Source organism: Marinomonas maritima, from assembly GCF_024435075.2.
GTDB lineage: Bacteria > Pseudomonadota > Gammaproteobacteria > Pseudomonadales > Marinomonadaceae > Marinomonas > Marinomonas maritima.
In genome coordinates this window covers 171,724-287,066 of sequence record NZ_JAMZEG020000001.1, presented here as the reverse complement: position 1 = coordinate 287,066, position 115,343 = coordinate 171,724, and the positions used below count along the sequence as shown (strand labels likewise).

Genomic DNA, 115,343 nt, shown 5'->3' with positions numbered 1-115,343 from the left:
TACTTGCTTCAGGCTTTCTTCGCTCATCGATTTGGCTAATATCGCATAGGCTTCACTGAATGGATTAATCCGATCAATCAAATCGATATCCAGCTCCGTTACGTTCATGGCAAATTTACGAACACCTTCCACAAATGCTGTGTTAGCAGATGACTCTTTATCATCAGGTAACCCGATGACTGGGTTCGCTTCGTCTTTTCCCTGCTGAGTCAAGTTAAGCGCAGCAATCGCATGCTGGCGCACAGCTTCCTGGTCTTCATCATCCAGCCCAGGGTAACGATCCTTCACAATTTTACCCATTCGAACTTGGGTTAATTCCTCAGGAACAAGTTCCTCATCGAACATACCGCGTTCTAGGGCGCTTTTGTCTTGAACAAACGAAGTGATGACTTCGTTCAGATCTTCCTTACATATACGCTTTGCACTGTCACTCTTAGGCTCGGCTAGGCCCTTTATTTCTATCTGAAACTGCCCTGTAGACTCATTGAAGCCAACATTCGTTTTATTGGGGTCATACCCTTCATCACCATAGTCGAAACCCTCGATTGGCCCGCTGTCTTTATTCTTGGGTTTAAACTCAAAGCGAGGCGCCAAAACCTGCTCCATCAAAAGGCTCGCTGCAATCGCCTTCAGCGTATCGTTTACGGCCTCAGCAACCGTTTCCTCTGTCGCATCGGGTTCTGCGATTAAATTAGTAAACTTCGCGTGTGTTTTGCCTTTGGCATCTCGTGTTGCACGTCCGATGATTTGAATGATTTCCGTTAAACTGGATCGGTAGCCCACGGTTAAAGCATGTTCACACCAAATCCAGTCAAAGCCTTCCTTAGCCATACCTAGCGCAATGATAATATCGACGAGGTCTCTATCATTCTTGGCTTCAGGACGCCTTAGTGCTGCTGTTACTTTATCCCGTTTATTAGAATCGTCATCGACTAAATCTGCGATTTTCAATATTCGACCGTTGGCCGCTTTAATGAGTTGAAAACCGGTATCAGGGTCGCTCCCTTGCCACTCCCCGAGTGACTCAATGATGTGCTCAACTTCGCGGATCTTATCTTTCGTGCTTTCCCGTGAATTAACGTTCGGGATATGGATGATTGTCTTTTCATCAGCATCGAGCACATTCAGAATTTCATCTGAATAACTACCTGAATAGAAGTAATACCCAATGTCTAATGTCTTAAGGTATTCATAGCCATTTAACTGTTCGTAGTAAGTATAGGTAACTGTCTCAAAATTGGCTTCGTCATCAGGTGCCAGTACAGCTTCTGCATCACCACGAAAATAGGAACCAGTCATCGCGACTATGTGGACTTTATCTCTCGCGATGAGTTCACCAAGATGAGCCCCGAGCTTATTGTCTGGGTTTGCACTTACGTGATGAAACTCATCTACGGCGATTAAACAGTCATCAAACGCATCAATCCCGAAGCGATCGACTGCAAAGCGGAATGTGGCATGTGTACAGACTAATGTTTGGTCTTCACCGTCTAAAAAGGCCTTAACGGAGTTAACCTTACCGCCATCCCCTCCTGGTGCGTTACATAGGTTCCACTTTGGTTCTACTTTCCAGTCCCAATAAAAACCAAAATCACTGAGTGGTTCATTGTTAAAGCTAGAGCCAATAGATTTCTCTGGCACTACGATAATGGCTTTCTTTAGCCCTTGGTTATTCAATTTATCCAGGGCAACGAACATCAAAGCACGACTCTTACCAGACGCAGGGGGAGATTTGATAAGTAAGTATTGTTCCCCTCGCTTTTCGTACGCACGCTCTTGCATTACGCGCATCCCCAGTTCATTAGACTTCTTAGAGCTGCCGTTACGAGCATAATTAACCGAGACGGATGGAATTACATTTGTCATATTAAGCACACTTCCTTTGCTTGAATCGCCGTAAGAAAAGGCGAGCGGTAATTAGTGAAATTTGAAGCCTAAAGGTTGCATCCTCTTCTTCGGACAAACCAGGATGACTACCCTCAGGGTGCATTCGGCTCATCAAGCCTTGAACGTACTGAGGTTTTTGTATATTCGCATTCCATTCATTATAATCTGACAGAAAAAAAGGAGGATCTAGCTCGCCAAGGAAATCTCGTTTCAGCTTACTATCGTCTTTGCCGGTATAGCCTAACTCGTCGGATATTTCATTTGTATATGACTCAAAGAATGAGCGCAGCTGCGCATTTGATGAAGCCCAATTGCCTAGTTGGAATGCTGTAGTAGCTTGCTTTAGATGGCCCTTAGCAACTGATAAATTCATTTGGTCTAATAGCAACTCAACTTCGCTAGCTGCCTCCCTAAAATCAGTCTCCGGAACATATTCTGGAAGCATCCTGCGTAGTTCAGAACCTTTCTCCATTTTCGGATTGCCACCCCAGCCAGTCTCGCCAGTAGGTTTCTCAACTTGTACAACTTCAAAACCATCAAAATGCAGACCGGCTAATAGTTTTTTCCACTCAGGAGTCTTTTGATAATGTGCAGGGGCCTTAATTGCAAGCTCAATGATTGCTCTTACTAGCGAGGTTTGTCCAAGTACAGTCATAACCGATAGATTTCTTTCGATTGCAAGTTTACTCCAGCTTACAGCCCTTGCGTCTTTGCTATTAGTTGATACCAAGTGATCGATGCCCCACTGGACTTCGTGAAGCTCCATCTCATTGTGGGATTGATAGGCTGCAACGACTTGTGAAGCAGCGACTAATGTCATTCGATTAAATTCAGTCATGAAGCAGCCTTACTTTTAGTCATTTTCGAATACATTTCGAAGAGCTTTTCTAGACGCTCTGTATCATTTTTAAATCGACGACCGATATAGATTCTTTCAAGTACTTCATCATTACGTTCATGAGCTAAACGAAGGTTTTCAGGCATTTTTTCGGGGTCATAAAGTTCTGCAATTGTCGCTGGGAAATGAGCTTCACGAGCTAGTAAAATATCTTCTGCACAACTCTCAAGATCCTTCTTATTCTTTTCAGTAAGGATTGGAACCGGGAATGTATTCCAGCCCAAGGTATTTGAGTACCTCAAGCGCGTTTCTAATTGACCACAGACAGTTGAAATCCATACTTTATGAGTTCGTGAAGATATAAGTGCCAGCACAATCATCTGGCTTCCATCAATTTGAAAGTGAGGAGCTAAAATAAGTGAATTTTCAGTTAAAAGTCCGCAGGTAACATATTCTCTTTTTTCTGAAAAAAGTTGAGGTACAAATATTTTTCTACCTTTAAAATGGCGATCCTCTGGAAAGACACTGGGGCGATCTGCAAACTTTTTAGTTGCTGCTTTTGTACTAGCTTGTCGGAATTTCTTTACTCTATTTAAAATAGGTTGAACAATAGAATGAAGTTTTGGGTCATTCAATGAAATTTCATCTAGCTTTAGAATCCAACGAATTACTCCATTAATAAACTCAGAACTTCCCATCGCGAGGTGAAAATACCGCTTCAGCTCAGGATATAAGGATAATTGAGCTTCATATTCATCTTGACTAAAAGTAAACTCCCCGTCGTCTGTTGGTGCGCTCCCTCTGTCTAGTTCCCCTAGATTCGAAATTTGTTCTTTCTGCGCAGCTACAAATATATTCTCCGAAGCCAGTAAATAAGGATTGATGTTATCGACGACTCTTGCATTTTCGAATTCACTATTTGCACCTGAATGTAAGGTCCTGCGTTTCCTAGCACCTGCCGAAATCCCTATGACTACTACCGTTACTCCTGCGTTGCTTTTTGCAAGATTAGTCCATTTAAAGCCTATAGTTGCAAATTCAATCTCATTCTGAGACTCAAATATTAAAGGCCATAAAACAGGAACTTGCTGGCCTTGGCATATTGAATTTGTCGAAACAAAAGCTGCTTTTGATTTAGCGACTACTCCAAAATCCGCGGCTTTCATGAACCAACCAGAGACATAATCTAATTGCTTCCAGTTTTTTGTTTTCATTTTAAAAATAGCTTCAAGGTCACTTTTTTGAACTTTGGATTGAGCTCTACTGCCAAGGTACGGTGGATTACCGCAAATATATGTTTCGCCGCCTTCATTATCAAAATCAATTTCAGCTTGATCTAAGGGTGATTCGAATAAGTCATTAGCTTGTATTCGAACATCTGCTCCAGTGGGAGGGCAGACACTCAACCAATCAAGTTGCAATGCGTTGCCTTGAACAATCCAATTCATGGCATCCAAAGGTAAGAATTCTGCTAGTGCATCCTTTTGACCTCGGTACATTACGTCACACTGGTACTCAGCAATGATGAGTGCAAGTCGAGCAATTTCAGCAGGGAAATCCCTAAGTTCTATCCCTCGAAAGTTCGTCAGAGGAATCTCTGTTTTATGCCCACTTTCACTTCTACGCTGATTAATTTCGGCTTCAATTGCACGCATTTCCTTGTAAGCAATAACGAGGAAGTTTCCTGAGCCACAAGCAGGGTCAAACACTCGAATTTTCGACATGCGCTTACGAAGGTTCAGCAATTTGATCGGGCTATCACCGGCTTCTTCCAGTTTTTCGCGTAAGTCATCAAGGAAGAGAGGATTAAGAACTTTTAAAATATTCGGAACAGATGTGTAGTGTAGGCCTAGCGAGCTTCGCTCTTTTTCATCGGTCACGGCTTGAATCATGGAACCAAAGATATCTGGGTTGATCTTCGTCCAATCCAAACTGCCAATATGAATTAAGTAAGAACGCGCGATTTTGCTGAATTTTGGAGTTTCAGTAGAGCCTGAGAAAAGCCCACCGTTTACATACGGGAACTGATCTGCCCAGCGAGGGAGTTTGGCGGCATCACGTTCCGATATTTTGGTATCCATCGCACGGAAAACTTCACTCATGACCTCATGCGTATTGGATGAGTCTCTGTCACTCATCTGGTCAATGGTTGCGGTGAATAAGCCCTCGCCATTAAAAATATCGGTATCTTCTGCAAAAAAGCAAAATATGAGTCGAGACATGAAATGGTTCATGTCGTGGCGGCGTTCAGCTTTTCCCCATTCAGGGTTGTCTTTGAGTAACTGGATATACAAGCGGTTTAATCGACCGGTTGCTTTGATATCAATTGAGCTTTCCCGAATCTGCTTAACCGTCGATATTCCCGCAAGTGGAAGGAAAAAACCAAAGTGATCGGGGAATTTCTTATACTCGCAGACAATTGGCGCATCGTCGCTGGTGAGGTCTTCCGCTTCAAACTGCTTACCATCGGTTGCAACAATGAACTTTGCTTTCGCTTTTTTGGTTGCCGGGCTTTGCTTCAATGCAGCCAACGTATCGGTAACATTGCCTTCCTCTGCAACAGCAATGTGAACATTATTGCGCTGCAGTACACCAGCTTCGATATCCGATGCATTGGTTGACCCAGATCGGAGGCGCTTAATTGTTGTCGCCTTGTTACCAAAGGCCTCTAGGAACGCATAAGGGAATTCGGCAGCATCAAATGGCTGCTCTGCTAATTTTGAAATGGCTTCTTCTATTTCAACCGCGTTCATTCTTTAATTCTCCGCTGCCTGGCCGGACCACACCCAAGCATCTACTTCGTCTTTTTTAAACTTCCATAACCTGCCTATTTTATGAGCAGGCAGGCCTTTCTTCTCGATCCATTTATAGATGGTGTCGCTGGTAACCCCCAGATACTGGGATATTTCGTTGATGTACAACCACCGATCGGTCATTTCTTCCATATGCTTGATCTTCACTTGGCTCTAACACTGAATAGCGACCAAATACATTTAATACGACTTTTTCGAGTACATGCATCAGATCGTTATCAGCAGTATCCAACATCACAGATTTCTGCATTTTTATGATTTCAGGTGGTTTTTCAGCATTAAGCTGCGCATCATTGCGTTCGGCAAAAATAGCCTTTAGCACAGCTAGACGGTGCTCGGCAGTTTGAGTGTTCCAATCCCTCAGTTGGGTTGTTGCACCAAAAGCCTGTGTAGTATGCAATACCAAAACTCCATATTGGGTATGATCAAACTCGGGAGCTAACCAGTTCTTAAGCGTTTTCCAGAGGTTTTCATGGTGGTCGGTAGTGGTGCCGAAAAGTCTTTCACTTCCGTTTGAGATGAAGTTAAGACATCAGGCGACAATAAGCTAACATCACCGTCTTTTTCAAACCACACAGATTGACCTTCTTCCAATGCAAAGCACTTATCCAAGCCAATCAGCACTTGGTAGTGAAAGGCCAAGGCAGTTGTTAACGCGGCATTTTTAATCTGACCACCACTTATAATAATCTCCTAGTTTAGCTCTCTTAGGAAGAAGCTATCAATAAGAGTAAGGTCGAAGGTAGCTAATAAGCCCAGTTTCATTTCAAAATCCTTTTCGTATTTATTACTTATAAATAGTCAGCCAAACGCAGTATAACCCCTTCAGATTTCATAGTCTTGTAAGTACCACCTTTACTGTTAACCATTAACCGCAGGTCGTTTTCAACATACCTAGGCTTTAGCTTAACGACTTTTGGCTTCTCTTTGACTTGGGGCACTGGTTCTTTATTCTGCAAGTTATTGATATGCGCAAGCAGCTGAAATAAGTTGGCGTCAGGAAGCTCTGACACGGCTTGCTCTGCCACAGTGGGTGCAATGTCTTCACCGATACCCGCTTGCTCAAGCATATTGATCAGCTTAGATAGCTTGGTCTGCTCAGGGGAATCATGCTCATCCTCTCTATTAAGCTCCGCATTTTCATTTACTGGAGCAGAAACCACTGCGTTCTGAACTATGCTTGCTCTTGGTATTTCTAGATCATCATATTTTTGTATTTCTGAATCACGGCCACTTTGAAGCGCTTTGATCATGGGTTTGATCATATGAAGCTCTTCATTGAATACGGTTTCCACTAAGTCTCTGGAGATCACTTCTCTACCCACTGTCACAGCTCTTGTCTGACATAAGTAAAAAAGTGTTACCGCAACATGGGCAATGCCCTGAGAGTAGTCCCAGAAAAGCGTTTTAATTTCTTTCGTTAGGGGCTGAGGTGACTTGAACCACTGTAACGCCCACAACTGAGAGAAAAACCTATCCCAATCAGAGCCTTTACCGGATCTGTCTGTGGTATTGAACCGATTCCAATTGATACTACCAAACTGTGAAGCACGTCTAGCCGAACGCATACTAGGAGAAAATAGCTCATAGGCTTTTGGCGTCCCGACAAACAGTATTGGTAGCTTAATCGTGTTCGTTAGCTGCACAAAGAACCGAAGAATTCGATCAGACACATTCGTAGAGCTCGAACGCTCTAAATGCTGAATTTCATCAATAACTAGAAGGCCTATTGAGTGCAAAGCGGCAATTCTCGCAAAATCCCCCAGCAACATTTCAGCATTTTCTCGTGGTTTTACGTATTGCTTTTCATATAGTCCGTTGTTGTCTAGTGCCTCGTCTAGAGCACGAAAGAAGTTGATACATAGACTTTTTACAGAGGCATCATGAGGGCACTCTACTTTAAGCCAGACAATCTGAACATGTTGGTAAGAGGAATGCATAATGACTTGAGGATAGCCAGACAAGACGGCTTCAACGGCTGTTGATTTACCAGCACCCGAACAGCCAATTACAGAGCTCACTAGGGCTTCATTGCCAGCATTACGGCTGTCATCTGCTAGCTTCTCTGTTCGATTCAATGTTTCTTGATAGCTTTTATTGGCTATGTTTCGACTCAAGTAGCCTTGACGAATCATAGTAGAGATCGTTTGCTCTAACTGTAAATGCGCTTTTGTTGGGTATAAAAAACCATCCATAATTCGCAACATGGCATGTCGACGGATATGAGCAGGAAGAGCCACCTCTTCAGGACTTACAACCGGAATACGTCGTATCAATTCCGCTGTGTCTTTTGGCGAATTAATACGCGGTAAAGCATTGATTAATGGATGATGTTCGTATTCTTTAATCTCTGCATCTATGTATTTCGCTGTTTCAAATACGGCCATGTGATTATCCCTTAAAAATCATCCAAATCTGGATAGTCGAACCCCTGTTCAACTTGTTTACCGGAATGGATAGAAGTAACTGTCGCTGCATCCTTCTTCTTAGGCGGCTTAGCGGACTCTCTATTTTTCTGGCGTTCTGACTCTTTTTCTTGCTGTCGATTGTTACGAATTCCACTTAGTCGCTGCGAGTTGTTAGATAGATCCGAAGACTTTTGTCTCTTTTCTGCAACTTGGGCAATCATCTCAAGCTCATTTTGAAGATCTGGTGCTTGATAATCGGCTTCTTGTTGAGCTTCAGAATATGTTGATCTCGCCTCAGATTGAATTGACATTGCTTCAACTAAGCTCATATCTTGATATCTTCGGCTTCGACTCTGTAATGTGCATTCCCATACACTATCGAACTTATTGTCTGGTCTCACATATAGAACATTGGTGTTCAGAGGATCGTAAGCTACCTCTATGCTTTTTGGACGAGGCACTGATCTATTTTTATGAAACCAGCCCAGTTCAACTGCTTCTGCACAGGTATAATACATGCCCTTAAAACATATGCCTGAAGGAGATATCGTAGCTTTGCTATGGGGCAACATGTTCACATAGGTGAATTTTGGATCTACTTCTCTCAAAACACCCGTTCTATTTTTCACGCCCCAATGCCATAGCCTTACAGGTATTGCAGCCAAATCTGCGGGCATATCAGATTCAAAGTCGTAGCCCTCTAATGGGGTGGATGTATTGCGGTTGATTTCAGAGATGATCACCATTTTCGTGAAATCATAAAGCGTTAGGTTCGCTGATAGCTCTGTTCGTTTCCCCGCTTTTTTCTTTCCATTTACAGGTTCGACCTTCCCTTTCACATAAGGAAGAATATCTACATGCATCATATGAAATGATTTTTCGACTATGCCTTTATCATCACCGCGATATGCTCGGGTATTCGATAAAGTGATACCAAATCGGTTAACTAAGATATCTCCGTGTTTACCAAGCAACTCTCCTCGATCAGCTGTAATCGTTGCAGGGGTCCCAATACTTGGCCAATCACTTTCGGTAATCTCAACACCGAATTTACGACAGTACTCAACTTTGTCACAGAACGCGTGCGCGAGGGCGATCGATGCGGTTGCCCAAGAAGGATTTTCTAACCCAACATACAAGCCAACAGTCATACGACTAAACACATCTTTGACTTTATATACGATTGGGCGGCCTACGATTCGGTCTGGGTCATGGCCTGAAACAAGGTGCAAGTCAGCTATGGTCGCATCGATCTCATAACGAGCCCCTGGTCCAAAGTTATTTGTGGTGGAAGTGCTGTGGCTAGGTGTAACATCTTTTGCATATTCAATAGATGGTGTACGAGCTTGAACAACAAGAGGCTTTGCATAGTGTTTGTTGTAGTAGTATCGGAACTGCCTATAAGTGGGTAAATCTTCTTTTTTTATTTTAGGGTACTTTGACTTAATAAAGCCATTCGCCTTTGTCCTAGCCCCTTTTAGGTCTACATCATTATTAACTAAATAGAAGCCTTCAATAGCCAACTTGAAAAGACTTGCTATCTCATCAGTAATAGCAAGTCCCTCTCCATGGGATACTGTGCGTTTACTCCCTGTTTTTTGAATTGCTAGTCGGTTTTGTCCAGGAGCACCGCATTTTGTGTAGTCTGGAGCAAGGGCGTCAGGAGAAAGCCCTCTCTGCCAATATCGACGCAATTGTCGAGTCACATACAGCCTAGACTCATCCATTGCTTCTAAAACTGACTTAATCTTCTGATTCCTCAGCTTTTTATCAAATAAGGCAAAATAGTCCGTTAACAATAAAGCTACGGATCGATAAGCCCGATCTCTTATCTCTTCAGCTTTAGAGCCTGCTTCGGGGGTGGCCAACAAAATTGGATCTGGCACGGCTTCTAGTGACAAACTTTCGAACTCATCTAGATTTACGCGATATGGCCACGCTTTTTCATCGTGTATATCAATAAGCATTAAGAAATCGACATGTTCATAAACAATTCGGACATGGGTTGGATGGTCCAAGTGAGGGTCAAGAAATACTTTATTAAGATACATCAGACAATCCAGTTTTAAATGAATCTAGGTCTAGAACGATAGACACATCCGTTGCACGCCAATTCCTAAATACAATATCTAAAGGAACATCAATCAAATTTGCAGCAGCAGCATTACGAATCACACCAATATGAAAGCCGGCACTGCATTCGTATAGGTCATCCATAGCAGCACAAACTGTAGCAAGCTTCTTCTCTGAGCCTGATAACCGATTAATGACTGTCGAAATATCTTCTAAAGACAACTCACCGTATAGGTCATGTGAATTCTGGCTGGCTGCATGAAGCCATTCAAGATTCTCTTTTACGATCGCTGGAATCTCTTGATCAGTGAAAAGTTTCCATTCATAACCAAGTTCTTCCCAATACAGCTTTTCGATTTGGAGTTTGTCTATCGTACGCGCATTGTCTAAATCGCTGGCGTATTTAACGGCAATAGCAATAGATGGTTTGCCTTTCAGCTCCACAACTAAGTCTGTGGTAACGACTTTTAATTTGTTGCGCATTTGGGGGTGCTTAATTCCCAAACGAGAACAAATACTCAAGGTATCAGCTACAGGTAGAGGAAATTGCTCTTTGATGTCGTAGGTAAGATGGAAGCGATCAAAGACAAGGAAAGCAGAAAATTCAAGACGAGATAAAAGATGATGAGCTCTAGATGTGTTTCGACCTCGGATGCGATAGCTCTCACCAGTACTACTTATTTCGTGGACTTTTATAAAGGGCTCGTAGTCTTCCCCTGAACCAATCCCTCTGGTTTTTAACTTCTTCTCATCTTGAGGATCAACTAATTTCTCAGAATCTAACATTTTAGGCCTCCTGCTTACTCTTTGAGCATAGCAGAAGGCCTAAAAAAATATCAAACATTATTGTAAAATATCAAACTATAATGTCTTTTATCAAACTATAATGTCACTGTACAGTTCTAATCAGATGCCTGACTAAATTATTCGACAGTAACACTTTTTGCCAAATTGCGTGGCTGGTCTACGTCTGTACCTTTCACCACAGCAACATAGTAAGACAAAAGCTGCAACGGAATAGTATGAACAATAGGTTCTAGAATACTTTCTACTTTTGGCACTTCGGTAAAAATGATATTTTCTTCGTCATGCAAGTCGGTATCTCTGTCGGCAAAAACATACAGCTCGCCACCACGAGCCGCCACTTCCTGCAAGTTAGATTTTAGCTTATCGAGCATGTCATTGTGTGGCACTAGTGCGATGATAGGCATATCTTCATCTACCAAGGCTAGCGGTCCATGCTTCAACTCACCCGCTGGGTACGCTTCTGCGTGGATATACGAAATCTCTTTCAGTTTCAAAGAGCCCTCTAGGGCGATAGGAAACATAGTGCCACGACCTAAAAATAGAGCATTAGTCTTATTAGCAAAGCGGTCAGCCACTTTCTTAATATGCGCATCTTGTAACAACGCATCATTCACATGAGCCGGTAAAGAACGCATGGCTTGAACTAACTCTTTTTCCTTCTCTACTGACAAGCCATTTTCCACCGCAATGGCAACGCTGGTGATTAGCAAAGCTGTTAGCTGTGTCGTAAACGCTTTGGTTGATGCGACACCAATTTCAGGCCCCGCATTGGTTAATAACGTCAATTCTGACTCACGCACAAGTGTGCTTGATGGCACGTTACAGATGGCCAAAGTTGTTAGATAACCCAACTCTTTTGCCATACGTAACGCGGCTAGCGTATCGGCCGTTTCACCTGATTGTGACAAGGTTAAAAACAAGGTTTTCTTCGGTACGGCTACTTTTCGGTAACGGTATTCGCTGGCTACTTCTACGCTACACGGTAAGCCCGCTAAATCTTCAATCCAATATTTCGCCACCATTCCAGCATGGTAGCTGGTACCACAAGCAACGATATGGACGTTTTCTACTTCTTTTAAGAAGCCTGAATCCGCACCAAAACAACTGGTTAATACTTTCGTTTCGCTAATGCGACCTTCCAAACAAGCACTAATAACTTTAGGCTGCTCATAGATTTCTTTCATCATGTAGTGACGGAATTCACCTTTATCCGTGACATCGATATTGTGATTAAACACACTGATTGGGCGATCTTGCGGCTCGCCTTTTGCGTCATAGATCGTCACTTGGTCTCGGGTTAACTCAACTACATCGCCTTCTTCTAAGAAGATAAATTGGTCAGTCACATGCAAGAGGGCAAGCTGATCTGAGGCCACGAAGTTCTCTTCAATCCCCACACCCACAACAAGCGGGCTACCTTTACGAGCCGCAATAAAGCGATCATTATCGTCTTTTTGTACGACACCGATGGCAAACGCACCATGCAATTTCAATAACGTCGCCTGCACCGCTTTAAGCAAATCGGGCTGCGTTCTTAACGCATCGTGAATAAGGTGAACAATCACTTCGGTATCAGTTTCTGATTTGAACTCATACCCTTTGGCTTTCAATTCACGTCGCAACGGTTCGTGATTTTCAATGATGCCGTTATGTACCAAGGCAAGGTCATCGCCCGAAAAATGCGGGTGGGCATTGGCTTCGGTTGGTTTACCGTGCGTAGCCCAACGCGTGTGCGCAATCCCCATTTTGCCGTCCAACGGCTGAGCGTCAAACTTGTCTTTCAGCGCCTGAACTTTACCTACCGAACGGTGCGAGAACACGCCGTCTTCGTTATTGATCGCGATACCAGAAGAGTCATAGCCACGGTATTCAAGGCGACTAAGTCCTTCAATTAAAATTTTTGATACATTACGACGTGCAATGGCGCCAACTATTCCGCACATGGGAGAATCCTTCTTGCGTTGGCACTAAATCGTCGTTCAGTACCATTATAAATATGATGAAGTTAAAGACGGCTTCAGCTCTCATCTTTAACCCTGTTTGAAACATACGCTCATACGTTAGAGAGAAAAACTATTTTTTTACAGGTACCGGTCTAGGCCAGTTATCTTTGTTGGTTTGTCGCGCTCGGGCAAACGCTAGCTGCTTCTCGCCTACGTGCTTAGTAATGGTTGAACCCGCCGCAATTGTCGCCCCTTCCGCCACTTGCACTGGTGCAACCAGTGATGTGTTAGAACCGATAAAAACATTATCGGCGACTTGAGTAAGATATTTATTTACACCATCGTAATTACAGGTAATGGTACCTGCACCGACGTTCACATTAGCGCCCATTTCAGTGTCGCCAATGTAGCTTAAATGATTCACTTTACTGCCTTCGCCGATGATGGCTTTTTTGGTTTCAACAAAGTTACCAATCTTCGCTTTATTAGCCAGTTGCGTTCCTGGACGTAAACGTGCAAATGGTCCAATATCGCAGGCTTCGCCAATCTGGCTACCTTCAATTAATGTATTGCTTTTAATGATGGTATTGTTGCCAACACGGCAATTTTTAAGGTGGCAGTTTGGTCCAATTTCAACACCGTCGCCTAAAACGACATTGCCTTCAAACACACAATTCACATCAATAATGACGTCGTTGCCCGTAATCAATTCACCACGAATGTCGATGCGCGATGGATCCAATAAAGTCACACCGTTTTGCATCAAGGCAATGGCTTGTTGATGCTGTAACTCTCGTTCTAGTGCCGCAAGCTGAACACGGTCATTCACACCCGCTACTTCGGCTTCATTTTCTGGATTGACGGTAACGATATTAACGCCATCGTGAGCAGCCATGGCAATCACATCGGTCAAATAGTATTCGCCCTGTACGTTATTGTTCGTTAGGGCTGCAAGCCAAACTTGAAGATGATTATTTGGCGCCAGTAAAATTCCAGTGTTCACTTCTTTAATAGACAGTTGGCTTTCTGACGCGTCTTTCTGCTCAACGATAGCTGTCACGTGGCCTTGATCATTACGTACAATACGGCCATAACCCTTTGGATTATCGAGAGAAATGGTTAACAAGACCAAAGTATTAGAAGTCGACAGCGCGATCATTTTTTCTAATGTGCTAGCGCGAATAAGCGGTACATCGCCATACAGTGTGAGTGTTGCGCCATCATCTTGCAGAAAGGGCGCCACTCTGCGCAATGCATCGCCGGTTCCTTGCGGGTCATTTTGCCACACAACATTGGCAGAAAAATTCTGACAACTGGCTTCAACTTGTTCACCTTGATGACCTACAACTAGATGCAATTTGGATTCAGGTAAAGCGCTTGCGGTTGCAAGAACACGTTTTACCATGGCGATCCCGCCAATATTGTGCAGCACCTTAGAGAAGGCGGATTTCATTCGGCTACCCTTGCCAGCAGCAAGAATTACGATGTCCTGAGTCATGAAGCGTCCTTGTATGGTGTTTTGAAATTATGAATAAATATAGAATGGCGCTTATTAGACCTTTTTGCCAAAATCGCCACAACCCAAATTGTCAAAAATAAAATGACAATTTTCACAAAGAACAATAAAACTCTGATTTGTAACACTTCAAAGAGGCTGAGTAATAAAGATTGTCAGAAAAAATCAACGCGATGATGATACGCTGCACAGAAATACGGGCAGTATAAGATACACTTTATAATATTGGAGCCACCTTTAGGAGAACCTGCTCTCCATATTACTGCTGCTAATAGGTATTAAGTGGTGTATCCGAGCGCCTTGGGCAAACATTGCATTCCGCTTGGAGGAGCTCAACAAGAAGCCGCGTCGCAGGCCCCGTCCGCTCCCCTTTACCAAAGATAGCGTACATATGAAAATTGCGTTCACTACCAGAGATTAACTTCAGTTTTTTGAGTTTTTCACTTTGCAGCGCATATTCCAAATCGGCTTTGGGTAACCAAGCGAAACCAATACCACTGGTCACGATTTCTAAAGCAGATTGCACGCTGGACACAGTCCAACGACGATCAGTACCCAGCCACCCAGCATCAACTGAACTCTCAGATGCCGAATCTCGTATGACAATTTGTAACTCTCGACTCAAGCGTTCGTTGTTAATCGGATCGGCTTCTTTATGCAATAGATGACTGGTGGCCGCCACGGCGATCATCTCGACCTCGACAATTGGATCAGCAAGATAACCTTTAGGTACGATTGAACTCAGCACCAAATCTGGACTTCCTTTTCGGAGTGCCTCTTCACCGCCACTGAGCACAGCTTCTTTTAACTGCACCTGCGTCCCTTGACTTTGTGGCTCAAAGGCTTTTAAAGCACGTAATAGAGCGGGAGTTGGAAACGCCTGATCAACCACTAACTCCAACTCTGGCTCCCAACCCTGCCCCAACGTATGAGCAAGTGCTTCTAAATCTACCGCTTCCTTTATTAAATGGCGTGAACGGCGCAATAACACTTCACCGCGCTCTGTCAGCTTCGCTTTTCGCCCTTCAATGATTAATAAAGGATAACCTAGCTGCTCTTGCAGTTTTGCCACGGTATAACTGACCGAAGATTGACTTTTGTGGAGCGCTTCCGCCGCTTGAGCGAACCCCCCTTTATCAACAACAAATTGCAATACGCGCCATTGCTCTAGGGTGACTCGTGGGGCTTTCATAGCAACTCTCTTTGATTGGGAACATGGGAAGAATAAAGTATCGTATTTTTCGATCAATATCCTCAGAAAAAGTCACTTTTTTATCTAAAAAATTGAATATATGATAATTCCACTATCAAGTAACCAAGCCAAATAGGCTTAATGCATTATTATTGGGAATTTATTAAGATGACAACTTTATTACGTATTGACTCTAGCGCTTCTGGCGAAAACTCAAAATCACGCCAACTAGCGAACGAATTCATTGAAAAATGGTTAGCAAAAAATCCTGACGGGAACGTGGTTGTTCGTGATGTTGATGCAAATCCACTCCCGCATTTCACTAGCGAAACATTGGGCGCTTTGTTTACACCGGAAGAAAATCGTTCCGCAGAACAAAAAGCCATTGTTGCTATTGGGGATGAGCTGATTAACGAAATCGAAGCCGCAGATGTTGTAACCGTTTCTGCGCCTATGTACAACTTTGGCATCCCTTCTACACTGAAGTCTTATTTTGACTACATTGCTCGCGCTGGACGTACCTTTAAGTATACAGAAACCGGCCCTGTTGGTTTGTTGAATAAAGACGCCTATGTGTTTGTAGCAAGCGGTAGCTTCTTGGCCGAAACGCCAATGGACCACCAAATCCCTTACCTAAACACATTCTTAGGCTTCGTTGGCATAAACGTAAAAGACACCTTCATCGCGGGCGGACAAGCCATGGGGGAGCCTGGTGAAGCATCATTCAATCAAGCAAAAGCACAAATCGCCGTAGCTGTTTAATTCCGACCTGATTCCCTTTACAGGTTGACCGAAACCGATTAGGTATCTAATCGGTTTTTTTTGCATAGATTTACATCATGACGCCAACACCCGTAGATACTTATAAGTCCTTGTTGGATCACGGTCGTACCTCCCTCATCCAACCTACAAGAACATCATAAATTCGACACTCCGTAGGTCAGATGAGACGAGGCACGAGGCGTGATCTGACGGTTAACGATGACCTGCGAGAACGGCACATCACGCTCCGCTAATGATGCCCTACGAACCCTTCAATTCAAACCAACACCACCCGTAGGTCTTGTAGGTCTTGTAGGTCAGATTAGCCGAGGCACGAGGCGTGATCTGACGGTTAACGATGACCTGCGAGAACGGCACATCACGCTCCGCTAATGATGCCCTACGAACCCTTCAATTCAAACCAACACCACCCGTAGGTCTTGTAGGTCAGATTAGCCGAGGCGCGAGGCGTGATCTGACCATTAACGATGACCTGCGAGAACGGCACATCACGCTCCGCTAATGATGCCCTACGAAACCAACTCACCACGAAATCACCAACAACATTACCCAACCCAACCCGTAGACTTTATAAGGCGAAGAACGAGCAAAAGTATATCTATTAAAGCCCGTTGGCTTTCAGGGCAATACGTTTACGCTGTACATCCACCTCTAAAACCGTCACGTTAACCACTTGACCAACACGCACAAAGTCTCGCGGATCTTTCACAAATCGGTCTGCCAACTGTGAAATATGAATCAATCCATCTTGATGCACGCCCAAGTCAACAAAAGCGCCAAATGCCGCGACATTCGTCACAACCCCCTCTAAGGTCATGCCTTCTTGCACGTCTTCAAGTTTTTGAACACTGTGATCAAAAGACGCATAGCGAAACTCAGGACGAGGATCTCGGCCTGGTTTAGCAAGCTCAGTCAAGATGTCGGAGTAGGTAAAATCACCGGCTTGGGTAAACGCTGGAGCCGATTGTCTTAACGTTTGTAAAGCTTCGCCATTGTTAAGCAGATCATTCGCTTTTAGCGCCAAATGCGTGGCCATATTTTTAACAAGCTCATAAGACTCAGGGTGCACACCAGACTGATCCAAGGGTTCTTTACCGTTCAGTATTCTTAAAAAACCAGCGCATTGCTCAAAACATTTATCGCCAATGCCTTTTATTTTTAACAGCTCAGTGCGTGACTCTATACGCCCTTTTTGCTGTCGATAATCCACTATATTTTGTGCTAAACGATTGGTTAAACCAGACACATAGGACAATAAAGACACCGACGCGAGATTAATGTCTACACCCACCCAATTTACGCAATCCTCTACGACATTGGCTAAGGATTTGGACAACTGAGAGACTTTGACATCGTGCTGATATTGCCCCACGCCAATAGCCTGAGGATCAATTTTCACCAACTCTGCAAGCGGATCTTGAAAACGTCGAGCAATAGAAACAGCACCGCGAATGGTGACGTCTAAATTCGGAAACTCCTGAATCGCAATAGGAGACGCCGAATACACAGAAGCGCCAGCTTCGCTGACCACCACCGCACCACAATCTAGGTTTGACTCAGTAATGAGCGTTCTGATCAGCGCTTCAGTCTCTCGTGAGGCAGTACCGTTACCAATCGCGACCCAGCCAATATTGTGTTTATGAATCAACTGGGAAAGTATCCCATTCGCTTCTTGAACACGGTTTTGAGGCCCATGAGGATATATAACACCATGATCTAGCAAACCACCCTGCTCATCAATCACCGCTAGTTTAACACCATTTCGAAAACCAGGGTCGACACCTAATACACGATAGGCGCCTGCAGGCGCCGCCATCAATAAGTCTTGAAGATTATCAGCAAACACTTGAATAGCGCTGTCTTCCGCTCGCTCTTTAAGTTGAGAAAGGACATCCGTTTCTAATTTAGGAAGCAGCTTATTCTCCCAAGCAATGTTTAAATATCGACGCTGCAAAGACGTTATTCGCGAAGAGGCTGGCTCCGCCGTATCAAACAGTTGATTAAGATGAGGGAATACTAATGCGTTAGGATAATTTTTTTCACCTTTCAAGGAGATGCTTAATTTCAATATTGATTCTTTTTTACCCCTGAATAGAGCAAGTAAACGATGAGGAGGCACCTTACTTATACCCTCTTGATAATCAAAATAATCTCTAAACTTTTCACCTAATTCTTTTTTACCCCGTAAAACACGGCTGGTTAATACGCCATTTTTGAGCAATTCAATACGCCCTTGCTTTAAAACATCGCTGTCATTCGAAATGACTTCATTTAGTATTTCAGTTGCCCCGGCTAACGCTAACTCAGCAGAAATCATGACCTTATTCTGCCTACACCATGACTCAATAGCAGACACGCTATCAGACCGCTGCCCTGCCCATATCTGCGCCGCCAAGGGCTGAAGCCCTTGCTCTTTTGCTTCATCCGCTTTCGTCTTACGTACTTTTTTAAAGGGCGAATACAAATCTTCTAACTCATTTTTCGAAATGGCTTTTTGTATTTTTTTTCTTATTACATCAGAAACACTAGAATCATCAGCTAATAGCGACAGTATGCTTTCTTTACGTTTTTTCAATTCGACTAAATACTGCCATTTATCATAAAAAGAGCGTAAATCAATATCGCTCATTCCCCCTGTGTTTTCTTTTCTGTATCGAGCGATGAAGGGGACCGTCGCCCCTTCTTCAAATAGTTGAATAACATTGTCGCTGTACTTTTTTAATATAGAAAACTCTAGACTTAAGTTATCAGATATAGAATTCATTCATTACCCTATTGTTTACACTTTTCTAACCGTTTAGACACATTATTTGATTAGCATGTTAGGTTGTTTTTTATTAGAATTCCCACGAAACTTGAAATAGTATAAAATCACGCCACAATGTACTGATAGTAATTCAATGTTTTTAAAGATATGAATTAATACTCAATTTGTAATACACGATAAACATCACTTTTTTCTGGTTTAGATTCACAGGCCGTTATGAAAGCGTTTTATTTTTCCATTTCTGGAAATTCGAATGTATTAATTTTAACACACCACTGAGTGTAAAGGATGGATCTCTTTTTCAGTGCAGGACCAACCAGCTTTTAACAGACAACCAGTTCTTAACAGATAAAGGGGACACCAATGAGTTTATTACTAGAATTAGCAGGAAATAAAGCAAAAGCACGCGCAGCCGCTAAAGAGTTGAGCGTAGCACAGCTTGAAAACCTAATTGCAGGCTTCAACAACGCGCTTGAAAAAGCCAAAGAAGAAGCGGCAGCGTACGACGCAGAACTTGCGCTTAAATCTGCCCGTGCAGAAGAGATTGCAAACCTAATAGCTAAAAGCGGCCTAACAATGGAGGAAGTAGCCTTGCTAACCACTCCTAAAGCGGGCGCAGCAAAAGGCAAAACGGTTGAGCCAAAATATCGCCTGACCGTTGAAGGCGAAACACACGAGTGGACTGGCCGTGGCCGTACACCAAAAGTATTCCAAGCGTATTTTGATGCGGGCAATAGCCGTGATAGCGTAGAAATCAAATAGTCCTATTTGATACTTGCACCAAAAAATAAAAAAGTGACTCATTGAGTAATGCTATTCACTTTAGGGTTGAATTTAATTAAATAGCCTCAGAAAATCCGATTAAGCTTTCTTAATCGGATTTTTTTGTGTCTATTCTGCAGTTACTGCTTAGTATCGATGAGCTCCCCTTATTCTCAGATCATTCAACTGTAATGGTCTAATGATTCTAGAAAGTCCTATAGCCTATAATTCACTAAAATATAGGAAGTAGACCATGACCATTACAACCCGAAAAACACGACTAAATTACACGCCCAAACAAAAATGTGAATATGCTAGATTGATGGTAGAAGAGCACTATTCTAACCAGCAGATTATGGACATATCGGGAGCGGGAGCAACAGCCGTTGCTCGTTGGAAAAAACAGTATTTAGATGAGCAACGCGGCGAATTCACTCAAAATAAGATCCCTTTAGACGCAGATAAACGGCTAATAGAAGAACTCAAAAAAGAGTTGGCAGAATCAAGAGAGGATGTACGTCTGTTAAAAAAAGCAACCGCCTTGTTCATACGCGACAATCCAAACTTAAAGTGATTCGACAATTGATCAAGGCAGAGCCCTTGATAGCCATTCAGAGAGCATGTCGATTATTTGACCTCCCTGTGTCGAGCTATTACTACGTATCTTTGGTTCGCCCTGAAGATGAGGACATCAAGCAGAGAATGGTGAAGATATTTGAAGAGTCTCTTCATTCTTATGGAAAGCGACGCTTGGTCATCGACTTGAGAAAAGCATTGTTTAAAATTGGTGTGTTTAAAACGGCTAGATTAATGAAAACACTGGGGTTGGTCGCGAAAAGACCGAAGAAACCACATTATTATAAAATGGGTGAAGAGCAACCCACGACACCACACTTATTACAAAGAGCGTTCAATCCGACGGATATCAATACCCGTTGGGTAGGTGACATTTATATACGGTCGCACCAAGGTTGGAGCTATTTAGCGACAGTGATGGCAGCCGCCAAGCCAGAATCGAAGACAGGAATGCGCCTTAAGGAGCTAAGGTCTGGGGTGTGTAATTTGTTTTTAGAACGAAAAAAAGCGAGGCCTCGCTTGGTCAAGCAATCAAAGACGAGATATTCGGTATCTCGTAATGCTGTTCCGCTTAAGTGAACAGCATTAGGCCACGCGCCTCCTTTTTTATTGCATAATAACCAAAGATCGCCTTTTAATATCATCAGTACCAATGGAAGCTGTGATGAAAAAGAAAAAAAAACCTTGCCCTAATTGCCTTAAAGCTCGCTGGTTAATACTTTACCTAGGCTGCTTTGCTCTGCTTGCCATATTGGTCGCCAATCAGTTTTTAGAAAAAGGAATGTAATGTGAGGTGGTTATTTCTTTGCTTAAGTATCAGTTTTCTAGCTGGCTGTGCTACGTACAAGCAGGACATTGACGCTGGACTAAGCTTAGCAAAAGAAGGTGAATGGAAAAAAGCCGAAGGTAAATTAGAAGGTGTTTTAGACAATTCACAAGATAAACTACTCTATTACATGGAAATTGGCGCTCTTGCCCAAAACCAAGGGGATTATGAGCGCAGTAACACCCTACTCGAACAAGCCGAAAGATTAAGTGATACCTTCTTCCAAGAAAATTTTTCTAATCGCTCCTGGGCCTTATTGAGCAACCCAAGGCAAAGCGACTATCGTGGTAGCGGCATGGAGCGCATTTACATCAGTTACCTCAAGTCCATGAACTATCTCGCGCTGGCGGAGCAAGAACAAAACACCGCTAAGAAACGTCAATTGAACGACGCCGCGGTGGTTGAAGTACGTCGCATTGACATCAAACTCAATGAAATCCGCGCACAAAACCCCAGCTATCAAGATCTCAATGCCAAAGAAAACCAAGCCTTTTACATGAAAGCATTGAGCTGGTTGGGTAACTTCTACACGGGTGGACGAGACACAGACAAGTTCCTCTATCGTGATGACGCGTGGGCGCGTTACATGGAGGGGCTACAATACGAAATTAATAGCGAATACGATGACGCTCGTATCAGCTATCAAAAGGCCGCGAATTTGTATGAAGACGGTTACGCAAAGCAATACGACTTACCCAGTACGACCGCTGAGCGAGCCTGGCTAGACACCATTCGTATGATGCAAAAAGGGGGGTTTAGCCAAAGTGAAATACAGCAAAAAATAAAAGATAAACTATCTCCCGACATGCAAGAAACGCTCAAGCAATACCACACTGGTGATGCGGAATTAGTCGTCTTAGAACACCAAGGCTTTGTTCCTGACAAAAGCGAAATGACCTTATTACTGTTCTCCGATCCTCGGGCATACTCTTTAGTGTTAGAGCCGCTTCACGGCGGCGGAACAACTCAGACAAATGATTCATTTCGTTGGTTCACCATGGTGTATGCCGACATCAATCCGCTGAACTTGATCGCCAATTACAAAGCAGGCGGTGCATGGGGCACTTTTTCTGGCATTTTCACCAAACGCGTTATTCTTGGTCGCCCTGTTTGGCAGCAACTTAGCGCCGCGAATGTTGATAAATTACTGGCGCAACAACCCATACGCGTTACCGTGCCATACTATCGACGTTTTACCTTGGACCAACATCAACCAAAGTTAAAAACGAACGGGCAAGCAATGACAGAAGCAAGTCACAGTTTAAGAATGACGTCTCTTGCCGACATCGCCTTCCAAGAACAACTAGCACAAGCGCAGAGAGATATTTACGAAGGCCTAACAAGAGAGTTATTACGCAGCTGGTTAACCTATCAAGTCACAGCAAATGTTAAAGATGAAAGTGCCAGCTTGATTTTGAATCTCATTGGACAAGTTGCTGTGTTTGCATCGTCTGCGGCAGACACACGAAATTGGCTCACACTACCAGCACAAGTAAGACTGACGAGAAAGCCATTGCCACCGGGCGAATACACGCCAGACTATAACGTCAATCAACAACAATTCTCTCTGGGTAAGGTCAACTTAGAAGCAAATAAAATTAAACTTTGGAATCTACGCAACCCTTATTAAATTGATTACACTAACAGCTTGGTATCAGGCTAAAACGGACGTAAGGAAAACATTATGCATATTGATAAACTGAATCAGTCTAAATGGATCACTCTGTCATGGAAGGGGCTTATCACTGTCTTTATGACTGTACTATTAGCGGCGTGTTCTGGCAGCGTAAAGCGCCTCGACACTAACGAAGATGTCATGCTGTCTGATCGTTGGAATGACACAGACTCTCGCTTAGTAGCAGAAGAAATGATGGGCGACATGCTGACGTTCCCATGGTTTCGTGATTACAATTTCAGCAACAAAGGCAATCCAACCGTTATTGTGCAGACGATACGTAACAAAACCTCTGAGCACATTCCTGTTGATACCTTCATTAATGACATAAAGCGCAGCTTATTACGTGCCGGAAAAGTCGACTTTGTTGTTTCAGGCGCAGAACGAGATGAAGTTCGTAGCGAACGAGAAGAACAAGCGCTAAACGCCGCACCCGATACCGTTGCTAAATTTGGCCTTGAACAAGGCGCTGGTTTTGCCTTATCTGGCACCATCAACTCCATTGTTGATTCAAATGGCGACCAACGCGTGAGCTTCTACCAAGTTGATTTGAAATTGATTGATATGACGACCAATCGTGAAGTATGGAATGGTCAGAAGAAACTCAAAAAATTGGCAGATAAAGGCTTTTTCTAACCATGATATTCTCCGCCCTACCTACGTCTTTACATTGGGTGATGGTCACGAGCCTATTACTCAGTCTAACTGGGTGTTTAGGCTTTAACACCAAATCCAACCAAGTGGAGGAGACGATGCCGAACTGGGTGTCGTCTCCTCCACAGGACAGTACACATTTGTATGGTGTTGGCAGTGCGTCGCGCATTGAAAACATTGCTCTGGCTTTTACCCAAGCCGAGCAAAATGGCAATGTTCAAATTGCGCAACAGCTGCGTACTCAGGTGAGTCAAGTCAATACGCAAGACACCCAAGTGAGATCAGGACAAGGCGGAGAACAGGTTTCCAAGGTACAAACCGCTTACACTCAGATAACAACATCACCGATTGAGCTAGAACAAGCGATCAATGAAAAACGCTACGCTGGAAAAAACTACGTCTATGCACTGCAATCGATTGATCGCACGCGCATTGTCGCCAAGTTAAAAATCGCCATTAGTGATACCGACGACGTAATTCGTCAGCAAGCCTCTTTGCTGAGCACCAAGGCGTCTCAACTTCCTGCCGCACAAGATTGGCAAATCTACATGCAGCTTATTCCGCACTTTGCCCAGCGCAAGGCCTACGAAGAAGAATTGAGTCTTTATTCAACTGAGCGAACCTTAGCGGGAAGAGCCGACGACGATATTCAAAATATAGAACAGCAATTGAGTCGTGCTTTAGTCAGCTTTGGCTTTGATGCATCCAAAACAAAACAAGCGGATGCATTAGCCAGTGCGTTGTCTAAATTTGGATTAACACCAAAAGCGAATTCTCTCTTCACGTTAAATAGTCGCACATTGCAACACAATGAAACTCAGGATGGCCGGTTTTATGTGTTCGAAGACGGCACGCTGGAACTCATTGATCCAACAGGCTCACGCCTTGCGTCTTGGACAGTCAGTGCCAGAGGTATTGCTAAGAATCTGAGCAGTGCTCGAGAGCAAGCCACCGTCAACTGGTCAAATCAAGCGATTGAAGCCATGTTTACTTGGTTAACTCGATTAGATTAATCCCGTTAGTCCCAATAATATAAACAAAAAACGGCGCCAATTGGCGCCGTTTTTACATACTAAAATCGCCTGTTAGACCAAACCAATAGCCAGTATTGGAAAGGCCACAATAAGCGCTAAACGCAGTAAATCAGCAATCACAAATGGCATTACCCCTTTATACATATCACCAATGGATATATGGGGAGCCACCGACTTAATGACAAATACATTCATGCCAACGGGCGGGGTAATCAAACCCAATTCCACCGTAATAACCGCCACAATACCAAACCAAATAGGGTCAAAGCCTGCCGCCTCTATCAATGGATAAACCACTGGCACCGTCAGTAACAACATCGCAATACTGTCCATGACACAACCCAGCACCATAAACAGAATCAAGACACAGAACAGTATCATGTAAGGCCCTAAGTGCAGACTGTCTACATATTCAACCAAGGAAAATGAAATGCGTGACACAGAGAGAAAATAACCAAAAATTTCAGCACCAATGATCATAAAAAAGATCATTGCAGACATTACTAACGTTTCACCTACCGCCTCTTTAAACTGTTCAAAGCGCATGCCTCGCATAATGGCGATTAACAAGGTTGCCGCCGCACCAACGGCAGAGGCTTCCGTTGGCGTAAACCAACCGCTATAAATGCCACCAATAATAAAAATGAAAACGCCAGTAAACGGCACTAATCCCTTAAGACCAAGAAACTTTTCTTTTAACGTGGTTGCCTTACCAGGTTGAGCAATATTGGGAAACACAATAACCAAAACAGCGACAGTAAGACCGTACATCACCAACCCAAGCAAGCCAGGTATTACGCCAGCCATAAACATTGCGCCTACCGATTGCTCGGTAATCAAGGCGTACAATAACAGCGCAATAGAAGGTGGAATCATGATGCCTAACGTACCACCTGCGGCTAACACACCCGTCGCCAACGTTGGCGCATAACCATTCTTTTCCATTTCTGGCAACGCAACACGAGACATACTGGCTGCCGTCGCCATGGATGAACCAGAAATAGCCGAGAAAATACCACATGACGTAACAGCGGCCAGTGCCATACCACCACGCCAACTACCGAACATCGCCCTTGCGCCTTGAAACAGCTCTTTCGACATACCAGATTTTGACGCAAATACCCCCATCAGAATAAACATAGGAATAGGGCTAAAGCTGTAATTAGACAGTGTTTCAAAAGGGCCACTAGCGAGAATCGAAATAGCAGGATCAAACGCAACAATCCAACCAAAACCAACAAAACCTGCCAACGCCATCGTCAATGCGATAGGAGCACGCAGCGCGATTAGCAACAACATGACGGTAATACAGACAACACCGATCATTGAAGTACTCATGACTCTGCCTTTTTAGAAAATAATAGCTGCAACGCGTGCGTCACGGCCGAAACAGCAAGCATAAAGGTTGCGAAACAAGCTGCTGCATAAAAATACGTTAATGGAATCAATAAATCCTGAGTCGTTTCATAACTCATTGCCGCCTCATCAACCAAATGATAAAAACTGTAACTCATACCGATTCCCATTAAACCGAAACAGAGTATATAAACCGCTTCAAATACTTTTTTTGTTCGCGCTTGAAGCCGTTCCGTAAACAGGTCAACAATGACCTGTGAACGGCTAACAGAGTGCGGAAGAATAAAGAGCACAGTAAATAGTAAACTGTATTTCACCAACTCGATGCCACCAAGGATAGTCCAATCTACGGCACCATCTGTCACCGAAAATAAACCTCGGGTAAAGACATCAAACAAGGTAACCACCATCATAGTGATTAAGAACACCCCGCCCAATAAGTGCATTACATGCGTGATACGCTCTATTACTTGAGCTATTACCCTCATTAATACTCTCCAACTACCACAACGCTTGGTCATGTCTATTAACGGTCGTTATTTACAAGCTGATTGAGACAACTCAACAGCACGAGCATAGACTTTATAAGCAGGTAACCCTTTCTGTTGTAATTCACTCAAGTAATCTTCTGTTGCTTGATAAAGAACTGGTTTCCACAAAGGATTCTCTGCGCCATCTTCAATGACGGTAATTTTATGCCCCAACTCAATAGCTTGAGCACGACCTTTATCATCCAAATCATCAAATACAACGGCTGCTTTCTTAGCCCACTCCATGCCTGAGTTATGATCAATTACTTTTTTAAGATCCGCTGGTAAGCGATTATAGAACGATTTGTTAATCGTCATAATAAAGGCCAGCGTATAAAGACCACCTACGTCTGTGTGATACTGAGTTAATTCGTTTAGACGGAATGTATATTGACCTTCCCATGGCAACGCAACACCATCAATCACACCACGTTGAGTAGACTGATAAGAGTCAGGAGCTGGCATGCCAACAGGTTGTGCACCAAGGCCTTCAAGCAGTTTTGCCACCACGGCCGTAGGACGGCGGATACGTAAACCTTCTAAGTCTTTAGGTACTTTGATTTCTTTCTTCGTGGTATGAATGCCACCTGGCCCATGTGTAAACAAGAACAGAGGTTTAGTTTGGCGGTATTCGTTAGAAATAAGACCTTCATCATACAGCGACTGAACAATACAAGAACCTTGCGCCGCACCTTGAGAAACACCTGGTAGTTCCACAATTTGCGTTAGTGGAAAACGGTTTGCTGTATAGCCTTGAACGGAAACAGACACGTCTGCAATGCTATTCTTCACGGCATCGTACTGAGCTGGAGCCTTCGCTAGCGTGCTAGAAGGGTACATCTGAACGTCAATACGCCCATTCGATTCTGCTTCTACCGCCTCTGCCCATTTTAGAAACAAACCCTTACTTGGACCCGATACTTCAGGAAAGAAGTGACTAAAACGTAATGTATATTCTGCGGATGCGTTTGCGTGAGCACTGACAATAACAGAAGCAGCAATAGCCGTTATTGTCGCGTGTTTTATTATTTTTATCATGTTCGACTCCCAAATAGCGTTGTTTTTTTATAGGCAGTTTTTAGAACCACTTTGCATTTAGGAGACTAACAACCTAATTGTCAAAAAGGTAATTGATTATAAATGTGAGGTATTGAAAAATTGGATAGCGTTATAAATTTAGCCATCCAATGTATTGGTCCAATTAAGACAATTCTTCGTAAGGCAACCCAACGTATTGCATAGCAATCACACGGCGACCCGCTTCATTGTCTGTATAGAAGCTCAGTTCTGAGCTCATAAAACGCGCATACGTCTGCGCATCCGTGCTGTTTGCGCCATCATCACCAAAGTCATGCAGCATACTCGTCATCCACCAAGAAAAACGCTCGCCATGCCAAACCCGACGCAAACAAATTTCAGAGTATTGGTTAATACATTCCTTATCGCCGTCTTTATAAACACGCGTTAATATCTTATAAAGTGTCGCCACATCCGATGCCGCGAGATTTAAACCTTTCGCACCCGTTGGCGGTACAATATGGGCAGCATCACCGAGCAAGAAAAGATTGCCATATTGCATGGGCTCACAAACAAAAGAACGCAATGGTGCAATGCTCTTTTCAATCGTCGGACCCGTCACCAACTTTTCAGCGACATCATCAGGAAGACGACGTTTCAGCTCTGTCCAAAAATCGTCATCACTCCAATTTTCAACTTTATCGGTAAGAGGCACTTGAAGATAATAGCGAGAACGTGTTGCAGAACGCATGCTTGTCATAGCAAAACCACGATCCGTTTTGCAGTAAATAAGCTCATCATTCACTGGCGGAGTATCGGATAAAACACCTAGCCAGCCGAATGGATAAACACGCTCAAATTCTTTACGAGAAGACTCAGGAATGGTGGGACGAGAAACGCCATGAAAACCATCACAACCTGCAATATAGTCACAGTCTAGGCGGTATTTTTCACCACCTTGCTCGAACGTCACATAAGGCGAATCGGTTTTTACATCGTGAAGTACCACGTTACTAGACTCATAGTAGGTGGTTAAATCGGCGGCTGAGCGTGCCTCCATTAAGTCGCGAGTTACTTCTGTTTGGCCGTAAACCATCACGGTACTGCCTCCCGTCAGTTTTTCTAACTCAATTTTAACGCGCTTGTTGTTAAATGCTAACTCTACGCCAGTATGAATTTGACCTTCACGATCCATGCGTTCACCAACACCCGCTTCGCGAAGTAAATCCGTCATACCTTGTTCAAGTACCCCCGCACGGATACGGCCAAGAATATAATCACCCGCAGCACGTTCGATAATAACGTTATCAATGCCTTGCTTTGATAATAACTGACCAAGCAATAGACCGGATGGACCAGCACCTATGATTGCAACTTGAGTTTTCATTTTCTCACACCTTCATTTATTGTTTTTCTTCGATACTGACGAACGCATCAACCTATTAAGTGGTGCAATAGTGGAAGATTAACGAATGAGGCGTTAGGTGCTTTCTGTTCAAAAAATTGTACTTTTTGATCAACTTGTATTTTTACACATCGATTTAATCAGACAACAAAATGACTTTAATGCACTTTTTCTTTATAAAAGGCGATGTGTTAGCGTGTGTTTTAACGTTTTATCGTCATTGAAAAACGATAAAAAAGAACCTTTTAGCAAATAGGAAGAAGCGGATGAAGCAATCTAGCATTCCCCATTTTGGGCTTTATGGCGAGTCTAGCTGGGTCAATGACCCGGAGTTTTTCCATATCGAAGACATTGAATCGCGCAGCAGTAATCTAGATTGGAAGATAAATCCTCATCGGCATGCTCAGCTTTTCCAAATTCTTATTCTTAGATCCGGAGAGGCGCAAGTACAACTGGACGAACAACAACGCAAACTGCAAGGCGCGTGGGCGATTATCGTGCCCGCAGGAATAGTACATGGCTTTCGGTTCTCCCCAAATACAGATGGCCGAGTTATTAGCATTGCCGAACCTCTGCTTGAAGATGCCTACCAAGAAAAGGCCGCAGTATTTATCAAACCCCTTTTGAGTCAAGCGTGCTATATCAATTTTAATGGTCATCGCAATGTATTTTCTGAGCTTTGGCCATTAATCCAGCAGCTTGAAAGTGAATCTGCTTTCATACGTGAAGGAAGAGCATTAATGAGTGAATATCTGATTAAAGCCATTTTATTATTGTTGCATCGCCAACACAGCAGTGGCGTAGCCAGTGTGAGCAACAAAACCGAAGGCCGCCATGCGCAGCAACTCAAAGAGCTAATCGGAAGTCATTACCGACAGCACTGGACAAGCAACCAATATGCGCAGGCATTAGGCACATCCACCAGCCGTTTAAACCGTGTTAGTAAACGAGCATTCAACAAAAGCATACTCGATCTCGTCCACGATCGACTCTTGATTGAAGCCAAACGAAGTCTCATTTATACCGTACGATCCGTTGAAGAAATAAGCTATGACTTGGGGTTTAAAGATCCGGGCTACTTTTCTCGATTTTTTAAAAGAACCGCAGGTGTAACGCCTGGTAAATTTCGCGCTCTGAGCAATCAACCTTCTATTTAACACGCTTATCCGTGCTTCTAATGGTGAATTTTTCTAACCTATAAGCTGAAAATTGATCGTTTGCTGATTGATTGGTCGAATCCTATTATAAGCAGTGTCAAATATGACTTATTTTTTAGGAGAATCATGATGAAAACCGATTACAAATATGACAGCTTTGGTAACCTTGATACTGATTTTTATGTAGAAAAAGCGTACGAATTACGCCGAGCATACTACGCTGCCGCTTTTAAAAAAATGAAAGCAAATGTAAAAGCATTCTTTGCAAACCTTACGGTTAGCCGCCCGTTAAAATCAGCGTAACAACACTAAGCACTAAACGAACACGTTAACGTCTACTGTATTTGTATTTACTGCCGCTGTTAGCTTTTATTACGAACCACAAAATAGCCGCTGTGACACAAATAAAATAACGACTATAAAGAACCCAATGTTCCCGATGATCGAAAGCAATAATAAGAAATCGATCCGGTAACGGGGTCTTCCAATCCTTTATAAAGCATATCCTCAGTCAGCCTTCTCATCTCAAACTCAGTCATCAAAATGTCATAAATATGACATAAAATGCCCATCTAGCCACTTTTTTAATCTAGATATATTTGAGAAAAAAATGAGCCCATTAGACAACAGTACGCTGCTTGAAAAGATTCTTGTAAATGGATTAGTTACGCCTTATTTCCAGCCTATTTATGACCTAAAAAATGGGAAAATTTATGGGCACGAAGCACTCTCACGCGGCCCCAAGAATTCCGCTCTATTTTCTCCAGACCCACTATTTGCATTGGCTCAACAAGAAGGAAAACTCCACAAGCTGGAATTACTTTGTCGTGAAAAAGCCCTATCGAAATTCGCCAAATTGTCCTTAGAAGGACGTTTATTCCTAAACGTCAGCGCCTCTTTATTGGCGTCGCCAGATCATCAATCTGGCATGACGCTCGCCATTCTTAACGAGCTTGGATTAGATCAAAAAGACATCGTTATCGAGCTGTCCGAACAACACCCTTACGACCACAATGGCTTGCCTCGTAGCAGTGTCGACCATTATCGAGAAATGGGCTTCCAAGTGGCCATTGATGATTTAGGCGTTGGCTATTCAGGATTGCAGCTTTGGTCAGAGTTACAACCAGATATTGTAAAGATTGATAAACACTTTATTAAAAACGTAGATAAAGACGAAATCAAACGCGAATTTGTCCGTTCTATTTTAACCATTGCTCAACGCCTAAACTGCCTGCTTATTGCTGAGGGGATAGAAACACAGCAAGAACTCGACCAACTGATTGAAATTGGCGTTACCTTTGGCCAAGGTTATTTTCTTGGACGACCAACAGAGACACCGGCGTTTTCAACCCATCCTTACTTAGTAAAGCACGCACAGCGTCGTTCACAGTTTCAAGAAGATCACGCCGAGACAGTGCAAACCTTATGTCGTCCTACCGCAAGTTTACAAGAAGACAGCCTGTTAGAAGATGCGTCTCAATACTTCAAAAAACAACCAGATTTAATGGCTATTCCTATCGTAAATAGCCACCACGAACCGGTTGGTGTGGTACGACGAAATCAACTGCATGAGCTTTTTTCTACGCCGTATGGCCGTGCACTCTATGAACATAAACCCGTCACTAACTTACTCAGTTACGATGTATTAATAGTGGAAAGCCATGTCAGCCTTTCCAGTGTTTCAACCTTAATGACCAATCAAGAAGCCGATACACTAAACAATGAAATTATTGTTGTTCGCGATGGGAAATTCATTGGTATTGGACATTTAAGAGATCTATTAAAGCGCATCACCGAATTAAAAATTCAAAATGCCACCTACTCAAACCCGCTGACTTTATTGCCTGGCAACGTACCAATACATCGAGAAGTCAGCCGCCGATTATTAGCCAAGGAAGACTTTCATGTTGCGTATTTTGACCTGAATGATTTCAAACCCTTTAACGACTTTTTTGGTTATTCAAAAGGGGACGCTGTGATTCAGCTAGTCGGCTATTTAATCAAAGAGTTCGTTTCAACTAACGACAATTTTATTGGTCACATTGGAGGTGACGACTTTGTGGTTATCTTCGGAGATGTAAACTGGCAACAGCAGTGTGAAAAAATCTTAGTAGAATTTGCTCGACAAGTACGCGAATTTTATTCGGATGAAACGCTTCAAGAAGGCGGCGTTTGGACAAAAAATCGTCAAGGTCAAACCCTTTTCCACCCCATCTTAAGCTTAGCGATAGGCGTGATTCAACCAGACCCGCAACAATGCAACAACCATCACCAAGTAGCAGAACTGGCCGCACAAGCCAAAAAATCCGCCAAACAACAAGGGGGTAACTATCTATATATACAACCTCACATTATCGATGACGCACCGGAATCGACGATTTTATCCATTGTTATCTAACGGTCACAAAGAACACATAAGTCTGTCATAAACACCGTCTACTCTAATAATAACGAGCTAGAGGTGCTTATGCAGACAAGATTTAGATCCGTGTTTATTTCTGACGTTCATTTAGGGACAAAAGCGTGTCAGGCATTGCATTTATTAGATTTTTTGCAAAACATTAAGACAGACACGCTTTACTTAGTTGGCGACATTATCGACCTACAAGAAATGCGTCATCGTGCGTATTTCATTGAATCTCACCATCACGTAGTCGAGCAAATTTTAACCATGGCAAAATCCGGCACCAAGGTGATCTATATCCCAGGTAACCATGATGCTTTTTTCCGCCAGTTTGTTGGGCAAACCTTGTCTGGCATCGACATTCGCCTCAACGCACGTCATAAAACAGCCAATGGCCGTACATTTCATGTAAGCCACGGTGATGAGTTCGATCAGATGGTTAAAATCAGCCCTCTGATGCTCGCCATTGGCGATAAAGCACACGGGCTTATGCTTTCGTTAAACCAATGGATAAATGGCATCAGACGTTTTTTTGGCTTGCCTTATTGGTCTTTCGCTGGGTATTTAAAAAGTCATATTAACAAAGCTAAAGAATTCATCGAACGCTTCGAAACCGCCGCGCTAAAATCCGCTAAAAACCAAAAAGTAGATGGTTATATTTGCGGGCATATTCACTTTGCTTCTTTTCGAGTTAAAGACGACATTCTTTATTGCAACGATGGGGATTGGGTCGAGCATTGCACGGCGCTAACAGAATCCGCCGCAGGGGAAATGAGCCTTTTACATTGGTCAGAAAACCCAAGAGTCTTGGCCACCGAACCAAAAGAAGAGGATTGGGGATTGTCGCCGCTGGCTTCTAGAAGTTAGCAGCTAAAGGGATCAGATCCCTTTGGCTCTCAACGAAACGGCTTAGTTAAACACCAAGCTTAGCGAAAAATTGTCCCAGTACCTATGCTTGTTAACTTTCTTGCTCAACAGGCATACCCCGTAGAATCATTTCAAACTTATACTCTGTTTCACAATGGCCACATTTGAATTTATAGCCATCTTCAATTTTGGAAAAGAAAACTGTTGCCTCTTTGTGACAAACGCCGCATTCAAAAACGTATTTTGATCCAAATGAAACGCTACTCTCAGATTGTCTTATTGCATGCTCAATACGACATGAATCATTTTGGCATGCAATCGATTCGTTTGACTTGACATAATGCTGTGTATACAAAATATTTTCCCCGCAGGCTTCACATGGGAAGAATTCGTAGTTGGCCTTAACCACCATTAAGTTGCCTGCGGTAAGTTTGTCTAACTGACCAAATATCTTAACAATTTTATTTTTCTCGATTTTATAATCAGCTAAATTTTTTGGCATTGGAAGATGCAAATAACTGCCCAGCGAGTTATACAGTTTATTGAGGTCTCTTATTGGGATGTTGTTATACGTTATTGTGTCTTTAAGTTCGCCGTCTTCGCTAAATATGTTCAAATGTAAGTCTTTATCGGCTAGATCATCGAAATTCGAAAGTAGTTTTATGGCTTTGTTTGGTTGCCACGTTTCAATTATTGTTCTGGGTATTTCTTCAGCCCCTGCAAGTAATTGCTGATACACATGAGCTTCGATGAAGTACCTTAATTCTAAGCAAGCGTATCTAAAAGACTGGATATCATCACACTCCAATAACGATTTTGCTTTTTCATAATGAACATCCTTTTCATATCTATTTACATCGACCATCTATAATCCAATTATAAAAGTTAACGCTAAAAACAATTGCCTTATGCTGGCACGACATTTAGGATTCCTAAAACTCGTGATAGTATGAGGTCAATTGCTTTGCCTTGTTATGCGTTTATTTCCCCAAAACCCAATTAATTATTTCTGTCTGATACTGGCCCTGTTCATAACGAGGAAGTGGATCATGATTTATAATCGACAATATTTTTGATATTAAGAGGTCACCATCAGCTATCTTAGATATCAGGTCAGACAAGTAAGACTTAAATCCTTCTTCATCTACCTTATCATCTAAGCATCCAGTCATACCTTTACATAGGCTATGTGCAACCTCATTTCTAGCTTTACGTGCAATGTGAAGGATTGATTTACATGAATCATCAATAGGAAAAGCCTTAATATTGCTATTTAGTGGAGTAAATTTTCTAAATAACTTATCAACGTATTCTTCAAACTGCTCCTTAGGCAAAAGAGCTGATAAAGATGACTTAAACTCCAAAAACTTTAATGTATCATCGCATAAGCTATCGAATCTTGTAGCTATAACCAAACAGCGACCGAGAATAGCGTGTAATTCTTCTGTATTTTCTGTTATTTCAAAATCATCTATAAATATATCTGGTTGCATATATCTCCTTGAAACACATAATGTTTTATTAATGCGCATATATGTTTAGAAAATTTAAACATTTCCTAAATAATTTTATAAACACCTGAAAAATAAGGTCTTTAATACGCCATTTTCACCTTGTTATATATCTCTTTTACGGCTAATTCAGGCAATTCGCAAGTCTGGCTATCAGCCCTTTCATCTGGTTCTGCTATTTATTGCTAACAACACCATAGGCTCATCATTATTTTTTCGAAAAAATAGGGTTTTTATCGGGCTAAAGCCACGATCTACCTAACAATCTCTAGTCCTCATATTCAGGATTAATGATTAACGACAAGTAAGTCGAGCACGCCCGCCCCCCATTTGATTTAAATCGTATAACCGGCAGTCTTTGCCTTGGTAGGCAATTTGCGCTAATAACAATTCTGCGGTAGCTAGGGCGTCTGTCAATGCATCATGGCCTTGGTAGTCTGGCAAACCATAACGTTCTCGGCAGGCATCAAGACGAAAGCCTCCATCTTGAATCGGTTGCTGAGCTCTATTGGCTTTCGACCTTTCGATTGCCAAGGTATCCAACCAACTGAGCGAAAACGTCGGCAGGGATTCTGTTTGCCAAGCGTGTTTTAAAAAGCCCAGTTCCATTGGCGCATGATGCACGACTAACACCCGATTTTTTAATAAATGTCGTAAATAACGCAACACACTTTCTTGTCTTTTGCCGTACTGCTGCACATCCGAGTCGGTAATCATGTGAATGCCAACATTGTCACCAATCTGGGCATTGTCGAGCACAATGTGCCGAGCCGTATCCAATTCAATCACGCCGTTGTGAATACACACCCAGCCAACGCTGACGATGTGGTCTTGCTTCGCATCCAATCCGGAGGTTTCAATGTCTAACACCAAATAGTCCCACTCAGCCCAACGGCGTTTTGCCGACTGCTGAGCCAAGCGCCATGCTGTCAGCCGTTGCATCAACGCTATCCACATGATCAGCTGTATCCTCTTAAGAAACGCTGCTGAGCGACGTCTTGAACATCACTGATAATACTGAACGTTGTTTTGAGGTGTTTGCGCTCTAAAGGGCTCAAGTCTTTCGGATCTAGATACGCACTCGCTTTGCCTGTTGCCTGAAAATGGCCACGTTGCGCTTCTAAACGTAAACCGTTTAATTTGTCCCACGCGTCCATCAAGTTACGCGCCGTATCCACGCTGATCAACTTTTCGCGAATCGCTTGCTCAATGCGATCCAAGGTTCCAACACGGTAGGTTTGACAAGATAAACCGTAAAGACGCGCTAAATCATTAATCAATGCCAGACCTTGATGCTTTAAATCCAGCTGATGTTTGTGTTCACCAGACGATTCCAATAAGAAATGCCGAAAGAAACCCAACGGTGGTTTCGTCACCAATGCGCTGCGCGTCAAGGTGGCTAAGAACACACTGTTTTTACTCACCTCCAACTGCATCGATTTGATTAAGTCTTTTACCGCTGCGCCCTCTTCTTTGCCATTGTCATAAACGCAACGGATATCAAAAAAGATGCTGGCGTGAAGCAACGCACTGGGCGCACTGCTTTTTATCCAACGTGAGAATGCTTGCTGCCAACCCGCGGTTGTCTTTCGCCATTCGGGATTGCTGGCCATGATGTTACCGGGGCAAAGTCGAATGCCACACAAGCCTAACCCCTGACAAACAAATTCGGAGAACTCAGCAAAATAGCGGCTCTCTTCTTCGGTTGGCTCACGCTCAAGCATCAAACCGTTGTCTTGATCACTGCCAAGCGATTGATCGCGACGTGCCTGAGAACCAAACACTAAAAACTGAAAGGCCATCGGTGCGGGGCCGAATTTTTCGAGCGCCAGATCGATCAAACGTCGTGTTAAGTTGTCACTCACGGTCGCCAGCACTTTGCCCACGTCCGCGGCTTTCATATCGGTAACAATCAAATTTATAATTAAGGTTGGCCACTGTTTACAAACATGAACAAGGCTTTCTACGGATTGCTGACGATGAATTTGATTGATCAACAAAAGCGGACTGAGTTCTTGGTGTCGCAATAGATCGGCGGCGGTCAACATGCCAACAGCTCGGTGTTCTTCGTCGACAATCGGTAAGTGATGGATGTTACTTTCGCTCATCAAGGTTTGCGCTTGCATGACCAATGAATCTGGCGATAAGGTCACAGGGGACGCCGTCATAATGTCTGCCACTAGAGCGTTCGAAGAACTGCCGACCGCTAATATACGTGAGCGTAAATCTCGATCAGTAACAATGCCCTGTAAGCGACCTTCTTCTACTACCAAAATGGAGCTAACTCGCGCTTCCGTCATGCGCATAGCAATAGTTTGTACGGTTTCTTCCGGCGTAGCTTGTATTAACTGACGCGTCATAATATGGGCAATGGGCGTCGATAGTTGCAACGCGGGAGACGACAGTTCGCGGTTCTGGCTACGGGTGAGTTTTCGTAAGCGATTATGTTGAGTGTGTTCAAAGAAAAGTCCAAACGCTTCACTTTCTTCAATCATTTCCATAAAACGGGCTTTATCAAAGCGATAAACAAGGCTGTCTTCCATAGCGACAACTTGCAATCCGTCAGGATTTTGCGCCATCACACTGGACACGCCAAAACATTCACCATCGGCAATTTGATCCACCAAGCCGCCTTTGGGTGTGCGGATTTCACAAGCGCCTCGGCGAATCAGGTGCACCGTCGCCGCGTCCTCTTTTAACACCAGTGTTTGCCCCTGACGCACATACAACATAGACACCCCAGTCAATACCTGCTTTCGCTCTAATAGGCTTAAGCCCGAAAAAGGTGGGATGGCTTCGATGAATTTATGGACTTCAGGAATATCGATAGCGGCCATATTATTATTCTCATTTGGGTAAGTTCATTTTTATCGACGTAAAGGAGTGTGTTCTTTTATCCTAGTCAATAAAACATTTCTTAGACCAATGTCTAGGAGACAAAGTCTCTGTCAAAAAGAGTAACCAGACAAAATAAAAAAGGGGCATCTCATTAAGAGGCCCCTTTTTTATATTCGCAGAATAAAAACAACGGCTTTACATCATCCCACCGCTAGGCTATTTCGCCCTTTGGATTTAACGGAGTATAAGGCGCTGTCTGCCCTCGAAAGCAATGAGTCCACCGTATCCTTGTCTTGATACTCTGTAATACCAATACTAACACTGGTTAAAACGGTTTTATCGTCGATTTGATGAGTATAAGCGCTCACTTTAGAACGAAGCGATTCAAGCAGGGCAACCGCATCTTCAAATTTTGGGTTGGTCAATATCACTAAAAATTCTTCACCGCCCCAGCGCCCGATAACGCCATGATCACCAACCACACTTTCCATTAATCTGCCCAAAGCAATTAGTACTTCGTCGCCCACTTGATGACCAAACTCATCATTTACTTTTTTAAAGTAATCAATGTCGATCATCGCAACGCTTAAGCCTTCTTCTTGCTGACCGTCAAACACTTGAGATAAGCGCTTCATTATCATTCGTCGATTGGGCAGTTCCGTCAGCGGATCGACTAATGAGGTCTTCTCCAGTTCGATATTCAGCTGCCGTAAACTGCGCTGGTAGCGATCTGAAATCCGTGTCATTTTTTCTAATTGTCGTACGTGTTTGTCAAATCGTTCACTAAGGCTTTTTCCCTGTTGAATCATGACATCTTGGTATGAATCAGACAATCGAGTTAAGCGATCCATGCGACTCCACTGTTCTTGATTGACTTCCCAAAGCTGGCTTAATGCTTTGCTTGCAGGGTGATCCTGATACTCAGGTGCCGCCAGAATATCCTGAATGTTTTTTTCAAGTTCAGCGAAATCTGTCTTCATTTATTTGCCTATGATCTTAAAAGGAAACGTACAATCTTCTTTGAATTCTTCAGCCAACTCAGCCACGCGTTCATTTTCTTCATCGAAGTACCAGTTTACAGCCACTTGGCGACCTTCTTGAAAACGCTCTTCCATTTCATCAAACATGTCCATCATTACCTTGATGCTACTTGTATTAAGGTACAACAATGTCAGTTCAAGCGTCAGTGGTTCAGAACGCTCTTTAAGATAACGCTCTACCCAAGCAACCATAGGACCATAAAGCTCATAAGAATTTTCTGGGTAGGAATCTCCTTCCATATACAATGTTCCACTTTTCCACTCTCCTCTTACAGTAGGAGACGAAGCGGTTCCCTCTATTAATAAATCATTCATATTCATTTTCTCAGATTTGTATACTTAGACTAAAATAGGCTGTGTCGTTCCCGATCTCTTTAAGCGTTGCTTCCATCGGTTTCGAAGATTTTCGTGCCATGTCGATTAACCCTAGTCCTGCTCCGGTTACTGCGTCTTCATCACGAGGTTTGCGAAGTTGGGTTTTGTAGGCGGCTTTCAGCTCTACTTTGTCCATTGTTGCAAATGACTCAATACGCTCTACCAGTTTTCTACCATCGCTTGCTCTAACAATATTGCCTGCAGCAACACTATAACATCCATCGGAATGACTCACGATCACGGTTGCCGTATCCGCGCCAGCTAATTGAGATGACGTTGCGTAATGTCTAATATTTTGTGTTAGTTCAATGTACGCAGCAAACACATCCAAAGCCGATGCCGGTGACAACTGTTCAGATTTCAAATAATTCTTTAACGCATTACCAATTTCCTCAATCAAACTACGGGAAATAGGGCCATTAAAACACAATAAAATATTGTCTTTCTCAAAGCGCTCTCTTAATCCATATAAATCTGGCGAACTCATCTCACCTATCCTTATAATTAGTGGTTATTAATATCAAACCGGAATGACAGCAGTGTAATGTCGTCTCTTTGCGGTTGATCTCCCATGTACTGATCTAACGCTGATTCAAAAAACTCGGATTGCTCTTTTAAAGGTAAAGCCGCATTCTCTTTTATTAATGCTTCAAAACGTTGATTACCAAAACCAAAGTTTTTGTCGCCGCCAGATTGATCTAGAAAACCATCTGTCGTCATATAATAGGTCCATTCCGTCATTGGCAAATCGGCATTCTCATAGTCACCTCTACGACGGTCGCCTAATGCTCGACGGCCAGAATCATATTTAATGAACTCTTCGCCATTACTGGCATAAAGCGCAATTTTTGCGCCAGAAAAACGCACAACACTGCCGTCTTTAGGTATATACACCAAGCCGACATCGGCATTGGTTGCGACTTTTTTGGCACTGACTTCTTCGTCCAACATTGAACGTAACGTGTCATCAATCAAACTCAGCAAAGCGGCAGGGTCTTCAATCCCTATTCGAGCAATAGAATAATCAATGGCTGCACGCATTAACATGGTCATCAAGGCCCCTGGAACACCGTGTCCCGCGCAATCAACAATCCCTAACAAACACCCTTCATCCGTGGTGTGGAACACATAAAAATCGCCACCAACTACATCACGGGGACGCCAAATGACGCTGTACTCCTCCCCTAATAACTGACGCATTTGACGATCAGGAAGAATCGACCTTTGAATCAAACTGGCATAATCGATAGACGCGCCAATTTTCCCATGTGCCTCTACTACCTTTTCATGAACCTTCTCTAACTCCGCCGTCCGAGCCTGTACTTTTTCTTCCAGTTCTTGAGTATGGTTTCTTACTTGTTGCGCCATTTTATTAAAGGTTTTGCTTAAGTCTCCTATTTCATCATTACCATTCGCTGCCAATGATACATTATAGGAACCGCTGGCAATGGTTTTCGCTGACTGTTGTAACTGACGAATCGGCGCTATCAATAAACGTTCCACCACAAAGCCAAAAACCACGAGCAATAGTACCAACAGCAACACAAAAGCACTGGCCGCAGGCAACACTAAACTAGCATCAAAAATACTGACACTGGCCAAATCTATATTGGTTACGACAAACCAATCTAATAACGGAAAATACACAAAAGACATCAACTGTTTATGCCCATCTTGCTGCACGTTCACAGTAGTGACTTTTCCCTCTTCGCTTTGCGCTTGAGTTAATGCTTCTTTTACTCTTTTTTTAGACTCGTCATCGTCTAACAATGAATAAATAGATCGCACATTACTGCCACTTTGTTTCGCATTGTAGGCAATTAGTGCTTTATTTCGGTGTATTTCGATAGCGCCGTCAGCATTGATAATAAAAGGCGTCACACCCTGAACTTGGTTCTCAAGAAATTGCGCTGTAAAGCGATCCAATGAAAAGCCTGTTCCCGCTAAACCAATAAACTGGCCTTGATTACGAACCGGAAAATTAATCCAAACCTTCATAGCCTTAAGCACTTCGTCGTAGTTCACATTGATACTAAAAGGCTCGGTTTTAGTTCGCGTAGAGAAATACCAACTGTCGGTATTGTTCGTTTTACTTAGGGTGTATTTTGGCGTCGTTGACAGAGTATTTTCGTGGTCTGCAAAGTAATATTGTCGCGTCGAATCATTCACAATAAACATGGCGTGATTTTGAAAGGTATCAAGATAACCTTGAGTTTCTTCAAGCCAACGCCTTTCTAATTCTAGGTCTTCACTGTTACTCAACCACGCTTTTATAACCGTTGAATTAGCAAAGCGTTCTGCCAACGCCACTTCTCTTGAGACTGGTGTTAATATGCGTTGATAATTTAACTGAGTAAAACTGTTCGCGTAATTCTCTGCTGAATATTCTTGCCCTTTTTGAATAAAAGACCAACCAATCACTGCGATGATTAGCAGCGCAAAAAGACAAGTACTTGCCAAAGCAAATAACGATTTACCACGCAATCCCCAACGGGCCATTTCTTAGTATCCTTTTTGGCAAAAAAGTAAGCAGTACAACCCTCAAAACTAGGCTGATAAAGATCCACATTATGGATGTTAAATTAAGCAAAGCAAATCACGCATTTTATTAATGAGTAATTTGTGCGCACCCTGTTAGCCACACTTTTCGTTACGCCATTTCGCATCGGTGACACTTTCATACAATACCAAGTGCAATGCCTTATAATCACAAACCCAACTCTCGTTCACCAATGCCTCATTACAAAAGATATAAAAAAGTTCTCTATGAATATCAATCATCTATGATTTTACTAAAAAATCTGGAGATAAAGACTTGACTAACCCGAAATGTTATCGGTAACATCCCATCTTAGTTACCGGTAACATATACCGACAACCTAGGCACATCTTCTAAAAATGTTCTTTCAAAAAAACAACAATAGGAAGCGATACCATGAGTAAATTCAGCACCACATTATTGACCGCCACGATGGCCGGCATCCTCTCTACCTCTGCGATTGCAGCGGATTATAACTTTAAGTTTCAGTCCTCTGATCCAGCGGGTGACAAAAACTTTCAAGTTCAAAAAGAATGGGTTGAACGCGTTGAAACCATGACAGGCGGCCGTGTTCACATCGACTTGCTTCCTGTTGGCAGTATTTTCAAACATACCGAAACCCTAGACGGCATTAAAATGGGCATCTTAGATGGCCACATTACGGCAACTGAGTTTTTCTCTGGTAAAGATCCAGCATTTGGTTTGATCGGTAACACAGTCGGTGCTTGGTCAAACACTCAGCAACTTCTGCAATACATTAACTACGGTGGTGGTTACGAGCTAATGAACGAACTTTACGCTCCTTACGGCGTGAAATTCATTGGCGGTTCGACAACGGGCGTCGAGTCTTTTGTTTCTCGTGTTCCGCTAGACAGCGTTGCGGATTTGAAAGGCCTTAAACTTCGCGCTCCTGAAGGTTTGGTTCAGCGTGTCTTCGCGGCCGCTGGCGCTGCGCCGGTAAACTTACCAGGTTCAGAAGTCTTCACAGGCCTAAGCAAGGGCGTTATTGATGCCGCTGACTACACGGTATTCTCTACTAACCAGAAAGCCGGTATGAACGACATTGCGACACACCCAATTCAGCCAGGTTTCCACTCTTTGCCATTGATCGATATTTCAATGAACAAGAAAAAATGGGACAAATTACCTGCTGACATTCAGACTATCCTAACGGTATCAGTACGTGACTTTGCAGAAGACATTACCACGCAACTGCGTATTGCTGACCAAGCTGCGGTTAAAGTCGCAAAAGCAGATCCAAACATCACGATTCACGATTGGTCTGCAGAAGAACGTAAGAAGTTCCGTGCTATTGCTCGCACACAGTGGGAAGAGTTTGCTAAAGGCTCTGATAACGCACAAAAAGTGTACGACTCTGTTACGACTTACCTAGAAGAAAATGGTCTTCTATAAGCGTAAAAAAACACTTACTGACGTCCTTTAAGCTAGCACAACAGGCGTTTATTATGTAAACGCCTGTTTTCCATTGGATCATGATCATGAAAGACGAAACTCATCCTCAGACGCCTGACAGCTCAGAACAGCCAAAAAACGGCTTAGACCGTGTTATTTTCAAGTTTGGCAATATGTTAAGTCTGCTGTTCATTTTTACTGTTGCCATTTCTTTTTACGAAGTCTTAATGCGCTATGTCTTTAACGCACCCACTATATGGGTTCATGAGACGGCTTCCTTTTTGGGCGGCAGCTTGTTTGTTTACGGCGGTATTTATGCGCTATCGACGAACAAACATGTTCGTGTGGTACTTATCTATGACATCGTCTCTGACAAAACCCGTCGCTGGCTGAATGTTTTTCACCACATCATGGGGCTTTTGTTTTCTGGTTTACTGAGTTGGGCGGCTTATCAAATGGTCCAAGACTCGTGGTTTACACCGTTTGGTGATCTTCGCTTAGAGACATCTGGGTCTGCTTGGAACCCCGCTTTCCCCGCCTTAGTAAAAGGCATGATATTCATGACTCTTTGTATCATGTTTGTGCAGTTCTCCTTGCACCTAATACAAGAATTAAATGGCTTAAGGAAACGCGACGATGTTTGATTTATCCGCTATGGGCATAGGCTACGGCAGCCTACTGATGCTCGGTTCCATGATTTTATTACTGCTAACAGGAATGCAATTAGCATTCGTTACTGCGTTAGTGGCATTGGTGTTTGCTGTTGGTTGGTTTGGTGTGGGTGCCTTGCCATTGATCACCAGCCGCTTATACAGTTTTGTTGGCAGCTATGTATTCCTTGCTGTGCCAATGTTTGTATTGATGGCCGCACTATTAGATAGGTCAGGCATCGCCAAAGATCTGTTCGATGCAATGAAAGTATTTGGTCGCAGGCTGCGCGGTGGCGTTGCCGTACAAACACTGTTGGTTGCTATCGTATTAGCCTCTATGTCCGGTGTCATCGGCGGCGAAACCGTCTTGTTAGGAATTTTAGCCTTGCCGCAAATGCTGCGTCTTGGCTACAACCGCAAACTGGCCATTGGTGTAACCTGTGCCGGTGGCGCATTAGGCACCATGCTGCCACCCAGTATCGTATTGATTATTTATGGCCTAACCGCCAGCGTATCAATTGGCGATCTTTTTAAGGCCGCGTTCCTGCCTGCCTTTATTCTGGCGTTCACTTACATGGCCTACGTGCTGATCTTGTGTCGCATTCACCCAGAATACGCACCATTACCCACAGAAGAAGAACTCGCAGCAGACGAAGACGTTAACTATTTCAAAGCGCTGCTTTTCCCGCTGCTCACCGTAATGATGGTATTGGGCAGTATTTATACTGGCGTTGCGTCTGTGACTGAAGCCTCGGCATTGGGCGTTGTCGGCATCATCATCAGTGCGGCAATTCGTGGCGAACTGAACTTTTCAATGCTTAAAGACAGTGCCACCGCGACCATGAGTACTTGCGGCATGATCATCTGGATCGGCATTGGTGCAACAGCGCTGGTTGGTGTTTACAACCTAATGGGCGGTATCGATTTTGTTGAAGAAATCATTCTTGCCCTAAGTGGCGGCAGTGTGATGGGCACCATCATGATCATGATGCTGATTTTGCTTATCTTGGGTATGTTCTTGGATTGGGTTGGTGTTGCGCTATTAACCATGCCGATTTTTGTGCCGATCATTACGGGACTGGGCTTAGACCCAATCTGGTTTGGTGTGGTGTTCTGTTTGAACATGCAGGTATCTTTCTTGTCTCCGCCCTTTGGGCCTGCCGCATTTTATCTTAAATCCGTGGCACCCAAAGACATTAGCCTTGGTGAAATATTCAGCTCTTTGCTTCCTTTTATTGCGATGCAAGTTGCCGTACTCGTCTTGGTCATATTCTTCCCTCAGCTGGCCCTTTGGTGGAAATAACCCATTGAGACCATGCCGTTCAACACGGCTTTTTTGAACGACACAGCCTTGCTGATAACAGCAAGGCGACAAGGACTTAAGAAGATGACAAAAAAGATTGTAGTATTAGGTGTTTCAGGATCAGGTAAATCGCTGATAGGTAAAAACATCGCGGAGAAGCTGGGCTATCGTTTTTTTGATGGTGACAACTTTCACTGTAAAACAAACGTCGACAAAATGAGCAAGGGTATTCCGCTAACAGACGAAGACCGTAAAGACTGGCTCGCCACGCTCAACACGCTATTAACCGACAACCCGACCGCTGTGATTGCCTGTTCTGGATTAAAACCAGAATACCGCGCTATGCTTCGCCAAGGTCTAGACGATGTCACCATGATCTACCTGAAAGGCAGTATTGATACCATTTGGCAACGTCATCAAAAACGTGATGGTCACTATTTTAATGGCCGTGAAATGTTAGAAAGCCAATTTGCCACCCTGATTGAGCCAACAGAAGAAGAAGAAGCGCTCGTCATTGATATTTCCCAAGATGCGGACGCCGTCTTGAACGAAGCACTTTCTCTATTATCAAACCAATAGAACAAAAGAGGCACAGCAAGCAAGTTGTGCCTTTCAACCACATAATAGTAAATACTCACTTTCAATATCCTCTTTGTTTTAAAAACACCTTCACCATAATTGTCTGTTTTTTTTGTTTCTTGCTATGAGTTGCTTATGATAATGTTACAGGTAACAATTCATGGATACGTCTCTTGATATGAAAAGCTCAGGTATGAAAAATAAACGCCCCACATTGCAAGACGTTGCGAACTTAGTTGGCGTCACGAAAATGACGGTAAGTCGCTATCTTAGAAAGCCCGATCAGGTTTCCCCTCCATTGCAAATTAAGATCGGCGAAGCGCTAGAACACTTGGGTTACATACCGAACAGAGCACCCGATATTTTATCCAAATCCAAAAGTCATGCCATTGGCGTATTGGTGCCGTCGTTAACCAACCAAGTGTTCGCGGAAGTCATTCGTGGCATAGAGTCTGTGTTAGAACCCGCTGGTTACCAAACCATGCTGGCACACTATGGTTATAGCAAAGAGGCTGAAGAAACGCGTATTGCGGCTCTGCTTTCTTACAACGTGGATGGCCTTATTATTTCCGAAAGCTATCACACCGAGCGGGTTCGTAAGATGCTCAGTGTGGCAGGTATTCCGGTAATTGAAATTATGGACTCGGTGTCTCCTGCAATCGAACAAGCTATTGGTATCGACAACCAAGCCGCTGCGTACGCCATGACCGAATGCATGATCAAAAAAGGCCATCGTAAAATTGTCTATTTTGCCGCCCGAATGGACCAAAGAACGCTGTTAAGAATACGCGGCTATCAGGCCGCAATGCAGGACAATGGCTTAACCGAAATGTGCCTAAGTACAGACAGCGCGTCATCGTTTACGCAGGGCGAGCAATTCATGAAAGAAGCCTTAGAAAAACAGCCGGATACCGACGGCGTCTTTTGCACCAATGATGACTTAGCCATTGGTGCGCTCTACGCTTGCCAAAAAATGGGCATAAAAATACCCGAAGAAATGGGTATTGCGGGATTTCATGGCCATAATATCGCGCGAGTCATGGTGCCATTATTAGCCACAGTCATCACCCCTCGAGAAGAAATGGGTCGCTTAGCGGCAGAGCATTTGCTGTCTCGTTTACAAGGCAATTCCGTCTCGCAAAAGATTATCGACTTACCCTTTCAGATAGAAATGGGGGAAAGTATTTAATGGCATAGAAGCTTATAATCTGAAGCTTCAACACAACCTATTATGGCTTAATCACGTAGCGACGTATGACCTTTAGGTAACAAAGCAAACGCGTCATCTTGTGTAATAACCGTGGCATATTCACCGTGTAAATTGGCTAATGACATAGCATGCACGTCATCGGCACTGCGTGATTGTCCAAAAAAGTCTTCTTTGTCAAAAGCAAAACAGGCGCTGCCAACCACATACGTCGTGAAACCTAAATTCCCAGCACTTCTTACCGTCGACTCAACCGAGTTATTGGTGCTTACACCGACCACCACAAGCGCTTGAGTATTCAGTTTTCGTAACCACTTTTCTAAGTCCGAATAGATGAACGCATCAGGGACGGACTTCTCTACGACTTTTTCCCCTTCCAGCGGTTGGAATGCATCTTGAAACAAAACGCCGTCTTGCTCTGGCCAAAATAAGGATTCAGGCTCCGTCGAAATGTGCTGAACATGCACAATAGGCGCATAATTTGCTCGCCAATGGGCAATTAATTCAGCAATTTCCTGTTCTGCGTTGGGGTTATTCCGCTCGCCAGCTTGTGGCCAAGACATGCCTTGCTGCATATCGATAATCATCAAGACGGCTGTGTTATTCATTGGCATTTCTTTTACTCTTCTCAAGCGCTAATAGTCGCTTATTTTGTTTGCGTAGTTGAAAAAAGAAAACAGCGAGCGCCATACACAATAAAAAAGTGAGATTACCAAGAAAATTTACACGATATTCTAGCGATTTTACCTGCGCTATTTTTTTATCAAGCGATTGATAATCGCCTAAAGACGCGGTGGATAATTGTAAAATAGCCAAACTTCGCTCTAATTCAAAAACCGTTTGAGCGAGTGTTTTTGTCTCCTTGCTTTCTGCTTTCGCTGCCATGGAAGTGGTTACAAAAAAAACAAGAAATACGCTTAATGCCAATCGATATAACATAAGATTCCCCTAAATTTTATCAAGTGATGTCATCTGCATCATAACGGGAACGCAGCCCCAATAGATAGAGTAGAACTGCGTCAGATACGATTCAGTATGAGTGTGGTTTATTATTTTGTTTTAACCAATCATAAACCACACTGGCATCACACTTTAAAAACAGAGATGCTTCTATTTAAAGACTCGGCTTGACCCGCAATCTCCTGACTTGCTTTGGAGTTCAAAGCAACAGAAGCAGATGTGTCTTCGGTAATTTCTCGTATTGTGTCAACATTTTTGCTGATTTCATTAGCCGCAATGGTTTGCTGTTCAATTGCGGATGATACCGATCCTGCCATGGCTGAGATTTCTTCTACATCAAGAAGTATTTTGTCTAAAACCGTTCCTGTAATAGTGGCTTCATCTCGACTTAAAGCGCCATCCTGACGACACTCTTCCATCAATGAAACAATCCCTTTCGTACGACCTTGCAAAGTCACTATAATCTCAGATATTTCTTCTGTCGCCGAGTGAGTTCGGCTTGCCAATGCACGGACTTCATCGGCCACTACAGCGAATCCACGACCCTGTTCACCGGCTCTCGCCGCTTCAATAGCCGCATTTAAGGCAAGTAAATTTGTCTGTTCAGCAATGCCTTGGATCACACTCAAAACGCCACCAATACTCTCACTTTCTTTTGCAAGTGCACTGACTGTCTCAACAGAGCCTTCAAGCCTATCTGAGAGTTGGCGAATGCGATCAATGGCCGAAGTTACTTTTGACTGACCTTCTCGTGCATTTTCTTGCGTTGACAAAGCCTTAGACGCAGCCATTTCCATACTGCGAGAAATATCTTCAACCGTGCCCACCATCTCCGTTACAGACACCGCAACCATGTCGGTTTCGGCCCGCTGTTTCTGAGCATCGTCTGATGTTCTTGCGGCGTTTTGTGACAATTGTATAGTCGTCGTATTCATCTCTTTTACGGTTTGATTCGCGTCGGCTATCACACGGCTAAAATCTGCCAACATATCGTTGATACTGGATGCAACAAAACCAATTTCATCTTTCGCCGGCAAATCAATACGCAAACCAATATTATGCGTCGTCTGGATTTCTCGCATCGTGGTTTGAATCGTACTCAGTGCCGAATTAATCGTACGATTAATGATCCAAGCAAATAACACCCCAACAACAATAATAATGCCGCACAGAATTTCCGTCAGTATCATCGAAAATGAGGTTTTCGCATGAATGGCTTGAGTTAACTGAACTTCCAAGGCATCAAGTGCCGTTTCGGTTTTATGAATAGACGCTCGCATAGCCAGTAATTTTCCTTGCTTACTGGTTAAACCTAAGTCTTTTTTACCATCCGAATATTGATTAAAACTTTTGCGATATTGCTCCGTGAGAGAGGACAGCAATTGAGTCTTATCAGTAGGTAATGACGCTCTACTCAATGCACTTTCTAATTGATCTAATGTTTTATTAAACGAGGCAATGTATTTAGGATTATTACGCAACATAAAATCTTTTTCATGACGGCGTAATTGCAACATACTGACGAGCATGGCATCTTGATTTAATGCCGACAATTCACTTTCGATATTATGAACAGCACTACGAAGCGCACCTTGTAGTCCCGTCTCTGGCGTTAGACCCAGCTTTTTAGAAGCGGTGACAACCGACAAAAAATCAGCCTGATATTCTTTAAAATCCTGAGTAAGTTCAAGCAATATATCAGTATCAATTGAATAGGTATCCATTACACTTTCAAGACGAGTCTGATCCTTAAACAAAGAATCCATAATTTCATTAAATTCTGTTTCGTAAGAAAGGTCGAGACGCGCCAAAAAATCTTTTTCGTTACGGCGCAAAGTAAGCATATTTACTTGTTGGTGAACCACAAGGTTCTTTGCGGAATTGAGTTTTTCAAGGTTGGTCTGTGTATTGTAAAAAAGCCCTAACATAGCGACTAGAGCCACAACGAGCAAAACCGTGTTTAAAATTAATTTATGTTTAATGAGCACATTGAGCTCCTATCATTTAAGAGTACATAATCCATTACTAGCGTTTCACTAAATTCCTTCTATTGCGTACATGATAGCTAAAAAAATAAATAAGATCCTAAAATCGCACAATTTTACTCGTAAACATCACAGTAAATAACAAAGTTCACACGGCTAGTGTTAGGGCAACAAAAATCATAAACGAGGAAACGAGGCTTTTAAAAAATCCAGCAGTAAACGCAGCTTTTTTGACCCTGCGGTTCCCGGAGGAAAAACCGCATAAACATCGATTCCGGTGCATTGATAATCAGGCAGAATACGCTCTAAGCGGCCTTGATTAATACGCGGCAACGCATCGTACATAGGGATTCGACCAATGCCATTGCCGCCTTCTAAAAATATCGTTCTCGCCGCCGCATTATTAGTACTCACCGCGCCATGGACAGACAAGCTATAAGAGCGAGTTCCCTGAGTTAGATGCACGGTATTCGCCGCAGGCGTGTACACAACCCAATCGTGTTCATACAATTCTTCAGGTTGAGTGGGTCGACCACGACGGCGAAAATACTCAGGCGAACCACAAAGGCAGGTTTCAAAGGTGGTTAATTTACTCGCTTGTAAGCCTGAATCTAATAGTGGCGCACCACGAATGGCAAGGTCGACCCCCTCTTTCATAATATTGACCACATCATCACTCAATGACACATTCAGCTCTATCAAAGGGTAAAGCCGACGAAACTCATTAAGCGCTGGCACAATCACTTGCAGGCCTAAATTCACCGGACAGGTGATTTTCAGTTTACCGACAGGTTCTTGTTTGGCTTTTTCAATTTGTAAATTTGCTTCATGAGCCTGATAAGCAATGGTTCGACAGCGCTGGTAATACGCCTCTCCTGTTTCAGTCAAAGACAAAGACCGCGTCGTACGATTGAGCAGTTTCACACCCAATTGCTCTTCTAATTTTTTTAAGTGATAACTCACCACGCCACGAGAAATACCCATGGCTTTAGCGGCCGCCGTTAAACTGCCTTGATCGACTACTTGGGAAAACACCACCATGCTTTTTAACTGCTCAAACGAGACTTCCATGACGCCTCCTCACTCTATTTAGTCAAAGGGATGAATATCACCCATTGTATCAATTATTAAACCAATGAAGTCAAAAACCACCCCATTACCTTCATTCGATTAGTTAGATAGACTAATCACAAGTTAATACATTCATTCGATTAGTTAGATAGACTAATCACAAGTTAATACATTCATTAAATCATTATTTTTAGAGGTTCCTCATGAGCACGAAGAAAATTCTAGTCGTTCTAACATCACATTCAGATTTAGGCGATACAGGTCATAAAACAGGCTTTTGGGTAGAAGAGTTTGCTGCGCCTTATTACGCGTTCATCGACGCTGGTGCAGAAGTGGCAGTAGCAACACCTAAAGGCGGACAAGCACCCATCGACCCAAATAGCGAAGCGCCAGACGCACAAACCGGTGCCACCACACGCTTTTATGAAGACCAAGCGGCACAAGACATAATTGCCAACACGCATTTACTTAGCGATATGAAGCAAGATGATTACGATGCCATTTTCTATCCTGGCGGCCACGGCCCACTTTGGGATCTGACTGACAATACAGACTCTATTGCCTTGATCGAAAGCTTTTTACAAGCCAACAAGCCAATTTCCTCTGTTTGTCACGCACCTAGCGCCTTCCTAAACATTAAAGACGCTAACGGCGAATATTTCATCAAAGGCAAAACAGTCACGGGCTTCACCAACAGTGAAGAAGCCGCAGTGCAACTCACCGACGTTGTGCCTTTCTTGCTTGAAGATGAAATGAAAAAACGCGGAGCGGATTACAAAAACACCGCTGATTGGACGGCTTTCGCGGTTCAAGATGGTCTTATGATCACCGGACAAAACCCAGCAAGCTCAGAACTAGTCGCTGAAAAATTACTTGCTAAGCTTAATAAGTAAGTTTTAAAAAGCGTAAACAATAAAAACCCCACTTCAGCAATGACTAAGGTGGGGGTTTTATTGTCTTTCATTTACCGCTATTACGCAGAGTTATAGGACGTAATCAAAGACGATAATGTCTTCTAAAATGGGCCCTAACTGTGCTTTTAGCACCTCATGTTCTGGGTGGGGAAGGTAGTAATCTCGAGCTGCTTCATCGGTAAACGTCATAAATACGCAATGAGTGTAGTTTTTGTTGCGCCCTTCAGGGCTATTATTCAACCCCCATTCAACCGATTCAATACCTTTGATTTTACTTTTAATAGCCTCGAAGTTAGCCAAAGACGTAGCGATCTCGGCTTCTGTCGCTTGATCTTTATATTGAATAAACAACACATGGCGAATCATAAAAACTCCCGTTTAGAATGAATAATGGCCTCACGAAATTCAGCTAGCCGTTTTTGTAAATAGTAGGTCGAACTCTGTATCAAACACCATATCACGAACGCTCCGTTCGCTTCCTCCACAAATGAAACAATCCTTAAAAGGTTAATTTTGTTCAATACTCGACTCTCTATAAAGACGACAGTAAGCGCCTAACTTTGTCTATTTTAAGGACTATCTTATGACTTTTTCTCTCATTATCTCCATGTCTCTGTTTGCTCTAGCAGCGTCGTTATCTCCCGGCCCAGTGAATCTGGTTTCATTGAGTGGCAGTGCACGTTATGGCGTGAGAATTGGTCTCATTTTTGTCACCGGAGCAACACTCGGCTTTATCATTTTATTTTTATTGATTGGCTTTGGACTGCATTACTTAATCGAGCAATTGAGTTGGATCACTCAAGTACTGCAATGGTTAGGCATCGCCTTCTTACTGTACTTGAGTTATCAATTATTTATCGACGATGGCGAGCTAAGTTCGGATGAACACAAGAGCGCACCCACTTTTATGACTGGCGCCATTATGCAATGGCTGAATCCCAAAGCGTGGCTGGCATCCGTTTCAGGTATTTCAGCTTACATCCCTCAAGCGAATACGGAGGAAGTACTGGTATTTGCGAGTTTGTATTTACCGATTTGCTGGTTGTCACTTGGCGTGTGGGTTTGGATAGGGAAGCTACTTGGGCAATATTTTCAAAGCCCTGAAAAGATGCGTTTTATGAATAAAACCTTGGCGCTTTTACTGGCTGGAAGCTGCTTTTTGATCCTTATTTGACCATTAAACTGATCCCGTAGAACGACGATATTGATCCGGTGTTGCCGCTACGCGTTGTTTAAATATCCGATGAAAATGAGCCTGATCACTAAAGCCTATTGTCTGTGCGACATCCGCTATAGGCTGACCTTGCTTCAGCGCTTGTTGACCCAGTTGAATGCGACGATTCAAACGATAAGCATGAGGCGTCATATTAAAATGACGCTTAAAAGCACGAACCAGATAACCCGTACTAAAACCAAACTCAGCCCCGATTAGCTCGATAGAGGTATCTTCCAAGCAAAATTGATTCAGATAATTGGCCACTGGATATAAATTATTGGATGGCAACATCGTCGTCGTAGTTTCAGTTTTTTCATTCAGATGTTTAAACAGACATATAAGATAGCGTTCGAGTGTCTGACTTTTGTCAGAAGAAGACAATTCAGCAGTCATTAAGCGTTCACACACCACCACAAACAACGCATAAAGATCCGTAGTGGCTAACGTATCTAAGGTTAAGGTATCTAAAGGAGTATTTTGCCAAGAACGGCACTCTCTTATACCTGCATCAAACAACAACATCGCCAGCCAATCTTTATCAAGATGCATCATATAATACGCCCAAGGCGAATTTTGGCGTGGGTTGCAGGCATGAACCACATCAGGGTTCATCATCACCAAGGTGCCACGTTCAACCGCATGCAATCGATCGGCACAGAGAAATTCACTCTCCCCTTCCAAGATCGCACCAATCGACCACGTCTCATGAGAGTGCGGCGCATAACTTACTTTTCGACCATCTAGTACCTGACGAAGTTCAACATAAGGCAATGCTGAGTCACGCCAAAAAAGAGGATGCGTAGAAGGTGTCATATTATCGTCCAGCCCGTCAGGTTTTTAATGAAATATACGAATTTATGGTAGACAGCTCACTCGAAACTTATCATCCAATGTTACAGGCAATACCAAAGTACTGAACTTTAACGCTAGAGATTGCTTGCACATCAAGTCTCTCTGGGATTTATCGTCTACGTAAACCTCACGGTATTCTGCATTCAAAACAGGTTTACCCTTGCTGATAAAGACCTCAAAAGATCGACACTCAGAGTATTCAAAACATTGTTCATTTATTGCAAAGTCGAAGTCATCGACCAACGCTCGAACCTGATCAGGATCATTTTTCAAACCAATCGCCAAACCTCTTTTATGTGCTTGCGCGGCTAAAAAACGATTGAATGCTAACTGATCATTTTTGTGGAAATAAAACCCTGTATTGGTTCGATAACTGTCTACATTATCGGGCTCAACACCATCACAACCTTTTGTCACCGCTAAATCGAGGCGACGAGACAATACTTCACGAACATGCTTTGAGCGAATGTCTAACCAGCGCTCATTGTCCCAGCCTTTAAGGGTTTTACCTAAATCTTTAGGCATAAACTCCGCGGCATCGGGTCGCCAGTCTTCATAAGAACCTGCCGAGAAATAACAAATAACTTTTTTACCTGACGCCTGCAAACGCTGAATCAACTCTGGAGAGGAATCAAACAAATCAATATCGTATAAATCCACGTCGTAGTCTTCATTAACAACACCATCCAGTTGCCACTGCCAGGTGACAGAAACAGGTGGACGATACCAATCATCAGCGGCGTAAAGGAAAGAAGAAAAAGACGAAAGAAGCAAACACAACGCCGTAAGAGGAAAGAGTAGAATGCGCATGGTGTACTCCATATTTTCAAAAAGGCAAAAAAGCCCACGACAGGGTCTGCCGTAGGCTTCACTCTACGCTGTTATGTCGGGAAAGGCTTACAAATGAGGGAATTAGCGTAAATTAATCGTGATTGTGCGGCGAAAGGAGCATCAGAGAAAAACATTCATCAGCAGCCTAACTAAACAAAACGGCTTGATGTTAAGTGTACTAGCTCAGACCTGATCTAACAGTTACCTCATTTTGAACCGATGTCTGTCAGTCAATTAATTGATGCTCTAATGCGTATTTGATCAAACCAGCAGAAGTCGGAATATTTAACTTATTCTTTAAGTTTTGGCGATGCGTTTCCACCGTTCGTACACTGATACTCAGTGACTGGGCAATTTCTTTATTAGACAAACCAACGGCCACTTCTTTTAATACCGCGACCTCTCGCTTGGTCAATTCTTCGCATTGCTTCGGAGCCGGTACTTGAGAAAATAAAGAATCGGAAGCACCAGAACTAAAGTACGTTCCCCCTTGATGTACGGTATTAATCGCCTGAACCAACTCTTCTGAGGACACGTCTTTTAATACATAACCATTCGCGCCAGACTGTATCAGTGACAATATGTATTCTTTGTCATGATGCATACTGAGCATCAGGATTTTGACGTTTGGTTGCTCCGCCTTAAAGCGTTTAGTGGCTTCTAATCCATTCAATACTGGCATAGATACATCCATCACCACCAAATCTGGCTTTAGCGCTTTGGCTTTCTCCAAGGCCTCTAAGCCATTGGACGCTGTGCCTATGATCTCTATGTTTGCCTCAAGCTCTAAGCGAGCTTGCAAACCATCTAGAACAAGGGTGTGATCATCCACCAGCAAAACACGTAATAGAGAAGGCGACACTGTCATACTCTCACTCTTTTTATTCGTTTAATATGAAAGGGGAATTGATCGTCTACTATAAGAAGCAGCATACCTTCGAGACCTCTTGCCTTTTTAAGGTTCAATACAGTGTGCCACTTTAACCTGTTCTTTAACCGGAGAATACGTACAAAAACAAAAAAACCGGGCCATTAAACACACCCGATTTCTTTGAACTTCTGTCTGCTAATTCACGATTGGTCGATTATCCTCCCGCGACAAAGTTTTTATAAATAACGCTGAACCAGATCAGGCTATACAACACCAACGAAAGAAAAACAGCCGCAGAACCTAAATCCTTCGCTCTTCCCGATAATTCATGGCGCTCTAAACCGATCCGATCGACAACCGCTTCCACCGCCGAGTTAATTATTTCAACCAAAAGCACTATCAGCATAGCGCCATTAAGCAAGATCAGTTGGATAAGATCAGTTGTGACAAAAAAGCTAATCGGAAACATAACAACAGCCAGTAGGAGCTCCTGCCGAAAAGCAGATTCATATCGATATACCGCTCCAAAACCTTGCATAGAACATCGTCCAGCCTTAATAATTCGACCTATACCAACCCCATTAGGCTTAAGAACATTGCTTTTCATCTCTGCATCCTCTTTATGTTAATAACTATGATTTAGTTTTTACGACATGAATTAAAGACATCAAACTCTTCTTTGTATGAATTTGTCGTTATGTTGCTCAGACCCAAAATAGAGTGAAACAAATAGTCCTGAGAAACCGGCTGCTGGCTTTTTGCCTGTAAGCATGAAACATCCACCTGATTAGCCGCTTGGTATTCATCAGAAAACCACATTAAAAATGGAATGTGCGTTTGCTCTTTAGGGGCAATGAAATAGGGAGCACCGTGTAAATAGATGTTGTTTTCACCTAGCGATTCACCATGGTCAGAGAGGTATATCATTGAGGTGTTGTAGGACGCTGACTGACGAGTCAAAAACTCAATGACTTCATTTAGAAAATGATCGGTATATAAGAGCGTATTGTCATAGGCATTTATAATCTCTTGCTGTGTACAGTTTTGTAGCTGGTTGGTTTCACACACAGGAGTGAATTGCTCAAAACTCTGTGGGTAACGTTGATAATAAGCGGGGCCGTGACTACCTTTTTGGTGCAATACAATGAAGACATCTTTATCAAGACCTTCGATCTTTTCATCTAGTTTATGCAGCAAAATTTCATCAAAGCACTCTTTGCTGTTACACAGATGTTCATCCTTCATATTGCTTAGCTGATCCGTCGGAACTCGATCACATGTTCCTTTACAGCCTGAATTATTCTCTCGCCATAAAACAGAAACTCCAACCCGTGCCAGTACATCTAGTAAGCCTTCAAACTCTTTTGATTTTGCATGACTATAATCTGAGCGCTCAAATTGAGAAAACATACATGGCACAGAGACCGCCGTGGCGGTGCCACAAGAAGATGCATTGGAAAAATTAACTATATTTTGTTTTTCTAGGTTGGGGTTCGTTTTTCGCTCATAGCCATTGAGTGAAAAATTCGCCGCTCGGGCGGCTTCACCTACCACTAAGACGGTTAAATTAGGGTGACCATTAGCCGATGCTATGGTGGATTTTTTAGCATCCAAAGCAATGGCTTGTAACGGAATGTTTTCTGCACTCAGCGTTCGGGAGGTATAACTGGCCGTCGCATAAATAAAATTAACTGGATTCACCAAATGCCGAACATAGCGGTTATTGCGAAAAAAAGAAGCATAGTCTTGATAAAAAATGGCAGCAATAATACTAATAATCAATACACTAACGACAACGTTGATGAGCCTACTCACCAACTCTCTTGGCAACGAGTTTTGCTTAATTTTAATTTGCCACACTATGATGGACGGCACGATTCCTAAAAAAACGATATAAGCAATAAGCTTCACTGACAACAGCTCAGTCGCTTCAGTCATATCGGTTTCCAGTGTATTTTGCACCATATCCCGATCAATCATTATGCCGTAAGTATCCATAAAATAACTGGCACCAGCCGCCAGCATTAAAACAAGAATAACAAGCGGTTTTTGCAGATAACGAAACGCGGTAGCGACTAACAGGATGTTAATCACTGTCACTAAAAAAACAAAAAATGACAGATAAAAACCAACATTCCATAATGAAAACGGGTAAGGCAGGCTGAGTACGTTATCCCACAGTGACAGGTTATAAAACAACACCAACGTTAACGCTAAAAAAAAGCTAAAGGCGCTGGTGCTTAAGGTGATTTTTGTCGGTAATTTTAATCCGGCTAAGAACAACGTTCGTATGAAATTGGCCACAAGGTAAAATAGCTGAGTGACATATTTATAACTGCTTAACATATTTCTTCTCTGAATTGATTTTAGTGAGTAGAAATATGTCTGATTTATCGCCTTGGTTCTGTCGTATGAATGTCCTTTTATTGTCATCGCTATGTCGTCATTACTTTAGACAGTTAATATCTGAATCTTGCTATGAGTACGCAATAAGGCCGACAAGTTTGCAGAATGAGGACGTTTTATGAGCCCTCATCGAAAAAGGTTGTCCCGCAAAAGGGGTCAAGTGATATAAATGCTCAAACTGCCTTTTAAGACAAACCGACGACAAAGCCTGTATGAGCTGATATCGAAAATTAGATACTATGGATTTGGTGCTAAAGTCGGCATTACTGTGACAAAAAAAACCTTAAATGGCTTTTGGCGGAGAGGACAAAAACATACATGACGCTTTTTACCTGAAAAACTATTATTCAGGCTCGACTAGTTAAATAGCGTCTACAGAGAAAGCCCCAGTGACAGTCCTTAGGAAACGAGGCTGACTTACCCTATTTTTTTCATGTGAGTATTGTGATGAGAATCTGAGCTCAGACAATAAAGACCTTTTATTGTGCCAAAAAAGCCTGTATTACCATACAAAACTGACACTGACTCCCACACTATCATCACTCATAATAGGCAGAATAGAATAATAAGATTTTTCGTTATTGGTCGAGTTCGTCTCATGTATCGCATCCATTACTTCATAGGCAAAATACCAACCTAGAAGTGACTGAGAAGCATAGTGCGCTTCGTCATTAACCCGAGACCACGCGGTGAGACCTGATGCAAAATAAGCAAAATACTTCATATAAACATTATCTGTATTCCTTGCTACTGCTAAAAATGGCACAGCTCCAACAAACGCATGTCCACTCACGCCATTGCTGTCATTAAACGGTCGCCAATTTGATCCATCCCTTTCTTTCGGTCTAGATGCGCCAGAGATATGCTGGGTAGACAAAACAAGTGGTAAACCCAAGGTATACGCCCTCGCGACGTCAGATCCCCAACCACCAATTTGAGAGTTAGAATCAAAGTTTATTAATTGGCTAGCAAGAATTGATAAAGGCAGAAGGTACATACCTTCACCAGCATATTTAACAGTTTTAGAAAAACTGTCTGTTCTCTCAGAACGAACGTCTTCTTGATACCAGTCATGAATTTCCTGATCAAGATTAGTATTCGCTGTGATTCCAGCCAGTGCACCAACTCCCGCTATTCGAGTAAGATGATCAAGCCTATAAAAATTAGTATAGTCATTTAATACTTTATCTTTAAACGGAAGAACCTCATACGCCAGAGTATTATTAGATGAAAGGACTAAACAACCAAGAATACTAGTGCTTACAGTAAGCTTTTTCAGGCATTGCAAAACAGCCAATGATATTTCACGAGTACGACTTACCGCAATGAGGAATAGCTGATTAACATTCTTATAACAGGCTGACATATATCTTCTCTGCATTTATTAAATTGAAGAAGAAATATGTCTGATTCACTGCCTTAGTGATGTCGTATGAATGTCCTTTTATTGTGGGGCACTGTCAGCGTTATGTACGGGGAAAACGATAGCCGAAAGCCTTCTCCTGATAGGTTCCATCAAAGGTTGGAGAACAATTTAGGACGATTTTTTCAAGTTGAAAGGAACAATAGAAGCGGCCGTCAAGCCTTATAGAAATGCACTTAAAGTAGAAAAAATAAACGCCGTTTGATGTTGATAAAATCCCTAATAACCCACATCAACAGCGACCAAAATCTAAACTACTGGCCAAGTTACTAACATTCTGGCACCACCATAATCACTACGATGAATACTCACCTTGCCACTGTGCTGACGAGCTATCTGCGCAACAATAGCCAAACCTAAGCCATACCCTCCCGTCTCTTTATTACGGCTCACGTCCAGTCGAGTAAAAGGTTCAAACAAATGCACGCCATGCCCTTCAGGTATACCAGGGCCATCATCATCAACCCATAGTTTATATTGCAGATTGTCTATACTGGCACCAATCACGATGGTGGTTTTAGTGTATTTATCAGCGTTACTCACTAGATTACGTAATAACCGAGACATCAGCTGAGGCTCCATTGCCATCAACACTCCCTTAGTCGGCAAGCTTAAACGTATTTCTGTATTAATTTCTGTTACGAGATAATCTTGCTGTTTCAATAGCCAGTTTGAAATATCGACCTTTTCGAGCTTAAGAAGTGGCTCCGCGTTCTCCAGTTTCGTATAACTCAGCAACTCATGAACCATTTGGTCCATATCATCTATGTCAGCATTCATGCCCAATAAATATAGGTTTCTCAAGTTTTCATCGGATGTATCCGCAATCATTTCTAATTGAAATCTAAGACGACCAATAGGAGAGCGTAATTCATGTGAAACCGCATTTATTAGATTCTTTTGACTTTCAAATAATCGCTTTAATCGTTCTGCCATCACATTAAATGTCTTACTTAGATTGCCCAGAGCTAACATCCCCTCCGGCGCTCGAACATTAAATTCTCCCTGACTAAATGTGTTCGCCGTACGCTCAAGCTTGACTAATCGATATTGCAAACCTAATACCCAAAATATGGCAAACCCCACAAAAGCAAATAACGGAAAGTATTTGAAAGCCATGCTTAAGGGCGTAGCGGTTTCAATCTCTCCCATTGGGCCAATTTCAACGACCATATTAGGCGCAATAAGCTGAAAGTGAACATCTAAAGGGAAAAAAGGCCAAACAGGCAGCCCTTGCTCGATGTCATTGAGATATTTTTCAGACAGTGTTAACTGATCAAAAGGAACGACTTTTACTGGGAGATTGGACGTCGCATTGAGGCGCTCTAACAACATGTCCAATTGCTCTCTGGTCTGAGTTGGGTATAGCGCTTTAATGAGGCCAACCACTGATTCATAGTCATGAATTTGATCTTCGAGGATTTCCTCATGATAGAGGCTATTAAACAGCATTTCGTTACCTTCAGTACAAACGAAAAACAGAACAATTAATGCCAAATACATACTAATAAACTGTTTAAGCAAGGGCTTACCAAAAAAATGTGATTGCGTTGGTACTAGCTTAACTGTTTTTGATGGTGTGACACTGTCACTACTCTGCATTGAATTGTCGTCTTTAATCATTAGTCTGCCACTGATCAGTAATAAAAAGATAACCTTTACCGCGCACGGTAATTATCCTACGGGGTAATCCATTCACATCACCCAGTTTTTTTCTTAGTGACACAATTTTGTTATCAATAGAACGGTCCAACCCATCATATTCAATTCCACGTAACGACTGACTTATGTCATCTCGTGACACTGGCTGTTCAGGATTGTTAGCAAGCAGCCACAATAACTCAAACTCGGTTTCCGTTAATTTGATTGACTCGCCCGCCAATTCCACTTGCCTACGACCGAAATTGATTTTAAGACGACCAAAAGTCAGTTGATCACGAACTTGAGTAACAAGTTGGTCTGAAGTGTCTGAACTCTCTTCATAGCGACGCAACAAAACTCGAACCCTTGCCAACAGCACGCGAGGATGAATGGGTTTATTAACAAAGTCATCCGCCCCCATCTCTAACGCAGCGACCTGATCCATATCATCACCACTGGCTGTCAATATTAATAACGCACCTTGGTACCAGGCTTGTAGCTTTCTACAAACGGTTAAACCATCGACATTAGGTAACATTAAATCGAGGATAATAAGCTGAGGAAGCAACTCTGACGCCAATTCCAGCCCTTTTTGACCGTCTTTGGCATGAGTAACGGCAAAACCGTGCTGACTCAAATAGCTTGTTATTAGCTCGGCAAGTTTAAGGTCATCTTCAATAAGTAAAATGCTATAAAGCGGTTCGTTATTCATACAGTTTTATCAGTTCGTGGCTAAATATTATGATGGATGACAATAAACTATTACAAACGTTCAGTAAAAGACGATATCGCTCAACAGCCCACCCAACCACATCATACGTCACAACGTGACGCAGGTTAGATAGGCAGTACGGCATAAATTCGCGTCCCTTTGCCTTTTTGAGACTCAATAGAAAAGCTGCCACCAATCAGCTCTAATCGCTCTCGCATATTAATGAAGCCAATACCCGAAGAAGGTTCTGAACTTGCTACGATACCTTTACCATCGTCTTTACACTCAAATTCGAGTTGTTTACCTGCCTGCCAAAAATTGAGTAAAACCCGCCTAGCCTGTGCGTGCTTTTCAATATTGGTCAACGCTTCCTGAGTCAGTCGATAGATACTAATTTCGATTTCATCGGGTATCTCGGTAGTCACTTGAAAATGATAGTCGACATGAATACCTGTACGCTCCAAAAACTGATCAATCAGGGCTTTTAACGCCGTGTCTAAGCCTAAATCATCCAATAATGTAGGGCGTAAATTATGAGAAATTTGTCGCACTTCTTTGATGGTTTGACCAATCAAATCACTGGCTTTATCCAGTTCCAATTGAACAATGGTTTCATCGTGCTCCCGTTTTAATTTGTTACCCGCTAACTCAATACGAAACTTACAACTCACCAACAACTGATTGATACCGTCATGCAGTTCACGAGAAAACCCTCGCCTTTCACTCACTTGCAAACGCATAAAGCGCTGAGCCAATTCTTTGAGTCGGGAGTCTGCCAGTTTATGTTCGTGAAGATTAATCGCCAAGCCCAGTAAAATCACCAAAATAACCGTAATCACCACGACCACCATCACGCTAAAAAAGCTGTGTTGGATATTGTCATTCATAGTGGCTTGGGTTTTCGCCAGTTCAGCGTAAATATCATCTAAGTACAAACCGGTTCCCATCATCCAATCCCAACGGTCAATGGCGATGACATAGCCCAGCTTATCTTCTTGCTTCATCAATGGGGGTTTTTCCCAAATGTACCGATGATAACCACCACCCGCTTGGGCGGCGTGGATTAAACCTTGTATCAAATAATTCCCTGAACGATCCTGAAAGTCCCAAAGGTTTTTACCGACAAAATCCGGCTGCGTCGGATGTACTAAATTGACGCCGGACATTTCGTAGGCAAAGAAATAGCCATCGTCTTCATAACTTAAATTGGCGAGAATTTTTTTTACCTGAGATTGCGCTTCAGCTTCGTCCAACAAGTCGTTTTCTAACACTGGTCGAATCGCCGACATGGCAATATTTACGTGATTTTTCAGCGCTTGTTTCTTAGCATTCACTAAGTTGAACTCATAAATAGACAACTCTTGTGAGGCCAAATCACGGGCAGACTGTAACCCTAGATACGTAATGATCGCCGTAGCAACAATGAGGGGTGCAATGGCAAGTAAGATGATTTTACTTTTTAAACCCACAGGAGAGACCTTTTTTATTGTGTTTACATTGACTGCATCAAACGCTGACACAGCCATTTTTTCAATTCAAAAAAACGAAAAAAGCGGGTAATCACCCGCTTTTTAACATTGCCTATTAAATGCTACCTAAATCAGCCCATCCCATACAGTCCAGGAAATATAATGATACTAGCCAATACGAGGACTTGGATCAAAATAAATGGCATAACACCTTTGTAAATGTCTGTGGTTCGTATCGAACTGGGAGCGACCCCTTTAAGATAAAACAGACTGAATCCAAAGGGAGGCGTAAGAAAAGATGTCTGCAAATTCATTGCGATCAAAATGGCAAACCACACCATATTAATGCCCAAGGCTTCAGCGACTGGCGCTAGAATCGGGACGATAATGAAGGCAATTTCAACGAAATCAATGAAGAAACCCAATATCAAAATGGCCACCATCGCCAAGATAATAAAGCCCCATTTTTCGCCAGGTAGGCTCAACAGCGCTTCTTCAACAATATAATCGCCGCCAGTATAACTGAATGCCATCGAGAAGGCCGTTGCCCCCATCAGAATAGCAAACACCATCGCGGTCACTTTTACGGCTTCTAAGCCGCTGTCATAAAGCATCTTCCAGCTAAACTGACGGTAAATAAGCGCCAATATAATCGCGCCCACACCCCCTAAAGCAGATGATTCTGTCGGTGTCGCGATCCCAGTAAAGATAGAACCCAATACAATCAGTACCAAGGCGAGAGGCGGAATGATCGCTTTCAAGGCGCTGCGTATCTGCTGCGCTCTCGTTTCGTTATCAAAGTCCTGTGGCATGGCCGGTGCCATTTCTGGGTTTAAATAAGTAACAATCAAAATATAAACAATGTAGCAAGCGATCAAGACCATACCCGGTACTAAAGCGGCTTGGAAAAGATCGCCAACAGGAATGCCTAATACGTCGCCCAAAATGATCAAAATAATAGACGGCGGAATGATCTGACCCAAGGTGCCTGACGCACAAATAGTGCCGCACGCTAACGATTTGTTGTAATTGTATTTCAGCATAACAGGAAGCGAAATAAGACCCATCGCGACCACACTAGCGCCAACCACACCGGTCGACGCCGCTAACAGCGCCCCAACCAAAACAGTTGAAATAGCCAAGCCACCTCGCACACCACCAAAAAGTTTCCCCATGGCTTCAAGAAGTTGCTCTGCTAATCTGGTTTTTTGTAAGACAATGCCCATAAAAATAAACAGTGGCACCGCCATCATAACGGTATTTTCCATGTAGCTTTGTATGCGGAACGGCATAAAAGCAAACATATCAAACCCTTCGGCAAATACACCGAAAATCAACGCAATACCGCCAAACGTAAAGGCGACAGGGAAGCCTAGTAACAAGAGTACTAGCGCAACAAAAAACATGATAATGCCAATCATAAAAAAACCTACTAACTTAAAATAATGACTTGGTCAGTTCTACATCGTATTAGTGTTGAATCGGTGGATGAGAAAAACCGTCTTCACTCACACCACGTAACACATTAATACAGCGAATCATCATGCCTAACCCACTGATTGCCATAGAAAAGAAAGCAAAAGGAATCACCGCTTTGATAATCCAGCGATAAGGTAAACCACCCGGATCACCACTGGTCTCACCCAAACTATACGCTTCGTAAGCAAAGCCAATACCGTAGTAGCCAACGAGCAAGGTAAAAGGTATCAAAAAGAAGACACAACCGAACAAATCAATCCAAGCTTTGCCTCGAATAGACAAATTCTCGTAAATCAAATCCACACGGACATGACCGCCGTGCTGTATGCCATAAGGTATGCCCAACAGAAAGATCGCCGCATAGAGGTGCCATTCCAACTCTTGCATGCCAATGGACACATCGTTAAAAACATAACGCATCAAGACGTCGTAAAACACATTGAACAACAACGCGATGAACAATACCGTAGACACAACACCGAGTAGGTTTGAGAAACGAGTAATACCTCGTTCTAGGTTCAGCAACAACATAACAAACTCCTAGAAATGACAAAGGGTGAGAAAACACTCGTAAGCGCCTTCTCACCCTGCAAGAGGTTTTATTCCCCTAAGCTATCAACACTGTCAAGATACGCTCGGTCGGAGATATTTGTCCAAACACGAGTGGTTTTCAAATATTTCGCTTGTGACTCGATAATTTCTTTTGCCAAAGGATCCGCTGCTGCTTTCTCTTCAAGCAGCTCTTGGTTGGCTTTTTTCATAGCAAGCAATACGTCTTTAGGGAACGTTTTAACTTGAACGTTCGGGTATTCCGTTTTCATGGTTGCCCAGTTCACACCACTTTCATGGTAAGACTGAATGTACATATCATAAGAAGCCAGCTTCATAGACACTCTTAAGATTTCACGAAGATCGTCTGGTAGCTTTTTCCATGTACGCTCGTTCACAAGGAACTGAAGTTCCGTTGCAGGCTCATGCCAGCCGGTGTAGTAGTAAGGCGCGATTTTGTGGAAACCCATACGTAAATCAAGAGAAGGTCCAACCCACTCTAGTGCATCGATAGTACGACGTTCAAGCGCCGTATAAAGCTCACCAGAAGCGATGTTCGTTGGCTTAGCACCTAACTTCGCCAACACTTCACCCGCAAAACCAGGAATACGCATTTTCAGACCTTGAAGGTCTTCAAGAGAGTTGATTTCTTTCTGGAACCAGCCCCCCATTTGGTTGCCTGTATTACCACCAGGGAAAGATAATAGGCCAAAAGGTTGGTAAACCTTTTCCATCAATGCCATGCCATCGCCTTCATAAAACCAACCGTATTGCTCTGGTGTAATCATACCGAACGGCATTGTGGTGAAAAATAAGGTGTTCGGCACTTTCCCTTTCCAGTAATACGATGCGGAATGACCCATGTCATACTGGCCAGAACGAACCATATCGAACACACCAAATGGTGCTTTGTGTTTGTTCGACGAGTCGATGGTGATTTTCAAACGGCCACCAGACATTTCGTCTGCAATACGAGCCATGTTTCGAGGCGCATCACCAAAGATAGGAAAGTTAGATGCCCATGTTTCAGCCATCTTCAATTTATAGACTCGTTCCGCTGAAAAAGCAGGCAAAGAGAAAGCACTAACGGTAACCGCTACGGCGGCAACCAGAGTTGTTATCTTGAAGGATTTCATTTTTTTATCATCCTGTTCTGTATTTATTTTTATAAAACATAATTAAGCAGGACAGATAATCGCGTGAATGAAAAGTGTAAACAATTCGTACGAATACCGACAACGAATCCGGAAACTACGTAGTCGACTACGTATTAATACTTAGAAAAATCATTTTTTAGAGTAGATCGGTTGCCATCAGCCACTGAAGCTTAGACTCTATTGCCTTTGCAAAAACATGATATTGATTGGCATTTGGGTGAAGGAAATCATTCATTACATCACTGATCAAGCGACCATTTTCATCTAAGAAGTGAGGGTTGATATTAAGGAAAAAAACACGTTTATCATCAGCATACGATTGAATGATCTGATTCACTTCCTCATTTAATACCCGCAACTTTTGTGTCGGCTTTGCGCTACGAGGAAACAACGCCAGTAGCAATATTTTAGTGCGTGGTAATTTTTCAGCCAATACCTCTAATATTCGTTTAACGCCCAACGCCGTGTCTTCAGCTTTGTCCATTCGGTGACCCGAGTTGTTCGTGCCTATTAACAGCACCAACAACTTAGGTTGTATATCAGCCACTTCACAGTGCTCTAAACGCCACAATACATGTTCCGTACGATCGCCATTAAAACCAAGATTCAGCGCATGCCTTGGTTTATAAAAAGTCTCCCATACCCCGGCGCCTTCTTTTTCCCACGCTTGCGTAATGGAATCCCCTAGAAACACCAAATCCACACGACCCATCGACTCTTTCTCACTTAGCTTTTCCTCATGGCGTGGCAACCACCAAATAGTTTCCTGTGGTTCTGGTTTTACAGACAAAGGCATGTTGGTCGGATGTGGTGAAAACATAATAGAGAACTACCTGAAGCTTCGTTATTGAAAATAATACCTTATAAAATTTTAGAAAGGCCAATAAAAGACACTGAGGTTTTAGCCTTGATCCTGTATTCTAAACGCTCACTGACTAACGAGACGACACGCCGTGAGCCTGATTCTTTTTTACATCAAAAAAACCGTTGGTATGATGCTAATGCCAATTCCGCTGACTCTGTTGATCATGTGTCTGTCATTCTTACTAATGAGAAAGCGCCCTAAACCCGCCAAGTTTTTCTTATTCTGCGGGATACTTTTATTGGGATTAACCAGTTGGAATCCGATGGCAGATCGACTAATTTCGACCGTTGAAAAAGACATGTACATCTTTGATATCAAAAACCCGGTCGACGTCGTTATAGTGCTCGGCAGTGGACACAAAGACTTAAACAACACTCCTGCGGTGATGAAGCTAGGAAGCAGTGCCCTGTTTCGTCTTGAGGAAGGATTGCGCATTTTATCCGCCAACCCCAACGCAACCTTGTTCGTTTCTGGTTATTCGGGTGGCATGTCAGAATCCCACGCCATCGTCATGCGTAACGCCTCGATAGAATTGGGAGTAAGCTCGAATAAGATCCGCACTTTCCCACTCGCCAAAGACACCCAGGAGGAAGCCAAAAGCATGGCTCCCTACCTAAAAGGAAAACGCGTTGCTTTAGTCACCGAAGCATCGCATTTAAAACGAGCGACCATCTTCTTTAAGCAAGCTGGAATAGACACCATTCCCGCGCCCGCCATGTATTTAGGATCCGACACAAGTGATTGGCAAATCAACGCCAATGCCAGCTACAAAAGTGAACGTGCTTTTTACGAATGGCTAGGCCGTACTTGGCAATGGATTAAGGGGTAAATCATGGCATCTAAAGTGACATTTGAAGCAGATAAAAAAGATAACCAAATACCCCACGATACTTGGTTAACACAGCAAGTTAACGCCGCTTTAGATCGCATGGAAAACGGCCTTTCTGTATTCGTGCCAAACGAAGAAGCCAATGCTCAGATGGCAGATTTTAAAGCGGAAATTCGTGCTAAAAGTAAGCTTTTATAGTTACACTGCCTTATAAATTAAACCCGTAATGGCTGCCATCGGGCAATTCAACATCCACGGTTAATTTGCCACCAGCGCCTTCAACGTAACGCTTTAAGGTCGATAGCTTTACATCACGGCCTTTGCGTTCCATGCCTGCAATCGTTGGCTGTTTCACGCCAAGCGTGTTTGCCATATCCTCTTGAGTGATATTCATGCGTTCACGTAACTGGGCGAGATGAATGCCAAGCACCATATCTTCCGCCTTTTTACGGGCATTTCTTACTATTTCAGGCTTCTGATCTGAAATTAACTTATCAAGCGTTCTAGCCATTACTCACCTCGACTTTCATAAGTTAGTCATTTTAATAAATTATAGGTTTAAGACTATATATTAAACTCAAAAAAAAGCAGCTCCCATCGCTGGACACTGCTTATTTGTCATTTAAGAATTATCGAAGCCAACACACTAATGCGAAGCAGTAACCGAGTTCGACAACGATTCTCCAACTCTCTCTTTGGCGATTTCAATAACGGCATGGGCGAGTTGTACTAAGGTGGCAAAGTTGGGTTTGGTTTCAGGTTTAAGAGAACGATAAGCGCTGGTTCGACTTTTTATGCCCGCTCTTGCAATCACTACGCGATGTCCAAATAACTCAACATAGGATCGAATAGCAGCTTGCAGAATATCTGGGCGGCCTTCTGTCATGGAATCCCATGACGCCTGTTTGATCACTTCTTCCATTTGCTCTACATCAAACCGCATCGCGGCAGCCTGATAAGCTCCTTTTGTGATACCTCGTAATGTGCTGGTAGCAAGTTCATTACCACTCCAATTCAAGGCTCCATCGGCAGTTAAAGCAAAACGTTTGAAATCTTTCACATTGGCAAAGGGTGGTTTTGAAAAGCACTCAGATAAGTCTGCTTCTCCTTCAAAACCATCGCTAAAGGTTAATGCTAAGGTGTGATCTTTAACCCAATCTACATCAATGATTTTTAACATACATCCTCCAACTTGCCCGGATTTTCACCTTTCACGGCTTTACGCCACATCTGCATGAGCTGCTCTCTATATATACTTATGTGAGCTTCAGCACGTTTACGCTGTTTATTGGGCAGATAACCTTCTATGCATTCGCTGGTTTCTATCGCAATAATCAATTCGTAACCGCCATATTTCACATGTAAATGCGGTAACTTGTGTTGTTGATTATCAAAAAAATATAAGCAAAACGACAATCCTAATAACGCATCGATTTCAGGCATCCTTACCCCTCGATATTTATATTGATAAAACTATAGCTTAGTCTCTCAAAAGAGACAAGTACATTTTTTGAACAAAAAAAAACAGCACCCATTACTGAGCACTGCTTTTCTATTACTTCAACAGTAGCGATTTTTTAACCCATCAAACCTGAAATAAGAAGTTTTTGATCAGGTCTTTGCCACCTTCGGTCGCGAAGGATTCTGGATGAAACTGAATGCCTTGAATCGGGTATTTTTTATGACGAATGCCCATGAGTTCGAACTTGCCGCCTTGGTGAATGGTTGCGATGTCCTTGAAGTCGACTTCTTTTAAATCCCCCACCGAAGCCGTCACTTCCAGCACATCGGGGAAACTTTCTGCTTCGGCGATGAGCGAGTGATAACGCATGACTTCTAACTGGTCTGGAATGTCATGGAAGATGCCTTCGCCGTTGTGCGTAATCGGGCTGGTTTTCCCGTGCATCGGCAAGGGAGCTTTGACGACGTTACCGCCGAACACATGACAAATACCCTGCATTCCCAAGCAAACGCCCATCAAAGGAACGGTTTTGCCGAATTCCAAAATCACGTCGGCACAAATACCAAAATACGCTTTGTCGTCAGGCGAACCTGGCCCAGGGGAAATAATAATACGATCTGGTGCAGCGGCACGAATGTCGTCTAACGTCACTTCATCGTTACGTTTTACGATCACCTCAAAAGCGTCGATTTCGCCACGGCTTTGCTCAGTTTCCAATACTTCGCCAATAAACTGATACAGGTTGTAAGTGAAGGAGTCGTAGTTGTCGATAATATACACTTTCATCTGTCTTTCTTTCATGTCAGGTTCCCTTACGCTTTGGATGCTGGCGCGAAGCTGTCTAGCACACGTTTGGTGCCAGCAAATTTGCGTTGGATTTCTTCGTATTCGTCTTCTGCGTTTGAGTCGTATACGTTACCGCCACAGGTTTGCACGTAGGCTTTGTTGCCATTAGCGAACACGGTACGAATCGGAATCGCAAACATGCAATCGCCATTAAAAGAGAACTGACCAACCGCGCCGCCGTAAGGACCACGACCGTCGTTTTCCAAATCATCGATAATTTTCATCGCTTCGATTTTTGGCGCGCCCGTCAAGGTTCCCGCAGGGAAGTTGCTCGCCAACGCCGAGAACATATCGTGATCTTCGGCCATGATGCCGACAATTTCACTGGAAATGTGCTGAACGTGACTGAAACGTTTAATGTCCATCAGGCTACGCACTTTCACCGTACCGAAGCGTGCCACACGGCCAATGTCGTTACGATGCAAATCAACAATCATATTATGTTCAGCGATTTCTTTCGGATCATTCAATAGTGCACGCGCTAACGCCGTGTCTTCTTTTTCGTCTACGCCACGTTTCGCCGTGCCCGCTAACGGAAAGGTCTCCATTTCCCCTTGGCGGACGCGGAACAGCAATTCTGGGCTCGCGCCGATGACTTTTTGCTCACCAAATTTGATGTAATACATTTGTGGTGACGGATTCACTTCGCGTAATTGCTCGTACAAGTTAATGGTGTCGCCTTCCATATCGAACCATTTTTTGAAGCCGACTTCGCACTGAAAAATTTTCCCTTCCACAATGTCCTGCTTCACTTTAGCCACTGCATTCGCGTGATCCAATTTGCTCATAGATTCACCCGCTGGCGTAACAACGAAGGCGCCATTTTCAGGCGTTGGTTCCGCCATCATGACTTGCACAAGGTCTAAACGATTGCCACCAGCATCCGACTCTTCATAGTAGAAGTACGTTACTTCGCCCGTCATTTTGTCCAGAATTAGGCCATCTTTGTACAAGCCAAAGCGGAACGCATCAAACATCTCGCTGGCTTGAAGGTCTAAACTTGGCTCGAAATAGTTCATACTGTCGTAACCGATATAACCCGTTAAACCACCAGCAAAACCACGTGACAAAATATTCTGCGGCACAATACTGCGCAGTAAGTAATAGGGGTTATCGGATTCAAAAGATTCCGTAGTGCCGTCGCGTTCTTGGATAAACAGCTGCTTGTCTTCTGCCCAAATGAGTTTTTCAGGGTCAAAACCAATAATCGAATGGCGAGAAATAAAGCTCTCTTCACCAAGGGATTCCAACATAAAACAGTGCTCAAAACGCTTCTCGACCTTCTTAAACAAGTCGAAAAAATCACAGTCAGAACTGATAGTAACGTACTTAGGTTTGCGCGGTAGCGAGATGCGCTCCGGCTTTTTATTGGATTGACTCATGCTTCTTTTAATTCCTTAAATGCTCGGGAACCACGGGTCACCGTGGCAATGCCTACGCCCAGCTGTTTCGCTATGTCGCGCTGCGGCACACCTTGCTCCAACAGTTCTAAAATTTTAAGACGACGCAGCATTTCTTCAATCTCATTCGGTGTGAGCAACGCCTTTAAACGCTTCTCCAACACCAATTCATCATCTACTTCGGTTAAAAATTGGACCAAATCTTTCATATGCACTTCTATTTTATAAATAGCCATGTATTCGCGTACTAGTACAATATAGATTTCAAAGAAGGGAAGCAAGAGTTTCAGGCACAAAAAAACACCGACTAGCGGTGCTTTTTGTGTCTCCTAACGTTCGTCCAGAAATACTACTCAATTTAGTACTTTAAGAACCTTAATAAATGCAACAAAGCACCGTCTGGCGTTCGGACCCACAAAGATTCCTTGATAAGTGATAGAAAGTAGTGTTATCGCTGCGCAGAAACCAATACCATCATAGGTCGCTCCACTTCTTCGGTCAGCGCCGAGTTTGCTTCAATCTGCTGTACTGTTGGTCCCCACTCGTTAACATGGCGAATAGCAAAACCAGCCGCCATTAGCGTATTCAACATGGTACCCAAGGTCCGGTGATATTTTACAACCCCGTCAGCCAACCAGTTGCTGACACGTTTACCTTCGTTTTGATAATTATTAACCGCCCAAGACCGCTGGCCTTCATTATCGATAAGCCAGCCTTGACGAACTGGGCATGTGTAGATTGGGTGCTCGGTAGTAAAGACAAACCAACCGCCAGGTTGCAGTGACTGATAAATAGCGGTAAATAACGGAACGAGATCGGGCAAATAATGCAAAGTCAGCTGACTGTATATCAAGTCGATTGCTTGACTCGGCAGTACAAGCTTTTCTAAGTCACCACGTTGATAGCGAATGCCGTTATCATCTGTAAGCTCCCTTGCCCTTGCCAGCATTCTTTCGGACAAATCGACACCCAGTACGTCGGCGGCTCCTGCTTCCCGCGCATTGCGGCAAAACCAACCGTATCCACAGCCCAGATCAATAACCACTTTTCCGACAAGATCTGGGAGCATAGCCTCAATAGAGGGCCACTCGGGGGCGGCCTCTAAACCGAATTGAGAGCGTGGTAGTTGTGCATAACCGTCGAAAAAAGCCTGATTATCGTAAATATTTTGAGACATATTAAACTCCAAAAATCATTTAGACCGCCTCAAAAATGAGGCAAAAAAAAACGAACAAGGAAAAACCCTGCTCGCTCTATAAAGCTGCCTTCAGACAACTTAAACGAAAAGGGCCATGGATGAATTATCATCCATGGCCCTGATTTAATCGCCACATATATATACGCCCCCATCTTTATAGACAGAGCATATGAGTATCGTGGCGATAAATGTAAGGAGGCTAACGCTCCTGATCAGGCTCTGAACAACGCTTCATCGCAAGCAATTGTCAGAGCTCATTCGAGTGACGAGCTGATCTGAATCGTACATTTTTTGCATACTAACCGATAAAATAAGTGAATTTATTTAGCTTTTTAACGTTTCTATTTAAAAATGTCAATGACGTTTTTGTCATGTCGGCACGCTATACTTTGGCTGCATCGGTGCCAACCAAGCAGCTCTTATTAGATGACAATTCACTGACTCTACCAATCGGTATCATTTTCAAACAACATTAGGAATAGAAGCCCGTAATAGACTTAGTTATACTAGATCCGCATACCTGTTAAGGAAATCAAAATGAGATGTAAACCAACACTATCATTAACGTCTAAACAACAAACTACACAAACAAAAAGGTGACAACTTCGTCGAAAGCATACGTTTAGAAAGATATTCTGTTGATAAACCCTTACTTTCTCTCAGTGCATAGAAAGAAAAGAACAGCTTTTGAAGAAATACTTAGGTTGATCCTATGATAGATAAATTCGGTGTAGACAAAGACCCGTATACCTACTCAAATTCCAGTACCTTTAATCAATAAACTTGGTGTTCAAGACTCCGTTGAGTTAAGTAGAGTAGAGAACTAATTCTCTACTCTAGCGTTTTCTGTTTTAACATCTGGCTATCCATTATGGATACAACCTAAGCTATGTAGGTATTTCAAAAGACCAATTGATAGGATCCAATAGTCGTGAATGCCTAGATTGCAACTATCAACCGATGACAAAGATATTTACCAGAAGTCTATCTCCGAACATCTAACCATTCCAACACTCTGCTATATCCAACCCATATTTTGACTTTTATCGCCGCCATTTTAACCTAAGCGATGCGACCGCCTTGTTTGCGCTGCAATAGCATTCTAACGTCATGTTATATCTATCACTTAGGAATAAGCTCATGACTTTCATCTCAGCAAAAACCTTCACGGCAGATCGTCCTTGGGGCGCGTTAGACATTGTCAATATGAGCGGTGTGACGACGCATTTGCATTGGACGGATCAGCCGTACAAGTGGCACATCAATGATGGCGAAGAAGTGTTTGTGGTGTTAGATGGTGAGGTCAATATGCACTACCGAGTCAATGACGTCGAAAACGTTAAGTTAATGACTGTAGGCGATATATTTTATGCAGCGATTGGTACGGAGCATGTTGCGCATCCTATGGGTGAAGCCCGTATTTTGGTGATCGAAAAGGAAGGCAGTGTTTAAGCAACCTAAATGATTTTGTAATAAAGTGGCTCTCATTCCGTCTAATAACAAATTGATTATTTACGCACTTGATGAGGAAGAAATAATGGGGTTTGTTGTTACGGTTTCTATGCTATTGATTCTCTTGATGTCGCTTCCCAATCCTTTGCGGGCTTGGCTGCAGAAACGTCAAGGTGAGCTTGCCCTGTGGGCTTTTTTGGCGGGTGTGTGGAATTTTGCTTGGCATGGATCTCAGCATCTTGGCGACTTTTGGGGAAACGCCGCGTTTATTTCCGGTTTATTGATGGTGTTTACTAGCATGCCGTTACTTAAGGTAGATAAATGGCCTTCAACTTTGAAGATCATGGTTCAAACCTATCAAACCGCATGCCCAAAAATACTGCATTATCTAGCGCTCTTTGCGCTCGCTATTTGTGCTGCACTTTATACTTACACTTTAATTCAACTCAATCTTGGCTAATAAAAAAAGAGAAACACCTTTAGGATCGTTTCTCTTTTTCAACACTGCGCCATACGAGTTAACCAATAGCAATGATGCAGCTACTCAGTCTCGGCTTTATCCAATGCTTAAATCCAAGAATGAAAGGCAGTCTAAAGATAAACTGTCTTCGCTCAACACCATCGTGACCAAACTCTTGATTGAGTATGCCTTTAGTGTGCTGAGTAAATTCAGCAAACGCCGTCACATCTCGTGTATCCAATTGAACCGCAAAGGCTTTCTGCCCTTTTTGTTTAATGGCTTCAACCACCTCCTTGGCTTACCAAAATCAAATATTTCCAGTGCGGTGCGAGGCCTCAAAAAATCCCCAGGCACTCGGCTTTTTCATCGTAGCACGCGCAGTATCATCTTAACTCAAGACGGCGAAACCTACTTACCTCAATGCCAAACACTACTGGCAGAATTAGACGCTGTCGGAAGCCAATTTCGACGAAACCCAGATGATGTTCGCGGCGTACTCAGAGTCGACATGCCTAGCCGTTTTGCAACTACCGTGGTGATTCCTCATCTCGCCGACTTCATCGAGAACTACCCAAACATTCGTTTGAAAATCTGCAACGCAGATTATCGAGTCGATCCGATCGAGCATGAGTACAAAGGATAATTTCTTTATAAATCAAATAGTTAAAAAATTTTAGCAACATCTCACTCAGACATTAGAAGTAACAACTAAAATTTAGGCTAATTATACGGGATTTAACGAGGCGAAATAAAATTAATTATCGCTAGTGATTGGACTGATTCCTATCATTTTTCGTTAGGGTATGTAGCACAAATCTTTGCTAGTGTTTGCTCAAAAGTATCATATTCTTTATCTTCCAAAAGGCCTTTAAATGATTTTTCCAAATTCTGATAAACAGAATTTTGAATGTTCGAGAATAATTTCCGACCCTTTTCGGTTAATAGTATATGCTGTGCTCTTGCATCATATTGACAAGTGGCGCGGTATATCAACTCTCGTTTTTCAAGCTTATTGACCATTAAACTTGCGGATGATTTTTGCACTTGCATTTCAGCAGCCAGTGCCGATAAATGAGTACTATCATCATGCTTCTCACTTGCAGGATCAATTTCTGCATTCTCTGCAATATGAACACATAGTAAGTACTCAAATTCACTGTAACTCAAACTGCTTTCTGTATTATCAAACGCTTGAACATCCCACGTTCTAGAGATTATTCGTTGAAACTTTATTAGTGAGTTTTGCAAATCCATAGTTAAACAATATCATTTAGTTAGCTTACCTAACAAAATAACATTTCTTCTGTATAAGTACTAACTATTATGACGAACCTCACAGCATATATTTGCAAGAAGTCACTCCTTACATTTTTCACATAAATAACATTATAAATAAAAATTAGTTTGACTAACTAACTAAAGTCATCATAATAGTTAGCCAACCTAACAATGATTAATGAAAGTATGAGTGATAACAAAGATGATCTACTTGCCAGTGCATGGAATGACAAACTTACCGAAGATTACGTTGACCAATGGGGAGAGCTTCTACTTCACAAAAAAATCCCTGAATTCTGTAATCTATTACCATCAGAAATTGTTTTAGATATTGGTTGTGGTAGTGGAGCGGCTGTTAGAGCAATTGCCAGTAAACTCACAACAGGACATGCTACAGGCATCGATCCAACACCTAAAATGCTTGAAATTGCTACGAAACTCACCGTAAAAGACAACAATTTTCAACAGGTAACATATCTACTTGCTGGAGCGGAAAAAATACCTGTTGAAAGTGAAAGTTGTGACTTAGTGTTAGCGGTGAATACTCTGCATCATTGGGTAAATGTTAACGATGGACTCAATGAAGTACTAAGAGTACTAAAGCCATCAGGTCGGTTTGTCTCTGTTGATGATCTTTGGGAAGAGTCTGTTGAATACAGCCAAGAACAAGCTGACGATAACGAAAACGCTTCATGCAAACATGAACTTAAAACTAGAAATGGTATTGTGAAGTTACTGAACAAAACTGGTTTTACAAATATTTCAAACTCAGATAACCGTGAACCAGATGCCACTGCATCAATAATCACAGGATATAAAGCTTAATATTAACTAAAGGAGGTTAATATTAACATTACACTCGCGCTTATGGGACTTTCGATATATATCTTGTTGTGGGAAAAGTTACCTGACTGGGGAAACTGGTTTAACTGGATTATTGAAAGATTACCTAGACCACTGGCTTATTTATACGAAGCGTGGCAATGCCCTTATTGCTTTGGCTTTTGGGTTGCATTAGCCCTACATGGTATAACTGGATTACAGACAACCCCAGCGTTAGAAACTATGCCTAGCTATATTGGTATTGGTGGTACTGCCATTGCGTGGATATTAGATGCATTAGCAACGGCAACTTTAATCATGTTAGGGCAACTTTGCTTAAATGCTATTGCAGTGCCTGCAATTAAAGGATATCAAATGACGATGGAGTTTAAGCAACCTTTTAAAGAAGAGTCAACCGATTCACTCTAAGTATAAAATGCACCTCTAATAATAAAATATGGGTGATACGTAAATTATGTAATATCACTCATTTTTTATTACAAATACTTTGAAAAACTCTAACAAAGAAATTTTACAATGACAGGTCTCCTACCGCTGTGCCAAAGATGTGCGTTTAATACTGAACGTCTAGTAATTAACAGTGTTAAATCCCAAATATTTGACGATAGCAGTCAACGGCTATACACACTTAAAGTTTTAGAGTTGTTAACGCCAGCAGTGACTAACTCTCTCCCAAGTGAATGGCAAAACATAACAAGCTATGAAGAGGCAAGCAATTGGTGGCAACAAAGAATTAAAGAAAGCAGTTTTCTATCCATCCAATTAAAACCAAACAATGAGATTATTGGCTTTGTTTTTCTCTATGACAATGAGACGAAACCAATGCAATTAAACTTACATATTGGCTACCTATTGGGTGAATCTTTTGGGCTAAAGGCTATGGGAGTGAATTGATTAAAGGGCTAGTAAAATGGGCGTATTTAGATAAGTATATTCACTCTCTAATTGGAGGTGTTGAAATCAATAATATTGGGTCAATTAAGATAATGGAAAAAAATGGATTTATTCGTTCAAAGCTGGATAGCCCTGATAAAAACGTTATATTTTTAGAGCATGTCATTAACAAAAGTAAATATTAAGAAATGTTTTTTTCACCCCTTTGCACCCGAAAGAAAAGTAACACACATTAAGTTATTGTTTTTAATTGATTAATTCAAACAATCAGTCCAATCAAAGATTGCGTCATTCGAGTGGGCGAACTGGACGACTGTAGTTTAATCGCTCGACCATTAACACAATACCGAAGTCTCAATTGTGTATCGCCAAACTACGCAGAGGCCTATGGCATTCCTCAAACACTTACAGAGCTAGCCAACCATAAACTGATTGAGTATTCCCACACATTAGGCAATCTCGACGCACAGTTCGAATACATGGAGGACGGTAAAGTAAAACAACAATCCATGCCAAGCAACTTGGCGGTGAACGGCACAGACGCTTATTTGGATGCTTGTTTGTCTGGACTTGGCATTGCACAAATCCCAGCCATTGGTGTGGAAAGCTTCATCGAGAATGGCTTACTTCTTCCAGTGTTACCTCAATTCGAAGCCGAACCTATGCCCGTTTCTTTGCTTTACCCATCACGCCGACAGCCACCAAAACGCTTGGTGGTTTTTATGGATTGGCTGCAATCCATTGTGATCAAAACTAACCGAGAATAATTTTTTATGAGCCCATTAATTGAAAAATATCTATCTTAGAAAAGTGCTTTATGAATATTCTAAAAAAGTCTATTAAACGTCATTGTAATAACAAAATCTTTTAAGTAATCTACCCTCATATTGAGAATAACTGCGATTACACAGAGGGTATTATGAAGTCTGCACCACGTTCCTTAAAAACCATTATTGGTACACTATTATTAAGCGGAGCCGTTCAAGCGTCGGCTGCGGATCAAACTATTCTGAACACCTCTTACGACATCGCTCGTGAATTGTTCGCAACGTACAACCCAACCTTCGAGAAACACTGGCTAGAAACCACCGGTAAAACCATCGAAATCAAACAGTCTCACGCAGGCTCTTCAAAACAAGCCAATGCCATCATGAACGGCCTGCAAGCAGACGTTGTGACGTTTAACCAAGTTACAGACGTACAAGTGCTGCATGACAGAGCGAAAATGATTCCAGCAAACTGGAAGACTTCATTTCCAAATGCCAGCTCACCTTATTATTCCACGACGGCGTTTCTTGTTCGTAAAGGCAATCCAAAAAATATCCAAAACTGGGGCGATCTAGCACGTAATGATGTCGCACTGGTTTTTCCAAACCCTAAAACATCGGGCAACGGCCGTTACACTTATCTCGCCGCGCAAGGTTACGCACAAAAAACCTTCGGCAAAGGCAACGACGCTAAAATTGACGATTTCCTAGGTACTTTCCTGAAAAACGTAGCTGTTTTTGATACCGGTGGCCGTGGTGCAACGACAACCTTCGTTGAGCGTGGTATTGGCGATGTATTGATTACCTTCGAATCCGAAGTTAATAACATTCGTAATCAATACGGTGCCGACAAATACGAAGTGGTTGTACCAAAAACGTCTATCTTGGCCGAATTTCCAGTGGCTGTTGTCGCAAAAAATGCGAAAAAGAATGGTACAGAAAAAGTGTCTCATGAGTACTTAAACTACTTATACAGCGAAGCATCACAGCGTCTTCTTGCTGGCTTTAACTACCGCGTTCATAACGATGTTGTAAAAGCAGAATTTGCTGACAAGTTCCCAGAAGTCACTTTATTAACCGTCGAAGAGATTGCCGGTGGCTGGCCAAAAGCTACTAAAGAAATCTTCAAGAATGGTGGTAAACTAGACCAACTTCAACGTCGCTAAACAGTAGACGGATCGAATAAGCCGGATACGCTTGCGTATTCGGCCTTTCTGTCTTTACAGGGTGCCTTTTAAAAGAACTTTTAAAGAAAGTCTTTATAAAGTCACTCTTTTTTATTGGGTCATGACGTTCACCGTAACACTTTCATTGCTCAAACATAGGCAAGTAAATGGCAACTCAACTTAGCGTGGCTGGCACGCGACCTCGTCATAAGCGAGTACTTCCTGGACTGAGCTTAAGCTTGGGAACATCCCTGCTTTTTATCAGTTTGATTCTGCTCTTACCCATGACAGGTCTGGTTATGCAGTCCGTCGATATGGGCTGGGATCGGTACTGGCAAGTCATCAGCGATGAACGTGTTGTCGCCAGTTATAAAGTCACCCTCTGGGCTGCGTTGATAGCGTCTGTTTTCAATGGTTTTTTTGGCCTCTTGTTGGCTTGGGTGTTAGTACGCTATGAGTTCCCTGGGCGTCGTATTCTAGACGCTTTGGTGGATTTGCCTTTTGCCTTGCCAACCGCCGTTGCTGGTATCACTTTAGCCACTTTGTATGCACCGACTGGCTGGTATGGAGAAATACTAGAAAGTATCGGCATCAAGATTGCCTATACACCGTGGGGTATCGTGCTCGCGATGGCGTTTACCAGTATTCCGTTTGTGGTCCGAACCGTTCAGCCCGTTTTGGAAGAACTGTCGCCCGAGGAAGAGGAAGCTGGCATGACGCTGGGCGCGTCCGATTGGTCAGTCTTTCGTCGTGTGATTTTCCCTGCGTTGTGGCCAGCCTTAATGACAGGCATTGCGCTGTCATTCACTCGTAGCTTGGGAGAATTTGGCGCGGTTATCTTTATCGCGGGCAATATGCCATACGTCAGTGAGATTACTTCTTTAATGATTTTTGTCAGCTTACAAGAGTTCGACTTCCCTGCGGCCAGCGCCATTGCGTCGGTTGTGTTGATGGCATCGTTGATTCTTTTATTCGCAATCAATATCTGGCAAGCGCGTTACTTACGCCGCCTTCACGGACGCAGCTAGGAATATATTATGTCTTCTCACCAAGCACCCGGACAACGCCACCAGCTAAGGGTTGGGGACAGCCCTTGGATCAAAGGCCTGTTAATTGGCTTTACCTTATTTTTGACCGTGATACTGCTGGTTGTGCCGCTTATCGCTATTTTTCAGCAAGCCTTTGTTGAAGGCGCAGCACATTATTTCAACAGTCTGATCGAGGCTGATACCTTACACGCCATCGGCTTAACACTATTGGTTGCCGCGTTAACGGTGCCGATTAATTTAGTATTTGGCGTCATGCTCGCGTGGTCAGTGACCCGTTTTGAATTCCCCGGTCGTAAGTTACTGATGACCTTGATGGACATTCCATTTGCCGTTTCCCCCGTCGTGGCGGGTTTACTGTATCTGTTGCTGTACGGCAACAACGGTTGGATTGGCTCGTGGCTTTATGACCAAGACATCCAGTTAATGTTCGCGTGGCCGGGGATTGTTATGGTCACCGTGTTTGTCACTTGTCCGTTTGTGGCGCGTGAATTGATTCCTCTAATGCAACAACAAGGTAGAGAAGACGAAGAAGCGGCGGTCATTTTGGGCGCTTCTGGCTGGCAATTATTCCGCCGCGTCACCTTACCCAATATCAAATGGGCACTGATCTACGGGGTGATTCTAACCAACGCACGTGCCGTCGGAGAGTTCGGCGCGGTGTCCGTCATATCGGGCAATATTCGTGGCGAAACCAACACTTTGCCGCTGCATGTTCAATTGCAATACGAGGATTACCAAGCCGCTGCGGCCTTTGCCAGCGCCTCGCTATTGGCGATGATTGCCTTACTTACACTGTTACTGAAAGCCTTTATCGAATGGCGTCAGGAACGCAGTTTAAAAATTGAAGCAGAAAAAGAAAGACAGGTGACACAATGAGTATTTTGATTGAAAACATTTCCAAAAAATTCGGGCACTTTCAAGCCTTGTCACCTTTGTCATTGGATATCAACGAAGGCGAAATGATCGGCTTGCTTGGCCCATCTGGATCCGGAAAAACCACGCTGTTGCGTATTATTGCGGGATTAGAAGGCGCTGACACGGGGCGTATCCAATTTGGCGACCGAGATGTCACCAACTTGCATGTGCGTGATCGTCGCGTCGGTTTTGTATTTCAAAACTACGCACTTTTTCGTCATATGACGGTTGCCGATAACGTGGCTTTTGGCCTTGAAGTTTTGCCTCGTAAAGAACGCCCAAGCGTTTCTGAAATACAAAAGCGTGTCATGCACTTATTGGACATGGTGCAACTTGCTCACCTTGCTAACCGTTTCCCATCGCAGCTTTCTGGTGGTCAAAAACAGCGTATTGCCTTGGCAAGAGCTTTGGCAACACAACCAGAAGTACTGTTACTAGATGAACCTTTTGGCGCCTTAGACGCAAAAGTCCGCAAAGAACTACGTCGCTGGTTACGCGGATTACACGAAGAGTTAGGGTTCACAAGTGTGTTTGTAACCCACGATCAAGAAGAGGCGCTGGAGCTGTCTGATCGCGTTGTGGTGATGAGTAACGGACACATCGAACAGATCGATCAGCCGGGCGCACTTTACGCGTCACCGAACAGCCGCTTTGTGTTTGATTTTCTTGGCAATGCGAATGTTTTTGAAGGCAAGGTTGAAAACGGTAAATGGCATAATCAGCAAGCGAACATTTTTTTGCCAGCCTCTGATGGACAAGAAGGCGTCGGAAAAAACAACGCTGAGAAAAAAGACGGACAGCTGTACATTCGCTCGCATGAATTTTTCGTTACGAAAGAACCAACCGCTCAGGCGAACTTGCCATTGAAGGTGATTGCTATTAACCCAATTGGTGCCGAAGTTCGTCTTGAACTCTCTCCGATTGATTGGCACAGCAACGACGTCTGGGAAATCGACCTGCCTCACAAAGCCTTCGACAAGAACGGCTTCGAGAAAGGCCAAACTGTTTATGTCACACCCAAAGCGGGCTATTTCTTTGCCGAAGACGCAAAAAAACCGATGTTATTGAATTGGGAAGTAGAGAAAATCACGACCACAGAAAAGTAGTAATTCAACCAATACAGGAGCGACACGAGTTGTGTTGCTCCTTAATTTTTCCATCTAAACAAAAAACTATCTCTATTTTTAATCGCTCACCCGACATACTCTAACAGGCATACGTCGCATACTTCGGCATTTATTTTGCCTTAGGTATGCGATATTGTGTCGATAAAATTAGAGCGGAATTTAAGGCATGTTAGAAGCAAACAATAAGCTAGACACATCACACTTTCAAAGCCATCTAAAACGCACAAATCTTGCCTTCACTAACTCAACGCTTACCAAAAATTCATCTACACCACCAAGAAGAGCAAACTTTGTCCTTCTTGATCATTTTTCCATGTCATGTTTTTCTGTCGCGTTAGACACTCTAGTCACTCTTAACATGGTTCATGACAACCCGATTTACGAATGTAAAACCTACAGTTTACACGACCAAAAAGCACTGTCGGATGTCTCTATCTCGTTGGCAACCGACGGTAATATACAAGACATAGAAATAAGCAAAGATTCCATTTTGGTGATTTGCGGAGGCTTTCGTAGCGCACTTAAATCCGAACCATTACTGAATAAAAAAATAGCCAAAGCAGCACAATTAAACGCAACCATCATGGGACTCTGGAACGGTAGTTTTTATATTGCTGATAGCAGAATACAGACAGGAAATACTATTTCCATTCATCAAGACAACAAAGCCATTATGGAAGAACGCTTTCCTGCCTTAAGTCTATCAACATCCGTTTTCACAGAAGAAGGCACTTTGTTAACCTGCTCAGGCCCCAACAGCGCTCTGGATATGATGCTTCATTTCATCACCACCGCTTATGGAACAGATTATTCTCAGGCTGTCGCAGAAGTGATTGGCTCGGATCGATCCACTAGCACACACACTAAAATCACCAACCATTTTTTAATGTCCGAGCCACACATTCCTGATTGTATTAAAGAAGCCATTTTGTTGATGGAAAGCAATATTGAAGACCCATTAAGCATCGATGAACTAGCGAAACTCGTCGGTATTTCTCGACGACAGATCGAGAGGCTATTTAAAAGTAATGTAGGCGTCACTCCTGCACGTTATTATATGGAACATCGTTTAACGCACGCTCGCCAGCTGATACAGCAGTCCAACTTGAGTATATTTGAAGTTTCTGTTGCCTGTGGTTTCGTAAGTTCAGCCCATTTCAGTCGCACTTACCATCGGTTTTTTGGTAAATCGCCAATTGATACACGCCGTGCCGCTCAAGCTAGCCAAAATTAAATATCGTCAGCACACACTATTGAATAGCCAAAAAAGTAGGTAACAATGCAAGCCGTCATTTTTGATATGGATGGATTACTAATAGATTCAGAGCCGTTTTGGAAACAGGCTGAGTACGATGTATTTTCGTCGGTTGGAGTGAATGTATCACCAGATTTAGCGGAACTCACCGCTGCAATGACAACCAAAGAAGTCACTGAATTTTGGTATGCAAAACAACCGTGGGAAGGCGCTTCTCTTAAGACAGTGGAAAATCGCGTTGTTGAACGAGTCCAATATTTGATCGAGACTCAAGGCAAGGCGATGAGCGGCGTTCATGATTTGCTGATTTCACTACATCAAGCCGATATAAAGATTGGACTAGCAACTAATTCACCCAAAAGCATCATTCCAAGCGTACTACAGCGTTTAGATATTGCTGACTATTTTATGACTTACACATCAGCAGAAGAAGTAAGCCAAGGCAAACCGGCCCCAGACGTTTATCAGCTCACATTAGAAAAACTCAACATCAACGCAGACCAATGCATAGCCTTTGAGGATTCACTCGGCGGTATAAAAGCCGCATTAGCGGCAGGCATTCAGCCAATCGCCATTCCGCATATTGACGAGTTCAATCATACAAAATTTGACCTTGCAGCACTCAAGCTACGAAGCCTGACTGAATTTAATCCGTCTATGGGAAAAGCGTTGTTACTTCAAAAATGAGCATCAAAGTTTCATCAAACTTTTGATATGACAAAATGCCGCGCGACCAAGCGCATCAATGTTGTAACCGCCTTCTAGCACAGATACGATTTTTCCTTCGCAATGTCGCTCAGCCACGTCCATCAAACGGTCTGTGATCCAAGTAAAGTCTGATTCACTCAATCTAAGTTGTCCCATTGGGTCTTCTTTGTGCGCATCAAAGCCCGCTGAAATCATCACAAGCTGAGGTTTAAACGCCTCCAGTGCGGGTAACAACTGTTCCGTGATGACGGTTTGAAAAGTATCGCTACCAGAACCAGCTTCAAGCGGCATGTGTAAAATATTGTCGTGGGAAGCGCCCGGATCACTGTAAGGATAAAACGGATGTTGGTAGCTAGACGCATAAAGTACGTTTGGATCGTCTTTAAAAATATCTTCCGTACCATTACCATGGTGAACATCAAAATCTACGATGGCAACTCGCTCTAACCCATGATGACGCACGGCATGGCGGGCCCCCACTGCGATATTATTAAAAAAACAGAAGCCCATAGCCTTGTCGTATTCGGCATGATGACCCGGTGGCCGAATCGCGCAAAAAGCGTTATCCATCTCGCCTGTCATCACCAAATCCACCGCTTGAACAACCGACCCTGCTGCGAACAACGCGGCGTCTAATGTGTGCGGCATCATCAAGGTTTCCGGCTCAATTTCTAAATGCCCTTCTTCTGGGGCTCGAGCGAAGATAGAGTCCACATACGTTTGATCATGCGTTGCAATAAGCTGCTCGCGAGTAGCGGGCGTCGCTTCAAGACGACGTAGAAAGTCCATCAACTGCCCCGTGATCAAACGGTTCTGGATTGCACCAAGCCGTTGCGGAGATTCGGGATGATCGTCTCCCATGTCATGCTTGTCGCAATACGTGTGTGTGATATAGGCGGTCGTCATGTCATATCCAAATGGGTTCTTATTATTGTCTTTAATCGTCCAGTATAAAGCCATAAAAGCACAAAGACAGTCTACCCTACCATGGTCTACAATTCGTCTTTAAGCAGACTGTGCTACTGTCATAAAATACTTATTACGCATCAGGAGAATATCGAGTGAGCCAACATGCCTTGCAACCGCTACTCGCCCCAACGTCGATGGTAATTTTGACAGGGGAAGACGCTCAAGACCCCCTGATGCTGGCTCTGTTGCAGTCTTTGTCTAAGGCTGAAAAATTCAGTACTAGCAAGAAATGCCCTATTAGCTTAGTGGGCATCGAACCGGCAACGCCCTTCTCTTTTCCTTTGTTCTCAACATTGAGTGCATTACCAAAAAGCCCTGATCTAGCGGTGCTCGTCGGCACCTATTCAAATGCCTCAATGGAAGACATTATTGCAGCGTGTGGCAAGGTGGGCATTGGCTCTTTGTTAATGCTGTCTTGGACCAATGAACCAGAAGACAGGTTAGTTGAGGTGTTACGCCAGTACAATGTGCGCTTGCTTGGCCCCAACAGCTTCGGTGTCTGTCGACCTAAGCAAGGCGTATTTGCTTGGTTGGGGTTAACACAACCTTTACCCGGAAGGTTGGCACTGATGTCACAATCTGGCACCGTTGCCAGTGCTTTAGTCGATTGGGCGACATGGCAAGGCATTGGTTTTTCTCAAGTGGTGTCGATGGGCACACCAGTCGACGTGATGCCATCGCAAGTATTGGATTATTTATCCACCGATTTCGACAGCCAAGCCATCTTGATGTATTTGCAAAAAATTGGCCGGCCGACTCGTTTCCTCAGTAGCTTGCGAGCCACAGGGCGAAGTAAACCAGTTGCCGTGGTGACAGAACACTCTATCGGCGCCGATGAGCGAGTATTAGATGCGGCCCTGAGCCGAACGGGTGCTGTGCGTGGTCGTCGCTTAAATGATTTGATTGCTGCCGCGTCGGTCATGACCAACGCCCGTCGCGTTAAAGACGGATCACTATTAATTATCGGCAACGGCGCAGGTCCAGGCGAACTGGCCGCACAGCGCGCGATAGAGCTCGATATCGACTTACTCAGTCCACAAGGCGAATTACGCGATAAACTGGAATCTACCATGGCGGGACGCGGTGCTATTGGCCCTGTCACCACCGTCTGGGCAAGTTGTGCAACGGACTTGTTTATTGATCTCGCTGCGGATGCCCTTAGCGGCCAAGAATGCGGCGCAGTGCTGCTTACCTTGAGCCCAACCGCTTTGATCGACATAGACTCCTTATACGATTTGATTACCCAACTGCACCGCACCCAGAAGAAACTGGTGATGGTGTGCTTGCTTGGCGGCGGTAACATGACCAAAATGCGTACGCGCATCAATGAAGCAGGTATCCCAACGTTTCGAACCCCAGAAACAGCCATCGAAGGCTTTCAATTTTTAGTACAGTTCCAACGCAATCAGCTACTCGCCAAACAAACCCCAGACAGCCATGCGTTTCGTTTTAAGATTGATGTGTCTGAAGCAACTCAAACGCTGAATCAATTATTCAAAAGTGGCCAACACTCGACACACACCGATGAATTACGCGACATTTTTGATCTATTTCACATCCGCTTAATTTCTCGCCGTCAGGCTTCTCATCAGTTGTTTGCACCGGTTCATTTACGGGTATTCCAAGACGCCGTCTTTGGTCCTGCCATTGGCTTATCGTTAGAAGGCGCGCAACAACACAAACAGGCAGAAGCCGTTGCTTTGCCACCACTCAATACCATTTTGGCAAAAGATTTAATCCAACGTGCGTTTCCTGGTGAAGAGTCGTTCGAACTAGAAAGTTTGCTGCGCAATTTATCAACCATGGTTTGTGAATTACCAGAAATTGAAAATTTAGAGTTAGCCGATGTAAGGGTTCACGACAGTGGCAGTGTGTATGCGGATGTCACCGCCAACCTGCGCTCTTGTAAAAATTGGCGGCGTTATGAACACCTTGCGATTCACCCTTATCCAAGACAATGGGTGTCTGAGCGTCTATTAAAAAATAACGAGATCGCAACCGTTAGACCCGTTTTACCAAGAGATTCAGGAATTTTGGCGGACTTTGTCCGCAGTATGTCTCACGAAACACGCTATTTCCGTTTCATTTCCAATATCGAAGAACTCACGCCTCGCATGCTCTCCAGCATGTCGCACATCGATTACGACCGTGAAATGGCGCTGTTGGCGGTTATTCAACAAGACAAACAAGATTTTCTGATTGGCACGGCGCGCTACATCGATAATTTTGACGATCAAAGCTGTGAATTTGCAGTGGTACTAGGGGATGAATTCCAAGGTCTAGGATTGGCTTCTTACCTAATGCGACAGCTGTTTCAAGTCGCCGCTGACAAAGGCATTAAAGTCATGAAAGGCATCGTCTTGGCAGAAAACAAACGCATGCTCGATTTTTGTCGCCATCTAGGGTTTAGCATCAAGCGAGATGAAGATGACTTCGGGCAAATGATCGCCACCATCAAACTCACTCCAGCATTATTAGATAAATGCCGAGACGTTTCCTAATAATAGAACCGAGACATTTTCACAATCTCACGAGCGAAGGCAAGGCAAAAATATACGAAAAGCCTAATAACTACATGGATGTAGTTATTAGGCGACGCCGTTGTGAAAAGGTATCAACGTAAAACTTCGATTTCAACCTTAATAACACCAGAACGCGTATTGCCGATACGCTGAAAAGCCGATTTACTCAGGTCAATAATCCGCCCACGAACAAACGGCCCACGGTCATTAACTCGTACTACAACACTCTTACCGTTCGCGACATTCGTCACTTTTACCTTGGAGCCAAATGGCAAACGCTTATGGGCGGCCGTCATGGCTTTTTGATCGAACAATTCACCGCTGGCGGTTTTTCGTCCTTGATATTTCATTGCGTAATAACTGGCTTTGCCGCTTTCTTCAAAGCCCACAGAATCCGATCGACTAATAGGGCCACTCGCACAGGCTGTCAAAACAAGCGACAGCATAACCCAACACAAGATAGTGATTTTTCGCATCGTATTTTATTTTCCTATTGGTCGTTTTAATTACAAAGGATCATATTACTCGATTACATGTTTGCTTATCGACCCTATCACTGTCTTGTTTCTGTCCATAAAAAGCGCACAAAAACAAAAAAGCCACGTTAAAAGTGGCTTTTTGATAAGAACAGCAAACCTTAGCTGGCTTGCTGTTCTCTGTTTTATTGTCTCTTTTTTTACTGTTTAAGGTTTTCAGGTCCAAACGAAAACGGTAACAACGCTTCCATTGAGAGGGTTTTGCGTACGCCTTGCGCACCACAAATATGAATCATGGTCTCAGCTGAAGAAAATTCTCGGATTTTTTGACGACAACCACCGCAAGGCGTTACCAAAGCATCGCCGTGACCAATCACATAAATATCTTTGATTTGTGTTTCGCCATCCAGAACCATAGCCGCAATAGCGCCGGCTTCAGCACAAGTCCCTTCTGGATACGCGGCGTTTTCTACGTTACAACCAGAGTAAAGCTTACCATTGGTGGTTAAAATAGCAGCGCCAACATGAAAATGGGAATAAGGCACATAAGCCTTACTCATCGCATTTTTGGCCAACTCGATCAGTTTTTCACTTTGCTTTACATTAGACATATTAGGCTCGCTCCTTCACATAGGGGCGCCCTATGGCTTTTGGCCCAATGGCTTTGCCGATGAAACCCGCCAATAACAATACGGTTAATACATACGGTAACACTTCGATTGCCTGTACGGGCACTTCGCCAATACCAGGAATCACCACCCCTTGCATACGAATAGCAACGGCGTCTAAGAAACCAAACAACAAACAAGCAAGCAACACTGGAACAGGACGCCACTTACCAAAAATCAGCGCTGCTAGCGCCATATAACCTTTGCCTGCACTCATGTCTTTCAAGAAACCAGCATTATGCGCCGTCGACAAATACGCCCCAGCGATACCACACAAAATGCCACAAATGATCAAGGCACGATAACGAATGAAAGCCACCGAAATACCCGCTGTGTCCACCGCATGTGGGTTTTCCCCTACAGCGCGAAGACGTAAACCAAAACGTGTTTTATAGATCACCCAATACGTCATTGGTACCATCGCGAAAGCCAGATAAACCAAAATATTATGACCACTGAGTAACTCTGAATAAATCAGCCCTATTACTGGTACATCTTTTAATGCATCAGCAAACGGGAAAGTAATGGATAGAAAACGTTCGTCGCCAGATAGCGTCGGTGTTTGGCCACCCATACCAAACCAATACATAGACAAAGTGACAGTCAGGCCTGCGACGATAGTATTGATCGCCACACCCGAAACAATGTGATCACCACGGTGCGTAATACAAGCAAAACCATGAATCATCGCCAACGAAACAGACGCCATAATACCGAAAAACAACCCAACCCAAGCCGAACCAAATACCGCCGCCCCAGCCGCCGCCGCAAAGGCACTGCCTAGAATTTTACCTTCTAAACCAATATCAACAATACCAGCTCGCTCGGAATACAACCCCGCCAACGCAGCAAAAATCAAAGGAGTAGACACCCGCATCGTGGCGTCTAACATAAGTATCAATGTTTCAAACATATTTTTTCCCTACGCTACCGCTCTGCGAATAAAAAAGCCTTCGATACGATCTTTAAACATGTGTTCAAGCGCACCAGAGAATAAAATAACCAAACCTTGAATAACGACTACGATTTCAGGTGTGATCGTCGGAATTTCAAACGCTAACTCAGCCCCACCTTGATACAAGGCGCCAAACAGTATGGCGGCCAGAATGATACCAACCGGATGATTACGTCCCATCAAAGACACAGCAATGCCCGCAAAGCCATAACCCGCAGTGAAGTTAAGCAACAAGCTGTGGTTTACCCCCATGATCTCGTTGATACCAACAAAGCCCGCCAAACCACCAGAAATAAGCATCGCCCAAATAGTCACTTTCGCGGTATCGATGCCTGCGTAGCGCGCCGCTGTTGGGTTGGTACCCAACGTACGCAACTGATAACCCCAACGAGTGTGCCAGAGTAACGCCCAAATAAGCACACAACAGATCAAAGCAATAACAAAAGCGACATTAAGTGGCGAATCACCTATTTCAATGCCCAATGGTGACAACAACTCATGCAAGTAAGGTAACCATGCATTTTCATCAAAGGTTCGGCTATTTGGCGCCATACGGCCGTCTTCTTTTAACCAGTTTACGATGAGGTAAACCATCAAAGAGGAGGCTATGAAGTTAAACATGATCGTAGTGATAACGATGTGGCTGCCACGACGCGCTTGTAAATACGCAGGGATATACGCCCAAGCCGCACCAAAAACACCCGCACCAATAATCGCCAAAGGCGCAATGACATAAAAAGGCATCGTTTTATCTAAGGACAAACACACTAAACCAACGCCTAAACCACCAATATACGCTTGGCCTTCACCACCGATATTGAATAAGCCACCTTTAAAAGCAACCGACACAGCCAAACCGGTAAAAATAAGGTTTGTCGCATAATACAGCGTATAACCAATACCTTCATCGTAACCAAAAGCGCCGTATATCAAATAACCTGCCGCTTCGAGCGGGTTTTCACCAATGGCTAAGATCACCAAACCTGAAACCAAAAAGGCGAGCAAAATATTAAGAATAGGAATAAGTGCAATGTTTACCCAAGCAGGAACTTTCGCCTGACTCATGCTGATACCTCATCTTCGTTGTAAGCATTCGCCATCATTAGACCCAACGTTCGTTCGTCAGCGTCTTTTGCATCAAGCTCACCCACGACCGCACCATCAAACATCACTAAAATGCGATCACTCAACGCCATAATTTCATCCAATTCAACAGAGACCAACAAAATTGCTTTGCCTGAGTCTCTTAGTTTCACAATCTGTTCGTGTATGTTTTCAATCGCGCCAATATCAACACCGCGTGTCGGCTGGCCGATCAAAAGAATATCTGGGTTCTGCTCGACTTCACGAGCAATAACGATCTTTTGCTGATTACCGCCCGAAAAGTTTGCTGTCTTCAAATGCGGATTCGGCGGACGAACATCCCAAGCGGCCATTCGCTCGCTGCATTCGTCAATCATGACCTTACGGTGCATGAGGATTTTACCGTTATACGTTTCAGCGTTGTGATAACCAAGCACAGCGGCTTCATAGGCTTCAAAACCCGTTACTAGGCCCATCTTATGTCGATCTTCTGGAACGTGTGCCATTTTAAGCTCACGCATTTCAGCGGCGTCTTTTGGCGCTTTCGCCGTGATAACCTGACCTGCAACGTGAATTTCACCTTCGCTCATCGGCTCAATGCCAGAAAGTACATTCAACAATTCACTTTGACCATTACCAGAAACCCCAGCAATGCCAAGAATTTCACCAGCACGAAGCTCTAAACTTACATTCTTCAAGCGCTTCACGCCTTGGCTGTCGAACAGAGACAAGTTTCGAGCAGACAGGAAAACATCACTTGGCTTGGCATCGTCTTTGTCTACGGTTAAACGTACCTTTTTGCCAACCATTAACTCGGCTAGTTCTTCTTTATTTGTCTGCGCTGTTTCACGATGAGCAACCATCTGACCTTGGCGCATCACCGAAATATTGTCCGTAGATGCCATAATTTCACGCAATTTATGCGTAATTAACAATACGGTAACACCCTGATCTTTTAGCGCTTTAAGAATACGAAAAAGATGATCCGCTTCTTGCGGGGTTAACACACCCGTTGGCTCATCCAATATGAGGATACGAGCACCACGATAAAGCGCTTTTAATATTTCAACTCGCTGCTGCAAACCAACCGGAAGTTCTTCTACGATTGCGTCTACATCAATGTCCAAACTGTATTCTTTTGCGAGGCGCTGCAATTCCACACGAGCCGTGTCTATGCCGCCTTTCAACAAGGCACCGCCTTCTGCACCCAAGATCACATTCTCAAGCACACTAAAATTCTCAACCAGCATGAAATGCTGATGCACCATACCTATACCCGCATTGATGGCATCTTGGGAACTGCGTATATCGACACGCTTACCATCCACTTCTATGTGCCCAGTATCGGCTTCATAAAAGCCATAGATGATGCTCATCAAGGTAGACTTTCCCGCGCCGTTTTCGCCAATAATGCCGTGAATCGTACCTGCAGGAACTTGTAAGCAAATATCTTTGTTGGCCTGAACGGCACCAAAGCGTTTGCTGATATCGCGCAATTCAATTGCGTATGGCATTGTTTTATTTGTCATATCTAAAAGTAATTCATCTGCTTAAAATGGAACACACTCAATGTACCTCATGGGCAAAAACACTCAGTATGTTTTTTGTTACTACTTCTTTTACATAGTAATCAATGTCTGCAATCCAAATTGCATCGCTGCATCATTCAGTAAGAATACTAGAGCAAAAAAAACAGCTGCCCGCTAACAACGGGCAACTGTTTTTCTATGTAACTTAATAGTTACAAGTATTGTCTGACATGTAGTCATGGACTTTTATGTCACCACTAACAATCTTAGCGCGAATGTCTTTTAACTTCGCTTTCATATCTGCTGTGATGAGGCTTGCATTGTTATCATCAAGCGCCCAATCAACACCGCCCTCAGCCAAACCTAGAACCACCATACCTGGCTTCCAAGTGCCTGCTGCAGCGTCTTTGTATGTTTTATAAGCGGCTTGATCTACACGCTTAACCATAGACGTTAGCATGGTGCCTGGTTGAATATGGTTTTGGTTTGAATCAACACCAATGGCCAGTTTACCTTCATCTTTCGCAGCCTGATACACACCGATACCGGTACCACCAGCGGCCGCAAAGACAACATCTGCGCCTTTAGAGAACTGACTCTTAGCAAGTTCAGACCCTTTCGTTGGATCGTTAAACGCCGCACCAGTAGAACCCGTCATGTTTTGAAAAACGGTTGCGCTAGAAGACGCGTATTTAACGCCTTGCTCATATCCACAGCCAAACTTACGGATAAGAGGAATATCCATACCGCCAACAAAACCAACCGTGTCGGTTTTAGACGCCATGGCAGCCAAAGCACCCACAAGGAATGATCCTTCATGCTCTTTAAAAATAACAGACTGAACGTTCGGAAGATCGATTACACCATCAATAAGCGTAAAGTTGATGTTAGGGAAATCTTTCGCCACTTTCTCAACCGCAGAGGTCATATTGAAACCAACAGTAACAATTGGTGAATAACCTCGTTTGGCAAGACGGCGTAAACCTTGCTCTACTTGGGCTTCATTTTTAGGTTCAAACTCTCGAACCTGAATGCCGCTGTCTGTCGTGTATTTTTTAACGCCGTTGTAAACACCTTCGTTAAAAGATTTGTCGAATTTACCCGCTTGATCGTAAACAACCGCAGGGTCTGCTGCTTGAGCCATACTTGCTGAAATGGCCAAAGCCGTGACGGACGCAAAAAAGACACCTTTCATTCCAATTCCTCTTATTATATGTAATTGAATCTAGGCAGTTTAAATCTTGCCTAACTGGTCAAAAATAAACCCATTAACAAAATACCGCAATAAAATCTGCACATTTTAAGCAATATTTTTCCTCATAGTGCAAAAACCTAATGTCTATAATCATTTTTTATAGTCACTTTTTATAGCCACTTGATCAATAGCATATGCCAGCAATTATTATGCCCAATACGATCAAGTTTGACAGTTCACACAAAAAACGGTGCTGCGCTGAGCTTGCCGAATTTCTTTTAACGGCACACGACAAACAGTACAAGGCTTATTCGCTCGACCATAAACGGCTAATTCTTGCTTGAAGTAACCAGGCTTTCCATCGCCACCAACAAAGTCTTTCAATGTCGTTCCACCCTGCTTGATTGCAGCGGCAAGCACGACTTTAATGCACTCAACCAAACGCACTAAACGCGCCTTACTTATCTTACCAGCTAAACGATCAGGTCGAATACCTGCTTTAAACAAGGCTTCATTCGCGTAAATATTGCCGACACCCACGACAATTTTACTGTCCATAATAAAAGTTTTAATAGGCACTTTTCGGCCTTTGGCTCGGGCATACAACATATCAGCATTGAAAAGATCTGATAACGGCTCAGGGCCTAAATGTCGAATGAGTTCGTGTTCATTCCAATCATTCGTCGTCCACAAAATAGCGCCAAAACGACGTGGGTCCGTGTATCTCAGCCACACATCACCATCGGCAAAGCAAAAATCCACATGATCATGAAAAAGTGGCGGCGTATCGGCGGGTACAAAATACAAGCTACCAGACATGCCGAGATGAACAATTAACGTTCCTTTGACAGTATGAATACCAATGTACTTACCACGTCGAGTTAAGTGTGTAATTTCCTGACCTACCATGTCTGAACTTAGCTCAGGCGTAATCAGCCAACGCAGTTTTGGCTGACGAATATCGACGTTAGCAAGCGAGCGTCCAACAAGGTGAGACTCTATACCACGCAGTGTGGTTTCCACTTCCGGTAATTCAGGCATCAGTGACCTCGACGATAATTAAGCAAGCACAAACAATACTGACCAAAAGAACAAAATGCTTCTACTAGATACAAAAAAACCGACTCTAGGAGTCGGTTCTTTCTTAAGAAATCGAAAATTATTTAATTTTCGCTTCTTTGTACATAACGTGTTTACGTACAACTGGATCAAACTTTCTCATTTCAAGTTTGTCCGGAGTATTTCGCTTGTTCTTGTCAGTCGTGTAAAAGTGACCAGTACCAGCAGAAGATACCATGCGAATTAAATCGCGAGCGCCTTTAGAAGCCATGATTCAGATCCTTATACTTTTTCGCCGTTGGCACGCATTTCAGTAAGAACTGTTTCGATGCCTTTTTTATCGATAATACGGATACCTTTAGAAGATACACGTATACGGATGTAGCGGTTTTCACCTTCGACCCAAAAACGGTGCCAATGAAGGTTAGGAAGAAAACGACGCTTAGTACGACGCTTTGAGTGAGAAACGTTGTTTCCTGTAACAGGACGCTTCCCAGTAACTTGACATACGCGAGACATAATTAAATACCTTTTGCTATCCAGAAAGATTATTGGAAGTGTTTCACTTCCTCAGGCGGAGCATGATTCCTTGTGAATCAAAAAAATCCCATACCGAGGATATAGCGGCGCGGATTCTCCCATAACCTCACCCATTGGGCAAACCTTTTGTAAGAAAACTGATCATTTAGTAAGCGTCAAAGACAATTGCAGCCGTGATAACCCGTCACACACCTATAAATCTAAACGGCAGCACCATCAATAATTGAATTTTCAAGCTACACCAGCCCTCTCTCTGCTAATGACACAGGTGTGCCATCTCCAACCACAAAGTGATCCAACAATCGCACATCGACGAGATCCAGCGCACGTTTGATTTTATCGGTAATACTGATGTCTGCCTGACTTGGCTCCGCGACGCCACTAGGGTGGTTGTGAGCCAAAATTACGGCGGCCGCGTTATATTGCAGTGCGGCTTTAACCACTTCACGAGGATACACAGCGGCTGCGTCTATGGTGCCCATGAAAAGCTCTTCATAGCGAATCAATCGATGTTGTGTATCGAGAAACAACACAGCAAATACTTCTCGATGGGAATGACGTAATTGCGAGGAAAGGTACGTTCGAACGTGTTCGGCACTGGTAAATACCGTTTCACGCATTAATTGCTCTTGTAAATGCCGCTTGGACATTTCTAACACGGCTTGCAGCTGAGTATATTTGGCATCACCCAATCCAAAACCCTTACAAAATTCTTCCCGACTTGCCGACATTAAAGACCGTAGACCACCAAATTGAGATAAAATTTGCCGAGCCAGTTCCACCGCACTGACACCTTGTGTGCCCGTACGAAGAAAAATAGCCAGTAATTCAGAGTCACTTAACGCATCAGCACCTTGGTGGATGAGCTTTTCGCGGGGCCTTTCTTGTTCTGGCCAGTGTTTAATACTCATGATCTGCTCCTTGATCCATGATAATCTTGCTTTAAAAGGCGTCCTGCCTCTGGTTAACTCTATCTTCCACTGAACGTATTGAGAAGTTTTTTATGTCAAACCTCACTCAAAAACGCATTCTATTAGGCATTACTGGTGGTATTGCTGCTTATAAGAGCATCGAGCTAATTCGCTTACTGACCAAAGCGGGTGCACAAGTGCAAGTCGTTTTGACAGAAGGCGCCAAAGCCTTCGTGACGGAAATGACACTACAAGCAATCTCTGGGAATCCGGTACGCAGTACCTTATTAGACCCGAACGCCGAAGCAGGCATGGGGCACATTGAGTTAGCAAAATGGGCTGATTTAATTGTCATCGCGCCTGCCTCAGCCGACTTCATGGCACGTTACACTCAAGGCATGGCAAACGATTTACTGAGCACGTTATGCATCGCTACCGAGTCTCCCGTACTGATTGCCCCCGCCATGAATCAAGCCATGTGGCGCCACCCTGCCACCCAAGCGAATTCGGCTCTGCTAACCCAGCGTGGCGTGCTAAGTATTGGCCCTGCCGATGGCGCTCAAGCGTGTGGCGACATAGGGCCTGGTCGCATGAGTGAACCCACCGATATTTTTACTGCGATAACACACCACTTCCAAAACACAATGCTTGAACAAAACCTTGCCGGACAACATTGGGTTATTACCGCTGGACCGACAATGGAAGCGATTGACCCTGTGCGCTACATCAGTAATCACAGTTCAGGGAAAATGGGTTATGCCCTTGCCACGGCCGCCATAGCCCGCGGCGCGAGTGTTACATTGATCAGCGGTCCTGTTCAGATCACAGCACCCGTTGGCGTTAATTTAGTGGCCGTCAAAAGCGCCGATGACATGCTAACCGCGTGCGAGCACGCTATGCAAAGCCAAGCGGATGTATTTATTGGTGCCGCGGCGGTTGCCGACTTTAAAATGAAAATGGCCAGCAACCAAAAAATGAAAAAACAATCCAATACGGATGAAGTTCAACTCACTCTCGTGAAAAACCCAGATATTATTGCGACATTAGCTCAGCAAAAACGCGCAAAAATCATAGTAGGTTTTGCCGCCGAAACGCAAAACGTGATCGAATATGCGAAGAGCAAACTTGAACGTAAAGGCTTAGATATCATTATCGCCAATGACGTGTCTCGCTCCGACATTGGTTTTAATCAAGACGAGAACCAAGTCACTGTGATTACTACGAATAAGGTCTGGGAGCCTGCTAAAGCCACCAAGAGCGAATTAGCAAGTCAGCTTGTAGACTTTATTCACGAGCACTCACAACGCTCTCGTTAACCCCTTAACGACTATTCATGCCGACCATCAATTAAGAAAATAGAAGAGAAAACAATGAAACAAGCGATTCAATTAAAAATCCTAAGCGACAAAATTGGCAAAGAGATCCCATTGCCAACTTACGCAACAGAAGGCTCGGCGGGATTAGACCTTCGTGCCTGCCTAGACACCGCGATCGACCTTGCGCCAGGTGAAACGACATTACTGCCGACTGGGCTTTCTATTTACATCCAAGACTCTAATTTCGCCGCGACGATATTGCCACGCTCAGGGTTGGGCCACAAACACGGTATTGTTTTGGGCAATTTGGTCGGTCTTATCGATTCTGATTACCAAGGTGAACTGATGATTTCTTGCTGGAATCGTGGAAATACGACATTTACTATTGAGCCAGGTGAACGTGTTGCTCAACTTGTTTTACTGCCGGTTGTACAAGCAGAATTTAACATTGTGACAGAATTCAAAAGCACCGAACGTGGCGAAGGTGGCTTTGGCCATACTGGCACAAAATAACTAAATCTGAATGAAAAGGGTGAGAATATCTCACCTTTTTCGACTTCGTTACCACATTCATTCATCCATCTTTTTAAGCCACACTAAAAATCGCTTTCGGAAGCTTAAACTTCGTCGTTTTCATGTAAATTTCTATAGTTAATCCTCCAAGATCACGCTATTATTTCAACCCTAAGTGGTTGCTTACTCTCGATGCTGGCCTTGACTGTCATCGTTTTGCCACAGCAGCCAGATAATCTATTTACTTATTCGTTTTCAGGGCAGATCAAGATAGTCTGTTTTTATAACGCGATTCTTTTTGTTTACAGGAGTACGTACCCCGTGGCTTTTTCTCGTGAATCCGCTTTAGATGTTGCTAAGGTATTGAGCGAATCGCTCCCTTACATTCAACGCTTTGCCGGTAAGACTCTGGTCATCAAATACGGCGGCAATGCCATGACAGATGAAACCCTACAAGCGGGATTCGCACGAGACATCGTTTTAATGAAAGCGATTGGTATTAATCCAATTGTTGTTCACGGTGGCGGTCCACAAATTGGCGACATGCTGACGAAGCTAAACATAGAGTCAAAATTCATTAATGGCATGCGTGTTACCGATTCAGCCACCATGGATGTGGTTGAGATGGTACTTGGCGGGCAAGTAAACAAAGAAATCGTCAATTTAATTTGTGAAGCGGGCGGCAAAGCCATCGGTATCACCGGAAAAGACAGCCGCTTTATTAAAGCGAAAAAGCTGTTTGTAAAACACCAAGCAGAAGGTATGACAACGCCAGAACAGGTAGATATTGGCCACGTTGGCGAAGTATCCAGTATCGACACCAGTTTCTTAAAGTTCTTTGAGAACAGTGATCTGATCCCTGTTATTGCCCCTATTGGCGTGGATGATCATGGTAACTCTTACAATATCAATGCCGACCTTGTCGCAGGAAAAGTTGCCGAAGCCGTTGGTGCCGAAAAGCTCATGCTGCTAACCAATATTTCGGGCGTACAAGACAAACAAGGCAATGTATTAACAGGGTTAAGTACGGCGCAAGTCGATGCCTTAATCGCTGACGGCACCATTTATGGCGGCATGCTTCCAAAGATCAGCTGCGCACTATCTGCGGTAAATTCAGGCGTGACAAGCGCTCACATTATCGACGGCCGTGTCCCACATGCGACTTTGCTGGAAATTTTTACCGATACGGGTGTCGGCACATTAATATCAAATACAAAAGTTGGCGAATGAGGCCTACGCTGTTATTGATATAATGAATTAATAATACGGGTTACAAACTGGACACGACAATGAGTAACAAGAAAAACGATCGCCGCACACAAATATTGCAAGCGCTGGCTCAAATGCTCGAGAGTAGTCCAGGAGCGCGTATAACGACGGCCGCTCTGGCTAAGCAAGTTGGCGTATCGGAAGCGGCGTTGTACCGCCACTTTCCTAGTAAAGCGAAGATGTTCGAAGGCTTAATCGAGTTCATTGAAGAAACATTATTCACCCGAATTAACCGTATTATTCAAGAGGAAGCCAATGTCATCTCTCGAGTGGAGATGATCGTTACCTTGGTACTTGGGTTTGCGGAACAAAATCCAGGCATGTGTCGCTTGCTTACAGCAGACGCATTAGCAGGTGAAACAGAACGCTTACGTATGCGTATTACTCAAGTATTTGATCGCATAGAAACGCAGTTAAAGCAGATCATCCGTGAAGCAGACTTAAAGCAAGGTTTGAGGCCAGCGATGGGCGTTGCACCCTGTGCAAATTTTCTTATTGCCATTATTGAAGGAAAAATACGTCATTATGTGCGCAGTGAGTTTAAAGTGAAGCCAATGGATATTTGGCAAGAACAATGGACAGTATTGGCACAAACTTTGACGCTAAATCGCTAAGGCTTGAGGCAAAAGCCCCAAACCTTAGCATTACGCATTAAATGCCGTACTGGTCACGATAGGCTTTGACCGCATCAAGGTGTTCTGCAAATTCAGGTGAATCCTGTTCTGCTAAATACGTCATGATGTCATTTAAAGACACTATACTAATGACTGGCATACTGAAGTCGCGTTCGACTTCTTGAATAGCAGACAATTCACCTTGGCCTCGTTCTTGACGATCTAAGGCGATAAGCACACCAGCAGGCAGCGCATCAACTTGCTGGATTATGGCCATGACTTCTCGAATGGCGGTTCCTGCGGTAATCACGTCATCGATAATCATGACCTTACCAGCTAAAGGAGCTCCGACAAGAGAACCACCTTCACCGTGAGTTTTTGCTTCTTTGCGGTTGAAAACGTATGGTGTGTCTACGTTATGATGATCATACAAAGCAACAGCGGTTGTTGTTGCTAATGGAATGCCCTTGTAGGCAGGACCAAATAGAACATCAAATGGAACATTTGATTCCATTAATGAGGCTGCGTAAAAGCGCCCTAACTTAGCTAATGCTTGTCCTGAATTAAACAGACCTGCATTAAAAAAGTAAGGACTCACACGGCCAGATTTAAGAGTAAATTCGCCAAAGCGCAACACGTTTTGCTCAATAGCGAATTCAATAAAGTCTCTTTGGTAAGGTTTCATGCCAACTCCAGAAAGATAAATAATACACAACAAAGCGCCGCCAAGAACGAGCGAAGCCATGCCAACATTGGATAGGCGCTAATATAACACACGGCTAGGAATTGTAGGGACCAGAAATGAAGGTCATCAGCCTTAATGTAAACGGTATAAGACAAGCAGCCGATCGCGGCTTTTTTGAATGGATGGTTCGTCAGGACCCAGATGTTGTGTGTCTACAAGACATACAGGCCGATGAACGCACTCTGAATGACAGTGTGTTTTTTCCGCCTGGGTACAATACATACTTCTTTGACTCTATGGAAAACCCAGAGCAAGCAGGTGTTGCCATCTATTGTAAAACGATGCCTAAAGCGATCATGACAGGCATGGGATTCCCTGAATGCGACTTTGAAGGGCGTTTTATTCAAGCGGACTTCGAGAAAGTCAGCATAGGCGCTTTCTTAACCCCCCATGGCTCTAACCATGAGGATGCTTTACAAGAGCACAAATACCGCTTTATGGAGGGTTTTAAAAGCCATCTAGTTAAGACTCGACGAAAGCGTCGCGAATTTATTTTTTGCGGTACAGCAAATGTGGCACGCTCACCCATTGATGTTAGTAGTTGGTTCGTTAACCAACGCAATTCTGGTTTTTTACCAGAAGAGCGTAAATGGATAAACGAAATATTCAACGAGTTGGAATACATTGATGCTTTCCGTCACATAAACAAACAAGACAAGCAGTACACTTGGTGGCCTGATTACGAGCGCGCTTGGAAATTGGATGAAGGTGGTCGTCTAGACTATCAAATCGCCACACCGGGCATTAAAAACCTAATTCAAGGCGGTTCTATATACAAAGGCCAGCGTTTTTCTGATCATGCTCCATTGATCATGGAATATAATATAGATTAAGCCTTACCGTCGCACAGATAATGCCAGAATCCAAAAAATAAAAAACCGCTAGGCATGACCTGCGGTTTTTTTTACCTAACCTTTAGATTACTCATCAAAAAGCGGCTTGTACTTCACTTTTAATTTAAGCTGATGAATCTCACCTGGAGCGATCTCATACGCATTGCTAAGTGCATTAGCCGCTTCCACACATACGAAGCAGCGATAATCTCCATCCTCCATATCCGTTCGCTGTTTAGCAATATCGGCGCCTGGATTCCACAATACGGTGCTGTTACTACCCTCTGTTTTAATAATCAGCTTTCGCTGAAAACCGGGATCTTGTATTTCACATACATCTGGTGCAGACAAATACACTCTATCTATAGGACCACAAGGCGTTACGACACCTTGTTGTAGTTGGCGACTACCATTATCAAACTTATCAACATACGACACTTGATCCAAACCATGCACTTCGGCTGTTTGGTTATCTGAGACATTAAAATAAGTATGAAGCGCTTCACTAATAGGCATAGGCTTATCAGACAAATTAGCCGCAGAGAAATTCACTCTAAAGCCCTTACTTGAAAAACGAAAAACTTGACGGAGCTCAAAGGCAAATGGCCACATTTCTTCAATCAACGGATGGTCTTCCGATGCCAAACGAATCACAATTTTCACATCGCCATTCTTAAAATGCCCAGCTTCAATAAATTCCCAACGAAAATAACGCGCAAGACCATGGGCAGGATAATCACTCTGCATGTCATGAGCACCGAACCAAGGCCAGCAAACAGGAACACCAAAATGACGGCGTGCAAAACGCCCGTCTCCACCCTGATTTGTAGATTGAAACAACAGATCCTCTTGACCAGCAGGAACAAAGCTTTCCAAATGACCACCCCATAACGCAATAATAGCGCTAAAGCCTGGCTGATCGATGATGATTTCATCGCATTTTTTTAAGCTTGCAGGGCGTATTTCGCCACCCAGCTCTTCCAACTCTTGCATCAGTCGGCCATTCATCTACAACTCCAATAAAGTATTTTTGTACGCACATAGTAACTTCAGATAACACGATTACAATAGCTTGTGCTTATACTGACAATTCAATAGAGAGATTAACTCTGTTAGATATCAATAAAGACTTAACCTAATCACACTTTTACGCTATAAAACACAGCAACTACAAGACGGTTTAAAACCTTCTTATATTATCTTTTTTATAAGGTGCCATAGTGTTATGAATCAACTAAACGAACCGAAAATGGTCATTGGTAGCGACGAGTGGTGCGCATTCCCTTCTCTTAATATTCCCGCCATCAAAGCCCGCGTTGATTCTGGCGCAAAAACATCGTCAATGCACGCGATCAATATCAAACGCTTTGCGCGTGACAAAGAGAAATGGGTAAGCTTTGAAGTTCATCCATTACAAAAAAATCGAAAAGTAACCGTTCACTGCGAAGCCCCTCTTATTGATCAAAGAGTCATAAAAAGTTCAAGTGGCGATAAAGAGCAACGGCCCGTTATTCGTGTTCCGCTTTTTCTTGGTGAAAAATCATGGGAAGTAGAAGTGACACTCACCAACAGAGACACAATGGGATACCGTATGTTGTTGGGTCGAGAAGCGATGAATGGCCGCGTGCTGATTGATCCAGAAGGGCTGTGCCTTCATGGTGATAAAACACCAGAAACCTTAACTGAGCTCTACAAAGAAGCGAGTAAGAAACCCGCTAAAAAATAATGAGGTGATCGCCTTCCTTCTTAATGAAAAAAGGAAGGTGATACCGGTTATTTAGACAGCGCCTGACTCAAACGCTGTAATTTATGATTGGCCGCCGAAAGTGCCATTTTATTTGTCGCAACGTCCGTCACATCATAAACCACCAAACACACCTGTTTAATCGATCCATCTGGACTGGACAGCGGACGTATTGCTACGTTTTGGTACATCTTGTCAGCAATGCCCGTGATAGGACGATAGCTTTTAAAAGGAAACAAAAACGGACGCTGTTCCCAAGAGACAAAAATAGGGGTTTTTAAGCAAAATACATTGTCTAGTTTTTTACGTAACCATCCTGTATCCAACTCAGGGTACAGAGCCAATAACGACTGCTCTTTTGCAATCGACGAGCTGACGCCACTGTGGTTTTCCATGAAGCTATTCCAAAGCTGCACTTGGTAAGATGAATCCAACACTACCAGCCCAACATCGATATGGTGAAGCATATCAAACATCCAATGAAGATCTGCTAAACCGTCCGCATTATTACTCATTCGTCTTCCTCAACCAAAAAGGACAATAGATTTTCTAGCGTTGGCACAGAATCTTCCGTAAAGAGCAGCATTAAATCGCAGCTAATTTGGTAGTTTTCCACTTCATACACAATCTCAACAGCTAGCGTGCGTTTCCATGTCGCTTTCTTAACGTTAATTAAGTCGGCGATTTTGACATGCTGCCCCAATAACATAGGATGACTGTGACTGAAATCGATGTTCAGCTGCTTACCGATGGCAGCCATAAATGGGCCAACCAGTATTGAAGACACATCCATCAACAGCTCTGTTTCCAACTCTCTGGTAATTTCTTCTGTGACGCCCAACAGTTTAGCCATATCAGGGAAGCTAGAGTCGCTAAAAATAAGCAACGTCTCAAAAGCGATACCAGAACCAACAAAACCTTGCGATACCGCCGAGCAGCTGTCTTCTTTCACACTGTAATCCAAAGCCATTTGTAATTCGCCGACTTCTAAAATATTCACAGTGGGAACAGGTAACTTAATAAAGACATTGAGCATGTCTGCCAACACGCTAGCCGCTCTCCCCATCGCGACATTCGACACTTCTTGCAGGCAATCATTAAGGGTAAATTGTTCTGCAGCCGTTGGCGCGGCAATCGTCGGTTTACTTTCCTTGTCATCACCATCCGTCATCAAGCCCAAAGACAACAACAGGCTGCGTAACTCTTCCGATGAGGCCGGTTTTTTATGGAAAGCAATCGCCCCCATATCTTTCACTCGTTGAATTGCTTTTGGCTGTACATCGCCCGACACCACAATAACCGCTGGCGCTTGCTCAAAAGACTGCAATGCTTCAAGTGTTTCATAGCCATCTTTGACAGGCATGTTTAAATCTAGAAACAATAAATCAAACGCAGAAGAAGACAAGATATCCAACGCATCTTGGCCATCCTCAGCAAATTCGACTTCAACATCCCAATCGGCTGGCAACACTCTTGCGAGTTGTTTCCTTGCCAACTTGGAATCATCACATATTAGTACTCGTGTGCTCATTGCCACTCTCTTTTTGATAAGACGCCTATTGCCTACTATGACACCTAAGACCTTGTTTCTAGAAATACAAAAATGTTATTTCACGTAACTCATATTAATTTAGCTCATGCTCAATGGTAGCACACACACCTTCTTTGCTATCCAAATCTAAAGGTTAAGTGAATGAAAGCAATGCTTTTGCCACTAGCCGTTCATCGTACTTATCCATTTTATCAGCAATCAATGGCGTTTTAATCACCATGATATTGAGATCATTCAGTTGTTTAACATCCACCGCACCATAATCATACACATCGTCGAGCAGCAAATAATCCAATGCCGAAAAGTGCGCCTCTGCTTTAACGTCTGCCAAGACCGTTACGATCAAGCGCTTAATTCTTTCCATTAACGGGAGTCCTTGCTGTTCAGGGTCTACACCAAGGTTAGGTAAATACACTTTAGGATTCGGGTTCTGACAAATGGATCGTCCAACACCTTCAGGCATGAGATTAGCCAGTAAACTACTGTAGAAGCTCCCAGGGGGATAACAAATTAAATCCGCACCTTCGATAGCGTCCTTACGGTCATCACCAATATGCTGATTCGTATGAACAATTTCACGCAACCCTTGATTCAACCACATACGCTTTATCGGGCTCGGCAAGGTCCCTTTTTCTTTGCCTGTAATATTATGCTGCCCTAAGACGATATCGCCATTCTCTAACTCAACACCTAAATGAAAACTCGCATCCAGCGTTGTTTTCACATCGCCTAGTGTTTTCACCAATCGAGAGAATAAAAAAACGATAGGATCTAATTGCTGCTGATTGTTTAGATAACCACCCGCCATGATAAGGTTACCAATGCTTGCCCCGCGTAAATCAAAGCCATCATGAATACGTGCTTGAGTGACAGCTAACTGGGTTTGTATCAAAGCTTTCATCGGATTGGGAATACACTCAATAAGAGGATGCTCACCCGACACCAGAAGCTGTAATTGCGCCTTTAGCGCGAATGGCTCTTCATATTGGGAAAGACGATGCGTAAACAAATCATACACTTCAGGCTGCCCCATTACCGTTTCATCCGCCAACGCCATCAAACGACTGCGTAAATCTCCCACAGCGGGAATATCAAACTCAGCCCGTAATCGAGCGGAACTGCCACCAGAATCAAAGGGAGTCACTAGATGAATGGAATGATGGGTGTATTCTTTGAAGACACGGCTGATTTTATTTAGCGCTGAGCCGCCACTAAAAAACAACACCTTTGGTCCTTGTTCAGGCAAACTCTGATAACGATGGACACGAACCAAATCCGGCATAACCATACGACGCCAAATACGCAAAGAGCCCGTCATAAACATCCTCATAATAATAAAAACTGTCAAATAGTACGAATAATCAACTAAAAATAAAACAGTGACAACAGAACGACCATCTGCTGACGCTTAAAATCTGTTTAAGGTTATATTCTCGTCACACAGTGTTAAAATGAAAACCAACTTATACAAAACAATAGCATGTATTACTGTTAGGAAGCGTCATGGAAACCAAAACCTCGGGGTCATCACTTAGCAAAGCACTCAACATGCTTAACCATGTTTGCACTTCACCTGTACCATTACGTTTTGCTGAATTAGTCGACCTTTCTGAGCTCCCAAAAGCCACCGCCCACAGGCAATTAAATACGTTACTTGAGCATGGCCTCGTCCGTTTTGACGAGCATAAACAAGCCTACTATCCAGGCTATGAATTGCTTGCTCTTGCTCATCGTACATGGGCAAATCTAGACATTCGAGACGTTGCAGCTGCCCCGATGCGAGACTTGTGGTCAAAAACACAAGAAACCATTCACCTCGCGGTTTTAGACGGCGCAGATGTTATTTATATTGATAAACTCGAAAGCCCTAAGAGCTTGCGTTTATACTCTGCCGTAGGAAAAAAAGGCCCTGTTTATTGTACAGGTGTCGGTAAAGCGATGCTGGCTTTTTTGCCGGAAGACAAACAAGAGGCCGTCATCTCCGCACAATCTTTTATCCGTCACACAGACCATACCTTGATTACACCGCAGGCATTACGAGTCGATCTACAACAAATTCAAAAAACAGGTATTTCACTCGATTTAGAGGAACATGAGATGGGGATAAAATGTGCCTCAGCGCCTATCTTCAATACTCGCAACGAAGCCATTGCCGCCATTAGTGTGACTGCTCCCGCCTTTCGCACCAGTGACCAAACCTATGAAGAAATGAAATTACAGGTTAAACACGCTGCAAACACTATTTCAAAACGACTTGGTGCATGCGACTAATCAACATCGATAACGTTCAATTTTAAAGAGAAAATGACCATGGCTATGACAGGTTTATTGGCGTTATTGGATGACATAACAACATTGCTCGATGATGTCGCGATTTTCTCTAAAGTGGCGGTCAAAAAAACCGCAGGCGTATTGGGAGATGACCTTGCCCTAAATGCCGAACAAGTATCTGGTGTAAAAGCAGATCGCGAACTTCCTGTCGTTTGGGCCGTTGCCAAAGGTTCCTTCCTAAACAAACTCATCCTCGTACCACTCGCTCTCGCTATCAGTGCCTTTATACCTTGGCTGATTCAACCTTTGTTAATGGCAGGCGGTTTATATCTGTGCTTTGAAGGCGCCGAGAAAATATTACATTCTTTCAAAAACAACAAAGACGAAAAAGACACCCTTAGAAAAAATGTACAACAAGCCAAAAGCGACGCCGAGCTCTTAACATTAGAAAAAGACAAAGTGCGTGGCGCTATTCGTACCGACTTTGTGCTGTCAGCTGAAATTATCGTCATCGCCCTTGGCACAGTGGCAGGCCAAGACCTAATAACACAGGCTCTTGTCGTCAGCCTGATTGCCTTCGTTGTCACCGTTGGCGTGTATTTGTTGGTTGGATTGATCGTTCGCCTTGATGATATCGGCCTGCACTTACATCAATCCAACAAGAGGCTCATTCAACAGCTTGGGTTCGCCATACTAAAAGGTGCACCAATGCTCATCCGCCTTCTCACCATTGTCGGCACCATTGCCATGTTCTTGGTCGGTGGTGGTATTTTTGTACACGGCTTACCAGTATTACATCACGTAGCTGACATGGCAGTATCCGGCGATATCGCCAAACTTCCAATCATGACAAGCTTAATCAACACCGGTATCAGCTTATTGGTCGGACTGATCATTGGCGCCGCTGCTGTCGGTATCGCATCATTTTTGCCGAAAAAATCCAAAAGTAATAAACCCAACTCGCCCAGCTGAATCGTTTAATAACGAGACCAAAAGGTCAATATCGATATTTTTCTAGCGATATTTGCCTTTTGCCTATTCAAAAAAGATCGAACACACCACCATCGTTTAGAACTTCACCGACATGCAATACCGCTACCGCTTAACCTCTCTCCTCGGGCTTTTCTCCTAAGAATTTTCAATTAGATGATCACCAACTAAAAAAAGCATCATCATAGATAGTTAATCTAAATGATAATTGCTATCATTATCATCTAAATGTTTTTTAGTTTTTAAAAACACCCACCTGAATGGATTCAATGACTTTTCATTTCAATTAGGTTGATAGATATGAAGTTTAAGAAAAAAAAATTATCGTTTTTAGTTTGTAGTCATTTGATTGGCGCTATTGCCACGCCCATTTATGCAAATGATGAAACACCCGTAAAACTGAATACTATTATTGTTTCAGCGAAAGCACCGGTTAGTGAAGCAACGTTTGCAGGCTCTGTGACAGTGGTCTCTGCAGAAGAAATTAAAGCCAGTGGTGCAACAAACATTAATGATGTATTAGAAACAACACCTAGCATTCAAATGATTGTAACGGGTAATAGTCCTTCAAAAGCCCCTCAAATACGCGGTCAGAATGCAGACAGAGCCTTGATTCTGGTTAATGGAAAACGCATTCCTAACACCGACCGAAATGTGGCAAGTTCACCAGCGTATCGATATGGCTTAGTGCCTTTGGCAAATGTCGAAAGAATTGAAATTATTCGAGGCCCCGCTTCTAGCCTTTACGGCGCTGACGCAATGGCTGGTGTTATAAATATTATTACTAAGAAAGCGAGCAATGAATGGACGGGGGCGGTTTCCGTTTACAGCGAACAAACCGATGGCGTAAATGGTGGGGATGGTAAGGGCGTAAGTTTTTCTGCGTCAGGCTCTCTTTCAGACAATATTGACCTCTTGATTGCGGCTGAATCGACCTCTACCGATGCAATACTTGTTGATGATGGCCTTGCTAGTTTGCAATCCGAAAAAGACCTTAAAAACTTTCAAGTGGATGTAGGTATTGACCTTAATAATAACGATCGGGTTGAAATTGGGATCATTTCCTCAAATGAAGAAGGTACCGACTTCAATAAAACAGGGGCAAAGGATACGCCGATAGAGGTGACTAATCGCATAGCCACCATTGAATACTTCACCGCATTAGCCGGTTACGATACCTCGCTTTCAGTTACCTCTGGTAACTCAGATGTATTAGAAGGTAAAGGTGTTTGGAATGTGACCGAAGATAACGTAGCACTTGATTTGCAAGGCAGACTAAATGAACAACATTATTTAAGTTACGGTGTAAATTACCGAGAGGAAGGCGTTGACCGTAATGATACGACTGTTTTTAGTGACGATGTACATGCGACAGCACTGTTTGTTCAAGATGTTTTTGATGTAACAAAAGACAGCAGCCTTACCTTAGGATTATCCTACGACATGCACAGTGAATACGACGCGGAAGCCAGCCCTAAAATAAACTGGTTTACACAATTATCCCCAACCGTCGGCTTTAAAGTAGGGTATGGCGAAAGCTATTTAGCGCCATCCATACGTGAAGGCTCATCGAAATATATCGTCAGTGCGGGACCAACTCGACGTTATGTTGGGAATGATGATTTACAACCAGAAACAGCAAAAACAATAGAGTCTGGATTAACGTTTGAACACCAAAACAATTCTGGATCAATCTCGTTATTTCGTTCCGAAGTAGACAATTTAATATCGGTATCTAGCACCGTTTCTGGTGGTGTTACAACAGCAGAATATAACAATGTCGATTCAGCCTTACTAAAAGGATTGGAGCTGGCGTGGTCATTCTATAATGACAACAAATCCCAAAAATTAAATCTAAGTTATGCCTTTCTACATACCGAAGACCTAGCCACCGGAAAAGAATTACCGGATCGAGCTAAACACTTAGCCAAGCTTAACTACTTCCATCAATCTGTATTTTCAGGTTTTGATATGGATGCCGCTGCGCGTTTTATTGGCGAACAACACACAGATGACGGCAGAGGAAAAACAGGCACCATTGGGTCTTATGTGGTTGCTGATATAGGCATCAGCAAAGATATATTTGAGAATACATCACTACGTTTTGGCATTAATAATATGGGTAACGTCGTTGTATTGAACGGCAGTGATCAGCTATTAGAAACCGGACGATCTTTCAAACTCGCGTTAACGTCGACGTTCTAATTTATATTAAGACCTTTACATGATGGCCCTAGCACCGTGTAAAGGTCTCTCATTACATTAAAAAAATAATGGAGATATGTATGTCTTTACAAGAAAAATTTAATCGTACCGCTGAAGAGACTGAATTAGCTAAAAAATACCATCAATATGCCATGGAAAACCCCAAAGCTCGACGTCGTGATGTTGCTGACGCGCTAAAGACAAGCGAAGCCGCACTCATTGATGACCAAGCTGGGTTGCAGAGCATTCGCCTAAATGGAGAAACCAAAGCCATTATTGAAGCCTTACCGTCATTAGGTTATGTGATGATATTAATGCGTAATGACCATGCCGTGCATGAACGAAAAGGCGTATATCAAAACGTTAAAATCAACGGCGCGATGGGATTAATTATTGCCGACGATAGAAGCATTGATCTGCGCTTATTTTTGAGCCAATGGAAGCATGTGTTTGCAGTGAAAGAGCTCGTTGGCTCGACTGAACGTTACAGCCTTCAATTTTTTAATGGTGAAGGTATCGCTATTCAAAAATTATTTTTACAGCCAGAAAGTGATTTGCAAGCGTATGAATCGTTATTGAATTCATACACCAATGAAGATCAGTCGTCGCCATTGGCGTTTGTAAAAACAGAGCACAAAACAAATCTTGCCGATGATAATGATGTAGATCAAGCACAATTAATCTCTGACTGGTCAAACATCACCGATGTACATCAGTTTATGGGGCTTTTAAAACGTCATAATGTCAGCCGGGAACAAGCATTTAAACTGGTAGGGACACAATATGCAGAAGTGTTTTCAGTTAATAAACTGGAAGAAACCCTGCATAAAATAGTACAAGAAGCGGTTTCTATTATGTGTTTTGTGGGCAATAAAGGCGGAATACAAATCCACACTGGCGCTATTCATAAGGTTGTAAAAATGGGCGATTGGCTGAACGTGCTAGACCCAGAGTTTAATTTGCACCTATTAATGCCAGGGGTTGCTAATGCTTGGTTGATTAGAAAACCAAGTAGCAATGGCATTATTACTTCTTTGGAGTTGTATGACGCTAATGGTGATCAGATTGCTCAATTTTTCGGGCAAAGAACCGAAGGAAAATCAGAGAACCCTCAATGGAGAGCCTTAGTGGAAGCCATGTTGTAATCTGATTTTTGTTGCTTAATACGAGTTCTAAAATTTATATTAATGAATTTTAGAACTCTATCAAAGTACGTTATGAAAGTGCGTTGTGAAAGTAAATTTTTACCGTTTTCCCTAACCTGCTGTGTTTACTCTTTATTGCTTTCTATCCATCAAGACAGAGGGTTTTGCCCCAACAGAGTGATGGAAATACTCTGCTTTAATACCATAAACGTTTGCAAGATGGGATCTTTGTAAAACGTTTTCTGGCACCCCTTTCGTAATGATTTCCCCATTATTTATTAGTACCAATTGATCGGCAAAGCTGGCGGCTAGGGACAAGTCGTGTACAACAGCGAGTACTCCGATATTCCGCTTGGTAAGCTCTTTCGCCAATGACAACACATGATATTGATGAAACACATCAAGACTCGATGTCGGCTCATCAAGGAAAAGATAACGTGCCTCTTCCTGCTCATAAGGCAACCATAATTGAGCAAGTACTCTAGCAAGTTGTGTGCGTTGTTGTTCGCCGCCTGACAGTGTCATAAAGTTGCGCTCTGACAAATGCGCTATCTCCATAAAGTTCATCACGTCTCGAATGATTTCTCGCTTCTGGTGCTGAGACACTTGTTCTTCATAAGTAAAACACCCCATAGAAACAATCTCGATCACAGTAAAACCGAATCCCATCTCATAAGATTGCGTCATAACCGCTCGCGTTTTAGCAAGCTTAGCCGAGCTGAAAGAATGAATGGGCTTTTGATTAATCAGTATCTCGCCATACGTTGGAGACATATCACCAGAACAAGCCTTTAATAAAGTGGATTTACCGGCACCATTAGGGCCAATAAGAATGGTTAATTCATTGGGCCTAATGGTTAAATCGACAGCGTCTAGCAAGGTTTTTTTATCAATAGAAATAGACAAAGATTGAACGTCAATACACATGATGATTTTCCTATGAGTCTCGAATATTAATGTCGACTTGTTTGCTTGTATAAAACGAATAAAAAGAAAGGCCCGCCAAGTGCGCTTGTGACCAGACCAATAGGAAGCTCAGCAGGAATAATAATTATGCGCGCGATAACGTCTGTTATGGTCAAAAAACTGGCACCAAGCAACATACTGACAGGGAATAAAAAACGATGATCAGGTCCTATCAGAATTCTTACCAAATGCGGCACAACAAAACCGACAAAACCTATCATTCCACTAATGGATACGGCAGCACCGACGGCCATGGCAGTATAAATAAAGACGTGTTTTTTCAGTTTTGACACCTCAATACCAAGGTGCTGAGCTTGTGCCTCACCAAGCAAATACAAGTTGAGTGGCTTAGCAAGCCGACTAAGACCAACAAGGCTAATGGATATCAGTATTAACACCGGGAATATTAATGACCAACTGTTGCCACCCAAGTTACCCATCGTCCAAAAGGTGAGCTCTCTTAGTTCGCTGTCACTGCTCACCAACGTCAAAATACCAATTAAAGAACCCACTATCGCGTTTACAGCAATGCCTGCCAGTAATAGTGTGATGATGGTGAACTGTCCTTGTCGATTGCTTAATTTGTAGATAATAGAACAGACGCCTAAACAGCCAATCATCGCGCCTATCGGCAGAGCATAAAGGCCAATAACGTCCATCGTTTGAGGGAAAATCGAGTTACCGAGCACAATGACCGTCACCGCACCCAACGCACCCCCACCAGCAACACCGATTAAACCGGGGTCGGCGAGCGGGTTTCTGAAAAGGGCTTGCATGGCCGCACCGCATATACCAAGTGCTGCCCCTACCGCAATAGAAAGAATGGTACGAGGCAATCGAATCTCAAATAAAACACGAGTGCTCAAGGAACTATGAGACGCTGAAAGCCCATGACTTATATAAGTTAAAATGTCATTAATGGATAACGACACAGCACCTACGACCATAGCCAATAAGGCAGCAAAAAACAGCAACCCTAACGTGACGGGAATGGCCATAAATTGGCGCTTACTGCGTTGTTGGTTGAGCGTTAGCGTTTCTAACATGCTTTAGTGCTCTGCCATCGATGCGACGTCATGCTGATAACGAAATGTATAATCTTCAGGTAAAGGGAAGTCCTTATGAATCATGGTGCCTAATTCGACAATCGCTTGTGGCGTACGAGGACCGAACCCAAGCAAGTAACTGCCATCTATTGTATAGACGGCTTTATTTTTCACCGCTGTTGTGTATTTGAAATGCGGTAACGCGTTCACCTGCTCAAAAATATCTTGGCCTCGGTTCATCACAATAATGACATCAGGATCTAGTTTTAATGCGGATTCTGGTGAGAGCTTTTCCCAGCCCTTATATTGCGCTAATGCGTTTATTGCACCGGCTTCTTCAATCACAGTGTGAGCCGAAGTGGTATTACCCGCTGCTATGGGCGCACCATTTTTGAGGGTGAGTAAAAACAACACTTTAGGCGGTGTTTTCTTTGCTGACGCTGAAAGGTGTTGTTTGGCGTACGAAAGCGCATCAATATCAACTTGTATCTCGTCTAGGAGGGCCTTTCCTTTGTCTTCAACGCCCAGCAATCCGGCTATTTGTGCTATTTTTTCTTGCAGTGCAGGGATACTGTTATCTTTTTTTATGATGACCGTTTTAACTCCAACCGCCGCGATTTGTTTCAGTGCTTTGGTGGGGCCTGTGTCATCTTCACCGAGCAGTAGATCAGGATTGAGAGACAGCACACCTTCGACAGAAACATTGCGAACATAGCCTAGTAACGGAAACTTTTTGGCGTCTTCCGGAAACTGGCTAGTGGAGTCAACGCCAACTATTCGGTGTTGTTCACCAAGGCGATAAATGATTTCTGTTATAGAACCGCCAGCAACGGCAATTCGTTCAGAGGGCGCGGCATAAGTCACAGAGTTGGCTAAAAAAACAATACAAGTTAGAAAAAATAATCGATACATGATCATGTTGAATCCAAAGACGTTGCAAAATAAAACAACATCAAATGATAATGATTGTTATTTTCATGTCAATACAATTGATAGTAATTCTCATTTATTGAGCGAATGCTTGAGATATGAAGCGTTAATTCATTCAAAAAACGCTCAACAAGACGAGTCACCTTATTGAGCGGCTTTTAAATGAAAGGGCAAGATGGCCTGCCATTTACACGTTTTAGAGGGAGTTGAGTATATTAGTTCGGCTTGATCTCTGGTTCATTAACGCTTAGACGCGGCGCGCGGCTAAAACAAAATCTGCTAATTCTGCAAAGCCCAACCCACCTGGCTGAGTCGTTTGATAACGAGGACGATGGCGCATGATCGACAAATGCTCGGCAATATTAGCCACGCCAACACTTAGCGGAAAACGGGCAAACATGCTTTCATCGTTAGGTGCATCGCCAACATACAACACTTGCTGTTGCTGCTCAGCGTCACTTAAACCATACACCTGACTCAATACGCGCTGTGCCATGGAAAA

At 43.3% G+C, this 115,343-nt stretch carries 117 protein-coding genes (2 of these 117 only partly in view); 46 read left to right on the top strand and 71 right to left on the bottom strand.

Translation table 11 applies throughout. The features are described 5' to 3' along the window. From M3I01_RS01470 to M3I01_RS01415, 12 genes are all read right to left on the bottom strand, one after another. Window positions 1-1,866 carry the 5' portion of a DEAD/DEAH box helicase gene (locus tag M3I01_RS01470; RefSeq protein ID WP_255893785.1) on the bottom strand. Its footprint begins 192 nt before the window's first position, so the window shows 1,866 of its 2,058 coding nt (coding positions 1-1,866); its start codon is at window positions 1,864-1,866; its stop codon lies off the left edge, out of view. A 1-nt stretch (window position 1,867) separates the two neighbouring features. Beyond that, a complete protein-coding gene (locus M3I01_RS01465; protein ID WP_255893784.1) occupies window positions 1,868-2,725 on the bottom strand; it encodes a hypothetical protein in 858 nt (285 codons plus the stop codon). Further along, the gene (locus tag M3I01_RS01460) at window positions 2,722-5,478 is read right to left on the bottom strand and encodes a class I SAM-dependent DNA methyltransferase (RefSeq protein WP_275564873.1); all 2,757 of its coding nucleotides are present in this window, start codon (window positions 5,476-5,478) and stop codon (window positions 2,722-2,724) included. The genes M3I01_RS01465 and M3I01_RS01460 overlap by 4 nt, the downstream gene beginning before the upstream one ends. Before the next feature lie 3 nt (window positions 5,479-5,481). Then, window positions 5,482-5,661 carry a helix-turn-helix domain-containing protein gene (locus M3I01_RS01455; protein WP_449405570.1) on the bottom strand — a complete coding sequence of 60 codons (180 nt, stop codon included), beginning with the start codon at window positions 5,659-5,661 and terminating at the stop codon, window positions 5,482-5,484. Then, a complete protein-coding gene (locus M3I01_RS01450; RefSeq protein WP_255894815.1) occupies window positions 5,591-5,938 on the bottom strand; it encodes a hypothetical protein in 348 nt (115 codons plus the stop codon). The genes M3I01_RS01455 and M3I01_RS01450 overlap by 71 nt, the downstream gene beginning before the upstream one ends. Window positions 5,939-5,976: 38 nt before the next feature. Beyond that, window positions 5,977-6,150, bottom strand: coding sequence for a hypothetical protein (locus tag M3I01_RS01445; RefSeq protein WP_255893781.1), 174 nt, complete (start codon window positions 6,148-6,150; stop codon window positions 5,977-5,979). A 179-nt stretch (window positions 6,151-6,329) separates the two neighbouring features. Beyond that, a complete protein-coding gene (locus M3I01_RS01440; protein WP_255893780.1) occupies window positions 6,330-7,925 on the bottom strand; it encodes an ATP-binding protein in 1,596 nt (531 codons plus the stop codon). An 11-nt stretch (window positions 7,926-7,936) separates the two neighbouring features. After that, complete coding sequence (locus tag M3I01_RS01435) at window positions 7,937-9,997, bottom strand: Mu transposase C-terminal domain-containing protein (protein ID WP_255893778.1); 2,061 nt, start codon at window positions 9,995-9,997, stop codon at window positions 7,937-7,939. After that, a complete protein-coding gene (locus M3I01_RS01430) occupies window positions 9,987-10,805 on the bottom strand; it encodes a TnsA endonuclease N-terminal domain-containing protein (RefSeq protein WP_123093962.1) in 819 nt (272 codons plus the stop codon). The genes M3I01_RS01435 and M3I01_RS01430 overlap by 11 nt, the downstream gene beginning before the upstream one ends. A 137-nt stretch (window positions 10,806-10,942) precedes the next feature. Further along, complete coding sequence (gene glmS / locus M3I01_RS01425; protein WP_255893774.1) at window positions 10,943-12,769, bottom strand: glutamine--fructose-6-phosphate transaminase (isomerizing); 1,827 nt, start codon at window positions 12,767-12,769, stop codon at window positions 10,943-10,945. Between the two features lie 130 nt (window positions 12,770-12,899). After that, on the bottom strand, window positions 12,900-14,267 hold the full coding sequence (gene glmU / locus M3I01_RS01420) for a bifunctional UDP-N-acetylglucosamine diphosphorylase/glucosamine-1-phosphate N-acetyltransferase GlmU (protein ID WP_275564872.1): 1,368 nt from the start codon (window positions 14,265-14,267) through the stop codon (window positions 12,900-12,902). Window positions 14,268-14,553: 286 nt separating this feature from the next. Then, window positions 14,554-15,477, bottom strand: a complete 924-nt coding sequence (locus M3I01_RS01415) for a LysR family transcriptional regulator (RefSeq protein ID WP_112141207.1) — start codon at window positions 15,475-15,477, stop codon at window positions 14,554-14,556. A gap of 168 nt (window positions 15,478-15,645) precedes the next feature. Between M3I01_RS01415 and M3I01_RS01410 the strand changes: the two genes are divergently transcribed. Next, a complete protein-coding gene (locus M3I01_RS01410) occupies window positions 15,646-16,239 on the top strand; it encodes an FMN-dependent NADH-azoreductase (RefSeq protein WP_255893773.1) in 594 nt (197 codons plus the stop codon). 622 nt (window positions 16,240-16,861) lie between these two features. On the opposite strand, the gene M3I01_RS01405 is transcribed toward M3I01_RS01410, so the two are convergent. Then, complete coding sequence (locus M3I01_RS01405; RefSeq protein ID WP_275564871.1) at window positions 16,862-19,024, bottom strand: Tex family protein; 2,163 nt, start codon at window positions 19,022-19,024, stop codon at window positions 16,862-16,864. Window positions 19,025-19,390: 366 nt separating this feature from the next. Between M3I01_RS01405 and M3I01_RS01400 the strand changes: the two genes are divergently transcribed. The 7 genes from M3I01_RS01400 (at window position 19,391) to M3I01_RS01365 (ending at window position 24,533) form a co-directional block, all read left to right on the top strand. Beyond that, window positions 19,391-19,789 carry an H-NS histone family protein gene (locus tag M3I01_RS01400; RefSeq protein ID WP_112141214.1) on the top strand — a complete coding sequence of 133 codons (399 nt, stop codon included), beginning with the start codon at window positions 19,391-19,393 and terminating at the stop codon, window positions 19,787-19,789. Window positions 19,790-20,042: 253 nt separating this feature from the next. Then, window positions 20,043-20,363, top strand: a complete 321-nt coding sequence (locus tag M3I01_RS01395) for a hypothetical protein (RefSeq protein WP_255893772.1) — start codon at window positions 20,043-20,045, stop codon at window positions 20,361-20,363. A 26-nt stretch (window positions 20,364-20,389) separates the two neighbouring features. Beyond that, complete coding sequence (locus M3I01_RS18530) at window positions 20,390-20,944, top strand: IS3 family transposase (protein ID WP_394358958.1); 555 nt, start codon at window positions 20,390-20,392, stop codon at window positions 20,942-20,944. Window positions 20,945-21,029: 85 nt separating this feature from the next. Next, the gene (locus tag M3I01_RS01380; RefSeq protein WP_275564870.1) at window positions 21,030-21,152 is read left to right on the top strand and encodes a hypothetical protein; all 123 of its coding nucleotides are present in this window, start codon (window positions 21,030-21,032) and stop codon (window positions 21,150-21,152) included. A gap of 1 nt (window position 21,153) precedes the next feature. Next, window positions 21,154-22,821 (top strand): hypothetical protein, encoded by a 1,668-nt coding sequence (locus tag M3I01_RS01375; protein ID WP_275564869.1) that lies wholly within the window; start codon window positions 21,154-21,156, stop codon window positions 22,819-22,821. A 54-nt stretch (window positions 22,822-22,875) separates the two neighbouring features. Then, complete coding sequence (locus tag M3I01_RS01370) at window positions 22,876-23,502, top strand: penicillin-binding protein activator LpoB (RefSeq protein WP_255893769.1); 627 nt, start codon at window positions 22,876-22,878, stop codon at window positions 23,500-23,502. Window positions 23,503-23,618: 116 nt separating this feature from the next. Further along, entirely contained in the window at window positions 23,619-24,533 is a 915-nt protein-coding gene (locus M3I01_RS01365; RefSeq protein ID WP_255893768.1) for an LPP20 family lipoprotein, read from the top strand. Window positions 24,534-24,605: 72 nt separating this feature from the next. On the opposite strand, the gene M3I01_RS01360 is transcribed toward M3I01_RS01365, so the two are convergent. From M3I01_RS01360 to pobA, 4 genes are all read right to left on the bottom strand, one after another. Next, a complete protein-coding gene (locus M3I01_RS01360; RefSeq protein ID WP_255893767.1) occupies window positions 24,606-25,892 on the bottom strand; it encodes a TRAP transporter large permease in 1,287 nt (428 codons plus the stop codon). Beyond that, window positions 25,889-26,398: a TRAP transporter small permease gene (locus M3I01_RS01355; protein ID WP_255893766.1), complete on the bottom strand. Its 510-nt coding sequence runs from the start codon at window positions 26,396-26,398 to the stop codon at window positions 25,889-25,891. The genes M3I01_RS01360 and M3I01_RS01355 overlap by 4 nt, the downstream gene beginning before the upstream one ends. Before the next feature lie 48 nt (window positions 26,399-26,446). Continuing rightward, window positions 26,447-27,478, bottom strand: coding sequence for a TRAP transporter substrate-binding protein (locus M3I01_RS01350; RefSeq protein ID WP_255893765.1), 1,032 nt, complete (start codon window positions 27,476-27,478; stop codon window positions 26,447-26,449). 163 nt (window positions 27,479-27,641) lie between these two features. Then, entirely contained in the window at window positions 27,642-28,844 is a 1,203-nt protein-coding gene (gene pobA / locus M3I01_RS01345) for a 4-hydroxybenzoate 3-monooxygenase (protein WP_255893764.1), read from the bottom strand. Window positions 28,845-29,128: 284 nt separating this feature from the next. On the opposite strand from pobA, the gene M3I01_RS01340 reads away from it, so the two are divergent. The 4 genes from M3I01_RS01340 (at window position 29,129) to M3I01_RS01325 (ending at window position 33,290) form a co-directional block, all read left to right on the top strand. After that, window positions 29,129-30,019, top strand: a complete 891-nt coding sequence (locus M3I01_RS01340; protein WP_255893763.1) for a helix-turn-helix domain-containing protein — start codon at window positions 29,129-29,131, stop codon at window positions 30,017-30,019. A 126-nt stretch (window positions 30,020-30,145) separates the two neighbouring features. Next, complete coding sequence (locus M3I01_RS01335; RefSeq protein WP_255893761.1) at window positions 30,146-30,322, top strand: RSP_7527 family protein; 177 nt, start codon at window positions 30,146-30,148, stop codon at window positions 30,320-30,322. A gap of 307 nt (window positions 30,323-30,629) precedes the next feature. Then, the gene (locus M3I01_RS01330) at window positions 30,630-32,417 is read left to right on the top strand and encodes a GGDEF domain-containing protein (protein ID WP_255893760.1); all 1,788 of its coding nucleotides are present in this window, start codon (window positions 30,630-30,632) and stop codon (window positions 32,415-32,417) included. A 69-nt stretch (window positions 32,418-32,486) separates the two neighbouring features. Then, window positions 32,487-33,290, top strand: a complete 804-nt coding sequence (locus M3I01_RS01325) for a UDP-2,3-diacylglucosamine diphosphatase (RefSeq protein WP_255893759.1) — start codon at window positions 32,487-32,489, stop codon at window positions 33,288-33,290. A 91-nt stretch (window positions 33,291-33,381) separates the two neighbouring features. On the opposite strand, the gene M3I01_RS01320 is transcribed toward M3I01_RS01325, so the two are convergent. From M3I01_RS01320 to siaA, 8 genes are all read right to left on the bottom strand, one after another. Beyond that, window positions 33,382-34,155, bottom strand: coding sequence for a hypothetical protein (locus M3I01_RS01320; RefSeq protein ID WP_255893758.1), 774 nt, complete (start codon window positions 34,153-34,155; stop codon window positions 33,382-33,384). 115 nt (window positions 34,156-34,270) lie between these two features. Then, entirely contained in the window at window positions 34,271-34,783 is a 513-nt protein-coding gene (locus M3I01_RS01315; RefSeq protein WP_255893757.1) for a hypothetical protein, read from the bottom strand. Between the two features lie 312 nt (window positions 34,784-35,095). Continuing rightward, window positions 35,096-35,758 (bottom strand): 3'-5' exonuclease, encoded by a 663-nt coding sequence (locus tag M3I01_RS01310; protein ID WP_255893756.1) that lies wholly within the window; start codon window positions 35,756-35,758, stop codon window positions 35,096-35,098. A gap of 2 nt (window positions 35,759-35,760) precedes the next feature. Next, window positions 35,761-37,638 carry a DUF294 nucleotidyltransferase-like domain-containing protein gene (locus tag M3I01_RS01305; RefSeq protein WP_275564868.1) on the bottom strand — a complete coding sequence of 626 codons (1,878 nt, stop codon included), beginning with the start codon at window positions 37,636-37,638 and terminating at the stop codon, window positions 35,761-35,763. Between the two features lie 201 nt (window positions 37,639-37,839). Further along, window positions 37,840-38,619 (bottom strand): diguanylate cyclase domain-containing protein, encoded by a 780-nt coding sequence (locus M3I01_RS01300; RefSeq protein WP_255893755.1) that lies wholly within the window; start codon window positions 38,617-38,619, stop codon window positions 37,840-37,842. After that, window positions 38,620-38,994, bottom strand: coding sequence for a biofilm regulation phosphoprotein SiaC (siaC, locus tag M3I01_RS01295; protein WP_255893754.1), 375 nt, complete (start codon window positions 38,992-38,994; stop codon window positions 38,620-38,622). It abuts the gene before it with no gap. A gap of 10 nt (window positions 38,995-39,004) precedes the next feature. Further along, a complete protein-coding gene (gene siaB / locus M3I01_RS01290) occupies window positions 39,005-39,541 on the bottom strand; it encodes a biofilm regulation protein kinase SiaB (protein WP_255893753.1) in 537 nt (178 codons plus the stop codon). Window positions 39,542-39,558: 17 nt separating this feature from the next. Beyond that, window positions 39,559-41,553 (bottom strand): biofilm regulation protein phosphatase SiaA, encoded by a 1,995-nt coding sequence (gene siaA / locus M3I01_RS01285; protein ID WP_255893752.1) that lies wholly within the window; start codon window positions 41,551-41,553, stop codon window positions 39,559-39,561. Between the two features lie 436 nt (window positions 41,554-41,989). Between siaA and M3I01_RS01280 the strand changes: the two genes are divergently transcribed. The 5 genes from M3I01_RS01280 to gntR all read left to right on the top strand — a co-directional run bounded on the left by M3I01_RS01280 (window position 41,990) and on the right by gntR (window position 46,727). After that, complete coding sequence (locus M3I01_RS01280) at window positions 41,990-43,006, top strand: TRAP transporter substrate-binding protein (protein WP_255893750.1); 1,017 nt, start codon at window positions 41,990-41,992, stop codon at window positions 43,004-43,006. An 86-nt stretch (window positions 43,007-43,092) separates the two neighbouring features. Beyond that, window positions 43,093-43,650, top strand: a complete 558-nt coding sequence (locus M3I01_RS01275; RefSeq protein WP_255893749.1) for a TRAP transporter small permease subunit — start codon at window positions 43,093-43,095, stop codon at window positions 43,648-43,650. After that, on the top strand, window positions 43,643-44,959 hold the full coding sequence (locus M3I01_RS01270) for a TRAP transporter large permease (protein WP_255893748.1): 1,317 nt from the start codon (window positions 43,643-43,645) through the stop codon (window positions 44,957-44,959). The genes M3I01_RS01275 and M3I01_RS01270 overlap by 8 nt, the downstream gene beginning before the upstream one ends. An 84-nt stretch (window positions 44,960-45,043) precedes the next feature. Beyond that, window positions 45,044-45,538: a gluconokinase gene (locus M3I01_RS01265; RefSeq protein WP_255893747.1), complete on the top strand. Its 495-nt coding sequence runs from the start codon at window positions 45,044-45,046 to the stop codon at window positions 45,536-45,538. 160 nt (window positions 45,539-45,698) lie between these two features. Then, a complete protein-coding gene (gntR, locus tag M3I01_RS01260) occupies window positions 45,699-46,727 on the top strand; it encodes a gluconate operon transcriptional repressor GntR (protein WP_394358957.1) in 1,029 nt (342 codons plus the stop codon). 47 nt (window positions 46,728-46,774) lie between these two features. Here the strand turns inward: gntR and M3I01_RS01255 are convergent, their stop codons facing one another. From M3I01_RS01255 to M3I01_RS01240, 4 genes are all read right to left on the bottom strand, one after another. After that, entirely contained in the window at window positions 46,775-47,353 is a 579-nt protein-coding gene (locus M3I01_RS01255) for a cysteine hydrolase family protein (protein WP_255893746.1), read from the bottom strand. Beyond that, window positions 47,346-47,684, bottom strand: coding sequence for a hypothetical protein (locus M3I01_RS01250; RefSeq protein ID WP_255893745.1), 339 nt, complete (start codon window positions 47,682-47,684; stop codon window positions 47,346-47,348). The genes M3I01_RS01255 and M3I01_RS01250 overlap by 8 nt, the downstream gene beginning before the upstream one ends. Window positions 47,685-47,830: 146 nt before the next feature. Beyond that, window positions 47,831-49,693: a methyl-accepting chemotaxis protein gene (locus M3I01_RS01245; protein WP_255893744.1), complete on the bottom strand. Its 1,863-nt coding sequence runs from the start codon at window positions 49,691-49,693 to the stop codon at window positions 47,831-47,833. Window positions 49,694-49,867: 174 nt separating this feature from the next. Next, a complete protein-coding gene (locus M3I01_RS01240; protein WP_255893743.1) occupies window positions 49,868-50,761 on the bottom strand; it encodes a LysR family transcriptional regulator in 894 nt (297 codons plus the stop codon). Window positions 50,762-50,964: 203 nt separating this feature from the next. Between M3I01_RS01240 and M3I01_RS01235 the strand changes: the two genes are divergently transcribed. After that, window positions 50,965-51,654, top strand: coding sequence for a type 1 glutamine amidotransferase domain-containing protein (locus M3I01_RS01235; protein ID WP_255893742.1), 690 nt, complete (start codon window positions 50,965-50,967; stop codon window positions 51,652-51,654). Between the two features lie 90 nt (window positions 51,655-51,744). On the opposite strand, the gene M3I01_RS01230 is transcribed toward M3I01_RS01235, so the two are convergent. Then, a complete protein-coding gene (locus tag M3I01_RS01230; protein ID WP_255893741.1) occupies window positions 51,745-52,041 on the bottom strand; it encodes a Dabb family protein in 297 nt (98 codons plus the stop codon). Window positions 52,042-52,258: 217 nt separating this feature from the next. Here M3I01_RS01230 and M3I01_RS01225 point away from each other — a divergent pair, with 217 nt between their 5' ends. Next, window positions 52,259-52,849: a LysE family translocator gene (locus tag M3I01_RS01225; RefSeq protein WP_255893740.1), complete on the top strand. Its 591-nt coding sequence runs from the start codon at window positions 52,259-52,261 to the stop codon at window positions 52,847-52,849. A 3-nt stretch (window positions 52,850-52,852) separates the two neighbouring features. Here the strand turns inward: M3I01_RS01225 and M3I01_RS01220 are convergent, their stop codons facing one another. The 13 genes from M3I01_RS01220 to M3I01_RS01160 form a co-directional block, all read right to left on the bottom strand. Next, complete coding sequence (locus M3I01_RS01220; protein WP_255893739.1) at window positions 52,853-53,704, bottom strand: AraC family transcriptional regulator; 852 nt, start codon at window positions 53,702-53,704, stop codon at window positions 52,853-52,855. A gap of 42 nt (window positions 53,705-53,746) precedes the next feature. After that, window positions 53,747-54,553, bottom strand: coding sequence for an endo alpha-1,4 polygalactosaminidase (locus M3I01_RS01215; RefSeq protein WP_255893737.1), 807 nt, complete (start codon window positions 54,551-54,553; stop codon window positions 53,747-53,749). Window positions 54,554-54,800: 247 nt separating this feature from the next. Further along, the gene (locus M3I01_RS01210) at window positions 54,801-55,442 is read right to left on the bottom strand and encodes a response regulator transcription factor (RefSeq protein ID WP_255893736.1); all 642 of its coding nucleotides are present in this window, start codon (window positions 55,440-55,442) and stop codon (window positions 54,801-54,803) included. A gap of 217 nt (window positions 55,443-55,659) precedes the next feature. Continuing rightward, window positions 55,660-56,052, bottom strand: coding sequence for a diacylglycerol kinase (locus M3I01_RS01205; RefSeq protein ID WP_255893735.1), 393 nt, complete (start codon window positions 56,050-56,052; stop codon window positions 55,660-55,662). Window positions 56,053-56,084: 32 nt separating this feature from the next. Then, on the bottom strand, window positions 56,085-57,791 hold the full coding sequence (eptA, locus tag M3I01_RS01200) for a phosphoethanolamine transferase EptA (RefSeq protein WP_275564867.1): 1,707 nt from the start codon (window positions 57,789-57,791) through the stop codon (window positions 56,085-56,087). 562 nt (window positions 57,792-58,353) lie between these two features. Beyond that, entirely contained in the window at window positions 58,354-59,217 is an 864-nt protein-coding gene (locus tag M3I01_RS01195) for a phosphatase PAP2 family protein (protein WP_255893733.1), read from the bottom strand. Between the two features lie 306 nt (window positions 59,218-59,523). Beyond that, the gene (locus M3I01_RS01190; RefSeq protein ID WP_255893732.1) at window positions 59,524-60,897 is read right to left on the bottom strand and encodes an ATP-binding protein; all 1,374 of its coding nucleotides are present in this window, start codon (window positions 60,895-60,897) and stop codon (window positions 59,524-59,526) included. After that, entirely contained in the window at window positions 60,890-61,627 is a 738-nt protein-coding gene (locus M3I01_RS01185; protein WP_255893731.1) for a response regulator transcription factor, read from the bottom strand. The genes M3I01_RS01190 and M3I01_RS01185 overlap by 8 nt, the downstream gene beginning before the upstream one ends. A gap of 125 nt (window positions 61,628-61,752) precedes the next feature. Continuing rightward, window positions 61,753-63,096 carry a cache domain-containing protein gene (locus tag M3I01_RS01180; protein ID WP_255893730.1) on the bottom strand — a complete coding sequence of 448 codons (1,344 nt, stop codon included), beginning with the start codon at window positions 63,094-63,096 and terminating at the stop codon, window positions 61,753-61,755. Between the two features lie 131 nt (window positions 63,097-63,227). Next, window positions 63,228-64,517 carry a TRAP transporter large permease gene (locus M3I01_RS01175; protein ID WP_255893729.1) on the bottom strand — a complete coding sequence of 430 codons (1,290 nt, stop codon included), beginning with the start codon at window positions 64,515-64,517 and terminating at the stop codon, window positions 63,228-63,230. Between the two features lie 49 nt (window positions 64,518-64,566). Next, window positions 64,567-65,106 carry a TRAP transporter small permease subunit gene (locus M3I01_RS01170; protein WP_255893728.1) on the bottom strand — a complete coding sequence of 180 codons (540 nt, stop codon included), beginning with the start codon at window positions 65,104-65,106 and terminating at the stop codon, window positions 64,567-64,569. 68 nt (window positions 65,107-65,174) lie between these two features. Further along, complete coding sequence (locus M3I01_RS01165; protein ID WP_255893727.1) at window positions 65,175-66,260, bottom strand: TRAP transporter substrate-binding protein; 1,086 nt, start codon at window positions 66,258-66,260, stop codon at window positions 65,175-65,177. A gap of 157 nt (window positions 66,261-66,417) precedes the next feature. Continuing rightward, the gene (locus tag M3I01_RS01160) at window positions 66,418-67,101 is read right to left on the bottom strand and encodes a GDSL-type esterase/lipase family protein (protein ID WP_275564866.1); all 684 of its coding nucleotides are present in this window, start codon (window positions 67,099-67,101) and stop codon (window positions 66,418-66,420) included. A gap of 133 nt (window positions 67,102-67,234) precedes the next feature. On the opposite strand from M3I01_RS01160, the gene M3I01_RS01155 reads away from it, so the two are divergent. Both M3I01_RS01155 and M3I01_RS01150 read left to right on the top strand, forming a co-directional pair. Continuing rightward, entirely contained in the window at window positions 67,235-67,975 is a 741-nt protein-coding gene (locus M3I01_RS01155) for an ElyC/SanA/YdcF family protein (RefSeq protein ID WP_275564865.1), read from the top strand. Window positions 67,976-67,978: 3 nt separating this feature from the next. Continuing rightward, a complete protein-coding gene (locus tag M3I01_RS01150; protein ID WP_255893723.1) occupies window positions 67,979-68,173 on the top strand; it encodes a hypothetical protein in 195 nt (64 codons plus the stop codon). Between the two features lie 10 nt (window positions 68,174-68,183). Here the strand turns inward: M3I01_RS01150 and M3I01_RS01145 are convergent, their stop codons facing one another. The 7 genes from M3I01_RS01145 to M3I01_RS01115 all read right to left on the bottom strand — a co-directional run bounded on the left by M3I01_RS01145 (window position 68,184) and on the right by M3I01_RS01115 (window position 72,860). Then, on the bottom strand, window positions 68,184-68,486 hold the full coding sequence (locus M3I01_RS01145) for a helix-turn-helix domain-containing protein (protein WP_112134742.1): 303 nt from the start codon (window positions 68,484-68,486) through the stop codon (window positions 68,184-68,186). 135 nt (window positions 68,487-68,621) lie between these two features. Next, entirely contained in the window at window positions 68,622-69,155 is a 534-nt protein-coding gene (dhiA, locus tag M3I01_RS01140) for a type II toxin-antitoxin system antitoxin DhiA (protein ID WP_255893721.1), read from the bottom strand. Further along, the gene (gene dhiT / locus M3I01_RS01135; protein ID WP_255893720.1) at window positions 69,149-69,418 is read right to left on the bottom strand and encodes a type II toxin-antitoxin system toxin DhiT; all 270 of its coding nucleotides are present in this window, start codon (window positions 69,416-69,418) and stop codon (window positions 69,149-69,151) included. Before dhiT ends, dhiA begins: the two co-directional genes overlap by 7 nt. A gap of 142 nt (window positions 69,419-69,560) precedes the next feature. Continuing rightward, window positions 69,561-70,223, bottom strand: coding sequence for an anthranilate synthase component II (locus M3I01_RS01130; protein ID WP_255894773.1), 663 nt, complete (start codon window positions 70,221-70,223; stop codon window positions 69,561-69,563). A gap of 26 nt (window positions 70,224-70,249) precedes the next feature. Then, window positions 70,250-71,665 (bottom strand): anthranilate synthase component I family protein, encoded by a 1,416-nt coding sequence (locus tag M3I01_RS01125; RefSeq protein WP_255893719.1) that lies wholly within the window; start codon window positions 71,663-71,665, stop codon window positions 70,250-70,252. After that, window positions 71,662-71,892, bottom strand: coding sequence for a Trp family transcriptional regulator (locus tag M3I01_RS01120; RefSeq protein WP_255893718.1), 231 nt, complete (start codon window positions 71,890-71,892; stop codon window positions 71,662-71,664). Before M3I01_RS01120 ends, M3I01_RS01125 begins: the two co-directional genes overlap by 4 nt. Window positions 71,893-72,131: 239 nt before the next feature. Then, window positions 72,132-72,860, bottom strand: coding sequence for a class I SAM-dependent methyltransferase (locus M3I01_RS01115; protein WP_255893717.1), 729 nt, complete (start codon window positions 72,858-72,860; stop codon window positions 72,132-72,134). Window positions 72,861-74,021: 1,161 nt separating this feature from the next. Between M3I01_RS01115 and M3I01_RS01110 the strand changes: the two genes are divergently transcribed. The 3 genes from M3I01_RS01110 (at window position 74,022) to M3I01_RS01100 (ending at window position 75,436) form a co-directional block, all read left to right on the top strand. Then, window positions 74,022-74,333, top strand: a complete 312-nt coding sequence (locus M3I01_RS01110) for a cupin domain-containing protein (RefSeq protein WP_255893716.1) — start codon at window positions 74,022-74,024, stop codon at window positions 74,331-74,333. A gap of 85 nt (window positions 74,334-74,418) precedes the next feature. Then, window positions 74,419-74,793: a hypothetical protein gene (locus M3I01_RS01105; RefSeq protein WP_255893715.1), complete on the top strand. Its 375-nt coding sequence runs from the start codon at window positions 74,419-74,421 to the stop codon at window positions 74,791-74,793. A 103-nt stretch (window positions 74,794-74,896) separates the two neighbouring features. Then, the gene (locus M3I01_RS01100; protein WP_255893714.1) at window positions 74,897-75,436 is read left to right on the top strand and encodes a LysR family transcriptional regulator; all 540 of its coding nucleotides are present in this window, start codon (window positions 74,897-74,899) and stop codon (window positions 75,434-75,436) included. A 143-nt stretch (window positions 75,437-75,579) separates the two neighbouring features. Here M3I01_RS01100 and M3I01_RS01095 read toward each other — a convergent pair whose 3' ends face one another. Next, a complete protein-coding gene (locus tag M3I01_RS01095; protein WP_255893713.1) occupies window positions 75,580-76,047 on the bottom strand; it encodes a MarR family winged helix-turn-helix transcriptional regulator in 468 nt (155 codons plus the stop codon). Between the two features lie 210 nt (window positions 76,048-76,257). Here M3I01_RS01095 and M3I01_RS01090 point away from each other — a divergent pair, with 210 nt between their 5' ends. The 11 genes from M3I01_RS01090 to hxpB all read left to right on the top strand — a co-directional run bounded on the left by M3I01_RS01090 (window position 76,258) and on the right by hxpB (window position 84,774). After that, window positions 76,258-76,896: a class I SAM-dependent methyltransferase gene (locus M3I01_RS01090; protein WP_255893712.1), complete on the top strand. Its 639-nt coding sequence runs from the start codon at window positions 76,258-76,260 to the stop codon at window positions 76,894-76,896. 63 nt (window positions 76,897-76,959) lie between these two features. Beyond that, entirely contained in the window at window positions 76,960-77,322 is a 363-nt protein-coding gene (locus tag M3I01_RS01085; protein ID WP_275564864.1) for a hypothetical protein, read from the top strand. A gap of 108 nt (window positions 77,323-77,430) precedes the next feature. Beyond that, window positions 77,431-77,808: a hypothetical protein gene (locus M3I01_RS01080; RefSeq protein ID WP_255893710.1), complete on the top strand. Its 378-nt coding sequence runs from the start codon at window positions 77,431-77,433 to the stop codon at window positions 77,806-77,808. Beyond that, the gene (locus tag M3I01_RS18525; protein ID WP_394358956.1) at window positions 77,805-77,993 is read left to right on the top strand and encodes a GNAT family protein; all 189 of its coding nucleotides are present in this window, start codon (window positions 77,805-77,807) and stop codon (window positions 77,991-77,993) included. Before M3I01_RS01080 ends, M3I01_RS18525 begins: the two co-directional genes overlap by 4 nt. 72 nt (window positions 77,994-78,065) lie before the next feature. Beyond that, a complete protein-coding gene (locus M3I01_RS01075; protein WP_317133903.1) occupies window positions 78,066-78,575 on the top strand; it encodes a LysR substrate-binding domain-containing protein in 510 nt (169 codons plus the stop codon). Window positions 78,576-78,727: 152 nt separating this feature from the next. Further along, window positions 78,728-79,741, top strand: a complete 1,014-nt coding sequence (cysP, locus tag M3I01_RS01070) for a thiosulfate ABC transporter substrate-binding protein CysP (protein WP_255893709.1) — start codon at window positions 78,728-78,730, stop codon at window positions 79,739-79,741. Window positions 79,742-79,908: 167 nt separating this feature from the next. After that, window positions 79,909-80,769, top strand: coding sequence for a sulfate/thiosulfate ABC transporter permease CysT (cysT, locus tag M3I01_RS01065; protein ID WP_255893708.1), 861 nt, complete (start codon window positions 79,909-79,911; stop codon window positions 80,767-80,769). Between the two features lie 9 nt (window positions 80,770-80,778). Beyond that, complete coding sequence (cysW, locus tag M3I01_RS01060) at window positions 80,779-81,666, top strand: sulfate ABC transporter permease subunit CysW (RefSeq protein WP_255893706.1); 888 nt, start codon at window positions 80,779-80,781, stop codon at window positions 81,664-81,666. Next, complete coding sequence (locus M3I01_RS01055) at window positions 81,663-82,811, top strand: sulfate/molybdate ABC transporter ATP-binding protein (protein ID WP_255893705.1); 1,149 nt, start codon at window positions 81,663-81,665, stop codon at window positions 82,809-82,811. The genes cysW and M3I01_RS01055 overlap by 4 nt, the downstream gene beginning before the upstream one ends. A gap of 187 nt (window positions 82,812-82,998) precedes the next feature. Then, window positions 82,999-84,066: a GlxA family transcriptional regulator gene (locus M3I01_RS01050; protein WP_255893703.1), complete on the top strand. Its 1,068-nt coding sequence runs from the start codon at window positions 82,999-83,001 to the stop codon at window positions 84,064-84,066. Between the two features lie 45 nt (window positions 84,067-84,111). Further along, window positions 84,112-84,774: a hexitol phosphatase HxpB gene (gene hxpB / locus M3I01_RS01045; RefSeq protein WP_255893701.1), complete on the top strand. Its 663-nt coding sequence runs from the start codon at window positions 84,112-84,114 to the stop codon at window positions 84,772-84,774. A 3-nt stretch (window positions 84,775-84,777) separates the two neighbouring features. On the opposite strand, the gene M3I01_RS01040 is transcribed toward hxpB, so the two are convergent. Continuing rightward, window positions 84,778-85,701 (bottom strand): histone deacetylase family protein, encoded by a 924-nt coding sequence (locus M3I01_RS01040; RefSeq protein ID WP_255893700.1) that lies wholly within the window; start codon window positions 85,699-85,701, stop codon window positions 84,778-84,780. A 155-nt stretch (window positions 85,702-85,856) separates the two neighbouring features. Between M3I01_RS01040 and M3I01_RS01035 the strand changes: the two genes are divergently transcribed. Then, entirely contained in the window at window positions 85,857-88,265 is a 2,409-nt protein-coding gene (locus M3I01_RS01035) for a bifunctional acetate--CoA ligase family protein/GNAT family N-acetyltransferase (protein ID WP_255893699.1), read from the top strand. Window positions 88,266-88,378: 113 nt separating this feature from the next. Here the strand turns inward: M3I01_RS01035 and M3I01_RS01030 are convergent, their stop codons facing one another. The 10 genes from M3I01_RS01030 to radC form a co-directional block, all read right to left on the bottom strand. Further along, a complete protein-coding gene (locus M3I01_RS01030) occupies window positions 88,379-88,762 on the bottom strand; it encodes a septal ring lytic transglycosylase RlpA family protein (RefSeq protein WP_275564863.1) in 384 nt (127 codons plus the stop codon). A 200-nt stretch (window positions 88,763-88,962) separates the two neighbouring features. Beyond that, on the bottom strand, window positions 88,963-89,373 hold the full coding sequence (locus M3I01_RS01025; protein ID WP_255893698.1) for a cytidine deaminase: 411 nt from the start codon (window positions 89,371-89,373) through the stop codon (window positions 88,963-88,965). 1 nt (window position 89,374) lies between these two features. Beyond that, entirely contained in the window at window positions 89,375-90,343 is a 969-nt protein-coding gene (locus tag M3I01_RS01020) for an ABC transporter permease (protein ID WP_255893697.1), read from the bottom strand. A gap of 9 nt (window positions 90,344-90,352) precedes the next feature. Then, entirely contained in the window at window positions 90,353-91,450 is a 1,098-nt protein-coding gene (locus M3I01_RS01015; protein WP_255893696.1) for an ABC transporter permease, read from the bottom strand. Continuing rightward, window positions 91,447-92,997, bottom strand: coding sequence for an ABC transporter ATP-binding protein (locus M3I01_RS01010; RefSeq protein WP_255893694.1), 1,551 nt, complete (start codon window positions 92,995-92,997; stop codon window positions 91,447-91,449). Before M3I01_RS01010 ends, M3I01_RS01015 begins: the two co-directional genes overlap by 4 nt. 205 nt (window positions 92,998-93,202) lie before the next feature. Further along, window positions 93,203-94,192 (bottom strand): BMP family lipoprotein, encoded by a 990-nt coding sequence (locus tag M3I01_RS01005; RefSeq protein WP_255893693.1) that lies wholly within the window; start codon window positions 94,190-94,192, stop codon window positions 93,203-93,205. A 222-nt stretch (window positions 94,193-94,414) separates the two neighbouring features. Then, complete coding sequence (gene mutM, locus M3I01_RS01000; protein ID WP_255893691.1) at window positions 94,415-95,233, bottom strand: bifunctional DNA-formamidopyrimidine glycosylase/DNA-(apurinic or apyrimidinic site) lyase; 819 nt, start codon at window positions 95,231-95,233, stop codon at window positions 94,415-94,417. A gap of 118 nt (window positions 95,234-95,351) precedes the next feature. Beyond that, entirely contained in the window at window positions 95,352-95,522 is a 171-nt protein-coding gene (gene rpmG / locus M3I01_RS00995; protein WP_024023741.1) for a 50S ribosomal protein L33, read from the bottom strand. Between the two features lie 11 nt (window positions 95,523-95,533). Continuing rightward, a complete protein-coding gene (gene rpmB, locus M3I01_RS00990) occupies window positions 95,534-95,770 on the bottom strand; it encodes a 50S ribosomal protein L28 (protein WP_112134785.1) in 237 nt (78 codons plus the stop codon). Between the two features lie 257 nt (window positions 95,771-96,027). Then, complete coding sequence (radC, locus tag M3I01_RS00985) at window positions 96,028-96,702, bottom strand: RadC family protein (protein WP_255893689.1); 675 nt, start codon at window positions 96,700-96,702, stop codon at window positions 96,028-96,030. Between the two features lie 92 nt (window positions 96,703-96,794). On the opposite strand from radC, the gene coaBC reads away from it, so the two are divergent. From coaBC to slmA, 4 genes are all read left to right on the top strand, one after another. Then, window positions 96,795-98,018 carry a bifunctional phosphopantothenoylcysteine decarboxylase/phosphopantothenate--cysteine ligase CoaBC gene (gene coaBC / locus M3I01_RS00980; RefSeq protein ID WP_255893688.1) on the top strand — a complete coding sequence of 408 codons (1,224 nt, stop codon included), beginning with the start codon at window positions 96,795-96,797 and terminating at the stop codon, window positions 98,016-98,018. 54 nt (window positions 98,019-98,072) lie between these two features. Continuing rightward, window positions 98,073-98,531 carry a dUTP diphosphatase gene (gene dut / locus M3I01_RS00975; RefSeq protein WP_176336402.1) on the top strand — a complete coding sequence of 153 codons (459 nt, stop codon included), beginning with the start codon at window positions 98,073-98,075 and terminating at the stop codon, window positions 98,529-98,531. A 321-nt stretch (window positions 98,532-98,852) separates the two neighbouring features. After that, window positions 98,853-99,761 (top strand): acetylglutamate kinase, encoded by a 909-nt coding sequence (argB, locus tag M3I01_RS00970; RefSeq protein ID WP_255893687.1) that lies wholly within the window; start codon window positions 98,853-98,855, stop codon window positions 99,759-99,761. A gap of 59 nt (window positions 99,762-99,820) precedes the next feature. After that, window positions 99,821-100,414, top strand: coding sequence for a nucleoid occlusion factor SlmA (gene slmA / locus M3I01_RS00965; RefSeq protein WP_255893685.1), 594 nt, complete (start codon window positions 99,821-99,823; stop codon window positions 100,412-100,414). Between the two features lie 37 nt (window positions 100,415-100,451). Here the strand turns inward: slmA and pyrE are convergent, their stop codons facing one another. Then, window positions 100,452-101,099 carry an orotate phosphoribosyltransferase gene (gene pyrE / locus M3I01_RS00960; RefSeq protein WP_255893684.1) on the bottom strand — a complete coding sequence of 216 codons (648 nt, stop codon included), beginning with the start codon at window positions 101,097-101,099 and terminating at the stop codon, window positions 100,452-100,454. Between the two features lie 116 nt (window positions 101,100-101,215). On the opposite strand from pyrE, the gene M3I01_RS00955 reads away from it, so the two are divergent. Further along, the gene (locus M3I01_RS00955) at window positions 101,216-101,992 is read left to right on the top strand and encodes an exodeoxyribonuclease III (protein WP_255893683.1); all 777 of its coding nucleotides are present in this window, start codon (window positions 101,216-101,218) and stop codon (window positions 101,990-101,992) included. An 87-nt stretch (window positions 101,993-102,079) separates the two neighbouring features. Here M3I01_RS00955 and M3I01_RS00950 read toward each other — a convergent pair whose 3' ends face one another. Then, window positions 102,080-103,000: a D-hexose-6-phosphate mutarotase gene (locus M3I01_RS00950; protein ID WP_275564862.1), complete on the bottom strand. Its 921-nt coding sequence runs from the start codon at window positions 102,998-103,000 to the stop codon at window positions 102,080-102,082. Between the two features lie 217 nt (window positions 103,001-103,217). On the opposite strand from M3I01_RS00950, the gene M3I01_RS00945 reads away from it, so the two are divergent. After that, on the top strand, window positions 103,218-103,718 hold the full coding sequence (locus M3I01_RS00945) for an ATP-dependent zinc protease family protein (protein WP_255893680.1): 501 nt from the start codon (window positions 103,218-103,220) through the stop codon (window positions 103,716-103,718). A gap of 47 nt (window positions 103,719-103,765) precedes the next feature. Here M3I01_RS00945 and M3I01_RS00940 read toward each other — a convergent pair whose 3' ends face one another. From M3I01_RS00940 to M3I01_RS00930, 3 genes are all read right to left on the bottom strand, one after another. Continuing rightward, on the bottom strand, window positions 103,766-104,251 hold the full coding sequence (locus tag M3I01_RS00940; RefSeq protein ID WP_255893679.1) for a PAS domain-containing protein: 486 nt from the start codon (window positions 104,249-104,251) through the stop codon (window positions 103,766-103,768). Beyond that, window positions 104,248-105,267, bottom strand: coding sequence for a response regulator (locus M3I01_RS00935; RefSeq protein ID WP_255893678.1), 1,020 nt, complete (start codon window positions 105,265-105,267; stop codon window positions 104,248-104,250). The genes M3I01_RS00940 and M3I01_RS00935 overlap by 4 nt, the downstream gene beginning before the upstream one ends. Window positions 105,268-105,421: 154 nt before the next feature. Further along, on the bottom strand, window positions 105,422-106,606 hold the full coding sequence (locus tag M3I01_RS00930; protein WP_255893677.1) for a GAK system CofD-like protein: 1,185 nt from the start codon (window positions 106,604-106,606) through the stop codon (window positions 105,422-105,424). A gap of 185 nt (window positions 106,607-106,791) precedes the next feature. Here M3I01_RS00930 and M3I01_RS00925 point away from each other — a divergent pair, with 185 nt between their 5' ends. The 4 genes from M3I01_RS00925 (at window position 106,792) to M3I01_RS00910 (ending at window position 111,899) form a co-directional block, all read left to right on the top strand. Further along, a complete protein-coding gene (locus tag M3I01_RS00925; protein ID WP_255893676.1) occupies window positions 106,792-107,559 on the top strand; it encodes an IclR family transcriptional regulator in 768 nt (255 codons plus the stop codon). A gap of 39 nt (window positions 107,560-107,598) precedes the next feature. Further along, complete coding sequence (locus tag M3I01_RS00920) at window positions 107,599-108,531, top strand: DUF808 domain-containing protein (protein ID WP_255893675.1); 933 nt, start codon at window positions 107,599-107,601, stop codon at window positions 108,529-108,531. 318 nt (window positions 108,532-108,849) lie between these two features. Further along, window positions 108,850-110,754 carry a TonB-dependent receptor plug domain-containing protein gene (locus M3I01_RS00915; RefSeq protein WP_255893674.1) on the top strand — a complete coding sequence of 635 codons (1,905 nt, stop codon included), beginning with the start codon at window positions 108,850-108,852 and terminating at the stop codon, window positions 110,752-110,754. Window positions 110,755-110,834: 80 nt separating this feature from the next. Then, a complete protein-coding gene (locus M3I01_RS00910) occupies window positions 110,835-111,899 on the top strand; it encodes a hemin-degrading factor (RefSeq protein WP_275564861.1) in 1,065 nt (354 codons plus the stop codon). A gap of 132 nt (window positions 111,900-112,031) precedes the next feature. Here the strand turns inward: M3I01_RS00910 and M3I01_RS00905 are convergent, their stop codons facing one another. The 4 genes from M3I01_RS00905 to M3I01_RS00890 all read right to left on the bottom strand — a co-directional run. Further along, window positions 112,032-112,826 (bottom strand): heme ABC transporter ATP-binding protein, encoded by a 795-nt coding sequence (locus M3I01_RS00905; protein ID WP_255893671.1) that lies wholly within the window; start codon window positions 112,824-112,826, stop codon window positions 112,032-112,034. A 26-nt stretch (window positions 112,827-112,852) separates the two neighbouring features. Further along, window positions 112,853-113,911 (bottom strand): FecCD family ABC transporter permease, encoded by a 1,059-nt coding sequence (locus M3I01_RS00900; protein WP_255893670.1) that lies wholly within the window; start codon window positions 113,909-113,911, stop codon window positions 112,853-112,855. 3 nt (window positions 113,912-113,914) lie between these two features. Further along, a complete protein-coding gene (locus M3I01_RS00895) occupies window positions 113,915-114,829 on the bottom strand; it encodes a heme/hemin ABC transporter substrate-binding protein (protein ID WP_255893668.1) in 915 nt (304 codons plus the stop codon). Window positions 114,830-115,088: 259 nt separating this feature from the next. Next, window positions 115,089-115,343 carry the end of an HAD-IIB family hydrolase gene (locus M3I01_RS00890; RefSeq protein ID WP_255893667.1) on the bottom strand. 549 nt of this gene lie beyond the right edge of the window, so only the last 255 of its 804 coding nucleotides appear in the window; its start codon lies beyond the right edge, outside the window — the gene reads right to left on this strand; the stop codon is at window positions 115,089-115,091.

Bases quoted from the DNA above. Each gene is read 5' to 3' on its own strand.
- M3I01_RS01265 (WP_255893747.1), top strand. From the start codon at position 45,044: ATGACAAAAAAGATTGTAGTATTAGGTGTTTCAGGATCAGGTAAATCG.
- M3I01_RS00955 (WP_255893683.1), top strand. From the start codon at position 101,216: ATGAAGGTCATCAGCCTTAATGTAAACGGTATAAGACAAGCAGCCGAT.
- rpmB (WP_112134785.1), bottom strand. From the start codon at position 95,770: ATGTCTCGCGTATGTCAAGTTACTGGGAAGCGTCCTGTTACAGGAAAC.
- M3I01_RS01185 (WP_255893731.1), bottom strand. From the start codon at position 61,627: ATGAATAACGAACCGCTTTATAGCATTTTACTTATTGAAGATGACCTT.
- M3I01_RS01020 (WP_255893697.1), bottom strand. From the start codon at position 90,343: ATGTTTGAAACATTGATACTTATGTTAGACGCCACGATGCGGGTGTCT.
- M3I01_RS01440 (WP_255893780.1), bottom strand. From the start codon at position 7,925: ATGGCCGTATTTGAAACAGCGAAATACATAGATGCAGAGATTAAAGAA.
- M3I01_RS01225 (WP_255893740.1), top strand. From the start codon at position 52,259: ATGACTTTTTCTCTCATTATCTCCATGTCTCTGTTTGCTCTAGCAGCG.
- M3I01_RS00915 (WP_255893674.1), top strand. From the start codon at position 108,850: ATGAAGTTTAAGAAAAAAAAATTATCGTTTTTAGTTTGTAGTCATTTG.
- rpmG (WP_024023741.1), bottom strand. From the start codon at position 95,522: ATGGCTTCTAAAGGCGCTCGCGATTTAATTCGCATGGTATCTTCTGCT.
- M3I01_RS01270 (WP_255893748.1), top strand. From the start codon at position 43,643: ATGTTTGATTTATCCGCTATGGGCATAGGCTACGGCAGCCTACTGATG.
- M3I01_RS00920 (WP_255893675.1), top strand. From the start codon at position 107,599: ATGGCTATGACAGGTTTATTGGCGTTATTGGATGACATAACAACATTG.
- M3I01_RS01400 (WP_112141214.1), top strand. From the start codon at position 19,391: ATGAGTTTATTACTAGAATTAGCAGGAAATAAAGCAAAAGCACGCGCA.
- M3I01_RS01250 (WP_255893745.1), bottom strand. From the start codon at position 47,684: ATGTTATATCGATTGGCATTAAGCGTATTTCTTGTTTTTTTTGTAACC.
- M3I01_RS01165 (WP_255893727.1), bottom strand. From the start codon at position 66,260: ATGAAATCCTTCAAGATAACAACTCTGGTTGCCGCCGTAGCGGTTACC.
- M3I01_RS01110 (WP_255893716.1), top strand. From the start codon at position 74,022: ATGACTTTCATCTCAGCAAAAACCTTCACGGCAGATCGTCCTTGGGGC.
- M3I01_RS00895 (WP_255893668.1), bottom strand. From the start codon at position 114,829: ATGATCATGTATCGATTATTTTTTCTAACTTGTATTGTTTTTTTAGCC.
- dut (WP_176336402.1), top strand. From the start codon at position 98,073: ATGAAACAAGCGATTCAATTAAAAATCCTAAGCGACAAAATTGGCAAA.
- M3I01_RS01360 (WP_255893767.1), bottom strand. From the start codon at position 25,892: ATGAGTACTTCAATGATCGGTGTTGTCTGTATTACCGTCATGTTGTTG.
- M3I01_RS01115 (WP_255893717.1), bottom strand. From the start codon at position 72,860: ATGTCTCAAAATATTTACGATAATCAGGCTTTTTTCGACGGTTATGCA.
- slmA (WP_255893685.1), top strand. From the start codon at position 99,821: ATGAGTAACAAGAAAAACGATCGCCGCACACAAATATTGCAAGCGCTG.
- M3I01_RS01325 (WP_255893759.1), top strand. From the start codon at position 32,487: ATGCAGACAAGATTTAGATCCGTGTTTATTTCTGACGTTCATTTAGGG.
- siaA (WP_255893752.1), bottom strand. From the start codon at position 41,553: ATGGCCCGTTGGGGATTGCGTGGTAAATCGTTATTTGCTTTGGCAAGT.
- M3I01_RS01370 (WP_255893769.1), top strand. From the start codon at position 22,876: ATGCATATTGATAAACTGAATCAGTCTAAATGGATCACTCTGTCATGG.
- M3I01_RS01015 (WP_255893696.1), bottom strand. From the start codon at position 91,450: ATGAGTCAGGCGAAAGTTCCTGCTTGGGTAAACATTGCACTTATTCCT.
- pyrE (WP_255893684.1), bottom strand. From the start codon at position 101,099: ATGAAACCTTACCAAAGAGACTTTATTGAATTCGCTATTGAGCAAAAC.
- M3I01_RS01320 (WP_255893758.1), bottom strand. From the start codon at position 34,155: ATGGTCGATGTAAATAGATATGAAAAGGATGTTCATTATGAAAAAGCA.
- M3I01_RS01105 (WP_255893715.1), top strand. From the start codon at position 74,419: ATGGGGTTTGTTGTTACGGTTTCTATGCTATTGATTCTCTTGATGTCG.
- coaBC (WP_255893688.1), top strand. From the start codon at position 96,795: ATGTCAAACCTCACTCAAAAACGCATTCTATTAGGCATTACTGGTGGT.
- mutM (WP_255893691.1), bottom strand. From the start codon at position 95,233: ATGCCTGAATTACCGGAAGTGGAAACCACACTGCGTGGTATAGAGTCT.
- M3I01_RS01175 (WP_255893729.1), bottom strand. From the start codon at position 64,517: ATGATTGGCATTATCATGTTTTTTGTTGCGCTAGTACTCTTGTTACTA.
- M3I01_RS01405 (WP_275564871.1), bottom strand. From the start codon at position 19,024: ATGAATTCTATATCTGATAACTTAAGTCTAGAGTTTTCTATATTAAAA.
- M3I01_RS01350 (WP_255893765.1), bottom strand. From the start codon at position 27,478: ATGATAAAAATAATAAAACACGCGACAATAACGGCTATTGCTGCTTCT.
- M3I01_RS01315 (WP_255893757.1), bottom strand. From the start codon at position 34,783: ATGCAACCAGATATATTTATAGATGATTTTGAAATAACAGAAAATACA.
- M3I01_RS00945 (WP_255893680.1), top strand. From the start codon at position 103,218: ATGAATCAACTAAACGAACCGAAAATGGTCATTGGTAGCGACGAGTGG.
- M3I01_RS01125 (WP_255893719.1), bottom strand. From the start codon at position 71,665: ATGAGTCAATCCAATAAAAAGCCGGAGCGCATCTCGCTACCGCGCAAA.
- M3I01_RS00910 (WP_275564861.1), top strand. From the start codon at position 110,835: ATGTCTTTACAAGAAAAATTTAATCGTACCGCTGAAGAGACTGAATTA.
- M3I01_RS01215 (WP_255893737.1), bottom strand. From the start codon at position 54,553: ATGCGCATTCTACTCTTTCCTCTTACGGCGTTGTGTTTGCTTCTTTCG.
- glmS (WP_255893774.1), bottom strand. From the start codon at position 12,769: ATGTGCGGAATAGTTGGCGCCATTGCACGTCGTAATGTATCAAAAATT.
- pobA (WP_255893764.1), bottom strand. From the start codon at position 28,844: ATGAAAACTCAAGTTGCAATCATAGGTGCTGGTCCATCCGGTCTATTG.
- siaC (WP_255893754.1), bottom strand. From the start codon at position 38,994: ATGAATGATTTATTAATAGAGGGAACCGCTTCGTCTCCTACTGTAAGA.
- M3I01_RS01380 (WP_275564870.1), top strand. From the start codon at position 21,030: ATGAAAAAGAAAAAAAAACCTTGCCCTAATTGCCTTAAAGCTCGCTGG.
- M3I01_RS01240 (WP_255893743.1), bottom strand. From the start codon at position 50,761: ATGGAAGTCTCGTTTGAGCAGTTAAAAAGCATGGTGGTGTTTTCCCAA.
- M3I01_RS01235 (WP_255893742.1), top strand. From the start codon at position 50,965: ATGAGCACGAAGAAAATTCTAGTCGTTCTAACATCACATTCAGATTTA.
- M3I01_RS01100 (WP_255893714.1), top strand. From the start codon at position 74,897: ATGCTTAAATCCAAGAATGAAAGGCAGTCTAAAGATAAACTGTCTTCG.
- M3I01_RS01030 (WP_275564863.1), bottom strand. From the start codon at position 88,762: ATGCGAAAAATCACTATCTTGTGTTGGGTTATGCTGTCGCTTGTTTTG.
- M3I01_RS01095 (WP_255893713.1), bottom strand. From the start codon at position 76,047: ATGGATTTGCAAAACTCACTAATAAAGTTTCAACGAATAATCTCTAGA.
- M3I01_RS01080 (WP_255893710.1), top strand. From the start codon at position 77,431: ATGACAGGTCTCCTACCGCTGTGCCAAAGATGTGCGTTTAATACTGAA.
- M3I01_RS01160 (WP_275564866.1), bottom strand. From the start codon at position 67,101: ATGTTTTCACCACATCCGACCAACATGCCTTTGTCTGTAAAACCAGAA.
- siaB (WP_255893753.1), bottom strand. From the start codon at position 39,541: ATGAGTTCGCCAGATTTATATGGATTAAGAGAGCGCTTTGAGAAAGAC.
- M3I01_RS01150 (WP_255893723.1), top strand. From the start codon at position 67,979: ATGGCATCTAAAGTGACATTTGAAGCAGATAAAAAAGATAACCAAATA.
- eptA (WP_275564867.1), bottom strand. From the start codon at position 57,791: ATGTTAAGCAGTTATAAATATGTCACTCAGCTATTTTACCTTGTGGCC.
- M3I01_RS00940 (WP_255893679.1), bottom strand. From the start codon at position 104,251: ATGAGTAATAATGCGGACGGTTTAGCAGATCTTCATTGGATGTTTGAT.
- M3I01_RS01055 (WP_255893705.1), top strand. From the start codon at position 81,663: ATGAGTATTTTGATTGAAAACATTTCCAAAAAATTCGGGCACTTTCAA.
- M3I01_RS01025 (WP_255893698.1), bottom strand. From the start codon at position 89,373: ATGTCTAATGTAAAGCAAAGTGAAAAACTGATCGAGTTGGCCAAAAAT.
- M3I01_RS00925 (WP_255893676.1), top strand. From the start codon at position 106,792: ATGGAAACCAAAACCTCGGGGTCATCACTTAGCAAAGCACTCAACATG.
- cysW (WP_255893706.1), top strand. From the start codon at position 80,779: ATGTCTTCTCACCAAGCACCCGGACAACGCCACCAGCTAAGGGTTGGG.
- M3I01_RS01005 (WP_255893693.1), bottom strand. From the start codon at position 94,192: ATGAAAGGTGTCTTTTTTGCGTCCGTCACGGCTTTGGCCATTTCAGCA.
- dhiA (WP_255893721.1), bottom strand. From the start codon at position 69,155: ATGTTAAAAATCATTGATGTAGATTGGGTTAAAGATCACACCTTAGCA.
- M3I01_RS01230 (WP_255893741.1), bottom strand. From the start codon at position 52,041: ATGATTCGCCATGTGTTGTTTATTCAATATAAAGATCAAGCGACAGAA.
- M3I01_RS01415 (WP_112141207.1), bottom strand. From the start codon at position 15,477: ATGAAAGCCCCACGAGTCACCCTAGAGCAATGGCGCGTATTGCAATTT.
- M3I01_RS01050 (WP_255893703.1), top strand. From the start codon at position 82,999: ATGTTAGAAGCAAACAATAAGCTAGACACATCACACTTTCAAAGCCAT.
- M3I01_RS00930 (WP_255893677.1), bottom strand. From the start codon at position 106,606: ATGACGGGCTCTTTGCGTATTTGGCGTCGTATGGTTATGCCGGATTTG.
- M3I01_RS01395 (WP_255893772.1), top strand. From the start codon at position 20,043: ATGACCATTACAACCCGAAAAACACGACTAAATTACACGCCCAAACAA.
- M3I01_RS01460 (WP_275564873.1), bottom strand. From the start codon at position 5,478: ATGAACGCGGTTGAAATAGAAGAAGCCATTTCAAAATTAGCAGAGCAG.
- M3I01_RS01435 (WP_255893778.1), bottom strand. From the start codon at position 9,997: ATGTATCTTAATAAAGTATTTCTTGACCCTCACTTGGACCATCCAACC.
- M3I01_RS01335 (WP_255893761.1), top strand. From the start codon at position 30,146: ATGATGAAAACCGATTACAAATATGACAGCTTTGGTAACCTTGATACT.
- M3I01_RS01130 (WP_255894773.1), bottom strand. From the start codon at position 70,223: ATGAAAGTGTATATTATCGACAACTACGACTCCTTCACTTACAACCTG.
- M3I01_RS01455 (WP_449405570.1), bottom strand. From the start codon at position 5,661: ATGACCGATCGGTGGTTGTACATCAACGAAATATCCCAGTATCTGGGG.
- M3I01_RS01255 (WP_255893746.1), bottom strand. From the start codon at position 47,353: ATGAATAACACAGCCGTCTTGATGATTATCGATATGCAGCAAGGCATG.
- M3I01_RS01210 (WP_255893736.1), bottom strand. From the start codon at position 55,442: ATGACAGTGTCGCCTTCTCTATTACGTGTTTTGCTGGTGGATGATCAC.
- M3I01_RS01410 (WP_255893773.1), top strand. From the start codon at position 15,646: ATGACAACTTTATTACGTATTGACTCTAGCGCTTCTGGCGAAAACTCA.
- M3I01_RS01190 (WP_255893732.1), bottom strand. From the start codon at position 60,897: ATGATTAAAGACGACAATTCAATGCAGAGTAGTGACAGTGTCACACCA.
- hxpB (WP_255893701.1), top strand. From the start codon at position 84,112: ATGCAAGCCGTCATTTTTGATATGGATGGATTACTAATAGATTCAGAG.
- M3I01_RS01310 (WP_255893756.1), bottom strand. From the start codon at position 35,758: ATGTGGATAGCGTTGATGCAACGGCTGACAGCATGGCGCTTGGCTCAG.
- M3I01_RS01330 (WP_255893760.1), top strand. From the start codon at position 30,630: ATGAGCCCATTAGACAACAGTACGCTGCTTGAAAAGATTCTTGTAAAT.
- M3I01_RS01300 (WP_255893755.1), bottom strand. From the start codon at position 38,619: ATGAAGACAGATTTCGCTGAACTTGAAAAAAACATTCAGGATATTCTG.
- M3I01_RS01170 (WP_255893728.1), bottom strand. From the start codon at position 65,106: ATGTTGTTGCTGAACCTAGAACGAGGTATTACTCGTTTCTCAAACCTA.
- M3I01_RS01040 (WP_255893700.1), bottom strand. From the start codon at position 85,701: ATGACGACCGCCTATATCACACACACGTATTGCGACAAGCATGACATG.
- M3I01_RS01465 (WP_255893784.1), bottom strand. From the start codon at position 2,725: ATGACTGAATTTAATCGAATGACATTAGTCGCTGCTTCACAAGTCGTT.
- M3I01_RS00935 (WP_255893678.1), bottom strand. From the start codon at position 105,267: ATGAGCACACGAGTACTAATATGTGATGATTCCAAGTTGGCAAGGAAA.
- M3I01_RS01010 (WP_255893694.1), bottom strand. From the start codon at position 92,997: ATGACAAATAAAACAATGCCATACGCAATTGAATTGCGCGATATCAGC.
- M3I01_RS01145 (WP_112134742.1), bottom strand. From the start codon at position 68,486: ATGGCTAGAACGCTTGATAAGTTAATTTCAGATCAGAAGCCTGAAATA.
- M3I01_RS00900 (WP_255893670.1), bottom strand. From the start codon at position 113,911: ATGTTAGAAACGCTAACGCTCAACCAACAACGCAGTAAGCGCCAATTT.
- M3I01_RS01365 (WP_255893768.1), top strand. From the start codon at position 23,619: ATGCCGAACTGGGTGTCGTCTCCTCCACAGGACAGTACACATTTGTAT.
- M3I01_RS01205 (WP_255893735.1), bottom strand. From the start codon at position 56,052: ATGAAAAGCAATGTTCTTAAGCCTAATGGGGTTGGTATAGGTCGAATT.
- dhiT (WP_255893720.1), bottom strand. From the start codon at position 69,418: ATGCCTGAAATCGATGCGTTATTAGGATTGTCGTTTTGCTTATATTTT.
- radC (WP_255893689.1), bottom strand. From the start codon at position 96,702: ATGAGTATTAAACACTGGCCAGAACAAGAAAGGCCCCGCGAAAAGCTC.
- M3I01_RS01305 (WP_275564868.1), bottom strand. From the start codon at position 37,638: ATGGCCGCTATCGATATTCCTGAAGTCCATAAATTCATCGAAGCCATC.
- M3I01_RS01355 (WP_255893766.1), bottom strand. From the start codon at position 26,398: ATGAGGGTAATAGCTCAAGTAATAGAGCGTATCACGCATGTAATGCAC.
- M3I01_RS00905 (WP_255893671.1), bottom strand. From the start codon at position 112,826: ATGTGTATTGACGTTCAATCTTTGTCTATTTCTATTGATAAAAAAACC.
- M3I01_RS01090 (WP_255893712.1), top strand. From the start codon at position 76,258: ATGAGTGATAACAAAGATGATCTACTTGCCAGTGCATGGAATGACAAA.
- M3I01_RS01430 (WP_123093962.1), bottom strand. From the start codon at position 10,805: ATGTTAGATTCTGAGAAATTAGTTGATCCTCAAGATGAGAAGAAGTTA.
- M3I01_RS01280 (WP_255893750.1), top strand. From the start codon at position 41,990: ATGAGTAAATTCAGCACCACATTATTGACCGCCACGATGGCCGGCATC.
- M3I01_RS01275 (WP_255893749.1), top strand. From the start codon at position 43,093: ATGAAAGACGAAACTCATCCTCAGACGCCTGACAGCTCAGAACAGCCA.
- glmU (WP_275564872.1), bottom strand. From the start codon at position 14,267: ATGACTCAGGACATCGTAATTCTTGCTGCTGGCAAGGGTAGCCGAATG.
- gntR (WP_394358957.1), top strand. From the start codon at position 45,699: ATGGATACGTCTCTTGATATGAAAAGCTCAGGTATGAAAAATAAACGC.
- cysP (WP_255893709.1), top strand. From the start codon at position 78,728: ATGAAGTCTGCACCACGTTCCTTAAAAACCATTATTGGTACACTATTA.
- M3I01_RS01195 (WP_255893733.1), bottom strand. From the start codon at position 59,217: ATGTCAGCCTGTTATAAGAATGTTAATCAGCTATTCCTCATTGCGGTA.
- M3I01_RS01120 (WP_255893718.1), bottom strand. From the start codon at position 71,892: ATGAAAGATTTGGTCCAATTTTTAACCGAAGTAGATGATGAATTGGTG.
- M3I01_RS01220 (WP_255893739.1), bottom strand. From the start codon at position 53,704: ATGACACCTTCTACGCATCCTCTTTTTTGGCGTGACTCAGCATTGCCT.
- M3I01_RS01340 (WP_255893763.1), top strand. From the start codon at position 29,129: ATGAAGCAATCTAGCATTCCCCATTTTGGGCTTTATGGCGAGTCTAGC.
- M3I01_RS00950 (WP_275564862.1), bottom strand. From the start codon at position 103,000: ATGAATGGCCGACTGATGCAAGAGTTGGAAGAGCTGGGTGGCGAAATA.
- cysT (WP_255893708.1), top strand. From the start codon at position 79,909: ATGGCAACTCAACTTAGCGTGGCTGGCACGCGACCTCGTCATAAGCGA.